Origin of the sequence: Methylobacterium sp. J-076, from assembly GCF_022829405.1 — a bacterium.
Taxonomy (GTDB): Bacteria; Pseudomonadota; Alphaproteobacteria; order Rhizobiales; family Beijerinckiaceae; genus Methylobacterium.
Genome location: NZ_JAKSXW010000033.1, coordinates 1 through 82,384, shown reverse-complemented (window position 1 = coordinate 82,384; position 82,384 = coordinate 1). Strand labels below are relative to the sequence as shown.

The following is an 82,384-nucleotide window of genomic DNA, read 5'->3' as shown; positions in this document are numbered from 1 at the left end:
GGCGGATCCCCGCCGCTCCCTTCAGGTTCTGGTGGTGTGGGCTCAGTCGTTGATGGCGGCGACGACGCCGGCGCCGACGGTGCGGCCGCCCTCGCGGATGGCGAAGCGCAGCTTCTCTTCCATCGCCACCGGCACGATCAGCACCACGTCCATCGTCACGTTGTCGCCCGGCATCACCATCTCGGTGCCCTCGGGCAGCGTGCAGATCCCGGTCACGTCCGTCGTGCGGAAGTAGAACTGCGGCCGGTAGTTCGTGAAGAACGGCGTGTGGCGACCGCCCTCCTCCTTCGTCAGGATGTACGCCTCGGCCTTGAACTTGGCGTGCGGCTTCACCGAACCCGGCTTGCACACCACCTGGCCCCGCTCCACGTCCTCGCGCTTCGTGCCGCGCAGCAGCACGCCCACGTTGTCGCCCGCCTGCCCCTGGTCCAGCAGCTTGCGGAACATCTCGACGCCGGTCACCGTCGTCTTCGTCGTCGGGCGGATGCCGACGATCTCGACCTCCTCGCCCACCTTCACGATGCCGCGCTCCACGCGACCCGTCACCACCGTGCCGCGGCCCGAGATCGAGAACACGTCCTCGATCGGCATCAGGAACGGCATGTCGATCGGACGCTCGGGCTGCGGGATGTACTCGTCCACCGACTGCATCAGCTTCAGCACCGCGTCGTGCCCGATCGCCTTGTCGCCGTTGTCCAGCGCCACCTTGGCCGAGCCCTTGGTGATCGGGATGTCGTCACCGGGGAAGTCGTACTTCGAGAGGAGCTCGCGCACCTCCATCTCCACCAGCTCCAGGAGCTCCTCGTCGTCCACGAGGTCGACCTTGTTCAGGAACACCACCAGCGCCGGCACGCCGACCTGACGGGCGAGCAGGATGTGCTCCCGGGTCTGCGGCATCGGGCCGTCGGCCGCCGACACCACCAGGATCGCGCCGTCCATCTGCGCCGCGCCCGTGATCATGTTCTTCACGTAGTCCGCGTGCCCGGGGCAATCCACGTGGGCGTAGTGACGGTTCACCGTCTCGTACTCCACGTGCGCCGTCGAGATCGTGATCCCGCGCGCCTTCTCCTCGGGGGCCTTGTCGATCTGGTCGTAGGCCGTGAACGTCGCCCCGCCCGTCTCCGCAAGGACCTTCGTGATCGCCGCCGTCAGCGACGTCTTCCCGTGGTCCACGTGACCGATCGTGCCGATGTTGCAGTGCGGCTTGTTGCGGGAGAACTTTTCCTTACCCATCAGAGCCTCCTAAATCGAAAATTCGTGTTGCGGATCGAAGGGATGCGTCAGGCGATGAGCCTTACGCGTACTTGGCGATGACCTTGTCAGCTTCGCCGCGCGGCACCTCTTCGTAGTGATCGAACTGCATCGTGAAGTTGGCGCGGCCCTGAGAGAAGGAGCGCAGCTGGTTCACGTAGCCGAACATGTTGGCCAGCGGCACCATCGCGTTGATGACGTTGGCGTTGCCCCGCATGTCCTGGCCCTGGATCTGGCCGCGGCGGGAGTTCAGGTCGCCGATGACCGAGCCGGTGTACTCCTCGGGAGACACGACCTCGACCTTCATGACCGGCTCGAGCAGCACCGAACCGCCCTTCTGGAGGGCCTCCCGGAGCGCTGCCCGCGAGGCGATCTCGAAGGCGAGCGCCGACGAGTCCACGTCGTGGTAGGCGCCGTCGACCAGCTCGACCTTGATGTCCACCACCGGGAAGCCGGCGAGGATACCGGCCGTCAGGACCGAGTTGAGACCCTTCTCGACGCCCGGGATGTACTCCTTGGGCACCGAACCGCCGACGATCTTGGATTCGAACGAGAAACCGGCGCCCGGCTCGTTCGGCTCGACCACGAACTTCACCCGGGCGAACTGACCGGTACCACCGGTCTGCTTCTTGTGGGTGTAGTCGATCTCGGTCCGGCGGGTCAGCTTCTCACGGTAGGCCACCTGCGGCTGGCCGATGTTCGCGTCCACCTTGTAGGTGCGGCGCAGGATATCGACCTTGATGTCCAGGTGGAGCTCGCCCATCCCCTTGAGGATGGTCTGGCCCGACTCCTGGTCCGTGGACACGCGGAAGGACGGGTCCTCGGCGGCGAGCTTCGAGAGCGCGATACCGAGCTTCTCCTGGTCGGCCTTGGACTTCGGCTCGACGGCGATCTCGATCACCGGCTCGGGGAATTCCATCTTCTCCAGGATGACGGCCTTCTGCGGATCGCAGAGGGTGTCGCCCGTGCGGGTGTCCTTGAGGCCTGCCAGGGCGACGATGTCGCCCGCGAAGGCTTCCTTGATGTCCTCGCGGTTGTTGGCATGCATCAGGAGCATGCGACCGACACGCTCCTTCTTGTCGCGGGTCGAGTTGATGACGTTCGCGCCGGAATCGACCTTGCCCGAGTACACGCGGCAGAACGTGATCGTGCCGACGTGCGGATCGTCCATGATCTTGAAGGCGAGCATGGAGAAGGGGTCGGAATCCGTCGGGTGACGGAACACCTCTTCCTCGGTCTTGAAGTCGATGCCCTTGATCTCGCCGCGGTCGGCGGGGGACGGCAGGAAGTCGACGACGGCGTCGAGGAGCGGCTGAACGCCCTTGTTCTTGAAGGCCGAGCCACACAGCACCGGGTGGAAGGCGCGCAGCTGCACGGCCTTGCGCACCAGCTTGCGCATCGCGTCCTCGTCCGGCTCGGTGCCGTCGAGGTAGGCGGACATGGCGTCGTCATCGAGCTCGACGCAGGCCTCGACCAGCTTCATGCGGTACTCGACCGCCTGGTCCTTGAGGTCCTCCGGGATCTCGATCTCGTCGAAGTTGGCGCCGAGCGCCTCGCCCGACCAGACGATCGCCTTCATCTTGATGAGGTCGATCACGCCCTGGAAGCTGGACTCCGCACCGATCGGCAGCTGCAGGCAGACGGGCTTGCCGGCCACGCGGTCGATGATGTCGGCGACGCACTTGAAGAAGTCGGCGCCGATCTTGTCCATCTTGTTGACGAACACGACGCGCGGGACGTCGTACTTGTCAGCCTGACGCCACACGGTCTCGGTCTGGGGCTCGACGCCCTGGTTGCCGTCGAGGACGCACACCGCGCCGTCGAGCACGCGCAGGGACCGCTCGACCTCGATGGTGAAGTCGACGTGGCCGGGCGTGTCGATGATGTTCAGGCGCTTCTCGCGCCAGAAGCACGTCGTCGCGGCGGACGTGATCGTGATGCCGCGCTCCTGCTCCTGCTCCATCCAGTCCATCGTGGCGGCGCCCTCATGGACCTCGCCGATCTTATGGGACTTTCCGGTGTAGTAGAGGATCCGCTCCGTGGTCGTGGTCTTGCCGGCATCGATGTGGGCCATGATGCCGAAGTTGCGGTAGTCCTCGATCGCGTGCGTGCGGGGCATCGGACTGCTCCAGAGAGACGGGTGGGCCGCTTACCAGCGGTAATGCGAGAAGGCGCGGTTGGCTTCCGCCATCCGGTGCGTGTCTTCCCGCTTCTTGACGGCGTTGCCGCGGTTGTTCGCGGCGTCGAGCAGCTCGGCGGAGAGACGCTCGATCATGGTGCGGTCGTTGCGCGAACGAGCCGCCTGGATCAGCCAGCGGATCGCCAGCGCCTGGCGACGCTCGGTGCGCACCTCGACGGGGACCTGGTAGGTCGCGCCGCCGACGCGGCGGGACCGGACCTCGATCATCGGGGCGACGTTGTCGAGCGCGGCGCGGAACACCTCGATCGGGTTGGCGCGGGCGCGGTTCTCAACGATGTCGAAGGCACCGTAGACGATCCGCTCGGCGGTCGACTTCTTGCCCTCGTACATGATCGAATTCATGAACTTCGTCAGCACCACGTCCCCGTACTTGGGGTCCGGGATGATCTCGCGCTTCTCTGCAGAGTGACGACGGGACATTGGCTAAACTTCCAATGAGTAGACTTTAAGCACCTGACGCAGGCCGCCTTGAGCTTTCGCCGGCGACATCCTTGTCAGGCAGTGAAAATGCGCTGCCGAACCTGCCCTTACTTCGGACGCTTGGCGCCGTACTTCGACCGGCGCTGCTTCCGGTTCTTCACGCCCTGCGTGTCGAGCACACCGCGGAGGATGTGGTAGCGCACGCCGGGAAGATCCTTCACGCGGCCGCCGCGGATCATCACCACGGAGTGCTCCTGAAGGTTGTGGCCCTCGCCGGGGATGTAACCGATGACCTCGAAGCCATTGGTCAGACGCACCTTGGCGACCTTCCGGAGGGCCGAGTTCGGCTTCTTCGGCGTCGTCGTATAGACGCGGGTGCACACGCCACGCTTCTGCGGGCAGGCATCCAGCGCCGGAACCTTGTTGCGGCTCCGCTGGATCTTCCGCGGCTGGGCGATCAGCTGATTGATCGTCGGCATCCTGTGCCCTCTTCCTCGGTCAGCTTTTGGACTGCACCGCAGTCCGCAAAACGAATATGCGCCGGAAGGGCTCGGCAGAGCCCCTCGGCGCGGTGTGGGCAGAGGATCGCGCCTCGAAAGGCGCGCTCGTACCTACGGATCTGACTTGAACGTCAGGCGATTTGAGCCTTCAGGTCGCGTCGGGTGCGGGGACGGCGGTTCGGGCGAAGCCCGCAGGCCGTCGGCTGCCGATGGCCGACCGAAGTGGGGCGCTTCTAGACGCAGCAACTTCGTAGGTCAATGCATCGCCGACGAAAATTCCTTCCCCCGGAGCCCTTAAGGAAGGGTTTGCGCCCTGGGCAGACGGGAAGCTCGTGCCGGATCGGGGCAGCCCGGCGGGGACATGCTCCACGGGCGGTTAATCCGATTGGTCGAAACCTCCGCATCGACGGGGTGGCGATTCGGCGCCCCAGCGGGGCGTTCAAGGGTTTTCTCGTATGGGTTGCGTAGCGGTCAGCAACGTCGTCCCCTTCCGCCGGGCCGCCACCCGCCCTCCCATGGGCGAGCGCGAGGCCGGCCTCCGGCGGCGCGGCGAGCAGCGGGTGCTGATGGAGACGGTCTATGCGCTGGGCACCATGGTGGTGGCTGCAGACGACCGGGAAACGAAACTCACCGCGTCGCGGCTGCAGGTCTACGGCTTCGTCATCATCGAGGAGCTGGGTGAGGACGGCCGCGGGCGGCGGCTGCGCCCCTCCGAGGCGATTCGCGGCCGGACCGACCGTCCCTGGCGCCTTTCGAAGCCGGCCCTCGCCACGGCGGTGACGATCCCGAGCCTCGACGGCTTCCTGTTCGAATCGGAGCCCTTCGGCCAGCCAGCCTGATCTACTCCCCTCCAGAGCGCCGGCGACAGGCTGGCGATCTCGTCGGCTGAGACTTTCTCGGGCGAACCTGGGCCCCGGGCGTCCTCGACGGCTGACCGTAGGGCAGCGCCCCTTACGCCCGCCCTGCGCCTCGCTCTCAAGCATGGCATCGGTGCAGGGCGGGCAATACACCCCTGCCCGACCTCTCCAATCGTCCCTCCGAGACGCGCCATCGCCGGGGATCGCCTCATGGCCTCCTGGGCGGCGTATCCGGCCGGGCCAGCGGGCGATTCCCATCCCGGCGTCGCGGCGCCAAATCGGCCGTGGGGCCACGATCGTCGGTTGCCAATACGGCCCAGGCGATGTATGGCCCCGACCTTCGCGACATTCCGGATGGGGGTTCGCCCTCATTCCAACGCGGTGACCGCGCCGGCGTCCCTGACGCCGATTGCGCGGTCGTTCACATGAGCCGGGGACCACAGATCCCCCTCAGGCGTCGTCCGCCGGGCAATACCGCCCGCGTGCGGAAACCCGCCTGAAACAAGGAGTCACGCACGTGATCCAGATGCAGACGAATCTGGACGTCGCCGACAACTCTGGTGCACGCCGTGTGATGTGCATCAAGGTTCTCGGCGGGTCGAAGCGCAAGTATGCCGGCGTCGGCGACGTGATCGTCGTGTCGGTGAAGGAGGCGATCCCGAGGGGTCGCGTGAAGAAGGGCGACGTGATGAAGGCGGTGGTCGTGCGCACCGCCAAGGACGTCAAGCGCGCCGACGGTTCGGTGATCCGCTTCGACAAGAACGCCGCCGTCCTGATCAACAATCAGAAGGAGCCGATCGGCACCCGCATCTTCGGACCGGTGCCGCGCGAGCTGCGCGCCCGCAACCACATGAAGATCATCTCGCTCGCCCCGGAGGTGCTGTGATGGCTGCCAAGATCCGCAAGGGCGACAAGGTCGTCGTGCTGACCGGCCGGGACGCTGGCCGCTCTGGCGAAGTGATCCAGGTGATGCCGAAGGAAGGCCGGGCGTTCGTGCGCGGCGTGAACCTCGTCAAGAAGCACCAGAAGCAGTCCCAGAACCAGGAAGGCGGCATCATCTCCAAGGAGGCCGCCATCCAACTCTCGAACATCGCGGTCGCCGATGCCAACGGCAAGGCGACCCGCGTGGGTTTCCGCATCCTCGAAGACGGGCGCAAGGTCCGGTTCGCCAAGAGCACGGGGGATCAGATCGATGGCTGAGGCCGACAAGAACGCGTACGTCCCCCGTCTGCGCAAGCACTACGACGAGGTGGTTCGCCAGAAGCTGATCGAAGAGTTCGGCTACAAGAACCCCATGCAGGTGCCGCAGATCGAGAAGATCGTCATCAACATGGGCGTCGGCGAGTCCACCGCGGACTCGAAGAAGGCCACCGTCGCCGCGGGCGACCTCGCCCTCATCGCCGGCCAGAAGCCGGTGATCACCCGGGCGCGCAAGGCCATCGCGACCTTCAAGGTCCGCGAAGGCATGCCGATCGGCTGCAAGGTCACCCTGCGCAAGCAGCGCATGTACGAGTTCATGGACCGCCTGATCACCATCGCGCTGCCGCGCGTGCGTGACTTCCGCGGCCTGAACCCGCGCTCGTTCGATGGGCGTGGCAACTACGCCCTGGGTCTCAAGGAGCACCTCGTGTTCCCGGAGATCTCCTACGACAAGGCGGAGCAGATGTGGGGCATGGACATCGTCGTGGCGACCTCCGCCCAGACCGATGCCGAGGCCAAGGCACTGCTCGCGGCCTTCCAATTCCCGTTCCGGCAGTGACGTTCTCGAACGTCAGACGCGGACACTGGAGATAGACGACATGTCGAAGAAAAGCTCAGTCGAGAAGAACAACCATCGCAAGGAGCTCGTGAAGCGGTTCGCCGCCAAGCGGAAGGCGCTCCTCGATATCGCCAACAACGAGTCGATCGAGATGCAGGACCGCTTCGAAGCGCGCCTGAAGCTCGCCGAACTGCCCCGCAACTCGTCGGCCACCCGCATCCGCAACCGCTGCGGCATGACCGGCCGTCCGCGGGCCTTCTACCGCAAGATGGGCATCTCGCGCGTCGCGCTGCGGGAGCTCGGCAACCGGGGGCTCATCCCCGGCCTCGTCAAGTCGAGCTGGTAAGGAGGTCCTCATGGTCAACGATCCCGTGGGTGACATGCTCACCCGTATCCGCAACGGCCAGCTGCGCCGTCGCAACGTCGTCCAGACGCCCGGCTCGAAGCTGCGCGCGAGCGTGCTCAACGTGCTGAAGCGCGAGGGCTACATCCGCGACTTCGCGGCGACCGAGCTGGGCAACGGCCGGTCGGAGTTCGCCATCGAGCTCAAGTACTACGACGGCAAGCCCGTGATCCGTGAGATCAAGCGCGTGTCGAAGCCCGGCCGCCGGGTCTACTCGTCTGTCGGCGAGCTGCCGCGCGTGGCCGACGGCCTCGGCGTCACCATCGTCTCCACCCCGCAGGGCGTCATGGCCGACCACGAGGCGCGTGAGCGCAACGTCGGCGGTGAAGTGCTCTGCACCGTGTTCTGATCGGGACGGAGGAAGACATCTCATGTCTCGCGTAGGCAAGAAGCCGGTCCCCGTTCCGGCAGGCGTCACCGCCAACGTCACGGGCCAGACCGTGACCATGAAGGGCGCGAAGGGCGAACTGAAGTTCGTCGTTCCCTCCCTCGTCAGCGTCGAAATGAAGGACGGCGCCATCGAGGTGCAGCCCATCAACCAGACCAAGCCCGCCCGGTCCCTCTGGGGAACGTCGCGCGCTCAGATCGCCAACATCGCCACCGGCGTGTCGACGGGTTTCGCCAAGAAGCTCGAGATCACCGGCGTCGGTTACCGCGCCGCGATGGCTGGCAAGGCGCTCAAGCTGTCGCTCGGCTACAGCCACGACGTCGAGTACGCCGTGCCGGAGGGCATCACCATCGCCACGCCGAAGCCGACCGAGATCACCATCACCGGCATCGACCGGCAGAAGGTGGGCCAGGTTGCGGCGGAGATTCGCGAGTATCGCGGCCCCGAGCCCTACAAGGGCAAGGGCGTCCGGTATGAGGGCGAGTTCATCTTCCGCAAGGAAGGCAAGAAGAAGTAAAGGAGGGCGAAGATGTCTCGTAAGCTCGAAGCCCTCGATCGGCGCAAGGCGCGCGTTCGCAGGGCCATCAAGGCGGCGGCCAACGGCCGTCCCCGCCTGTCGGTGTTCCGCTCGTCGAAGCAGATCTACGTGCAGGTCATCGACGACGTGAAGGGTCACACCCTCGCGTCGGCGTCCACCATCGAGAAGTCGCTCAAGGGCGACCTCAAGACCGGCGCGGACGTCGCTGCGGCGACGGCCGTCGGCAAGCTCATCGCCGAGCGCGCCAAGGCGGCCGGGGTCACCAAGGTGATCTTCGACCGGTCCGGCTACATCTACCACGGCCGCGTCAAGGCCGTGGCCGAAGCGGCCCGCGAAGGCGGCCTGGACTTCTGACGAAATCCCCCCGCGCGGCCCTCCGGGCGGCGTGGGGCTCCCTTCTTCACGGAAGAGGGGAATCGAGCGAGCGGGCCCCATGGCCTGCGCCAGTGAGATAGGTAGTGAACATGGCACGTGAACGGGAAGGCGGGGGCCGCGGCCGCCGCGATGATCGCGAGGAGCACGACAGCGAGTTCGTGGACAAGCTGGTCCACATCAACCGCGTCGCGAAGGTTGTGAAGGGTGGCCGTCGCTTCGGCTTCGCCGCCCTGGTCGTCGTCGGCGACCAGAAGGGCCGCGTCGGCTTCGGCCACGGCAAGGCCCGCGAGGTGCCTGAGGCCATCCGCAAGGCCACCGAGGCCGCCAAGCGCGGCCTGATCCGCGTGTCGCTCCGCGAGGGCCGGACCCTGCACCACGACGTCAACGGACGTCATGGCGCCGGCAAGGTGATCCTCCGCGCGGCCCCGCAGGGTACCGGCATCATCGCCGGCGGCCCGATGCGCGCCGTGTTCGAGACCCTCGGCATGCAGGACGTCGTGGCCAAGAGCCTCGGCTCGTCGAACCCCTACAACCTCGTGCGCGCCACCTTCGAGGCGCTCAAGAACGAAGACAGCCCGCGCGCCGTGGCGGCCCGCCGGGGCCTCAAGGTGTCCGCGCTGCAGTCGCGCCGCCGTGATGCCGACCCGGCTGACCAGTCCGAAGCCGCGGTCGCGTAAGGGAGGATGGCATGGCTGACAACACCAAGACCGTCCGTATCGAGCAGATCGGTTCGCCGATCCGCCGCGAAGCCAGCCAGCGCGCGACGCTGGTCGGCCTCAAGCTGAACAAGCTGCACCGCGTCTCCGAGCTTGAGGACACGCCGTCGGTGCGCGGCATGATCCGCAAGGTGCATCACCTTGTGCGCGTCCTCGAAGCCTGAGGAGGCGACCCATGAAGCTTAACCAGATCAGCGACAATCCCGGCGCCACCAAGGACCGGATGCGTGTCGGCCGGGGCATCGGCTCCGGCAAGGGCAAGACCGCCGGGCGCGGCGTGAAGGGCCAGAAGGCCCGGACCGGCGTGGCCGTGAAGGGTTTCGAGGGCGGCCAGATGCCGCTCCACCGTCGCCTGCCGAAGCGCGGCTTCAACAACATCCACGCGGCGGACCTGAACGAGGTGAACCTCGGCCGGATCCAGGCCGCCGTGGATACGGGGCAGCTCGAGGCCGGTGCGACCGTCACGGTCGAGACCCTGGTCGCCGCCGGTATCCTCGCCCGTCCCCGGGACGGTGTGAAGCTGCTCGGCGTCGGCGAGATCACCTCGAAGCTCAGCTTCGAAGTGACCCGCGCCTCCAAGTCGGCCATCGAGGCCGTCGAGAAGGCCGGCGGCTCGGTCAGCGTGGTGTTCGCCTCCGGCGTCTCGACCCGCGGCAAGGCCGGGGCCGAGGCCACCGCCTGAGGCGGACGGCGGCCGCGCGACACGTTGCGCGGCGCGTCCCCGGCCTTTAAGTCGGAGACCATCGAGCGGCGGCCCCACGCGACCTCGCGCGGGCCGCCGCTTTTTTTCGTTTCATCCGGGCATTCGCCCGGCGACACGCGTAGGACGCGACGCTATGGCCTCAGCCGCCGAGCAGCTTGCCGCCAACCTGAATTTCGGCGCGATCGCCAAGGCCGATGAGCTGAAGAAGCGCATCTGGTTCACGGTCGGCGCGCTGATCGTGTTCCGGCTCGGCACCTACGTGCCGATCCCCGGCATCGACCCGGAGCAGTTCGCCCGCAACTTCCAGCAGCAGTCCGGCGGCGTGCTCGGCCTGTTCAACATGTTCTCGGGCGGCGCCGTCGAGCGTATGGCGATCTTCGCCCTGAACATCATGCCCTACATCTCCGCCTCGATCATCGTTCAGCTCCTCACCTCGGTCATCCCGAGCCTCGAGGCGCTGAAGAAGGAGGGCGAGTCCGGCCGCAAGGTCATCAACCAGTATACCCGCTACCTCACGGTGGTGCTGGCGCTGGTGCAGTCCTGGGGCATCGCGGTTGGCCTACAGGGGTCGTCGGCGGCCATCGATCCCGGCCCGTTCTTCCTGGCCTCGACGGTCATCACCCTGACCGGCGGAACCCTGTTCCTGATGTGGCTCGGCGAGCAGATCACCTCGCGGGGCATCGGCAACGGCTCGTCCCTGATCATCTTCGCGGGCATCGTCTCGCACCTTCCGGTGACGATCATCGGCGCCCTCGAACTCGGCCGCACCGGCGCCCTCTCGCCCGTCATCATCTTCGGCGTCGCCGTGGCGGCGGTGCTCCTGATCTACTTCATCGTGTTCATGGAGCGGGCCCAGCGCCGCATCCTGATCAACTACCCGAAGCGTCAGGTCGGCAACCGCATGTACGAGGGGCAGACCTCGTTCCTGCCGCTCAAGCTCAACACCTCGGGCGTCATCCCGCCGATCTTCGCCTCCTCGCTCCTGCTCCTGCCGGCGACGGCGGCGAGCTTCTCGTCGAACAACGGCAGCGGCTGGCTCGGCGCCATCACCGCCTATCTCGGCCACGGCACCCCCCTGTTCATCGTGGCCTACGCCGCGTTGATCATCTTCTTCACGTTCTTCTACACGGCGGTGGTGTTCAATCCGCAGGAGACAGCCGACAACCTCAAGAAGCACGGCGGCTTCATCCCCGGCATCCGTCCCGGGGAGCGCACCGCGGCGTTCCTCGACAAGGTGCTGACCCGCATCACCGTGATCGGCGCCCTGTACCTCACCTTCGTCTGCCTGTGCCCGGAGATCCTGTCCTCCTACGCGTCGGCGAGCCTCGGCTTCGGCGGCACCTCGCTGCTGATCCTCGTGACCGTGACGATGGACACCGTGGCGCAGATCCACGGGCACCTGATGGCCCATCAGTACGAGGGCCTGGTGAAGAAGGCGAAGCTGCGCGGCGCGTCCCCCGGCCAGCGCCGCCGCTGAGGCGGGGGCCTCCGCCGAAGGGCGACAGAGGCGGGGAAATGCGCGATGTCCGACCAAGGCCGGGCTATCGCGCGCCGCCCGCCCCGTGAGACATAAAAAGAGGGAGCGATGCCCGGGATGGCGTCGCCGGTGCATCCGGAGCCCGGAAATTCGGGCCCAAAGAGGACAACGCCATGCGCATCATTCTGCTCGGACCGCCCGGCGCGGGAAAGGGCACGCAATCCGAGCGGATCGTTAAGCGATACGGCATCCCGCAGCTCTCGACGGGCGACATGCTCCGGGCGGCCGTCGCCGCCGGCACGCCGGTGGGGCTCCAGGCCAAGGCGGTGATGGAATCGGGCGGCCTCGTCTCGGACGAGATCGTCGTCGGGATCGTCGCCGACCGGATCGAGCAGGCGGACGCCAAGCCGGGCTTCATCCTCGATGGGTTCCCGCGCACCGTCGCCCAGGCCGAAGCCCTCGGGACGATGCTGGCCGGCAAGGGGCTCGACCTCTCCACCGTCATCGAGCTGAAGGTCGATGAGGACGCCCTGGTCGGGCGCATCGCCAAGCGTGCCGCCGACGCCGCCGCCCGGGGCGAGGCCGTACGGAAGGACGATACGCCGGAGGTGTTCAAGCAGCGCCTCGAAGCGTACCGCGCCCAGACCGCGCCGCTCTCGGCCTATTACGACAAGCTCGGCATGCTGAAGACCGTCGATGGCATGAAGCCGATCGACGTCGTGACCGGGGATCTGACGGCGATTCTCGAACCGCACCGGGAACGCGTCTCCTCCTGAGGCGTCGCCCAGGGCCTTCAAGGGGTGCCGGCCGGCAGGCGGGCGCCCTTCCTCATGTTGGACACAGCCGATGATCGCCCGTCTGAGCCTCGTCGCCGCGCTCATCCTCGTCGGCGGCGCCCTGCCCGAACCGGCGGCGGCGCAGAGCCCGGCACAGTCCTTCGTCTACCGCCAGAAGCAGGTCCGGAGCCGATGCCGGCCGCCGCTGAAGTTCGCCGCAGGGGCCTGTGTCCGCCGCTGCCCGGCGGGTTACCGCGACGACGGCGCGTATTGCCGGTACTCCAACCAACGGATGCGCTGATCCCATCAGGGCCGGGTGCGGGCCGCCTCCGCGGCGCGGCTCGGGCCGAAGAAGTTCAGGATATCCATCGGCAGGGCCCGGCGCCCGAATCGCCGGAGGGGATGGCCGTCGAGCCCCCCCGCCCGCAGCTCGATCATCGCCGTGGCGTGGTTGTAGCGAAAGGCCATCGGCGGCCCGCCGAAGGAGGCCCAGAGGACGCCGCCCGCGCCATCCCCGGCATCCTCCAGGGAGATGCTGCGGAGGTCCGCGGCGGCGAGGATGCCCCCCGCCACGGCCATGACGACGGGCACGATCTCCTCGGCATTCACCGACCCCGCGCGGATCACGCCGGCCACGAAGGTCCTGAGGCTCTCACTGGCTTCCATCGACCGCGCCACCGCTTTTCACTCCGTTGTGATTGACAGGTCGGCCGACACGGAGTAGCAGACCCCCCTTCGTCCAACCGCACGATGGTCCGAGGTGCCCTGTCCAGGGCCGCCCGCGGGCCGCGTTGTCGTTGCACGCGCGCAAGGGCCGGCCTCCACCGGACGCGCGTAACCCGAGCCCGGTTCCGCCGGGCTTCACATGGAGTGAGACTGTGGCCCGTATCGCAGGCGTCAACATCCCGACAGGCAAGCGCGTCGTCATCGCGCTGCAGTACATCCACGGCATCGGCCCCAAGAAGGCGGAGCAGATCACCGGCAAGGTGGGCATCCCCGCCGAGCGTCGCGTCAACGAACTGACCGACGCCGAGGTTCTGCAGATTCGTGAGGCGATCGACCGCGACTACATCGTGGAAGGCGACCTGCGCCGCGAAGTCTCGATGAACATCAAGCGGTTGATGGACCTCGGCTGCTACCGCGGCCTGCGTCACCGCAAGCAGCTCCCGGTCCGCGGCCAGCGGACCCACACCAACGCCCGCACCCGCAAGGGCAAGGCGAAGCCGATCGCCGGCAAGAAGAAGTAACCACCGCGGTTCGGGGGGCCGTGCATCGCACGGCCTTCCCCACCGCTGCGCCGGGTGTCCCTCATCGGATCCCAGCGGATCGCGCCGGCCCCGCCGGGCCGCGCGGCCAAGTTCCCGAAGAATCCCGAGCGCCTGGAATTACGGGCGCGCTTGAAGGAAGAGTGAGACGAGATGGCCAAGGAACCGCAACGCGTCCGCCGGCGCGAACGCAAGAACATCGTGTCGGGCGTCGCCCACGTGAACGCCTCGTTCAACAACACGATGATCACCATCACCGACGCCCAGGGCAACACGATCTCCTGGTCGTCCGCCGGCGCGATGGGCTTCAAGGGTTCGCGGAAATCGACGCCCTACGCCGCTCAGGTGGCCGCCGAGGACGCGGCCCGCAAGGCCGGCGAGCATGGCATGCGCACCCTCGAGGTCGAGGTCTCCGGCCCCGGCTCCGGCCGCGAGTCGGCCCTCCGCGCCCTGCAGGCGGCGGGCTTCACCGTCACCTCGATCCGCGATGTGACGGCGATCCCGCACAACGGCTGCCGCCCGCGCAAGCGTCGTCGCGTCTGATCGGCTGATTTTCGGCGAGTAGGGAGAAGCTTATGGCGGGTTCGAAGCCACTGCCCGGCGTGCTGCGTTGGAACCTCGGGGACCTCACGGTCACGGCGCTCAATGACGGCTGGTTCCAGGCGAGCCTCGATCTCGTCACGGGCATCGACAAGGGGGAGGCCGCGCGCTTGCAGCGGGCAGGCTTTCGCACCGAGCAGCCGAAGATCACCCTGAACGCGTTCCTCATCACCGGGCCCGGCCGCAAGCCGGTCCTGGTGGATACCGGCTACGGCGCCCTGGCGCCGGCCGAGACCCTGGGGCGCATGGGCACCGCGCTGGCGACCACCGGCGTCAAGCCGGAGGATGTGGGGACGGTGCTGCTGACGCACCTGCACCCGGACCATTGCGGCGGCCTCGCGAAGGATGGCGGCGCCGTCTACCCGAATGCCGAGGTCGTCGTGCATTCGGACGAGGCGGCCCACTGGCTCCCCGACGAGGCGCTGTCGAAGGCGCCCGACGGGGCCAAGGCGTATTTCGAGAACGCCCGGAACTCGGTGGCACCCTACGCGGGCCGGATGCGCGAGCATCGCGGCGGCGAGGTTCTCCCGGGGATCGAGGCGGTTCCCCTCCCCGGCCATACGCCGGGGCATTGCGGCTTCCGCATCGTGTCGGGATCCGAGTCGCTGCTGATCTGGACCGACGTGGTCCATCTGCCGGCGATCCAGTTCAAGAACCCGGATGCGGGGGTCGGCTTCGATGTCGATGGCGAGCAGGCTCGCCAGACCCGGAAGACGATCATGGACCAGGCGGCGTCGGAGCGCAGCTTCATCGCCGGCTGTCACCTGGAATTCCCCGCCCTCGGCTATGTGGACCGTGACGGAGCTGGCTACAGCTTCGTGCCGGCCCTCTGGGTCGGCGGCGAATAGGCTTTTTCGATTGTGAGGCAGGGCGGCGTGCCAGGGGGCGCCTCCGCCAGGCCGGAGCGTGGGTGCCGGATCATGCGGACCCGCGAGGCGTGAGAGGTAGGACCGTGGTCATTCAGAAGAATTGGCAGGAACTCATCAAGCCGAACAAGCTGCAGGTTTCGACCGGCGACGACCCCAAGCGGATCGCGACGGTGGTCGCCGAGCCGCTTGAGCGCGGCTTCGGCACCACGCTGGGCAACGCCCTGCGGCGCGTTCTCCTGTCGTCGCTCCAGGGCGCGGCCGTGACCTCGGTGCAGATCGACGGCGTTCTGCACGAGTTCTCGTCCATCCCCGGCGTGCGCGAGGACGTGACCGACATCGTCCTCAACATCAAGACGATCGCCATCCGCTCGCAGACCGATGCCCCCAAGCGCATGACCCTGCGCAAGACCGGCCCCGGCACCGTGACGGCGGGCGACATCGGCACGGTCGGTGACATCCAGATCCTGAACCCGGACCTCGTGATCTGCACGCTGGATGACGGCGCGGAGATCCGCATGGAGTTCACGGTCGCCACCGGCAAGGGCTACGTCCCGGCCGAGCGCAACCGCCCCGAGGACGCGCCGATCGGCCTGATCCCGGTGGACGCCCTGTTCTCCCCGGTGACCAAGGTGAGCTACCGCGTCGAGACCACCCGCGAGGGCCAGGATCTCGACAAGGACAAGCTGACCATGACCGTCGAGACCAACGGCGCGGTGAGCCCCGAGGATTCGCTGGCCTATGCCGCGCGCATCATCCAAGACCAGCTGCAGGTCTTCGTGAACTTCGAGGATCCGCGCAAGGAAGAGGCCGCGCCGCTCACGCCGCAGCTGCCCTTCAACCCGGCGCTGCTCAAGAAGGTGGACGAGCTGGAGCTGTCGGTCCGTTCGGCGAACTGCCTGAAGAACGACAACATCGTCTACATCGGCGATCTCATCCAGAAGTCCGAGGGCGAGATGCTGCGCACCCCGAACTTCGGCCGCAAGTCGCTCAACGAGATCAAGGAAGTGCTGGCCGGCATGGGCCTGCACCTTGGCATGGATGTCCCCGGCTGGCCGCCGGAGAACATCGAGGACCTCGCCAAGCGCTTCGAGGAGCACTACTGAGCGCCTACGGCGCTTGGTAAGCAAATAGGGAAATAGCGAATAGCGAATAGGGGTGTCGGAGAAGCGGAACGGTTGAACGCCTCAGGGCTCAGCTATTCGCTATTCGCTACTCCCTATTCGCTCTAACGAGCGGCCGACCCGTGGCACGGCGGTCGCAAAAATCAGGAGAGCCACCATGCGTCACGGTTATCGCGGTCGTCGTTTCAACCGCACCGCCGAGCATCGCCAAGCGATGTTCGCCAACATGTCCGCCGCGCTCATCAAGCACGAGCAGATCGTCACCACCCTGCCGAAGGCGAAGGACCTGCGTCCGGTCGTCGAGAAGCTGATCACGCTCGCCCGCACCGACAGCGTGCACGCCCGCCGCCTCGCGATGTCGAAGCTGCGCGACGCCGACATGGTCAAGAAGCTCTTCGCGGTCCTCGGCCCGCGCTACCAGGGTCGTCCGGGCGGCTACTGCCGCATCATGAAGGCCGGCTTCCGCCAGGGCGACAACGCCCCGATGGCGGTGATCGAGTTCGTGGATCGCGACGTCGATGCCCGCGGCAAGGATTCCGGCCCGTCGCAGGTCGCCGAAGCCGCCTGAGGCTCCGTCCGTCCATCGAAAAGGCCGTCCCGGTTCACGCCGGGGCGGCCTTTTTTCGTGCGCGGGTGGCGCCGTCGGGGCGGCGATCGAGGGACGCGCCACGCCTGGATACGGCCCGCTGCCCTGGGTCGCTTCACTGCGTTCGCGATGACGGGGTGGGGTCATCGTCAGGCTCAGGGCCCCCGCGAGCGCTCCCCTCCCCCGCAAGCGCCATCGTCTTTGCGAGCGCAGCGAAGCAATTCAGGGATGCGCCTCGGCGGAACACACGGCCCGCTGCCCTGGGTCACTTCACTGCGCTCGCGATGACGGCGGGGGCATCATGAGCCTCGAGGCCCTCCCTGGCGCTCCCCTCCCTCACACGCGCCATCGTCTTTGCGAGCGCAGCGAAGCAATCCAGGGACACGCCCCGCCCCCTTCGATCACCGTGGGTCGGCCACGGGGGGCGGTGACGCGGCGCCTCAATCGGCCATCGTCTTCTTCACGGTCTCGACCAGTTGCTTCAGGCTGAACGGCTTCGGCAGGAAGTTGAAGGCCTCGCCCTCGGGCAGGTTCTTGCGGAAGGCGTCCTCCGCGTAGCCGGAAACGAAGATCACCTTGAGGTGCGGCTGGTGCTTGCGCACCTCCCGCAGCAGCGACGGGCCGTCCATCTCCGGCATCACCACGTCGGAGACCACGAGGTCGATGGGCTGCGCGTTCTCCCGGACGATGGCCAGCGCCTCCAGGCCCGAGGCCGCCTCCAGCACCGTGTAGCCCCGGGCCGACAGGGCGCGGCTGTTCACGGCACGGACCGGGTCCTCGTCCTCCACCAGGAGGATGGTGCCCTGGCCGGTGTGGTCCGTCGCGGGGCGCCGGGGGGGCGGCGCGATGGCGGCCTGCGCCGCGGCCGGCCGGTCGCCGGCCTCGGACAGAAAGACCGGGGCCTCCACGGGCGCCACCTCCGGCAGGGGGATGTGGCGGGGGAGGTAGATCTTGAACGCCGTGCCCCGGCCGACGGTGGATTGCACGTCGATCGTCCCGCCCGACTGCTTGACGATGCCGAACACCGTCGAGAGGCCGAGGCCGGTGCCCTTGCCGATCTCCTTGGTGGTGAAGAACGGCTCGAAGATCTTCTCCATCAGCTCGGCCGGGATGCCCTGGCCGGTATCGCAGACCTCGATGAGCACGTGGTCTCCCGCCGGAGGGCCACCCCGTCCCTCGGTGGCGGCCTGGGGGCCGGGATCGACCACGTTCTCGGTGCGGATCGTCAGCTTGCCGCCCTCGGGCATGGCATCGCGGGCGTTGACCGCGAGGTTCACGATCACCTGCTCGAACTGGTTCACGTCGGCCTTCACAGGCCACAGCTCGCGGCCGTGCTTCAATTCGAGGGTGACCCGCTCGCCGAGCAGGCGCTTCAGCAGCAGCGTGAGCTCGGACAGGCTCTCGCCGACATTCATCACCTCCGGCCGCAGGGTCTGCCGCCGGGAGAACGCCAGGAGCTGGCGCACGAGGCCCGCCGCCCGGTTGGCGTTCTGCTTGATCTGCATGATGTCCTGGAAGGCCGGGTCGTTCGGCCGGTGGCTCGCCAGCAGCAGGTCGGAATAGCCGATGATCGCCTGCAGCACGTTGTTGAAGTCGTGGGCGATGCCGCCGGCCAGCTGGCCGACCGCGTTCATCTTCTGCGCCTGGGCGACCTGCTGCTCCAGCTGCCGCTGGGCGGTGGTGTCGAGGGCGTAGAGGATCACCCGCTCCGCCTCGTCGGCCTGCTCGCCCTCGGCCCCCCCGTCGGCGGGGCTGAGCCACAGCCGGGCCGAGCGTCCGCCCGGCCCCTGCAACTGCACCTCGATGGGCTCCGCCTCGGTGATGCCGCTCGCCGCCCGATTCAGGCCGGTCTCCAGCGCCGTCCGGTCGAGGACCGAGTCGGCGAGGTTCGGCTCGGCACGGGTGCCGCCTTCCCCTTCCAGCGCGGCCTCGTCGGAGGTGAGCGGCGCGGTGCCGAACAGCCGGGTGAAGGAGGCGTTGGCCCGGGCGATCCGGCCCGTCCGGTCGAGGGTCGCGATGGCGATGGGCGAGTTGTTGAGGAAGCGGGCGAGGCGCACCTCGGCGGCCCGCTGCGGCTCGTCCGCGTCGGCCCCGGCCGAGCGGTTGATGACGAAGGTGCGCGAGGCGCCGGGCTTGCCGTCCTTGCCGAAGGCGACCCGGTGGTAGAGCCGCACGGGCACCGTGTGGCCGTTGCGGCGGCGCAGGTCGAGGTCGAACCGGTCGGTGCGGACCTCCCCCGGCAGGCCGGCGGTGCGGATCAACACGTCGGCGCTGGGGGCGATCTCGGTGAGGTGCAGCCCCCCCGAGCCGACGCTGGCGAGGTCGTAACCGAGCCACGCCGCGAGGGTGGCGTTCATGTAGACGATGGTGCCCGCCGGGTTGATCGACAGGAAGCCGGCCGGGGCATGGTCGAGGTAATCGATGGCGTGCTGGAGTTCTTGGAAGACGTTCTCCTGCCGCTCCCGCTCGGCGGTGACGTCGGCCACGGTCCAGTGGGAGGCCGCCCGGCGCGGGCGCGGCAGGGGCCGCACCGAGACCCGGTACCACCCGAAATCGCGCTCGCCGGCCGCGCCCGTCACCTGCCCGAGGGGCGGCGCCATCCGCATCTCCTCGGTGTGCGGGCGCCCGTCGCGGGCGGCCTGCGAGAGGCGGTAGACCGCCTCGGACACCTCCGGCGAGCCGACGAAGATCCGCTCCACCGGGGCGAGGTTGGTGAAGCTGTCGCCCCCGGCGAGGCGCAGGTAGGAGGCGTTGGCGTAGATCAGCCGGCCGCCATCCTCCACCACCAGGGTGCCGTCCGGGGCGCCATCGACGATGCCGCGGGTGATGTCGTCCCGGGCGCTGCTGCCGGAGAGCTGGATCGCGCCGATGGCGAGGGCGAAGAGGAAGAACACGCCGGCCATGGCCAGCAGCGCCAGCAGCCACACGATCAGCGCCTGCGCCTGCTCGTTGGCCACGAAGGACAGGCCGATGGCCGCGCCGACCAGCAGGCCGGCGAGCATCAGCAGCAGGCCGACCCGGCCGGGCTGCTCCGACCGGTCGATCGAGCCGTTGACCGGCGTCGGCGCGGCCAGGAGCTCGGTCGAAAGATCCGACCTCGCCGGGTCTGCCTTGAGAATCGGGGCCGGGGATCCGGTCACGTCGGCCATCGGGGTCTTTCCAGAAACGGGTTCCGGTTTGGCCCGCGGCCAGCCCCACGGCAAGGGGCGTCTGACCTCGGACGGCACCAAGCCCGTCAAGAGCTTCGCGCAAAATGGTGGAGGAAGGGTAGCCCCGCGCTCACGCGGCGCGGCGGCGCAGGCGCATGACGAAGCCGATCACCTCGGCCACCGCCCGGTAATGCTCGGCCGGGATCTCCCGGTCGACCTCGACGGTGGCGTGGAGCGCCCGGGCCAGGGGCGGGTTCTCGACGATGGCGACGTCGTTCGCCCGGGCGACCTCGCGGATCCGCAGGGCCACCGCGTCGACGCCCTTGGCGACGCAGAGCGGCGCGACCATGCCGGGTTCGTAGCGCAGGGCGACGGCGTAGTGGGTCGGGTTGGTGACGATCACCGTGGCGCTCGGCACCGCCGCCATCATGCGCTTCTTCGAGCGGGCCATCCGCAGTTGCTTGAGCTTGCCCTTCACCTCGGGGTTGCCGTCCGACTCCTTCATCTCCTGCTTGATCTCCTCCTTCGACATGCGCAGCCGGCCGCGCCAGCGCAGGCGGGCATAGAGGTAATCGGCCCCAGCGATGACGACGTGGACCGCGAGCATCCCCGCGAGGAGCTTCAGGCTCAGGGACAGCACCGCCGACAGGCAGGCGGCGGGGTCGAGCCGGACGAACACCTCCAGCCGGTCCCGGTCCCGCCACAGGATCGCGCCGCCGACGACGCCCACGGCGATCATCTTGGCGAGCCCCTTGCCGAACTGGAACAGGGCCTCGATGCCCATCAGCCGCTTGGCGCCGGCCATGGGCGAGATGCGCTCGAACTTCGGCATCAGCGCCTCGGCGTTGAACACCGGCGGATGCTGGAGATAGCCGGCCGCGAGCCCGGCCACCGCCACGAGACCCACCGGCACCGCCACGGCCTTCAGCCACAGCAGCAGCCCGCCGCGGGCCGCCGCGGCCATGGAGCCGGGCCCGTCCGGGACCTCGTGGGCGTTGGCGAGGAAGGCGGTCAGCCCGCGCACGAGGTCGGTGGCGATGGTCGGCGCCGCCACCACCAAGGCGAGGGTGAAGGCCCCGAGGATCGCGAAGGTGTTGACCTCGATGCTCTTGGCCACGTCGCCGCGCTCGATCGCCTGATCGATCCGGCGCGGGGTCGGCTCCTCGGTCTTGTCTTCCTGCTCGGCGCCCTCGGCCATGGATTCAGGATCTCCGGCCGGCGCGCATCAGCGCCCGACGAACTCGCCGAGGTAACGGCCCATGTCGTCGATGAAGACGCCCATCATCACCCCCAGGGAGCCGGCGAGGATCAGCATCCCGATCAGCACCGAGGCGGGGACCGCCAGGAAGAACACCTGCAGTTGCGGCATCAGCCGTGACAGCACCCCGAGGCCGAGGTTGAACAGGATGCCGAAGGCGATGAACGGGCCGGAGATCTGCACGGCCAGGGTGAAGCCCCGGGCCACCGCCCTGAGGGCGAGCATCAGCGCGTCGCCGAAGCCCGGCACCCCGTCCGGCGGCAGGACCTGATAGCTCCGGGCGATCCCCTCGATGGCGAGGTGATGCAGGTCGGCGGCGAAGATCAGCGTGATGCCGAGCAGCGACAGGAAGTTGCCCACCGCCGCCTGCTGCCCGCCCTGGCTGGGATCGACGGTCATGGCGTAGGACAGGCCGAGCTGCTGCGAGATGATGAGGCCCGCCGTCTGCAGGGCGGCGAGCACCATCCGCACGGTCAGGCCGATGACGAGGCCGATGATCGTCTCGCCGAACAGGAGCCCGATCAGCCGGGGACCGGCGATCCCCTCCGTGCCGCCGAGCAGGGGCCGCGCCATCGGGTAGATCACCAGCGTCACCATCAGCGCGAAGGCGAGGCGCAGGCGGGGCGACACGGTCTGCTCGCCGACGCCGGGCATCAGCATGATCAGCGTGCCGACCCGCGCGAAGACGAGGAGGAAGGCCGAGGCGACGCCCGGCAGGAGGAGGTTCATGCGCCTCCCTATACCGCAGGCGAGCCGCCATCAGCCGCCCGCCGCGATCCGCGCGGCGATCCGGGTCATGTAGCCGGCCATGGCATCGCCGATGAACGGCAGCATCAGCAGCAGCGTCGCGAACACCGCGACGATCTTGGGCACGTAGATGAGCGTCTGCTCCTGGATCTGGGTCAGCGCCTGCACCAGCGAGACGATCAGGCCGACGAACAGGGCGACGAGCATCATCGGCCCGGCGACCTTCAGGAACACGAAGATGCCGTCGCGGGCGACGTCGAGGATGGCGAGGCCGGTCATCGTTTCGATCCAGGGAGAGACTTGCCCGCCTCGCGGGAAGGACAGGGCGCCCGTCGGGGCGTGGTGCGGGACGCTGCAGAGGTCGCCCTCGTCCCCGCGGGAGGGGTGGAGGCAACCCCGGCGGGGCGGGGCATCCGTGCGCGTGGCGCGTCCGGACCGCTCCGCGCGCAGGGACGGGAGAGATTGTCCCCCGAACCCGTCAGATCTGCATCCGCATGATCTCCTCGTAGGCAGAGATCATGCGGTCGCGGACGGCGACCATCGTCTGCAGGGCGGTCTCGCTCTCGGCGACGGCGGTGACGACATCGACCACGTTGGCCTTGCCGGAGGCGGCGGTGACCGCCTGGGTGTCGGCCCGGCGCCCGGCGTCGCCGACGGAATCGATCGCCTGCCCCAGGAGGCCGGCGAAGCCCTCGCCCGGCGACTGGGTCTGCTGGACGCGTGGGGTGGGCCGTCCGGAGGCGAGGCCCTGGACGGCGGCGTAGGCGCCCGCCGCGAAGTTGCTCGAAGCCATGGCGACGCCCCTACTTCAGGATCGCGAGGGTCTGCGCGATCATCTTGCGCGTCGTCGTCACCATGTTGAGGTTCGCCTCGTAGCTGCGCTGGGCCTCGCGCAGGTCCATGTTCTCGATGAGCGGATTCACGTTCGGCATCAGCACGTCGCCCTTGGCGTCGGCCGCGGGGTTTCCGGGATCGTGCTTGGTGCGGAACGCGGTCGAATCCCGGCGGACCCGGCCGGTCTCGACGACGTTGGCGCCGGTCTCGCGGTCGAGGTGGCTCGTGAAGCTCGGGATCTTGCGCCGGTAGGGCTCCGCCCCCCGGGAGGGCGGCGCCGAATCCGCGTTGGCGATGTTCTCGGCGATGATCCGCATCCGCCCGGACTGGGCCTTGAGACCCGAGGCCGACGCCACCAGGGACTTAGAGAATTCCATCGCCCGCCCCTTTGTCTAGGAACCGTCCAGGATATCGAGAGATCAGCTCTTGCCGATGGCGATCTTCAGGGTCGTCAGGCTGTGCTGGTAGAGCGAGGCGGCGAGCTGGTAGTCGGTCTGCACGTCGCCGGCCTTCATCATCTCGTCCTCGAGGTTCACGCCGTTCCCGCTCGGCACGACCTCGAAACTCTTCGCCCGCTTCGGGTCGGCCCCGGCCTCGGACTGGCCGATCGGGGCGAGGTGCCCCGCCGCGGTCAGGCTGAGGCTCGGGGAGGTGGCCTGGGCCGTGCCCGTGGCCCGGTCGAAGCGCAGCTCGGCGAGGTCGTGGGGCTTGAAGCCCGGCGTGTCCGCATTCGCGACGTTCTGAGCGATCACGGTCTGGCGAGCTTGATTCCACTGCATGCGGGTGCGCAGCATCGCCAGCATGGGCAGGTCGGTGATGGCCAAGGACCCCTCCGGCGACGGGACCCGGCGCGACCGGGCTCGGCAAAAACTGCCGCGTCCATGGTTAACGAGCCGTTAAAGATGCAAGACAGGCCTGTCATTCCGCCGAATGCCGCCCCGGGGGCGACGAATCCGGGACGATACATGGCCGCAGCCGCCAACGAGCTGTTAACGAAGCCTTAACTCGGCCTGCCCTCGCGCGTGATCATCGTGTTATGACGCATCGCCCGCCGCGGATCCCACCGCGGCCGGAACGTGCGAGTGCGTAACCTTGTCATGGCTACGATCAGTGTTCGGCTCTGACGGCTCCCCGATCATCCAGTATCTCGTCATCTTCGCGGTCATCTTTTCGGTGCTCGCGGCGATCGTATTCCTGGTCCGCCGCCTGACGGGGGGCGGGGGTGCGTTGCAGACGCGCGGCGCCCGCTCGCGCCAGCCCCGGCTCGGGATCGTCGATGTCTACGAGCTCGACCGGTCCCGCCAGCTGATCCTGCTGCGGCGGGACAATGTCGAGCACCTGCTGCTCGTCGGCGGGCCCAACGACGTGGTGGTCGAGCGCAACATCCAGCGCGGGCAGCGCGCCCTCGCCGAGCCGGCGCTCCGGGCCGAGCCCGCCGCCGAACCCCTCCCCGACCCCCTGGCGGAGGCCGGGCGGCTGCCCGAGCCGCCGCGGGCCATCGCCGAGCCGGCCCGCGCCATCGGCGAGACGGCGGCCCGCCGCCCCCCGGCGACGTTCGAGATGCCGGTGGTGGTGCCGTCGCCGGTGCCGGGCTCCCTGACGCCGCCGCCCGTGCGGAGGCCCCTCGACGCCGGCTTGATCGGCGGGGACGAGCCCGGCCGGGACATCCCCCTGCCGGGGCCGACGCCCTCCCCGCCGCCCACCCTGCGCGAGCCCTTCGTGCGCCCCAGGACCCTGCGCACGACGCCGCCGTCCCTGGACCGGCAACCCGAGCCCGCACGCCCGGTCGAGACGGCCAGGCCATCGGATGCGGGCCTCGTCCTGCCGCCGCTCACCCCGCCGCCGGGCGAGCCGCGCCCGGTCGATCCCTCGATCCTGTCGGACATGGCCCGGCAGCTTCAGGCCGCCATCGCCCGCCCGAGTTCCGCGGCGGCCCCGCCGCCGGCGGCGCCCTCCCCGGCCGCGGCTCCGGTCGCGCCGCCGGCCAGGAACGACGCCTTGGCCAGGAACGACGCCAAGGTCGAGGTGAAACCCGAGCCGAAGCCGGAGCCGAGGCGCGAGATCGACCCGATCGCGGCCGGCATGGCGGCCTTGGAGACGGCACCGGTCGACCCCGTGGCCGCCGCCATGGCGGCGCCGGTCCCGGCCGAGCCGAGGGACCCGGAGCCGGTCGCGCGGAGTCCCGAGCCGCCCGCACCCGCGCTGCCGCCGGCCCGCCCGGCACGGGCCCCCGAGAAGGCGCGCCCGGCCTCCCCGCGCACCGAGCCGGCCGCCCCGAAGGCGGAACCGAAATCCCCCGGCAACCCGTTCTCCGTCGAGGAGATCGAGGCGGAATTCGCCCGGCTCCTCGGCCGCCCCCTCGACAAGCGGGGGTGAGGGGTCCGCAGGGCCGCCTCGCCTGTGAGAGTCAGGCGTGGCGGCCTTGCCTTCCCCCGGGCGCTTCGCCAAGCTGAACGACCGTTCTCCTGGGGCCGCCGCGGCCCCGATTAGTCAGAGTTGTGCGATGAAGGTCATCGTCGAGCGCGCGGCCCTCCTCAGGTCGCTCGGCCACGTTCACCGCGTGGTGGAACGGCGCAACACCATCCCGATCCTGTCGAACGTGCTCCTGCGCAGCGACGGGTCGAGCCTGCAGTTGAAGGCGACCGACCTCGACATCGAGGTGACGGAGAGCATCCCGGCCGACGTGGCCGATCCCGGCGCGACCACGGTGCCCGCGCACGTCCTCTACGACATCGTCCGCAAGCTGCCCGAAGGCGCTCAGGTCTCCCTGGACACCGGCGGCGAGAGCGGGCAGATGACGATCCGCTCCGGCCGCTCCCGCTTCGCCCTGGGCGCCCTGCCGGAGGGGGACTTCCCGGACCTCGCCACCGGCGAGATGCCGCACGGCTTCGCGATCGCCGCCGCGGACCTGAAGCGGCTCATCGACAAGACGCAGTTCGCGATCTCCACCGAGGAGACGCGCTACTACCTCAACGGCATCTACCTGCACGTGCTGGAATCCGACGGCGAGCCGGTGCTGCGCGCCGTCGCCACGGACGGGCACCGCCTCGCCCGGGTCGAGATCCCCGCCCCCCCCGGCAGCACCGGGATGCCGGGGGTGATCGTGCCGCGCAAGGCGGTGGCCGAGATCCAGAAGCTCCTGGACGACGGCGGCGAGAGCGTCGGCATCGACCTGTCGCCGGCCAAGATCCGCCTGCGTTTCGCGGACGGGCTGACGCTGATCTCGAAGCTGATCGACGGCACCTTCCCCGACTATCAGCGCGTGATCCCGGCCAACAACGACAAGCGCCTCACCGTGGAGCGCGACAGCTTCGCCAAGGCGGTAGACCGGGTCTCGACCATCTCCTCGGAGCGCGGCCGGGCGGTGAAGCTGGGGCTGACGGAGGGGCGGCTCGCCCTGTCGGTCAACAACCCGGACGCCGGCAGCGCGACGGAGGAGCTCGACGTCGATTACGGCGCGGGCGCCCTCGATATCGGCTTCAACGCCCGCTACCTCCTCGACATCACGGCCCAGCTCGAGGGCGACACCGCCCTGTTCAGGCTGGCCGATCCCGGCTCCCCGACCCTGATCCAGGACCGCGAGGGCGCCTCGGCGCTCTACGTGCTGATGCCGATGCGGGTGTGATCCGCCCCGCCGCCCCGGACGGGGGCGGCGGAGGGCGTAGGGGGACTTACTCGCAGACCTCGACGCGCTTGAAGGTGAAGTTCTCGTCGTCGAGCCACACCTTGCGGCGCTCGTAATGACAGATCGGGCCGCGGCGCTCGCGGACGATCACGGTCTCGGGCTCCTCCACGAGGACGCGGCGCGGGCGGTATTCCGGCGGGGGCGGCGGGGGCGGGTTGTTGGCGCCGTTGATGAGGGCGCTGCCGACCACGCCGCCGACGACGCCAGCGGCCAAGCCGCCGATGATCGCGCCATTCTGGCCGTCACGGGCCGAGGCGGGGGCGACCGTAACCGTGAGAAGACCGGCCAGCGCGAGGGCGCCGGCCCGAAGGACGGTGAAGGGCATCTGAACGGACACGCGAGAACTCTCCTGCTCGTGTTGGGCGGATGAGAGCGCGAGAGCCTTAATTTTGTCGGAAGGCTTCACACCGCTTGCCGAGGCAGTGGGCGCACGAACACCCTCCCCGTCATCGCGAACGCAGTGAAGCGACCCAGGGACGCGGGACGCCACCGGACAGGGCACCTCCGCGAGGTGCCCCCGCGCCGGGACGGCGGCGGCGCTAAAGGAGCCCGTCGAGGGAGGACAGCACTGCGGCGGGGGCGAGGTCACCGTACTCGTCCGGCAGGCCCTTGCGGTTGATCCAGACGGCACGGAAGCCGAAGGCGGCGGCGCCGGCGATATCCCAGCGGTTCGAGGAGCAGAACACCACCTCCTCCCGCCCGACCCCCAACCGGTCGAGGGCGATGCGGTAGGCGTCGGGGTGGGTCTTGAACACCCGCGCCTCGTCCACCGAGAGCACTGCGTCGAGATGCCCCGCCAGCCCGGCCGAGGCGACGGCCCGGTCCACCATCGGCCGGTCGCCGTTGGTGAGGATCGCCGTGCGGAGCCCCCCCGTCCGGAGGGCGGCGAGGGTGCCGGGCACCTCGGGGTAGGCGTCGAGGTCGCGGTAGGCGTCGAGCAGCGGCCCGCGCAGGGTCCGGTCCACGGACGGGTGCCGGGCGAGGGCGTAGTCGAGGGCGCGCTCGGTGAGGGTCCAGAACGGCTCGTAGCGGCCCATCAGCCCGAGCACCCAGCTGTATTCGAGCTGCTTCGTGCGCCACATCTCGGAGAGGGTGGTCGCCTGGGGCCCGATGGCGTCGGCGTGGCGCTGCACGGCCGCGTTCACGTCGAACAGCGTGCCGTAGGCATCGAAGACGGCCGCGCGCATCCCCGCGAGCAGGTCAAAGTCGGACATGCGGCCCTCCCGGACGATCATCCCCCCGATCTAGGGCGGGCGGGGGCTCCGTTCACGCCCGGCGAAGACGCAGGCCGAACAGGTGCAGCAGCCCGAGGAGCAGCCCGCCATAGACCACCGCCCCCGCGATCCCGAGGAGCCCGAGCACCGCGATCTCCCGGCCATGGCCCATGGCCGGCACCAGGGCCTCGGCGAGCGGCCGCCCGGCGAGGGCGACGCCCGTGAGGGCGAGGCAGGCCAGGGCGACCCCGAGCACCGTGAGGCCGAGGGTGCGCCCCGGCGCCGTCCAGCCCCGGCGCAGGGCGAGCCCCACGAGGATGGCGAGGTTGACCCATTGGCTCACCGCCGTCGCCAGGGCGAGGCCGGTGACGCCGTAGGGCCCGGTCAGCCACAGCTTCAGCACGACGTTGACGGCGATGGCGCTGAGGGAGGCCCACAGGGGCGTCTTCGTGTCCTGGCGGGAATAGAAGCTCGCCACCGCGCTGCGCACCAGCACCACCGCGGGCAGCGCCAGCCCGTAGGCCGCGAGCACCGAGGCGGCGCGGGCGGCGTCCTCGCCGGTGAACTCGCCCCGCTGGAACAGGGCGGCCATGATCAGGCCGGGGATCGTCAGGAAGGCGACGGTGAAGGGCGCCGAGAGGGCCAGCGAGAACCCCGCCGCCCGGTTCTGCGCCCCGTGCGCCCCGGCCAGGTCGCCGGCGGCGATGCGGCGGCTCATCTCCGGCAGCAGCACCGTCCCCGCGGCGATGGCGATGACGCCGAAGGGCAGCTGGTAGAGCCGGTCGGCATAGTAGAGCGCCGAGACCGCCCCGGTCGGCAGCCAGCTGGCGATGATCGTGTCGGCGAAGGCGGCGATCTGGAACCCGGCCGAGCCGATGACGGCCGGGCCGAGCACCGCGAAGAACCGCCTGAGCGCAGGGTCGAGGCGGGGCACCGCGAGGTCGGGCATCACGCCGGCCCGGCGGCACCCGATCCAGAGCAGGCCGAACTGGAGCACGCCGGAGACCGAGACGCCCCAGGCGGCGGCGTAGGCCGCGTTCGGGAACAGGAAGCTCACCGCCAGCGCCGCCAGCATGGCGAGGTTAAGCAGCACCGGAGCCCCGGCGGCCACGGCGAAGCGGCGGTGGGCGTTGAGGATGCCCGACAGCAGCGTCACCAGGGTCATGAACAGCAGGTAGGGGAAGGTGATCCGCGTCAGCGCCACCGCCAGCTGGAACCGCTCACCCCCCTCCTCGAAGCCCGGCGCCAGGGCGTGGACCACCCAGGGCATCAACGGCAGGGCGAGGTTCAGCAGCACGAGCTGCACGATCAGCATCAGCGTGAAGACGCGGTCGGCGAAGCGCCGGGCGGCGCCGGTCGCCCCCGCCTCCTCGAGGGCGGCGTAGGAGGGCACGAAGGCGGTGTTGAACGCCCCCTCGCCGAAGATCGCGCGGAAGTGGTTCGGCAGCCGGAAGGCGACGACGAAGGCGTCGGCCAGCGGCCCCGCCCCCATGACGGCGGCCATCACCACGTCCCGGGCGAAGCCGGTGACGCGGGAGACCAGTGTCCACCCGCCGACGGAGAGGATGGAGCGGATCATGGCCGGGCGCGCCGACGCGATAGGGCGCCTCCCTCCCCCCTCTGCGGGGGAGGGTACCCTGCGCAGCAGGGTAGGAGAGGGGCGGCGCGACGGGTCCGGAAGGGGCTCGGTCCGCGACCTCTCCGGACGCGGCGCCCCCCTCTCCCGACCCCGGCTGACGCCGGGGCCACCCTCCCCCGCACAGGGGGGAGGGAGCGCGCGGGCGCCTGATCTGGTCGATGGATGAAAATGGCCGGCCCCCGCATCCGCCGGGCTCGGCCCGGCGGCGCGCATCAAGACCCGGTTTCGGGCCTCATCTCAAGGGTGCCGCGGGCGGGAAAAGCCCGCGGCCCGGCGGGGATGCCGCTTAGGCGGTCGCCTCGGCGTACATCTTCTCGACGTGCTCCCAGTTCACGAGGTTCTCGATGAACGCCTTGAGGTAGTCGGGCCGGCGGTTGCGGTAGTCGATGTAGTAGGAGTGCTCCCAGACATCGACGCCCAGGATCGGCTTGGCGCCGTGGACCAGGGTGTTCTCGCCGTTCGGGGTCTTCATGATGGCGAGCTTGCCGTCCTTCACGGCGAGCCACGCCCAGCCCGAGCCGAACTGCCCGATGCCGGCCTGGATGAAGTCGGCCTTGAACTTCTCGGCACCGCCGAGGTCCTCGTCGATCTTCTTGGCGAGCGCGCCGGGGATGGCGCCGCCGCCGTTCGGCTTCATCCACTGCCAGAAGTGGATATGGTTGTAATGCTGGCCGGCGTTGTTGAAGAGCGCCTGGTTCGTGTTGTAGGCGGCCTTCACGATCTCCTCGACGCTCTTGCCGGCGAGATCGGTACCTTCGAGCAGCTTGTTGCCCGTATCCACGTAAGCCTTGTGATGCTTGTCGTGGTGGAACTCCAGAGTCTCCTTCGACATGTACGGCCCGAGGGCGTCGTAGGCGTAAGGCAGTTCCGGCAGGGTGAAGGTCATCGCGTGTCTCCGTGCGGCCGTGGCGCGAGCGCAAGCCCCCGGCGGGGTGCTTCCGGGCTGACTTCGGGTACGTAAGTCGGCCCTGCGTCATCGGCAACGCCGGGAGGGCTGCACGAACAGGTTTTGCAAAACCTCGGCAGCGCCTTACTGTGCCGGCCGATTGTAGGGGCCCGACGGCCCGCGTCCTCGAGAGTACGATGATTCCTGCGCTGTTCGCGCTCGCCGCCGCCATGCTCATCGCCGGCGTCACCGCCGTCGTGGAGGGCTTCCCCTACGTGCGTCTCGAGAGTGGGATGGCGATGGTCTATGGGGGATCCGTCGTCGGCTCCTCCGGCATCCTCCTGTTCGGGCTGGCGGTCGTCGCCACGTGGCTCAAGCGGATCGAGACGGCCCTGCGCGACGGGCCGTTCCCGCTGGCGGATGACGGCCCCAGGGTGGCGCAGGAGGTCCGCGAACCCGGCATCGACGGGTTGAACGACGGTCCCGCCTCCTCCGGCATGGGGTCCGACCGGCCGCGAATCGAGCCGTCCCTCGTCCTGCCGCCGAGCCTCGTGCGGGAGCGCGAGGCCGCCGAGCCGGAGCTGCCGCTCCCGGGCCTGACCGCACCCGCGGCCCACCGGGCGAACGAGGCGTCCCTCGAGGCGACGCCCGATGCGGCCAAGGCCGACGCCGCAACGGCGGCCGACGACCTGTTCGTGCCCCCGCGCCCCGGGGCGGTCCAGCCCGAACCGACGCCCGGGGCGGATGCCGTCACCGGGGAGACGGCCCTTCGCTCGAGCCTCGACACGGCGCCCGAGGCGGCGGCTGCCCCCAAGTCCGAGCGGACCGTGGTCGGCCGCTACAGCTCCGGCGGCAACACCTACATGATGTTCGATGACGGGGCGATCGAGGCGGACACGCCCAACGGCCGGTTCACCTTCGCGTCCCTCGATGAGCTGAAGGCGTTCGTGGATGGCGGCGGCGAGGCCGGGACCCGCGGCGCCGCCTGACGGGGCCCGCCTCCGCGGACGCGGACCGCTCCGGCTCCCCCGGGGCTTCGGGGCGGCACGCCTTCTGCAGCGGGGAGCCGTGAGACACGGCCACGCTCCCCGCCCCGACCCACGACGGCACGGACCCGCCCCAGGCGGGGAAACCGCGCCCCCATCGAACCCGAAGCCATGATCGCCCGGCACAGTCTGATCTATGTCGGCTCGCGCGGTGTCGCGGCGGCCCTCAACATGGCCTCCGTCGCGGTCTTCACCCGGCTCGCGCCCGCGCAGGAATACGGGACCTACCTGTACCTGATGTCCTGGGCGCTCGTGCTCTACGGGGCGACGTGCCAGTGGCCGAAATTCGCGTTCTTCGCCCTCTACGAGGAAGCGCGGGCGCAGGCGCAGATCGGCACCGTGGTGCGCATCCTCGGGGGCTCGCTCCTGCTCGCCGGCCTCGCCGCGTGGCTGGCCGCCGCCCTCGGGTTGATCGCGGCGCCCGCGGCGGGGGCCATCGTCGCGCTGGCCGTGGGCTTCACCCTGTTCGAGGGATCGACCGAGGTCGCCCGCACCCGGCTCAAGGCCGGCGCGGTCGCGGCGGCGGTGCTGTGCCGGGCGGTGCTGATGCTCGCCCTCGGCAGCGCCGTGCTGCGCGCCACGGGGGATCCCCTGGATCTCGCCCTCGCCATCGCGGCCGCCAACGCGCTGGGCGCCCTGCCGACCCTCGTCACCATGGCGCCGATGCTGCGCGGGGGCGGCAGCCGGACGGAGGCGCGGCGCCTCCTCGCCTATGGCTGGCCGCTGGTCCTCTCGTTCGGCACGGCGGCGCTGGCGCAGAGCCTCGACCGGCTGATCATCGCCAAGACGGTCGGCCCGGCCGGTCTCGGCGCCTATGGGGCCATCGCCGACTTCCTGCGCCAGAGCTTCATCGTGTTCGGGGAGGCGCTCGCCCTCTCGCTCATGTCCATCGCCAAGCGCGAGGCGCGGATCGGCGGCATGGCGGCGGCCTCCGGGGTGCTGTGCGACGCCGCGCGGGCGATGACGGCCATCGCCGCCTTCGGCGCGGTGTTCTTCCTCTGCTTCGACGACCTCGTGGTCGCGATCCTGCTCGGCCCCGGATACCGGGAGGAGGCGCGCCGCCTCGCCCCGGTCCTGATCCTGGCGAGCATTCTGATGATGTTCCGCGCGTACTATTTCGGGCAGGTCATCTACTTCACCCGCACGAGCCGGCTGGAGGCGGCCGCAGCCTTCGCGACCCTCGTGACGGTGGCCGCCGTCTCGCTCCTGCTGATTCCCACGCTGGGGGCGTTCGGGGCCGCCCTCGCCTTCGCGGGGGGGCAGGCGGCGGCCTGCCTCGTCCTGATCGTCGGTGCCCGGCGCGCGGGGACGGCCATGCCCCTGCCGCTGCCCGACATGGGCGGCATCGCCGCCGCCGCCGGGGCGGTGGGCCTCGCCATCGCCGGGATCGGCCTGCTGCCGGGCGGGACGCAGCCTCCCGGTCAGGCGCTGCGGATCCTCCTCCTCGGCGCGGCCTTCCTCGCGGTGGCGTGGCGGATCGACATGCTGGGTCTGGCCGGGGCGATCCGCCGCCGGCTCACCGCGTGACGGCGCCCGCCGCCATGCCGGAGCCCAGCCCGCCGGCCCCCCAGGACGCCCCGACGACAGCGGCGCTGCCCGGCGGGCTCGTGGCGGCCCTGCGCCCCCTCGACCCGGCCGCCCCCTGGATCCCGGCCTGGAACGCCCTCGGGCGATCCGCCCACGTGGCCAACCCGTTCTACGAGGCGCCCTACGCGCTCGCCGCCCGCGGCGCCTTCGGGGCGGGGGTCCGGCTGCTCCTGATCGCCGACAGGCCCCCCGAGGAGCCGGGCGTCCGGCTGCTGGCGGCATGGCCCCACCGCCGGCTCTCGCGCCGCTGGGGCCTGCCGCTGCCGGTGCTGATGGGCTGGACCCACGGCTACAGCCCCCTCGGCATCCCCCTCCTCGACGCCGACGATCCGGCCCGCGCCCTCGCGGCCCTGCTCGCCGCGCCCGGCGCCCTCGGAGAGCCGCGCCGCCTGCTCTTCCCGAACGCGCCGGCCGACGGCCCCCTGCGCGATCTCCTCGACGGGGCGGGCATCCGGCGGGCCGCCTACTGGCCCCACGAACGGGGCCTGATGAGCCCCCCCGGCGACGAGCCGGCGACGCAGCGCGCCTATCTCGACCATCTGTCGGGCAACCGGAGGCGCAGGCTGCGCAAGGCCCGGCGGCGCCTCGACGCGGCGGGTGAGACCACCTTCGAGATGCTGGCCGATCCGTCCGCCTTCGCCGCCGCCCTGGACGGACACATCGCCCTGGAGGCCGCGAGCTGGAAGGGCCGGGCCGGCACAGCCCTGGCCCAGCGCCCGGCGGAGGCCGCCTTCCTGCGCGAGGCGGTCGCCGGCCTCTCGGCCGAGGGCCGGGTGCGGATCGCCCGGCTGCGGCAAGGCGAGCGGCTCCTCGCCTCCATGATCCTGCCGGTCGCGGGCCGCGACGCCTTCGTCCTGAAGATCGCCCACGACGAGACCGACTCCGCCGCGGCGACGGGTGTGCAACTGGTCCACGGGCTGACGGAGGCCGTCCTCGCGGGTGAGGAGATCGCGCGGATCGATTCCTGCGCGCCCCCCGGCTTCGGACTCGCCACGCTGTTCTGGACGGAGCGGCGACCGATCGCCCACCTCCTCGTGGAGGCCGGGGACGATCCGCTCTTCGCCATCGCCCAGGGGCTGGAGCGCGCCCGGGAGGGGGTCGCGCGAGTGCGGGTCGCCCTCCGCGGGCGGCTCGGCCGGAGGCGCGCCGAGGGGTGATCGACCCCAACGGGCCGGAGGCGTCAGTCCCCCTCCTCGAACCGGGTGCGGTGGAACACCTCCCGACCCGCGCCGTCGATCACCCGCACCGCCTGGGCGGGCTCGGACCGGCGCTGGGGCACCCGGGCGCGGGCGAAGAGGCGCAGGGCGCGTTCCTGCGCGCCTTCCAGCGTGCCGGCCCGCATCGAGATGCGGGTCACGACCTCCTCGCCATCGGGGCCGATGACTTCGATATGGAAAGTCTCGCGCAACCGGGGAAACCTGTTCTATGTGAGTGCGCAACCGGAGGCGCGGGGCGCCTGATCCGGTCCGCTTCGCCGCAATAGGGGAGACGCGTGGATCCACTCAAGGCCGCCGCCGCCACCCTGTTCTGCGTCGCACTGTTCTGGCTGGTCCTGCGCCTGACGCAGCGGCTGATGGCGATGGCCATCGCCGCCGGCCACGCCGAGGAGCAGCGCCGCGCCGAGGCGGAGGCCCTCGCCGAGCCGGCCGATCAGGCCGCGGGCGCGGTGCCGTAGGCCTCGGCCATCCGCGCGATGGCCGCGAGCTTGGCGTGGAACGCCGACCAGTCGTCCCCCCCGGCGATGGGCGCCCACAGCGCCTCCACCTCATCGATCAGCATCGTGCAGGGCTCGCCCGCGAAATACGGGTGATCGAGGCGTGCGTCGGCCGCGGGGGCGATCCCCTCCAGGGCGGCGCGGACGGGGGCGAAGGCCGCCGTCTCGTAATGCGCGGCGCCGGGGCCGGCCGCCGCGCGCCCGGCGCTGGCGAGACCGCCGCGCCAGTCGAAGAAGAACCGCTCGAACGGCGCGCGGCTCTCGGAGAGGAAGCGCCAGACCGCCGAGACCAGACGGTCGGTCTCCGGCTGCGGGGCCGGGGCGAGGCCGAGCCGGGCGAACAGGGCCCCGGCGAAACCGTCCTGCAGGGCGGGGCCGAACCCGCCGAGGGCCGCCTCCAGCCGCTCCTTCGGGGCCAGGGTCAGCAGGCAGTCGGCCAGCCGGCACAGGTTCCAGAACAGCGCCTCGGGCTGGCGGCCGAAGCTGTAGAGGCCGGACTGGTCGAAATAGGCGGCCGTGAAGTCCGGGTCGTAGGCCGGCAGGAAGCGCCAGGGCCCGTAATCGAAGCTCTCCCCCGTCACGTTGATGTTGTCGGTGTTGAGCACCCCGTGGACGAAGCCCGCCGCCGCCCATTGCGCGCCCATCCGGGCGACGCGGGCGGTCACCTCTTCCAGGAACGCGAAGGCGCGATCCTCCACCGCGTCGCGCCACAGCTCCGGCATGTGGGTGGTGATCGTGTGGTCGAGGAGCTTCGCGATGTTGTCGGGTTGCTCCAGGGCCAGGAAGCGCTGGAACGTGCCGATCCGGATATGGCCGTGCGACAGGCGCACCAGCACGGAGGAGCGCGTCGGCGAAGGCTCGTCGCCGCGGATCAGGTCCTCGCCGGTCTCGATCAGGCTGAAGGATTTGGAGGTGCAGACGCCGAGGGCTTCGAGCATCGAGGTGGCGAGCACCTCGCGCACCCCGCCCTTCAGGGTCAGCCGGCCATCGCCGGTGCGGGACCACGGGGTGGTGCCGCTGCCCTTGGTGCCGAAATCGAGGAGCCGCCCGTCCCGGAGGTCGTGGAGCTGCGCGAACAGGAAGCCGCGCCCGTCGCCGAGTTCGGGGTTGTACGAGCGGAACTGGTGGCCGTGGTAGCGCAGGGCGAGCGGCGCCTCGAAGCTGCCCGGCAGGGGCTCGAACCGGCCGAAATGGGCGATCCACTCCTCGTCCGACAGGCCGCCGAGGCCGACGCGCTCCGCCCAAACCTGATCGCGGTGGCGCAGGATGGTCGTCGGGAACCGGGCCGGGGCGACGATGTCGAAGAAGTCCGGGCCGAGTTCGGCATGGCGCCGGGACGGGCGGGGCGTGTGCGGATCTGCCAAGGCTGCTCTCGGAATCGTTCCGGGGGGTGAAGGCCGGTTCGCCTACGGGGTCAAGCGCGCTCGCCGCGATCCGTTGCGTCCCCGGCCTGCCGGAGGGCTTCGCCGAGGATCATGGCCGCCGCCACGGCGACGTTCAGGGAGCGCATCCCGGCGCGCATCGGCACGAGCACCCGGGCATCGGCGGCGGCGTGGACCGCCTCCGGCACGCCGGCCGATTCCCGGCCGACCATCACGCAGTCGCCGGGCCGGAAGGCGAATTCCGTGTAGGGGATGGCCCCCGCCGTGGTCGCGAGCACGAGGCGGCCGCCCGCCTCGCCCCGCCACGCCTCGAAGGCGGCGAAGGAGCGGTGGCGGGTGATCGCGACGTGGTCGAGATAGTCGAGGCCCGCGCGGCGCAGGTGCCGATCCGACACGTCGAACCCCGCCGGCTCGACGATCTCCACCGGCAGGCCGAGGCAGGCGGCCATGCGCATCATCGTCCCGGCATTCTGCGGGATGTCGGGCTGGTAGAGGACGAGGCGGGGCATGGGCGTGTCGGACTCCGGCCCGGCCTATCGCCGCTCAGCCGGCAAAGCGCAACGTTTTCAACGCCCGGGGTGGAACTCTGCATGCCCGCCCCGCCTTGAGCGGGCGTCGCAGCCGCCGCGGCTGCCACGACCGGAAGGCTCCCGCCCCATGCGCATCCCGTTCCCGACCGCCACCCTGGCGGCGGCCCTCGTCACCGCCGCCCTGGCCTCCGCCCAGGCCCAGACCTCCGACACGCCGGCCGGCAGCAACGCCGCGGGCACGCCCGCCCCCGCCGCGACGGCCCACGTCGACGCCAGCGGCCCCGTGGCGGCCAAGCCCGCGACCCTGTCCGACGACCTGCGGCCGAAATTCGTCGCCCAGGCCCCGCAGGACATGGTGTCGAGCAAGCTCGTCGGCCTCAGCGTCACCAACGGCGCGAACGAGACGATCGGCCAGATCGCCGACCTCGTCCTCGACGAGAAGCAGCAGGTGAAGGCGTGGGTCGTCGGCGTCGGCGGCTTCCTCGGGATCGGCGCGAAGAACGTCGCCATCGACCCGTCGGCGCTCAAGGTGTCGCGGGGCGACAACGACAGCCTGAAGGCGACGATCGACACCACGAAGGATCAGCTCCGGGCCGCGCCGGAATACATCTACCTCGGCAAGGAGAAGCCGAAGGACGCGCAGCCGACCACCCCCGCCCGGCAGCCCTGAGCCGAGGGGGACTCCCCCCTTCCCTCCCCCTCGTCCCGGGGTCCCCGCCGCGGCGGATGAGGAGCCCGGGGCGGGAGCGGGCGGCCCGCCCCGGGCCGCCCGACGGCCGGCGGCGACGTGCGGGCTTGCCGGCCGGGCGCGTTCCGTGCTCTCCCCCGGCCAATCCGTGCCGGGGTCCCTCACGACATGCGCCGCGCCCTCCTCCCCATCCTCGCCTTCTGCGTCGGGCTGCTCGGCATCACCGCGGCAGCCTTCATCATGCTGAAGCCGGAAAGCGCCCCCATCGGCACGCCGGCCGTGGGCGGCCCGTTCACCCTGGTGAATCAGGACGGGCGGACGGTGACCGAGAAGGACTTCAAGGGCGCCACGCACCTCGTCTTCTTCGGCTTCACCCACTGCCCGGATGTCTGCCCGACGACGCTCCAGCAGATCTCCGACGTGCTCGCCGCCCTCGGGCCGAAGGGGCAGGCCATGAAGGTCGCCTTCGTCACCGTCGATCCGGAGCGCGACGACCCGGCGAGCCTGAAGACCTACCTGTCGAGCTTCGATCCGCGCATCACCGGGCTGACGGGCACCCCCGAGCAGATCGCCGCCACGGAGAAGGCCTTCCGCGCCTATGCCCGCAAGGTCCCGGACAAGAACGGCGACTACGTGATGGAGCACACGGCGCTGGTCTACGTCATGGACGCGCAGAACCGGTTCCTCGGGGCCCTCGACCTGTCGCGCCCGCCGGAGCAGACCGCGGCGGAGCTGGCGAAGAAGATCTGAGGACGGCCCGCCCCGCAGTCACCTTCGCCGCCCGCGCGGGCTCAGAGCGTCATCCCGGCATGGAACCGGTCGGGTGAGAGCGGCAGCAGGAACTGCACGCCGAATCCGCCCTCGAAGATGCGCACGAGGCGGCCCGGGGTGCTGCCCACCGTGACGATGCTGCCCATCGGCGGCGTGGCGGCGCAGGTCATGGCCGCCCCCGAGAGGGAGATGTCGATGAGGCGCGCGGCGACCTCCCGGCCGTTCTCCAGCTTGAGGATGGTGCCGGGCTTGTCCGGCACCACGCGCTCGTGGCTTCGGCCCTCGGGCAGGCCCAGGATCTCGCGGTTGGCGAGCCACGTGAGCTGGGAGGCGAGCTTGTCCCGCTTGCGCGGGGTCGCCGCGAGGCGCACCGCGAAACCGCCGGAGGTGTGGCGGGCCACCACCCCCTCGATCCGCCCGATGAATTCGAGATAGAGCACGACGCGTTCGCCGAGCTCGCCCATGACGGCGCAGGTCAGCCGGACGCCGCCGGGCGACATGTCCACGGTCTGGCAGGGATATTCCCGGCGGTCGGCGAGCATGTAGCGCCCGAGGACGGCCACGCGCACGCGCTGGTGCCGGCGCCGGTCGGACGCTTCGCCCGCCACGGGGCGCGGCTCGCCCGCCAGGGGGCGCGGCTTGAAAATCTGGTGTGGGCCGGCATCCACCGCAAACATGCCTGCATCAGTCGCCGAATAGAGATCACTTCCGGCAATGTAGACGATGATCGGTTACGGAAAGCCTTCGATACGGCGTTGCATGTCGACTGCTTGACGATATTCAGACCGGACCGTCAGGCCCGGCCGCCGGGATGGACCAGCAGGTGGCCGCGGCGGATCGGGGCGTCCGGCAGCAGGGGGCGCCGCATCCCCTCCCCGGCCCCGGCGGCGGGCGGACGGGCGTTCCGGGGGCGCGGCGCGAGGATGCGCAGGGAGGTCGTCTCCGCCCGCACCACCGGCTTGAGGCCGAGCCAGGCCGGCGCGCCGGTGAAGCTCAGGGCCCCGAGGGCGCGGACATGGGGGCGGCCCCGGTGCCGGAGGGGGAGCAGCAGCAGTTCGAGGTCCACCCCCTCCTCGGCACGGTTCACCCCGCGCAGCCCGGCCACGACGCCGAGCGTGTCGAGGGCGACGGTCTCGGCGAGGCGCCACGCGTCGCAGGCCCGGTCGCCCCACAGGGCATCGAAGGACTGGCCGCGCAGCTCCCGGCCGTAGAGGGCGCAGACCCGCGTCCCCGCGAGGCGGATGACGGCCGAGCGCGCCGGCACGTCGAGTTCGAGGATCAGGCTGTCCGCCAGGAGGTGGCGGATCTCCCCAGGCTCGATCTCGGCCCGCTCGGGTGCGGCGCGGTCGCCCCTGAGTTTTTCCCAGTAAGCGTGAAGCAGATGGCTCGTGGGATGCTTCATGTCTGTCCCGGATCGGTACAAATGTGCCTTGCCGATGCCCGTTCCGAGACGTTGGGAAGACGTCTCGGACCGCGCGTCGTGCGGTTACCGGCCCATTCCGCAATCCCTATGCCCTCGGTCGGGCCGATGCATCCGACGAGTTGAGCTTTGGTTAAGGTTGACCGCCACTGAAGCTTGTGTACGGCCGCACAACACAACTCCGCGAAGGGGTTGCGCCCGCCGGCCCGGCCGCGATCGCCATGCGGGGTTGTCCGGCCGGCCCCTATGACAACATGTGGAAGAATGGACGCTTCACCCCACTTCCCGCGCCAAAGCCGCGCCCCGGTCTTCAACATGCCGGGAATCGTCACCGCCTCCATCGCAGTGATTCTCGCGATCCAGGCGATTCGCGAGTACCTGCTCCCGGATGCCCGGGACATCGAGGTGGTGCTGGGCCTCGCCCTGGTGCCGGCCCGGTGGACCGTGTGGTTCGATCCGGCGCAGGCCGGGGCGGTGATCCAGGCCGCCGGGGCGGGCGACCCGGAGAACGGCGCCCTGCGCGAGGCCTTCGCCCGCTACGTCACCGGCCAGCAGAGCCTGGAGCCCTGGACGCTGGCGACCTACGCGCTGCTGCACGGGTCGTGGATGCACGTGATCTTCAACAGCGTGTGGCTCGCCGCCTTCGGCACGCCGGTCGCCCGGCGTTGCGGGGCATGGCGCTACGGCGTCATCGCCCTCACCGGTGTCGTCGCCGGGGGGCTGCTCCACATCGTCATCGATCCCTTGAGCGCCACGCCCCTGGTCGGCGCCTCGGCGGGGATCTCGGCGCTGATGGCCGCGGCGGCGCGGTTCGTGTTCCAGCCGCCGGTCTCCGCCTATGGCGGCCCGTCCTGGCAGGTGCCGCCGCACCGCCCGGCCGAGACGATCCCCGAGCTGCTGCGCAACCGGACGGCGGTGGCGTTCCTGGCGATCTGGCTCGTCACCAACCTGCTGTTCGGCCTCGTCAGCCTGCCGCTGGGCGCCGAGAGCGCGGGCATCGCCTGGGACGCGCATCTGGGCGGCTTCGTCGTCGGCTTCCTGCTGTTCCCCCTGTTCGACCGGAGGAGCCCCGCCGTGCACTGACGGCGGCGGCCTTGCCAGCGGGCGGGAACGGCCACACACTCGCCGCAATCGACGGAGCCGGGGACCAACCCGGCCCGGATCGGTGAAGCCCGCTTGCAGGGAGGAATTGATGACCGTCGCGCGGATCCTGGCAGACAAGGGAACGGCCGTGGCCACCGTGAGCCCGGACAAGACTCTCGGGGACGTCATTCACAGCTTGGCGGAGAAGCGGATCGGCGCCCTCGTGGTGGCCCATGCCGACGGCACGGTGGCCGGCATCGTGTCCGAGCGGGACATCATGCGCGCCCTGGCCCGGCTCGGGGCCTCAGCCCTCGATGCCCCGGTGGGCGACCACATGACGGCCCACGTGACGACCTGCAACCGCTCGGCGACGACCGAGGACGTGATGGAGCTGATGACCAACGGCCGCTTCCGCCACATCCCGGTCTGCGAGGGCGGACGCCTCGTCGGCATCGTCTCCATCGGCGACGTGGTGGCGCGCCGCATCGCCACCGTCGAGGCCGAGCACCAGGCCCTGCGCGAGTACATCACCACCGCCTGAGCAGCGCCGCCCTCACCCCCGCGCGGGGTCGAGGGTGACATGCCACAGGTCGGTGTCGGCGGCGTCCTTCAGGGTCACGGTCATCTGCTCCGTGCGCCCGTCCACCGCGACGTGGCCGAAGAACTGCAGGCCCGCCGCCGGGGAGACGTTCACCTGCCCCGCCGGCGGCGCCTTCACGTAGCGCAGCTGCGGGCCGAAGGTGTTGTCGAGGGCGTTCGGCCCGAAGGTGCCCGCATGGAGCGGGCCCGAGACGAACTCCCAGAACGGCTCGAAATCCTGGAACTGCGCCTTGTTCGGGTCGTAGTAATGGGCCGCCGTGTAGTGGACGTCCGCCGTCAGCCACACGGTGTTGCGCACCCCCGCCGCCTTGATGAAGCGCAGAAGGTCGGCGACCTCCAATTCGCGGCCGAGGGCCGGGCCGTCGCCCTGGGCCACGGCCTCGGAGCCGAAGTTGCGGTCGGTGTCGTAGACGACGACGAGGCCGAGCGGCATGTCGGCGGCGATCACCTTCCACGTCGCCCGCGACGAGACCAGTTCCCGCTTCAGCCACGCGAGCTGCTGGGGGCCGAGGAAGTAGGAATCCGGCCCGTACTCCGTCTGGCGGTTTTCGCCGTTGGCGCCGCGATAGCTGCGCATGTCGAGCATGAACACGTCGACCAGCGGCCCGTAGGAGATCTTGCGGTAGACGCGCCCCGGCTCCGCCGGATCGAAGCGCATCGGCATGTATTCGTGAAAGGCCCGGGCCGCGCGGACCTGCAGCGCCAGGACGTTCGGGTCGGCGTATTTCTTCCGCAGGTGCTCGGCGCGGGTCGTGGGCTCGCCGGGCCACCAGTTGTTGGTGACTTCGTGGTCGTCCCATTGCGCCAGCATCGGAACCTGCGCGTTCAGCGCAAGCAGGTTTCTGTCGAGCAGGTTGTATTTGTAGCGACCCCGGAACTCGGCGAGGGATTCGGCCGGCTTCGAGACCTCCTCGGTCACGCGGTTCCGCCACAGGGTGCCGTCGGGCAGCTTCACCTCGGCCTGGATCGGCCCGTCGGCGTAGATCGTGTCGCCGGAATGGAGGAAGAAGTCCGGCCGGTTCCTGGCGATGGCCGAATAGATCGTCATGCCGCCACGGGATTCGTCGATCCCCCAGCCCTGGCCCGCCGTGTCCCCCGACCAGCAGAACGACACCGAGCGCCGGTCGGCCGGTGCCGTGCGGAAGCGGCCGACCTGTCCCGGACTGCGGATCGTCGGGGCGGCGAGGTCTTGGAGGCTGACCCGATAGAAGATGTCCTGGCCGGCGGGCAGGCCTTCGAGGGCGACCTTCACCGTCCCGTCCGTCTCGGGCAGGGCGTCGGCGAAGACGCCGCCCCGGACCTGCGCGAAGCTCTCGGTGGTCGACCACTCGATCATCGCCCGGCAGGGCCGGTCGGCCCGCGCCCAGACCATCGCCGTATCGCTGCCGACATCGCCGGATTGCAGCCCGTGCGAGAGGGCGGGCCGGTCGGCGGCGCGGCTGAGGTAGGGCCTGCCCAGCCCGAGGCTCGCGCCGACGAGGCCGGAGGCCCCCGTGAGGACGAAACGGCGACGGTCCAGGGCCATGGGCTCTTCCTCGTGGTGAAGAGCGCCCTATGGCAAGTCCGCGCGACAGCGTCGTGACGCGCCTATCCGATGGTGTTCGTCACAGCCACTTCTTCCAGCGGAAGAAGGCGTAGGGCAGCACGGCCGCCACCACCATCATCACCACCGCCATCGGATAGCCGAAGGACCAGTCGAGCTCCGGGATGGTCTTGAAGTTCATGCCGTAGATCGACGCGATGAGCGTCGGCGGCATGAACACCACGGCCATCACCGAGAACAATTTGATGATGTTGTTCTGCTCCAGGTTGACGAGGCCGAGGGTCGCGTCGAGCAGGAACTGGATCTTGGTCGAAAGGAAGGTGGCGTGCTCCTCCAGGGACTGGAGGTCGCGCAGGGTCGAGCGCACGTCCTCGCGCAGGTCGCGGGGGGCCTTGTTGGTCCGGTAGGTCGCCGAGAGCGAGAGCAGGATGCGCTCCATGGAGACGAGGCTCTCGCGCTGCTTGGAGATCAGGTCCCCATGCCGGCCGAGCGCCCGCAGGGTGTCCTGAAGGGCGGTGTTGCGGGCGCTCGGATCGTCCTGCACCTCGAAGATCGAGCCGGACAGGCGGTCGATCCGCTCGCCCTGGAGCTGGAGCACGTCCGCCGCCCGGTCGATCACCGCCTCGATCAGGCCGGCGAGGATCGCATCCCCCGAGGCGACCACCGCGTGGCTATGACCGCTCGTCGCCCGGCCCGCCCGCTGGGCGAACATCCGGAACGCCTGGGGCTCCTCGTGGCGGACGGTGATGAGGCGGTTGCCCCGCAGGATGAACGTGATGCCGGCGAGCCCCGGCTCCTCCGCCTCGCTGACCTTCGACAGGACCCGGCCGGTCATGTAGCGGGCGCCGTCCTCGACGTAGAGGAGTTCGGAGGGCTCGATGTCCTTCATCTCCTCGCGGGTCGGCACCTCGATCCCCGCGAATTCCTCGACCTTCAGCTCCTCCTCCCGGGTCGGCCGGATGAGGTCGAGCCAGAGGGTGTCGTCGGGGATCACGTCCTGCAGTTGGACGGCCCGGCGTTCGAGAAGGTGCTGCCCCGCCTCCGTGACGGGCTGATGGATGAAGATCACGCGGGAATCTCTTCAGGGGTGCGGCGGCATCGGTCGGCCCCGCATCCCGCAGGCGGGCGGGCGGTGCAAGGGGCCGGGGGGATGTGGCGCCGTTTCTTGAAGGTTCCGTGACAACGCTTCCGTGATCGCCGCGCCCGCCCCCGCCGGCGCGGTGAAGAGATCGGGGCAGGTTCGGGGGCCGACGGCGTGCCGCCGCCCCGGACCGCCTCACGCCGTCCGCGGGGACGGGGCGGGGATCAGTTGCAGCCGTCGCAGATGCTGTCCTCGATCCGGTTCGTGACGGCCCGCTCCTTCTGGCGCTCCTGCGGCGGGGCGACCTCGCCGGGGCCGAGGGACGTGCCCGGCGGCTTCGTGACGCCCAGGGTGTTGGTGTAGGGCGCCGTGATGGTCGAGCCGGGGCCGCCGCCGGTCCCGGTCTCGTAGGGCGCCACGCGGCCCTGCGCGAGGGCCGGGGCGGGCAGGATGAGCGTACCGATCAGCAGGAAAAGGGTGTTGCGCGCCATCGTCGTATCTCCGTTGCCGGCAGAACGTGCGATGCCCGGCGGAGTTGCGTGCCCTCAGCGCCGGGCCTTCTCCCGCCGGAACACGCCGACCATCTCGATATGGCCGGCATGGCGGAACTGATCGACCGGCGTGACCCGCTCCAGCCTGTAGCCGCCCGCCACCAGGGTGGCGGCGTCCCGGCCGAACGTGCCGGCGTCGCAGGAGATGCCGACGACGAGGGGCACCTTGGAGGCGGCGAGGTGCTTCGCCTGCGCCTCGGCCCCGGCCCGGGGGGGATCGAACACCACCGCGTCGTAGGTGTTCAGCTCGATGGGCAGGAGGGGGCGGCGGAACAGGTCGCGCCGCTCCATCGTGATCTGCCGGAGGCCGCTCGCCACCCGTGCCGACCTGTCGAGCCCGGCCAGGGCCGACGCCTCGCTCTCGACGGCGTGGACCGTCGCCTTCCGGGCCGCGGCCAGCGCCAGGGGGCCGCAGCCGGAGAACAGGTCGGCCACCCGCCGGGCCCGCGGCCCGAGGGCCTCGACGACGAGGCCGGTGAGGATCGCTTGGCCCGAGGCCGTCGCCTGGAGGAACCCGCCGGGCGCGGGGTAGAGACGCCCGCCCTCCGCCGCGACGCTGACCGGCTCGGCCTCCATCACCCGCTCCCCATGCAGCGACAGCCGCGCGAGGCCGAGTTCCCCCGCGACGCGGACCAGGGCGGCGAGGGGGCCGGGCGCCACCGGCCCGTGGCCGCGCAGGTCGACGTCGAGCCCCTGGTCGGTCTCGGTCACGGCCACGTCGAGGGGCTTGCGGCCGCCGCCGATGGGGACGGACAGGGCGCGGGCGACATCCGGAGCCCGGTGGAGGGCGGGCACGGTGATCGGGCAGAGGTCGAGGTTCACGAGGGCGTGGCTGCGGGCGGCCATCAGCCCGGCCTCGGTGCGGCCCTCGACGAGGCGGACATGCAGGGTGATCCGCCGCCGCCCCACCCCGTGGGCATCGACCGCCGGCTCCGGCGCGACGGCCACCCCCGCCTGGGCGAGACCGTTGGCGACGATGCCCCGCTTCCAGGCGAGCTCGGCCTCCCGGGCGAGGTGCTGGGTGCGGCAGCCGCCGCAGCGCATGAAGTAGGGGCAGAACGGCTCCACCCGCTCCGGCGCGGGCTGCGCGATGGCCAGGAGCTCGGCGCGCTGGCCCTCCCGGCGGATCTCCGCGCGCTCCCCCGGCAGGGTGTAGGGCACGGGCGTCCCGTCCGCGGCGATGCCGTCGCCGCGGGCGCCCAGGCGCAGAATCTCGACGGTCTCGGTCACGGCAGCATCGCCCCAATCAGGAATTCGGTATTGCCGTCCCCGCCCTCGACGGGGGACGGAACGAGCCCGAGGATCGTCGCCCCGCGCTCCTCCAGGAGAGCCCTCACCGCCGCGCAGACCTCCGCGTGGACCTGCCCGTCGCGGACGATCCCGCCCCGGCCGACCCGCTCCCGGCCGGCTTCGAATTGCGGCTTGATCAGCGCCACGAGGACGGCGCCGGGAGCGAGCAGAGGCGGCAGCGCCGGCAGGACGAGGCGGAGGGAGATGAAGCTCACGTCCACGCTCGCGAGCTGCGGTAGCGGATCGAGGCTGCCAGGGGCGAGGCTGCGGATGTCGATGCCCTCGCGGCTCGTCACCCGCGGGTCCCCCCGCAGGCGCGGATGGAGCTGGTCGCGCCCGACATCGACCGCGTGGACATGGGCCGCGCCGCGGGTGAGCAGGACGTCGGTGAAGCCCCCCGTGGAGGCGCCGACATCGAGGCAGCGCAGGCCTTCCGGGTCGATCCCGAAGGAATCGAGGGCGGCGGAGAGTTTCAGGCCGCCGCGGGAGGCGAAGGGATGCTCCGGCCGCGCCTCGACCGCGGCACCGGGGGGGATTGTCTCGGACGCGCGGCTCAGGGGCCGCCCGTCCACCCGGACGAGCCCGGCCCGGATGGCCGCCTGCGCCCGGGCCCGGCTCTCGAAATGGCCGTGCTCCACCAGGAACAGGTCGGCCCTCTGGCGCTCGCGGCTCATCGCTCTCCGGTTCCGCGGCGGCGGATTCCATCCAAACCCTGTCGGCGCCGCCTAAGACCCCTACCTAACCGCGACCAGGGAAGAGGGCTATTGCATGACACGCACGCTGACGCTGCTCGCGCTGCTGGGAAGTCTCACCGCAGGGGGGGCCCTCGCACAGGAGCCCGCCAAGGACGCGGCCAAACCCGCCACGCCCGAAACCTTCGAGAGCCCGGTCAAGAACGCCAAGGGCGACACGATCGGCACGCTGTCGATCCGCGACGGGGCGAACACCCTGGTGATGCGCGTGACCGTCCAGCCCGGCGGCCTGCCCCCCGGCTGGCACGGGATCCACTTCCACGCGGTCGGCGATTGCTCCGACCCGAAGTTCATGAACTCCAAGGCCCATGTGAACCACGACCAGAGCAAGCACGGCCTGCTCAACCCGGACGGGCCCGACGAGGGCGATCTGCCGAACATCTTCGCCAACAAGGACGGTTCGGTGAATGCCGAAGTCTCCTCCGAGACGGCGCTCACCGGCGAGGGCGGCCTGAAGGACGGCGACGGCTCGGCCCTGATCATCCACGCCAACGAGGACGATCACACCACCCAGCCGATCGGCGGGGCGGGCGACCGCATCGCCTGCGGCGTGATCAAGTAGGGATCGGGCGCGGGCGGCCCTCGTCGTCGATGGCGACGAAGGTGAAGATCGCCCGCGTCACCCGCTCGCGGTTCTGGGTGCGGAAGCGCCGCGCCCAGGCCTCGACCTCGATCTTCATCGAGGTGCGGCCGACATGCGAGACCCGCGTGTAGACGCAGAGCACGTCGCCCACCGAGACGGGGCGCAGGAAGGTCATGCCGTCGAGGGCCACGGTGACGACCCGGCCGCGCGCCCGCTCCACCCCGGCGATCCCGCCCGCTTGGTCCATCTGCGACAGCACCCAGCCGCCGAAGATGTCGCCGTTGGCGTTGGTGTCGGCGGGCATGGCGATGGTGCGGACCGTCAGATCGCCCTGGGGCGCCTCCTCCGGCTCCGCGGGCGCCGCAGCGCCCTGTTCCGCGATGCTCGAAACCTGCATGACCATCCCCCTGGCCGCCCTCAGGGAAACACCCCGGCGAGCGTGAGTCCCGCCGCAGCGAACACGAACACGGCGCACAGGATGCAGTCGAGCGGGATCGATTGCCAGAGGTCGCGCGTCGTCCGCGCCTGCGCCGCGCGCTCGGCGATATCGTTCATGGCGATGGTTCCGCGTTTCCTCGCGGTCGGCAGGATCTGTCGCCCACCGTACCGGGCCGGCATCATAGCGCAGGATGCCCGGGGACGCACGGGTGGCACGGAGCGATGGCGTGACGATGTCAGGCGGGTCGCGCCCGGTCGTCCCGCACGGGCCGGCGCGCGTCCGCACCCCGTCGCGCCGCCGGAGGGGTCCGCGGGCGGCGGGGGAAAACGGGGGACGCTGGACGGAGGAAGCTCAGGCGATCTGCGCCGTCATGTCGACGGTCTTCGCCTCGGCGCTCTGGCGCACGAGGCCGATGCCGTGCTCGCAATCCTCCCGGCGGACATAGCCCTCTCCGGATTCGGCGACGATCTCGCCGTTGCGGGCACGCAGGCGCCAGCGCCATTGGCCGCCGGCATCCCGGTAGAGTTCGAAGCGCATCGTCATCTCCCGTGAGACGACCGCGACGGGAATCCCCCGCGGCCGGATCATCTCAAGATAAGAACGAAGCCGCCCGCCGGAAGACGGCGGGCGTCACCGGTTACGAGCGCGGGGCGCGGTCGAGCCAGCCGATGCTGCGCCCGTCGTTGCTGCCGCGGCCGGCGGCCTCGCCCTGGCGGGGACGGTTGTCCCGGCCGGAGCGCGGCTGCTGCGGGCGCGCCGTGCGATCACCGCGGGCGTCGCGGCCCGGCTGCCCGGCATTGGCACCCTGGGCCGGGCGCGGCGCCTGACCCTGGCCGGCGCCGGTGCCACGACCGCCCTCGGGACGGCCCTGCTGGGGGCGGCCCGGCTGCTGCGGGCGACCCTGCTGGGGACGACCCTGGCCGGGACGGCCTCGCCCTTCCTGGGGACGGCCGCCGCGGGGCTGCTGCTGCTGGCGCGGGGGGCGACGGGCCTCCTCGCGGGCGATCTCGGCCGCGGCCTCACCGGACGGGGCCACGAAGCCCTCGGGGAAGCCGACCACCGGCACCTTCTGGCGGGTCAGCCGCTCGATGTCGCGGAGGTAGGCGCGCTCCTCGTCGTTGCAGAACGAGATGGCGAGCCCGGTCGCCCCGGCCCGGGCCGTGCGGCCGATCCGGTGGACGTAGCTCTCCGGCACGTTCGGCAGGTCGAAATTCACCACGTGGCTGACGCCATCGACGTCGATGCCGCGGGCGGCGATGTCGGTGGCGACCAGCACCCGACACTCGCCGTCGCGGAAGGCCTGGAGGGCCCGCTCGCGCTGCGGCTGGCTCTTGTTGCCGTGGATGGCGGCGCCCGCGATGCCGGCCTTGTCGAGGCCACGCACCACCCGGTCGGCGCCGTGCTTGGTGCGGGTGAAGACCAGCACCCGGTCGATGGCCGGATCACGCAGGATGTGGGCGAGGAGGGCCTGCTTCGCGCCGGTATGGGCGAACATCACCTGCTGCTCCACGCGCTCGGCCGTGGTGGCCACGGGCGTCACCGCCACCTGCACCGGATCGTTCAGGTACTGGGCGGCGAGGCCGGCGATGTTCTTCGGCATGGTGGCCGAGAAGAACAGGCTCTGGCGCTTCGCGGGCAGCATCCGCACGATGCGCTTCAGGGCATGGATGAAGCCGAGGTCGAGCATCTGGTCGGCCTCGTCGAGGACGAGGATCTCGACCCCTTCGAGGGTCAGGGAGCGGCGGTCGACGAGGTCGATGAGCCGGCCCGGCGTGGCGACGAGGATGTCGACGCCCGGCGCCAGCGCCCGCTCCTGGCGGCCGATGGTGACGCCGCCGAACACCACGGTGTTCGTGTAGCGCAGGTGCTTGCCGTACTCGGAGAACGAATCGGCGATCTGGTTGGCGAGCTCCCGGGTCGGGGAGAGCACGAGGACGCGGCAGCCGCGGCGGGGCGGGCGGCGATCCTCGAGGCTGAGGCGATGGAGGATCGGGAGGGCGAAGGCGGCCGTCTTGCCGGTGCCGGTCTGGGCGATGCCGCAGAGGTCACGGCCTTCCATGGCGGGGCGGATCGCCTGCGCCTGGATCGGCGTCGGCGTGGAGTAGCCGGCCTCCTCGAGCGCCCGAAGCACGGGCGTGGCGAGGCCGAAATCGATGAATTGGGTCAAAGGGGTATCCGTCGCAGCAGGACCAGCCGCACCGCGCGAAACGCGGCGGTGCCGTAAAGGCGGTCCATCCAGTGGGGAAAGCCCGCGTGATGGGGCCGTCCGGGTGCATCACGTTATGAAGAGGGGGGCCGGACCGCGGCGCTTGAGCCCGTCCGTCACGCAGCCCCCTCAGGCGGTCCGTCGATGCGGCCGCTGACGCTGCGGTCCCCATATGCTGCGCTGCGGCGGGGATGTCAATGGCGCCGGGCGATTCCCGGCTCCTTCGCGGGGGACGAAGCCGGGACGCAGGGCGTTCGCCCCGTTCTCCTCGTCCATGCCGACGTGGTGGCCCGCCTCACGCCAGCGGGTTGAGGCTCGCGTTCCGCACCGGCAGCGGCGCGCGCATGGTGAGCGAGAAGCCGTCCGGCGCATAATCGGTCGTCACCTCGGCCTGCACCTGGGTGATGAGCACCCGGTGCAGCAGCCGCGAACCGAAGCCCTGGCGGCGGGGCGGCTGGACGCGCGGGCCGCCGGTCTCCCGCCACGTGAGGCGCAGGGTGCCGGCCGGGCCCCCCGGCTCCAGATCCCAGGCGACGGTGACGCGCCCGACGCGGTTGGAGAGCGCGCCGTACTTGGCGGCGTTGGTGGTGAGTTCGTGGATCGCCATGCCCACCGGCACGGCGATGTCGGAGGGCAGGTCGATGGCCGGGCCGTCGAGGACGATCCTGCCGTCCTCGCCCCCCGCCTCGGCCACCTCGGCATAGGGGCGCAACTCGTTGACGAGGAGGCCGGTGAGGGAGGCGGTCTGCCACGTCGCCTCGGTGAGCACCGAATGGGTGTGGGCCAGCGATTTGATGCGGCCGACGAAGGCCTCGTAGAAGCTGTCGATGTCCGTGGCGGTGCGGGCCGTGGAGCCGACGATGGCCTGCACGGTGGCCAGGGTGTTCTTCACCCGGTGGTGCAACTCGCGGATCAGCAGGGTCTGCCGCTCCTCGGCCAGCCGCCGGTCGGTGACGTCGGCAACCACGCCGATCAAGCGACGGGGCAGGCGATCGGGGGCGTCGCGCTCGAACCGGCCCGCCATGTCGATGGTCCGCCACGCCCCGTCCGACTTGCGGCGGATGCGGCCGCTGATGTGCAGGTCCCGGTCCTCGCGCAGCGCGGCGGAGATCGCCTTGCGCACGGCGGCCCGGTCGTCCGGATGGAGGATGCCGCTCAGGAACTCGGTCTTGCCGATGGTGCCGTCCTCGGGGGCGTGCCCGAAGATCTCGAACATCCGGTCGTTCTCCCACACGGCGTGGTCATCGAGCATGTGCCACTCGAAGATGCCGAGCTTGGCCACCGCCGTGGCGGCGCGCAGGCGGTGGTCGTGGGCCTGCAACTCGCTGCGCGTCTCGATCCGCGTGGTGATGTCCTGCACCACGCCGACCATGCCGACGAAGTGGCCCGCCTCGTCCGTCAGGGCCTGCCCCGAGACCTGCACGACGATGCCCCGCCCCTCGATGGCGAGGTTTGTCTCGAACCGGCAGGGCTCCTGGTTCTCCACCGCCTCCGCCACCAGGCGCGAGACCCGCTGGGGTTCGGTGAGCAACGGCCGCAGCACGCTCCAGGTCACCGAGCGGCCCGGCGGCTGGCCGAGGATGCGCGCGGCGCGATGGGAGAGGGTGATGACGCCGCGCGCCCGGTCCCAGCGCCATTCGCCGAGGCCGGCGGCGGCCATGGCGTCACGGTTCGCGTCGGAATGGGCGGCCTCGTCGGCGTCCACCGCTTCCACGACGAGGGTCTCGCCGGAGCGCCTCACCCGGACGTCGATCTCCACCCCGTCCGCCCGGCGCCAGACGCGGATACCGGAATGCAGGGCGGCGGCGTCCCCGGCGAGGTCCGCCACGGGCGCCCCGTCGAGGCTGCCGGGGGGCCGGCCCAGGAGGGCGTGCAGGGCCGGGTTGGCGACGCACACGGTGTCGCCATCCCCCGACAGGAGGGCAAGCCCCACGAGGGCACCGTCGAACGCGGTGCGCCGGGCGTGGCCCGTGATGGGATCGTGCTCTGCCCTTCCGGTCACGCCAGGAGCCCTCGGACGCGCGGCTCGGCTGGACCGACAGTCCTGGGCCGTCTCAATATCCAGCTATGCCGCGCCCTCAGGATGGGGCTCAAGCGTGGCGGCGGCAAGGCTGACCGTGCCGTGGATCAAAGTTGTCAGCGGGGAATTCGGGAAAATTCCAAGTAAGTGGGGCGCCGTCCAGTCAGGAGAGCTTTCGCCTCGTAGCGGGTTCCGGGCCAGCCGGGGAACGGCTGGAGCCAGTCGCGCGAGGTGGCCGCCTCCCAGCGCAGATCGGGGCAGCGGGCGACCCGCGCCAGGGTCCAGCCGGCGTAATCGTCGATGTCGCTGGCGAAGCGGAACACGCCGCCATCCTTCAGGAGGCGGGCGATCTGGGCGAGGGATTCGTCGGAGACGAAGCGCCGCTTGCGCTGCCGCCGCTTCGGCCAGGGATCGGGATAGAGCAGGCTGACCTGCCCGAGGCAGGCATCCGGCAGGCGGGCGAGAAGCGGCGCCACGTCGCCGTCGCGGACGCGGACGTTGCGCAGGCCCCGCGCCTCGATATCGGCGAGGAGCTTCACCACGCCATTCACGAAGGCCTCGGCGCCGATGAAGCCGATTCGTGGGTGAGCGGCTGCGCGGGCGGCGAGATGCTCGCCGCCGCCGAAGCCGATCTCGAGCCAGATCTCCTCCGGCGGGGCATCCATCTGCCCGAACAGGGTCAGGGGATCGATCCGGCCGCCCCCCGGCGGCAGGTCGATCCTCAGGGCCGGCAGCAGGGTTTCGAGGCGGATCTCCTGCGCGTCCCGCAGGCGCTTGCCCTTGCGACGGCCGAAGAAGGCGCGTTCCTCCTCCAAGCCGTCATCGTGTTCACCCTCCAGCGCGGGAGGGACCTCCGCCCCCCCGGTCATGGCGGGGTCAGGCGAGGGTCGAACGGAGCTTGTCGGCGAGGTCGGTGCGCTCCCAGGAGAAGCCGCCATCCGCCTCGGGCGCCCGCCCGAAATGCCCGTAGGCGGCGGTCCGCGCGTAGATCGGCTTGTTGAGGCCGAGGGCGGTGCGGATGCCGCGGGGCGAGAGGTCGATGGCATCCATCAGGACGCCTTCGAGCTTGGCCTCGTCCACCTTCCCCGTGCCGTGCAGATCGACGTAGATCGACAGGGGCTTGGAGACGCCGATGGCGTAGGAGAGCTGGATCGTCGCCCGCGAGGCGAGGCCGGCGGCCACGACGTTCTTGGCGAGGTAGCGGGCCGCGTAGGCGGCGGAACGGTCCACCTTCGTCGGATCCTTGCCCGAGAAGGCGCCGCCGCCGTGGGGCGCCGCGCCGCCATAGGTGTCCACGATGATCTTGCGGCCGGTGAGCCCGCAATCGCCGTCCGGGCCGCCGATGACGAACTTGCCCGTGGGGTTCACGTGCCAGACGGTGCCTTCGTTGATCCAGCCCGCCGGCAGCGCCTTGCGGATGTAGGGCTCCACGATGGCGCGCACCTCGGCCGAATCGAGCGCCTCGTCGAGGTGCTGCGTCGAGAGGACGATCTGCGTGACCTCGACCGGACGGCCGTTGTCGTAGCGCACCGTCACCTGGCTCTTGGCGTCCGGGCCGAGCTTGGCCGCGTCGCCGTCCTTGCCCTTGCGGGCATCGGCGAGGTCCTTGAGGATCTTGTGAGCATAGAAGAGCGGCGCGGGCATCAGCTCCGGGGTCTCGTCGGAGGCGTAGCCGAACATGATGCCCTGGTCGCCGGCACCCTCGTCCTTGTTCCCGGCGGCGTCCACGCCCTGGGCGATGTCGGCGGACTGGGCGTGCAGGTAGATCTGCACCTCGTTGTTCTTCCAGTGGAAGCCGTCCTGCTCGTAGCCGATGTCCTTCACGGCCGCGCGGGTCAGCTCCTCCAGGTCCTTGAAGGTGACGGAGTCGGGGCCGCGGACCTCACCGGCGATGACGACGCGGTTCGTGGTCGTCAGTGTCTCGACGCCGAGCCGCGCCTCCGGCATCGCCGCGATGTAGGCGTCCACCACGGTGTCGGAGATGCGGTCGCTGACCTTGTCGGGGTGCCCTTCGGACACCGATTCGCTGGTGAAAAGGTAGTTTGAACGCGCCATCGGTGGTCTCGTCGCCTTCCGGTCGCGGGCGTCCGGCCCTTGCCGTTCCGCACCCCATGAAGCCGGGCTTTTCCCACCCGCCTGTCGGAGGGTCAAGCCGATGCGCCGAATCCGTTCGTTATAAAGGACGACACGGGCAGGCGGCGCGCCGGATCAGCCGCGCAGGCGGCGCTCCAGGATGTGGACGGCGGCGGCGATGTCGCGGCGCGTCTCGTCGGTGAAGGTCTCGTTGATGTGCCGGCCCACGAGTTCCGCCAGGCCCGTCAGGCCACCCTCGGCGAAGGGGGTCTGCGCCTCCTCGGCGAAACCGTCCTGGCCGCCCTCCTCGCCCTGGGGCATCCCCCGGAAGAAGTATTCCATCGGGACGCCGATCATGCGGGAGAAGATGTCGAGATGGACCGCGCTGATGCGGTTGGTCCCCTTCTCATATTTCTGAAGCTGCGCCGCAGACATGCCGAAGCTCTGCGCGACCCTGCGCTGGGTCAGGGACGCCTTCCGCCGTTGCTCGGCGATGCGCTGACCGATGTAGACGTCACGCTGGTCTGTCTTCTGGCCTGCCATTGATAAACTCTCAGACCTCCCGACTGCTTGCAGGACCGCACTACGATGCGTGCGTCCCCACAAGCTTAGCCTCGGGCTGACAATTTGTCACGGCACCGGAAGAACCATCCGGTGGGCCGGCTCCCCCTCGAGCCCGCGGGGGGCGGCGATCCTCCGGATGCGCCCCCCGCCTCCTCTCAGGCGACGGCGGCGAAATGCTCCACGGCGGGCCGCCCGACCCGGGCCGGGGCGGTGTTCACTTCCTCCAGCGGCAGGACCGGCGGCGACACCCAGCGCCCCGCATCGATGGCCTCGATCCGGGAGTCGATCTCCTTCATCACGTAACGGGAGAACGGATAGACGTGGAGGTAGATCACGATGTTGGTCACCACCGCCTCCAGGGCGGCCGGGTTGCGCCGGGCGGTCTCGAAGAAGGCGCCCCAGGCGTGCTTGGCCAGCTCCGGCCGCTTCACGCTCACCCGCCACATGATGCGCGTCAGGGACACAAGATCCTTGGCCACCGCGCCCCAGCGGATGTTCTGCGCGGCGAAGCTCGGGCGGTCGAGGCGCCGGCCCAGCTCCCGCACGCGGTCGAAGAACGACTTCGGGTCGTAGATCTCCTCCAGCACGCCCCGGTAATCCATCAGCACGTCCCGCTGCGGGCGCAGGGTCACGAAGTTGAGCCCCTGCGTGCACTGATCGCCCTGGTCGGAGGTGGTGACGGCGTAATCGACGTAGAGCCGCCCCTCCTTGCGGAGCCGGCGCGACAGCTGCGTGTTCGGAAGCGCGAACAGCAGCCCCACCATGGCGATCGGGATTCCCGTATCGCTGATGCAGGTCGTCATCGCCTTGGTGATGCTGTCCTTCTCGCTGTCGAAGCCGACGATGAAGCCCGCCGTGACGAACATGCCCGCGGCGTAGAGCTTGTGCACGCTGTCGGCGATCGAGCGCTTGGTGTTCTGCTTCTTCTGCGTCTGGATCAGCGTCGCCTCGTCGGGCGTCTCGATCCCGGTGAACAGGGCGAAGAAGTTCGCCCGCCGCATCAGGTCGAGGAGCTCGTCATCGTCGGCGAGGTTCAGGGACGCCTCGGTGGAGAACTTGAACGGGTAGCCGTGCTCCTCCTGCCAGACGATCAGGTGGGGCAGGAACAGCTTGATCGCCTTCTTGTTGCCGATCAGGTTGTCATCGACGAAATCGACATGCCCCCGGTAGCCGAGGGAGAACAGCCGCTCCAGCTCCGCCAGCATCTGCGGCGTGGTCTTGGTCCGCGGGGCGCGGCCGTAGAGTTCGATGATGTCGCAGAACTCGCAGGTGAACGGGCAACCGCGGGAGAACTGGACGCCGATGTAGAGGTACTGGCTGAAGGTCAGCAGGTCGAAGCGGGGGATCGGGCTCGCGGTGACGTCCGCCTTGAACTTCGCGGCGGTGAACCGCCCCGTGCGCTCGCCCCGCTCCCAGGCGGCGACGAATTCCGGCAGGATGCCCTCGGCCTCGCCCGCGACGATGAAATCGGCCCGGTCGTAGACCTCCGGCGTCGAGGTCGGGGCCGGGCCGCCGACGCAGACGGGGGTGCCGATGGTGCGGCACCGCTCGATGATCTCCAGGCAATCCGGCTCCTGGGGCAGCATGCCCCCGGTCATCACGAGGTCGGCCCCGCGGATCGCCTCGTCGGTGAGCGGCTCGCAGTTGCTGTTGACGAGGCCGATCTGCCACGCCGCGGGCAGCATGGCGGCCAGGGTGATGAGGCCGAGCGGCGGCGCGGCCGCCTTGGCGCCCTGGATCTCCATCGCCTCTTTGAAGTTCCACATCGAGTTTTCGTAAAACTTCGGGAACACGAGCAGCACCCGCGGAGCCGTGTTCGCGTCCGACATGGGGGTCATCTGTTCCTCGCTGCTCGGGACATGGGGAGTTTCCCGCCGGACACTAGGCCGCCCCCGACCGGTGACGACATGCGTTGGAAATGAGGCCGTTTTGCGCGGGCGCCGTCATTCCCCGACGCGGAGGCGCTCGGGCCTCGTCCCATCCGCATCGGTGAATCCATAGCGCCGGGCGAGGTCGCCGGCATGCAGCACTTGGCCGGCGTAGGCGCCGACATGGGGGTCGGCGGCCAGCGCCGCGAGGGCGCGCCCGGCGTAGAGCGGCGTCTCGCTGCCGGGCCCGTCGCGCCCGATCTCCCGGGCCCGCTCGGTGGCCACCGACCCGGGCGAGAGGCCGAGCGCCGTCACGCCGCAGGGGCCGAGCTCCTGCGCGAACGCGAAGGCGAGGCGGTTCTCCGCCGCCTTGGCGCAATCGTAGAACACGTCGCCGAGATAGGACTCCTCCGTCCCGAACGAGACCAGGGCGAGGAGCCCCGACCGGGCGGCGACCATGGCCGGCGCCACCGCGCGGGCGAGGATCAGGGCGGGCACCGGCCCCGCCTGCATGAGGGCGAGGTAGGGCTCGGCCGAGCGGCGCCAGAACGGCGTGCCCCAGGCGGTGCCGTCGGCGTAGCGCTCCCCGTCGAACCCCTCGTTGCCGCCCCAGACGGCGCAGGCGGCCACGTCGATCCGGCCGAACCGGCGCAGCACCCAGTGGACCATCTCGTCCGTGGCCCGCTCGGAGCGGTGGTCGCACAGGTAATGGTGCCCCCTGCCCCCGGCGAGGTCGATCATCCGGGCGGTGTCCTCCACCGCCTCGGCGCGCATCTCCGTGCGTGGCCCGGTCTCGCTCGACCGGGCCGTGACGATCACCGTGGCACCGCATTCCCCCAGCGCCTGCGCGAGCCCCCGCCCGACGCCCCGCGACGCCCCGGCCACGAGGCAGATCCTGTGCGAAAGGTCGGGCGCGGCCACGGATCAGGCCGGACGCGGGCGCGACAGGAAGGCGTTGAGCCGCTCCTGCGACTCGGGTGATCGCAGCTGCGCGTCGAAGGCCTCCGCCTCGGCGTCCAGGGCCGCCTCGACCCGCTCCCGGTCCCCACGGATCAGCCTCCGCGAGGCGGCGAGCGCCCCCTGCGGCAGGGCCGCGAGGCGGGCGGCCTGCGACAGGGCATGCTCCAGCAGCATGTCGGCGGGAATCACCGCGTTGACGAGGCCGAGGGCGTGCGCCCCGTCCGCATCCAGGATCTCCGACAGGAGGAGCAGCTCCGTGGCCTTCAGCCGCCCGACGCGGAGCGGCAGCAGATAGCTCGACGCCGCCTCGGGCACGAGGCCGAGTTCCACGAAGGGCATGCGCAGCCGGGCCGACGGGCTGGCGTAGACGAGGTCGCAGTGGAGGGTCAGGGTCGCGCCGATGCCGACCGCGATCCCCTCCACCGCCGCGACCATCGGCGTCTCCGTGCGGGCGAGCTGCCGGATGAAGCGCAGGGCCGGGGTGTCGCTGAAGCCGCGTCCGGGCTGGGCGAGGAAGTCCGACAGGTCGTTCCCGGCGCTGAACATGCCGGGTTGCCCGGCAAAGACCACCGCCCGGATGGCGCCCGAGGCATCGGCCTGTTCCAGGGCGACGCGCAGGGCGTCGTACATCGCGCCGGTCAGGGCGTTCTTCTTCTGCGGCCTCGCGATGGTGAGGAGGCGGACGCCGTTCCCGCCGTCGGACACCGTGATGTGGTCGGTCATGTCGCGTGTCCTCAGACGGCGAGCGCCAGGGCGGCGTCCTCGGTGAAGGCCGCGCCGCCGCGCACCGTGTCCTCCAGGCCGCCGGCCGCCGTCAGCAGGTTCTCGGCGTAGAAGCGGGCCAGCGCGATGCGGGCGGCATGGGCCGGGTCGGTCTCGCCCGCCTTGCGCGCCGCCGCCGCCGCGAGGGCGGCACGGGCATGGCAGGCGCCGCCGAGCACGAGCCCGAACAGCCGCAGGTACGGCGCGGCCCCGGCGAGCGCCGCCTCCGGCCGGTTCGAGGACAGGGCCGCGAGCTGATGGCTGGTCGCCCGGTCGAGGGATTCGATGCCCCCGCGCAGGCGGGCCGCCATGTGGCCGAAGGCGGGCTCGGGATTCTTCAGCAGGCCCTCGGCGGCCCGGCGCATCCAGGCGATCTGCGCCCGCACCGTCGCGCCGCCGTTCGACGGGAGCTTGCGGGCGGTAAGGTCGATGGCCTGGATGCCGTTGGTGCCCTCGTAGATGCCGAGGATGCGCGCGTCGCGCATGAGCTGCGCCGCGCCGGTCTCCTCCACGAAGCCCATGCCGCCGTGGACCTGCACCCCGAGCGAGGTCACCTCGTTGGCGAGGTCGGTGGAGAACGCCTTCGCCACGGGGGTGAGGAGCGAGGCCCGGTCATGGGCCGCCCGCCCCTCCGGCCCATGGGCGGCGTCCAGGGCGGCGGCGGTGAGGTAGCAGATGCTCCGCGCCGCCACCGTATACGCCTTCATCGTCAGGAGCATGCGCTGGACGTCGGGATGGGCGAGGATCGGGCTCGTGGCCTCGGCGGAGCCGATGGCCTTCCCCTGGCGCCGCTCGGCCGCGTAGGCCAACGCCTTCTGCGTCGCCGCCTCCGCCACGCCGACGCCCTGCACGCCGACGCCGAGCCTTGCCGCGTTCATCATCGTGAACATGCAGGCCAGCCCCTTGTTCTCCTGGCCGATCAGCCAGCCGGTGGCCCCGCCCCGGTCGCCGAAGGCCATGGAGCAGGTGGGCGAGGCGTTGATGCCGAGCTTGTGCTCGATGCCCGAGCAGCGCAGGTCGTTCGCCGTCCCGTCCGGCAGGATCTTGGGGACGAGGAACAGGGAGATGCCGCGGGTGCCGGCCGGCGCGTCCCTGAGCCGGGCGAGGACGAGGTGGACGATGTTCTCCGCCAGGTCGTGCTCGCCGTAGGTGATGTAGATCTTGGACCCGGTGATCCTGTAGCGGCCGTCGCCGACCGGCTCGGCGCGGGTGCGGAGCAGGGCGAGGTCCGAGCCCGCCTGCGGCTCGGTGAGGTTCATCGTCGCCGGCCACTCGCCCGTGATCAGCTTTTCCAGGTAGCGCGCCTTCAGGTCCTCCGCGCCGTGGGCGGAGAGCGCCTCGATCCCGCCCTGGGTCAGGAGCGGGCACAGGCCGAAGGCGAGGTTCGCCCCGTTCCACATCTCGGTGCAGGCCGCCTCGATCGCCTTGGGCAGGCCCTGGCCGCCATGGTCGGGGTCGGCCGAGAGGCCGTTCCAGCCGCCCTGGGTGAAGGTGGCGTAGGCGTCGCGCCAGCCCGGCGGCGTGGTCACGCGGCCGTCCGCGAAGGGCGTCCCGTGCCGGTCGCCCACCCGGTTCAGGGGGGCCAGGACGTCGGCGGCGATGCGCCCGGCCTCGGTGAGGATCGCCTGCGCGTCCTCGGGGTCGATCCCCTCCAGCCCCGCGACGTGGCGCAGGGTGAACAGCATCTCGGCGACGGGGGCGCGGTAGCTCATCTCATGTCCTCCCGGCTTGGCCGCAGGTTTGACCCCGCCCCGCCGCGGGCGCTACGGCGGTCGGCATCATCAACCCTGCGTGGCGGCACGAGGCCGCCGGAGATGGCATCCCGCATGCGTGACCCCGGGTCAACGGTCCTGGCCGGAACCCGACTGCTGGCGCCCGACGCCGCCGGCCTGTCCGAGGCGGCGGCGCTCCTGCGCGAGGGGCGGCTCGTGGCCTTCCCCACGGAGACGGTCTACGGCCTCGGCGGCGACGCCACCGACCCCGCCGCGGTGGCCGCGATCTATGCGGCCAAGGCGCGCCCGAGCTTCAACCCGCTCATCGCCCACGTCCACGATGGCGATGCCGCACGGGAGCAGGGCGCGTTCGGCGAGGAGGCGGCGCGCCTCGCGGACGCCTTCTGGCCCGGCCCCCTCACCCTCGTCGTGCCGGCCACCGCCCGGACGCGGGTCTGCGACCTCGCCCGCGCCGGCCTGCCGAGCGTCGCCCTGCGGGTGCCCGACAGCGCGCCCACCCGCGCCCTGCTCGCCGCCTTCGGCCGCCCCCTCGCCGGCCCCTCGGCCAACCGGTCCGGCCGGGTGAGCCCGACCCGGGCGGCGCACGTGCTGGAGGATCTCGGCGGGCGCATCGCCGCGGTGCTCGACGGGGGCGACACGCGCATCGGCCTCGAATCGACCGTCGTCGCCTGCCTCGGCGGAAAGGCGCGGCTGTTGCGGCCGGGGGGCGTCACCCGCGCCCGTCTCAGCGCCATCCTCGGCTACGACCCCGCCGGGCCGGAGGCGGGCGCGGCCGAGGCCCCCGTGGGCCCTGGGCTACTGGCGTCGCACTACGCCCCGAATGCCCGCGTGCGCCTCGACGCCACCCGCGTCGAGGACGGCGAGGCGCTGCTGTTGTTCGGCTCCTACCTGCCGGAGAATCACGGGCAGGCCCGCGCCCGCCTGAACCTCAGCGCCTCCGGCGACCCCGCCGAGGCGGCGGCCCGCCTGTTCGGGGCCCTGCGCGAGTTGGATGCGTCGGGCGCCCCGACCATCGCCGTCGTCCCCATCCCCCCGGACGGGCTCGGCGAGGCGATCCGCGACCGCCTCGGCCGTGCGGCGGCCCCCCGCTGATTTTTTCTCGGGGGCCGTGGAACCACCGGGCACCGCCTCCGTTCTCACTGTCAGGAAGGCCACTCAGCCCCCATACGGCCTTCAACCTTTTCAGGCTCGGAGCAATCCGAGCCTTTTTTCTTGTCCGCATGGCTGGCGCGAGACGCCGCCCGACGGCGCGCATCGGTTCCATCGCTCCCGCTCGCAAAGACGGCGCGGCCTGCGATCATCCCTCCCCGTCATCGCGAGCGCAGCGACGCGACCCAGGGTAGCGGGACGCCTCCGAACGCGGCGCAGCCCTGGATTGCTTCGCTCCGCTCGCAAAGACGGCGCGGCCTGCGATCCCCCTCCCCGTCATCGCGAGTGCAGCGACGCGACCCAGGGCAGCGGGACGCCTCCGAATGCGGCGCAGCCCTGGATTGCTTCGCTCCGCTCGCAAAGACGGCGCGGCCTGCGATCCCCCTCCCCGTCATCGCGAGCGCAGCGACGCCACTCAAGGTTGCGGGACGCCTCCGAACGCGGCGCAGCCCTGGATTGCTTCGCTCCGCTCGCAAAGACGGCGCGGCCTGCGATCCCCCTCCCCATCATCGCGAGCGCAGCGACGCGACTCAGGGCAGCGGGACGCCTCCGAACGCGGCGCAGCCCTGGATTGCTTCGCTCCGCTCGCAAAGACGGCGCGGCCTGCGATTCCCCTTCCCCGTCATCGCGAGCCCAGCGACGCGACCCAGGGCAGCGCGGCGCGTCCCGATGGGTCGCCTCGCTGCCCGTCCGATGGCGGCGTGGGGTGTGTGGTCTAGGCGAGCTTGGCCGCGATGCCGGCGACGTGCCGGCCCTGGAAGCGGGCGCCCTCGAGTTCGATGGGGCTCGGCTGGCGCGAACCATCGCCATCGGCCAGCGTGCTGGCGCCGTAGGGCGTGCCGCCCTTCACCTGCTCAAGCCCGGCCTGACCCTGGAACGAGTAGGGCAGGCCCACCACCACCATCCCGAGGTGGAACAGCACCGTGTGGAAGCTCGTCAGGGTCGTTTCCTGCCCGGCATGTTGCGAGGCGGTCGAGGTGAACACCGAACCGACCTTGCCCACGAAGGCCCCCTTCAGCCACAGGCCGCCGGTCTGGTCGATGAACTGCTTCATCTGCGAGGCCATGTTGCCGTAGCGGGTGGGCGTGCCGAAGATGATCGCGTCGTAGTCGGGCAGCTCGGCCACCGTGGCGATGGGCGCCTGCTGGTCCAGCTTGAAATGGCCCTGCCGGGCGACCTCCTCGGGCACCAACTCCGGCACGCGCTTCACCACGACCTCGGCCCCGGTCTCGCGGGCGCCCTCGGCGACGGCATAGGCCATCGTCTCCACGTGGCCGTAGGTCGAGTAATAGAGTACCAGGATCTTTGCCATTGCGGGATCTCCTCTGCGGCGTGCGCCCGAAAGGACGCCCGGCCGCTCAATCGCCCGTCAGGACGGGCGAGGGAAGCCCAAGCCGCGCAGGAGAGCCATGGCGGCCCGGGCCGTCAGGCCTTGATCTCGGCGATCTCGATCTCGTGGCCGTTCACCTCGGCGACGTCACCGACGCCCTTGCCGGTGATGGCGCGGGCCAGGGGGGCCACATAGGAGATCGACCCCTTGTGCGGGTCGGCCTCGTCCTCACCGACGATGCGGAAAGTCTGACGCGTTTCCTTGCCGGCCTCGTCCTCGCGGACCACCGTGACCGTGGCGCCGAAATGCACCGTCTCACCGCCCATGGGCTCCACGAGCTGCGCGGTGTTCTTGCGCGAGGCCCAATAGCGGAGGTCCCGCCCGATCCGCGAATCCTCGGCCTTGTCGGCCGGATCCAGGGAGGCGACCTCCTTTTCGAGCCGGGCGACCTCGGCCTCGATCTGGGCGAGGCCCTCGGGCGTGACGAAGTTGGCGTGGGGCGAGATCGGCCTGTCGGGCAGATTCTCGAACGCTTCCCCGCCCTCGGGCTCTTTGACGAATGCGACACTCATGACACGAACAACACGCCGGGGCGGGCAACGGTTGCGCCCGGCGCGATGACGCTCAACCGACCGTGACCACCGTCCGCCCCCGGACATGGCCGGCGAGGATGTCCTCGCCCAGGGTGCCGACCTCCTCCAGGCCGACCGTGCGGGTCATCGCCGCGAGCTTGCCGAGGTCGAGCTCGCGGGCGATCCGCGCCCAGGCCTCCCGGCGCTTCTTCTGCGGCGTCGTCACGCTGTTGATGCCGAGCAGGGATACCCCGCGCAGGATGAACGGGGCGACCGAGGTCGGCAGGTCCATGCCCTGGGCGAGGCCGCAGGCCGCCACCGCCCCGTCGGACTTGGTCATCGCCAGCACGTTGGCGAGCGTCGTGGACCCCACGGCGTCGATCGCCGCGGCCCAGCGCTCCTTGCCCAGGGGCCGGCCCGGCTTGTCCAGTTCGGCCCGGTCCAGGATCTCGGCCGCGCCGAGGCCCTTCAGGTAGTCGCCCTCCCCCGCCCGGCCGGTGGAGGCGATGACGTGCCAGCCCGCCCGCGCCAGGAGCGCCACCGCCACCGAGCCGACGCCGCCCGAGGCACCCGTCACCAGGGCCGGGCCGTCGGAGGGCGTCATCCCATGCGCGTCCAGGGCCATCAGGGAGAGCATCGCCGTATAGCCGGCGGTGCCCACCGCCATCGCCTGTTCCGGGGACAGCCCGGCCGGGAGCGGCACCAGCCAGTCTCCCTTCACCCGGGCCTTCTGCGCATAGGCGCCGAGATGCGTCTCGCCGACGCCCCAGCCCGTGAGGACCACGGCGTCGCCCGCTCTGTACTCGGAATGACCGGACGACTCGACGGTGCCGGCGAAGTCGATGCCGGGGATCATCGGGAAGCGGCGCACCACCGGCGAGCGACCCGTGAGGGCGAGACCGTCTTTGTAGTTGAGGGTCGAATGGGTGACGCGGACGGTGACGTCGCCGTCCATCAGGTCGGCGTCATCGAAGTCGCGGAAGGAAAGGCTCTGCCCGGACTCGGTCTTCTCGACCACCCACGCCTTGAACGCGCCCATCGCCTCGCTCCTCCGCTCTTTCAGCGGGAGGTACGCCGCGCGGCCCGGGAATCAAGGCGGGCCCGGATCCCCGATCCGGGCCCGCCTCCGGGGCTCGACGCTCAGTAGCCGTCGTAGATGCTGCCGCGGGAGAAGCCGAGGCCCACGCCGACATCCGCCGAGCTGGCCCCGGTGATGCCGAGGGCATCCGGAAGGGAGCCGACCCGCGGGGCGCCGTATCCGCCATATCCCCCGAAGCCGCCGCCCACCGGCACCCAGCCCGCCTGGGCCGGGGCCACCAGCACCCGCCGGCTGACCGTGGCGTATTCCGGCGGGTAGGTCTCGGGCACCGTCTCGGCGGGACGCACCAGCACCGTGCGGCGGCGGAGGGCGAAGCGCGGCGGCGTGGCGACCCAGCAGCCGATCAGCTCGCCGCCGGGGCCGCGGCTCGTCTGCCAAAAGCGACCGCCGGGGGAGACCATCACCTGCTCCTCGACGGTGTCGTAGACCGGCGGGACCGTGCGGTAGACGGTGCGCGGAGGCCGGACCAGCACGTTCTGCTGCACTGTGTCGAAGACCGGCGGCGTCGTGGCGTAGCGATAGCAACCCCCGCCATAGCAGCCGCCGGCCATGGCGGGCCCGGCGAGGAGCGTGCCGCCCATGGCGGCGGCGAACATGAACATCTTGGTGACCGGCGCGGCCATCGTTGCAAACCTCGACCCGTGAGAGACACTGGGCGCGACCATCGCCGCGCCCTCCTCACGCTGAGAAAGCAGTATCCCGAGCCATCCAGCAACCAGTATTGAATATCAAGGTAAAATTAAGCTCCATATCTAGCGCCGGTCCGGCGTAAACCGCATCCGTTAACCTTCGCCGAGGTCTTCCGGGAACCATGGGAGCTTGGGAAAGTCTGCTCCCACCCGCCCCGGTGGGACGGCGCACCAATCCCAGCGCACGGGCCCGCCGGGTCGAACGCCGCCTCACGCCGGCAGCGCTTGCCCGTTCAACAGGGCGGCGTAGAAGGCGTTGACGTTCATCACGTAGTTCGGATCGCCCAGCCCATTGGTGATGGTGTTGGCATTGCCCGACTTGAGATCGACGGCGTCGTCTCCGGAGTTGTAGGCGCGCAAGGCGAGGTCCTTGCTGCCGAATTTCTGCTCGAGGTCATGCATCAGGAAGCCGGCGGCCTCGATATTCGTCTCGGGATCGCTGAGGGAGCGTCCGCGCAGCTCCGGATGGATCTCCTGCAGGCCGGCGAAGGTCCCCGGGTTGACCTGCATCAGCCCCGTATCCGTCATGCCATTGCCGCCGTTGGTCGACGTCGCCCCGATATCGCCCCGGGACTCGGCCCAACACTGGGCCTTCAGCAGGGTGATGTCCGCCCCGCTCCGCCGGGCGGCCTCCGCGAAAAGCGGGTCGAGCCGGCGCAGGGCGTCCGGCTCCGCGCTCAATTGGACATCGTTGCCGCCGGCCGGGACGGAAACGGCTGTGGGGGTTGTGGCAAGCTCTCGCTCGGCAGAGCCTCCGGTGGCCGAACCGGCGGCCGCGCCCTGAACCGCGGCGTCCTGTGCCGCGGCACCCCGGTCAGCCGAAGCCGACGGCGTCACGGAATGCTGACCTTGGCCGCTGTCGGCGCCCATTTGATTGACGATCGCCTGCAGCCACTGCTCAAGCTGGCTCTTGTATTCGTCAGTCGCTCCGGACGCGTGCCCCAGCGTGTCGATCTGTTGCCGATAAGCGGAAACTACATCGCTCGATACACCAACGGAATTCGACATCGTTCCATCCGATTCGGCGAGAATGACTCGACGAATACGGCGTAGCGAGCCGAGCTATAGCGGTCAAGAACACGCGCATGACGGCGCCACCGGCCGTCCGCCGGGCCGGCATGCGCCGTTGGCGGCGGGATCCGCCCGGGCCTCCGCGGCTCAGGTCTGGCCCGGCTTGAGACCGTAGAAGATGTGCCGGCCGATCACGTCGAGCTTGCGCATCCGGCGGGACCAGCCCGGGCGCACATAGTCGGCGTGGTAGTGGGTCGCTCCGCCGACCTCGGCGACATAGGTCCGCCCCTCGAGGACGGAGCGGGCGACGCGGGTGGCGTTCGACCATGCGGAGGCATCGGAGATCCGCAAGGAGCGCCCCTCGCAGGCGAAGGAGAACTGGCACCCCATGTACCGGTGGCGGTTCTGGTAGACGACACCGCAGATGCTCTGCGGATAGAGCCCGCTCTTCACCCGGTTCAGCACCACCTGGGCGACCGCCGCCTGCCCGGTCTCGGACTCGCTGCGGGCCTCGAAATAGACCGCCTCGGACAGGCAGCGCTGCTCCTTGTCCACGGCCTCGGGGTCGATGAGATCGGCGTAGCGGCTGCGGGCCTCGCCCGCGGGGGCGGGCTCGGCGTCCAGGCCGTTGCGCAGGGGATAGTCCGGCATCACGAGGTTCGCCGCCGTGATCTCCACGGGGATCGCGTCGGCCGGCGCCGGGGTCGTGGAGGACAGGGCGACCGCCTTCGGCACCGCCGGGGTCGAGCCGTCGAGGCGCGGCCCGTCCTCGTCGCCGGTCAGGTCGGCGCTGCCCTCGCCCGTCGAGGCGGCGCTGCCCGCCCCGGTCGTCAGGCCGAGGTCGGGGACGGGGGTGAAGGCGGCGGCCGGCTCGGCCTCTGCGTCCCACACGGCGGAGCCCGCCGTCATCATGCCGCTGACACCCCCGGTCACGTCGCCGAACAGCATCGCCATGCCGGATTCGCGGGTGAAGGCCACGGGCTCCGGCCGCATCGGATCCTCGCCGATCCGCCGCATGGCGGCGCCGATCAGCGCGGTGCCGGAGGGCATGGCCGGAACGGCGTGCCGGATGTCGGCGGCGCCGAGCACGCCGGAGCCGACCGTGCTCTCCGTGCCCGCGCTCGCGGTGAAGGAGACCAGAAGCCCGAGCCCGGCCATCCACGGCGTGAACACCGCCGACAGCCAGCGCAGCTTCGTTTCCCGTTGCACTCGTCTCGTCGCCACGCTCGCCGACCCGTTCCGATGTGCCAGATCCGCCACGCGGCCCGCCGATGACGGCGGCCGGTGGCCCTGGACAAATTTATCGGGCAGGTTGGTTGACCGGTGGTTAACGGGCGGACGACCGGGGGGAACACCCGGGCTCGGGAGGGCGTGACGACCGCGCGGAGGTCCAAACGAAAAAGGGGCGGCCCTTCGGCCGCCCCCTCTCCTGTCTCAGATATGCCGGAGGATCACTCGGCGGCGGGGGGAAGCCCCTCCATCGGGTCGATGCCGCTCTCGGTCTGGCGCTGCTGCAGGATCATCGTGTCGCGGCGGCGGGCCACCGAGCGGATGTCGGCGACGAGCGAACCGGTGCCGGCCGGGATGAGCGAGCCGACGATCACGTTCTCCTTCAGCCCGTCCAGGGTATCCACCTTGCCGTTGACCGCGGCTTCGGTGAGCACCCGGGTGGTCTCCTGGAACGAGGCCGCCGAGATGAACGACTTCGTCTGGAGCGACGCCTTGGTGATGCCGAGGAGCACCGGGACGCCCTGGATCGGCTTCTTGCCCTCGCCGAGGAGCTTCTCGTTCATCTCCGCGAGTTCCGTCCGGTCGATCTGGTCGCCCGACAGGATGTCCGAATCGCCGCCATCGGTCACTTCGACCTTCTGCAGCATCTGCCGGACGATCACCTCGATGTGCTTGTCGTTGATCGACACGCCCTGCAGCCGGTAGACCTCCTGGATCTCGTTGACGAGGTAGGCGGCGAGCTCCTCCACGCCCTTGATCGCCAGGATGTCGTGCGGCGCCGGGTTGCCGTCGACGATGTAGTCGCCGAGCTCGACCACGTCCCCGTCCTGCAGGTGGATGTGCTTGCCCTTGGGGATCAGGTACTCGACCGCCTCGGACCCGTCGTGCGGCGTCAGCGTCAGCCGGCGCTTGTTCTTGTAGTCGCGGCCGAAGGCGATGGTGCCCGACTTCTCGGCGATGATCGCCGCGTCCTTCGGGCGCCGGGCCTCGAACAGCTCCGCCACCCGCGGCAGACCGCCGGTGATGTCGCGGGTCTTGGCCGAGTCGGTGGAGACGCGGGCGAGGATGTCGCCGGCCCGCACCTTGGCACCCGGATCGAAGCCGATGATGGCATCGACCGGCAGGGCGTAGCGGGCATCCGAGCCGCGCGGCAGCTTCAGGGCCTTCCCGTCCTTGTCGACCACCACCATCGAGGGCTTCAGGTCGGAGGTCCGGGCCGAACCGCGCCAGTCCACCACGACGCGCTTGGCAATGCCCGTCGACTCGTCGGTCGTCTCGGTCATCGACTGGCCGTCGTAGAGGTCCTCGTAGGCCACGATGCCGTCGACCTCGGTGAGGATCGGACGGGTATAGGGGTCCCACTCGGCGATGCGCTGGCCGCGCTTGATCTTGTCGCCCTCATCGACCCGGAGCTTGGCGCCGTATTGCAGGCGGTGGACCGCCCGCTCGACCCCGTCCGACCCGACGATGACCACCGCCACGTTCCGGCCGGTGGCGATCAGGTCGCCATCGGTGTTCTTGGCGATCGCGCGGTTGCGGATCTTGATCGTGCCCTCGAAGCTCGACTCGACGAAGGACGAGTCGGCGATCTGGGCCGCACCGCCGATGTGGAAGGTGCGCATGGTGAGCTGGGTCCCCGGCTCGCCGATCGACTGCGCCGCGATGACGCCGACGGCCTCGCCCATGTTGACGGGCGTGCCGCGGGCGAGGTCGCGCCCGTAGCAGGTGGCGCAGACGCCGCTCCGGGTGGCGCAGACCAGCACGGAGCGGATCTTCACCTCCTGGATGCCGGCGGCGTTGATCGCCGGCAGGTGCCGCTCCTCGATGGTCTCGCCGGTCTTGACGATCACCGTGCCGTCCTGGGCGACCAGATCCTCCGCCGTGGCCCGGCCGAGGATGCGGGTGGCCAGCGTCGCCACCACCTGGCCGGCATCGACGATGGCGCGCATCTTGATGCCGTTGGTGGTGCCGCAATCCACTTCGCGGATCACCGCGTCCTGGGCCACGTCCACGAGGCGGCGGGTCAGGTAGCCGGAGTTGGCGGTCTTCAGGGCGGTGTCGGCGAGGCCCTTGCGGGCGCCGTGCGTGGAGTTGAAGTACTCCAGCACGTCCAGGCCTTCCTTGAAGTTCGAGATGATCGGCGTCTCGATGATCTCGCCCGAGGGCTTGGCCATGAGGCCGCGCATGGCCGCGAGCTGCTTCATCTGCGCGGGCGACCCACGGGCGCCCGAGTGGCTCATCATGTAGATCGAGTTGACCTGCTTGTCGGCGCCGTTCTCGTCCTTCTGCACGGACGAGATCCGGCCCATCATCTCCTGGGCCAGCTTGTCCGAGCACTTCGCCCAGGCATCCACGACCTTGTTGTACTTCTCACCCTGGGTGATCAGGCCGTCGTTGTACTGCTGCTCGTAATCCTTCACGAGCGTGCGGGTGCCCTCGACGATCTCCCACTTGTTCTCCGGCACGACCATGTCGTCCTTGCCGAAGGAGATGCCCGCCTTGAAGGCGTGGTTGAAGCCGAGGCCCATGATCCGGTCACAGAAGATCACCGACTCCTTCTGACCGCAGTGGCGGTAGACGGTGTCGATCATCGCCGAGATCTCCTTCTTGGTCATCAGCTTGTTGACGACGTCGAAGGGCACCTTCCGGTGCTTGGGCAGGGCGCCCGAGAGGATCACGCGGCCGGGGGTGGTCTCGTAGGTCTTGGTCAGGGATTCCCCGTCCGGGCCGATGCCCGTCCAGCGCCACTTGATCTTCGAGTGCAGCTTCACGGCGCCGGCGGCCAGGGCGTGCTCCAGCTCGCCGATGTTGCCGTAGACACCCTGCATCGGGTTCAGCTTGTTGGTGCCGTCGAAGGCGCCGGGCAGACCCTCGCCGACGATCGACAGGTAGTAGAGGCCGAGCACGATGTCCTGCGAGGGCACGATGATCGGCTGGCCGTTGGCCGGGTGCAGGATGTTGTTGGTCGACATCATCAGCACGCGCGCTTCCAGCTGCGCTTCGAGCGACAGCGGGACGTGCACGGCCATCTGGTCGCCGTCGAAGTCGGCGTTGAACGCGGCGCAGACCAGCGGGTGCAGCTGGATCGCCTTGCCCTCGATCAGCTTCGGCTCGAACGCCTGGATGCCGAGGCGGTGGAGCGTCGGCGCGCGGTTCAGCATCACCGGGTGTTCGCGGATCACCTCATCGAGGATGTCCCACACCTCCGGCTTCTCTTTCTCCACCAGCTTCTTGGCCTGCTTGACGGTGGCCGAGAAACCCTTGGCGTCGAGGCGCGCGTAGATGAACGGCTTGAACAGCTCCAGCGCCATCTTCTTCGGCAGGCCGCACTGGTGCAGCTTCAGCTCCGGACCCACCACGATGACCGAGCGGCCGGAGTAGTCCACGCGCTTGCCGAGGAGGTTCTGGCGGAACCGGCCCTGCTTGCCCTTCAGCATGTCGGCGAGCGACTTCAGCGGGCGCTTGTTGGCGCCGGTGATGACGCGGCCGCGGCGGCCGTTGTCGAACAGGGCATCGACCGCCTCCTGCAGCATCCGCTTCTCGTTGCGGATGATGATGTCGGGCGCGCGCAGCTCGATCAGCCGCTTCAGGCGGTTGTTGCGGTTGATGACGCGGCGGTACAGGTCGTTCAGATCGGACGTGGCGAAGCGGCCGCCATCCAGCGGCACCAGCGGGCGCAGGTCCGGCGGGATGACGGGGATGACCGTCAGGATCATCCACTCCGGCTTGTTGCCGGACATCTGGAACGCCTCGATGATCTTGAGGCGCTTCAGCAGCTTCTTCGGCTTCAGCTCGGAGGTGGTGACCGCTATCTCCTCGCGGAGGTCGTTGGCGATTCTGTCGAGGTCGAGTTCCTGGAGGATCCGGCGGATCGCCTCGGCGCCGATCATGGCGGTGAAGCTGTCCTCGCCGTACTCCTCCTGGGCGCGCAGGTACTCCTCCTCCGACAGGAGCTGACGCTCCTTCAGGGGGGTGAGGCCCGGCTCGATGACGCAGTAGGACTCGAAGTAGAGGATCCGCTCCAGGTCCTTGAGGGCCATGTCGAGCAGGAGGCCGATGCGCGAGGGCAGCGACTTCAGGAACCAGATATGGGCGACCGGGGCGGCCAGCTCGATATGGCCCATGCGGTCGCGCCGGACACGCGCCAGAGTCACCTCGACGCCGCACTTCTCACAGATGACGCCCTTGTACTTCATCCGCTTGTACTTGCCGCACAAGCACTCGTAGTCCTTAATCGGCCCGAAGATCCGCGCGCAGAACAGGCCGTCGCGCTCGGGCTTGAAGGTCCGGTAGTTGATCGTCTCGGGCTTCTTGATCTCACCGTAGGACCAGGAGAGAATCTTCTCCGGGGACGAGATCGAGATCTTGATCTGGTCGAAGCTGACCGGCTGCGGCTGCTGGTTGAATAGGTTCATGACCTCTTGGTTCATGATCCGCTCCTTGGCTCGACGCCGTTGGCCCCGGGCCGGGCCGCCGCGTCTCAGAAAAAGGTCCGGCGCCGAGCCCTTCCGGACTCAGCTGGCCGCAATCGCGTCGGAGGCTCCTCCCCTCCCCGCTCGACCCTGGCGGCGCGGACGCCGCCAGGGGAGGTGGTTTCGCCGTCTACTCGGCCGCGTCGGCGGGCGGCTCGAGCTCGTCGTTCGCCGCCTTCTTCGAGGAGGTGAGCTCGACGTTGAGGCCGAGCGAGCGCATCTCCTTGACGAGCACGTTGAACGACTCGGGGATGCCCGCCTCGAACGTGTCGTCGCCGCGCACGATGGCCTCGTAGACCTTGGTGCGGCCGGCCACGTCGTCCGACTTGACGGTGAGCATCTCCTGCAGGGTGTAGGCCGCGCCGTAGGCCTCCAGCGCCCAGACCTCCATCTCGCCGAAGCGCTGACCGCCGAACTGAGCCTTACCGCCCAGCGGCTGCTGGGTGACGAGGGAGTACGGGCCGATCGACCGGGCGTGGATCTTGTCGTCCACGAGGTGGTGCAGCTTCAGCATGTAGATGTAGCCCATCGTGACCTTGCGGTCGAAGGGCTCGCCGGTCCGCCCGTCGTAGAGCGTCGACTGCGCCGAGCGGTCCAGCCCGGCCATCTCCAGCATCTGCTCGATGTCGGCCTCCTTGGCACCGTTGAACACCGGGGTGGCCATCGGCACACCGCGGCGGACGTTGTTGCCGGCCTCCACCAGATCCTCGTCCGACAACCCCTCCAGCTCGGAGGGGGAGTAGATGGACTCCATCTCCGCCCGGAGCGGCGTGATGTCCTGGTTCTTCAGATAGGCATCGACCGCCTTCGCGACCTTGCGACCGAGTCCCGCAGCCGCCCAACCGAGGTGCGTCTCCAGGATCTGCCCGACGTTCATGCGCGAGGGCACGCCCAGCGGGTTGAGCACGATGTCGGCATGCGTCCCGTCCTCCAGGAACGGCATGTCCTCGATCGGCACGATCCGCGACACGACACCCTTGTTGCCGTGACGGCCAGCCATCTTGTCGCCCGGCTGGATCTTGCGCTTCACCGCCACGAAGACCTTGACCATCTTCATGACGCCGGGGGGCAGCTCGTCGCCGCGCTGCAGCTTCTCGACCTTGTCGAGGAAGCGCTGCTCCAGGCGCTTCTTCGACTCGTCGTACTGCTTCTGCATCGCCTCCATCTCGGTCATGAGACGGTCTTCGACGACGGCGAACTGCCACCACTGCGAGCGGGGGTAGTCGTTGATCAGCTCACGGGTGAGCGTCGTGTCCTTCTTGAAGCCCTTGGGCCCGGCCACCGGCGCCTGACCGATCAGCACGTCCGCGAGGCGGGCGTAGGTGTTCCGGTCGAGGATCGCCTGCTCGTCGTCACGGTCCTTGGCGAGCCGCTCGATCTCCTCGCGCTCGATCGCCTGGGCGCGCTCGTCCTTGTCGACGCCATGCCGGTTGAAGACGCGCACTTCCACGATCGTGCCCGTGACGCCCGGGGGGACGCGGAGCGACGTGTCGCGGACGTCGGAGGCCTTCTCGCCGAAGATGGCGCGGAGGAGCTTCTCCTCCGGCGTCATCGGGCTCTCGCCCTTCGGCGTGATCTTGCCGACGAGGATGTCGCCCGCGTGGACCTCGGCGCCGATGTAGACGATGCCGGCCTCATCGAGGTTCTTGAGCGCCTCTTCCGAGACGTTCGGGATGTCGCGGGTGATTTCCTCCGGCCCGAGCTTGGTGTCGCGGGCCATCACCTCGAACTCCTCGATGTGGATCGAGGTGAACACGTCATCCTTCACGATCCGCTCGGAGAGCAGGATCGAGTCCTCGAAGTTGTAGCCGTTCCACGGCATGAACGCGACGAGCACGTTCCGGCCGAGCGCCAGCTCACCGAACTCGGTCGAGGGACCGTCGGCGATGATCTCGCCCTTCCGCACCGGCTCGCCCACGCGCACCAGCGGCTTCTGCGTGATGCAGGTCGACTGGTTGGAGCGCTGGAACTTCTGCAGGCGGTAGATGTCGACGCCCGGCTTGTTGGCGTCGGCCTCCTCGGTGGCCCGGATGACGATACGGGTGGCGTCCACCTGATCGACGATGCCGGAGCGCCGCGCCGCGATGGCCGCGCCGGAATCCCGGGCGACGACCGCTTCCATGCCGGTGCCCACGAACGGGGCGTCGGCACGGACCAGCGGCACCGCCTGGCGCTGCATGTTCGAGCCCATGAGGGCGCGGTTGGCGTCGTCGTTCTCGAGGAACGGGATGAGCGCCGCGGCGACCGACACGAGCTGCTTCGGCGACACGTCCATCAGGTCGACCCGCTCGGGGCCGACGACGATCACCTCGCCCGCCCGGCGGCAGACCACGAGGTCTTCCGTGAGCTTGCGGGCCTCGTCCATCTGAGCGTTGGCCTGGGCGACGTAGTATTTCGCCTCCTCCATCGCCGAGAGGTAGGCGACCTCATCCGTCACCACGCCGTCGCGCACGCGGCGGAAGGGGGTCTCGATGAAGCCGTACTTGTTCACGCGGGCGAAGGTCGCCAGCGAGTTGATCAGGCCGATGTTCGGGCCTTCCGGCGTCTCGATCGGGCAGATGCGGCCGTAATGGGTCGGGTGCACGTCGCGCACCTCGAAGCCGGCGCGCTCGCGGGTCAGGCCGCCCGGGCCGAGGGCCGACAGGCGGCGCTTGTGCGTCACCTCGGAGAGCGGGTTGGTCTGGTCCATGAACTGCGAGAGCTGCGACGAGCCGAAGAACTCGCGCACCGCCGCCGCGGCGGGCTTCGCGTTGATCAGGTCCTGCGGCATCACCGTGTCGATATCGACCTGGCTCATGCGCTCGCGGATGGCGCGCTCCATGCGGAGCAGGCCCAGACGGTACTGGTTCTCCATGAGCTCGCCCACCGAGCGCACCCGGCGGTTGCCGAGGTGGTCGATGTCGTCGATCTCGCCCTTGCCGTCGCGCAGCTCCACCAGCGCCTTCACCACGGCCAGCATGTCCTCCTTGCGGAGGGTGCGCACCGTGTCGGCGGCGTCGAGGTCGAGGCGCATGTTCATCTTCACGCGGCCGACCGCCGAGAGGTCGTAGCGCTCGGAATCGAAGAACAGCGAGTGGAACATCGCCTCGGCGGTGTCGAGCGTCGGCGGCTCGCCCGGCCGCATCACCCGGTAGATGTCGAACAGCGCGCCCTCGCGGGCCGAGTTCTTGTCCACCGCCAGGGTGTTTCGGATGTACGGGCCGATGTTGACGTGGTCGATGTCGAGCACCGGCAGCTCGGTGATCCCCACGTCGTCCAGGGACTTGAGCAGCTTCTCGGTGATCTCCTCACCGGCCTCGGCCCAGATCTCGCCCGTCTTCATGTTGACGAGGTCTTCGGCGATGTACTGGCTGACGAGATCCTCGTCGGTCGCCTTGAGGAACTTGACGCCCTTGTCGGTGATCTGGCGGGCGTTGCGGGCGTTGAGCTTCTTGCCCGCGTCCAGCACGACCTCGCCGGACTCGGCGTCGATCAGGTCGGTGGTGGCCTTCATGCCCTTCATGCGCTCGGCATCGAACGGCACGCGCCAGTCGGCGCCGTCGCGGTCGTAGGCCACGCGGTTGTAGAAGGTCGAGAGGATCTCTTCCCCGTCGAGGCCCAGGGCATAGAGCAGCGACGTCACCGGCAGCTTGCGCTTCCGGTCGATGCGGACGTGCACGATGTCCTTGGCGTCGAACTCCACGTCGAGCCACGAGCCGCGGTACGGGATGATGCGCGCCGCGAACAGGAGCTTGCCCGAGGAGTGGGTCTTGCCCTTGTCGTGGTCGAAGAACACGCCCGGCGACCGGTGCATCTGCGAGACGATGACGCGCTCGGTGCCGTTGACGATGAAGGTGCCGTTCTCCGTCATCAGGGGCATGTCGCCCATGTAGACGTCCTGCTCCTTGATGTCCTTGACCGACTTCGCCTGGGTGTCCGGATCGACATCGAACACGATGAGGCGGAGCGTCACCTTCAGCGGCGCCGCGAAGGTGATGCCGCGCTGGCGGCACTCGTCCACGTCGTACTTCGGCGGCTCGAACGTGTAGCGGACGAACTCGAGCAGGGCCGTCGCGGCGAAGTCCGAAATCGGGAAGACCGACTTGAACACGCTCTGGAGGCCCTCTTCGGCGCGGCCGCCCTCCGGCTCATCGACCATGAGGAACTGGTCGTAGGATGCCTTCTGAACCTCGATGAGGTTCGGCATCTGGGCCACTTCCTTGATCTTGCCGAAGAACTTCCGAATGCGCTTGCGACCGACCGGCGTGTTGGCCATGTGACCTCGCTCCATTCCGCGTGCCCGTTGCCCGGGGAAGCGCAAGGCTCCCGCACCGTAGCCGTGACGCGCGCCCCGCCGGACCGCGCCACCCGTCCTGAATTCCGCCGGGCCCGTTCCAGGGCCTACCAGTCGCCCGAAGCGACCTTAGCCCGCGGGTGCGAACACCCGCGGGCTCCGGTCCCGGTCAGCCCTGTGCGGACCGCCGGGGATGGATGGGCCGCTGCCGGCCCACCGCCGTCTTACTTGAGCTCGACCTTGGCGCCAGCCTTCTCGAGCTGGGCCTTGAGCTTGGCGGCGTCGTCCTTGGACACGCCTTCCTTGACCGGCTTCGGGGCACCCTCGACCAGGTCCTTGGCTTCCTTGAGGCCGAGGCCGGTGATCGCGCGGACCTCCTTGATGACCTCGATCTTCTTGTCGCCGGCGCCGGCCAGGATGACCGTGAACTCGGTCTGCTCCTCGACGGCGGCGGCGGCGCCACCGGCGGCCGGGCCGGCGGCCACGGCCACGGCAGCGGCGGCCGAAACGCCCCACTTCTCTTCGAGCATCTTGGCAAGCTCAGCGGCCTCGAGCACGGTCAGCGAGGAGAGGTCGTCGACGATCTTGGCGAGATCAGCCATGTTCGTTTCCTTTCAGGATATCGGTTCGAACGAGTTGGATTTGAAGGGGCCTCAGGCGGCCTCGTCCTTCTTGGCATAGGCCCCGAACACGCGGGCGAGCTTGGCAGCCGGCGCCGTGCTGAGCTGAGCGATCTTGGTCGCGGGAGCCTGGATGAGGCCCACGAGCTTGGCGCGCAGTTCGTCGAGGGACGGAAGGGCGGCGAGCGCCTTCACGCCATCGGGGTTCAGGGTGGTCGTTCCCATCGCTCCGCCAAGGATCACGAGCTTGTCGTTGGTCTTGGAGAAGTCGACCGCGACCTTGGCGGCGGCGACCGGATCGCCCGAATAGGCGAGCAGGGTCGGGCCCTTCAGGAGCGGCTTGATGGAGGCGACGTCAGTGCCTTCCAGAGCGATGCCGGCGAGGCTGTTCTTGGCGACCTTCACGGTGGCGCCGGCCTGCTTCATCTGCGAACGCAGCTTCTGCATGTCGGCGACCGTGAGGCCCTTGTAGTGGGCCACGACGACGACGGCGCTCTGATTGAACACGCCGTTGAGCGTCGAGACGAGATCAGCCTTTGCTGTCCTGTCCACTGGGCTCTCTCCGGTTGGCGGAACCGGGAATCGGCTCCGCCGGTTGCACTTGCCGTCCGGACACGCTCGGCCTCGCGAAAGACCGGGAACGTCCGAACGACGCTTCGCGGCCCTGTCCCCGACGGTCCCCTTCCGGAGCCCTGCGGGTGAGTTGGTTCAAACCGATTGCCCGCCTTGGCCGAAGCCCTGGCGCGGCTGTCGTAAAACGTCGGTCATCCCCGTCTGTGCAGGCTGGGCGGATTAAGCCGGAGAACCGGCGCCTGCAGTCTCGGACAGGACATAGCCGGACTGGGTTCCGCCAGGCTCATCGCCCCTTGGATCCCGCCGGCCAGTGACGTCCGGTTGCCCGGACGACATTTCAAACGGAAACCGGCCGATCGGCCGTATCCCTTCAAGATGTGAATAGCGTGAGGCGCGGCTTATAGATCCTAGCAAGCCGCCTGCCAAGGGCCACAGCGCGACTTTTCCGCCGCAGGCAAGGAGCAACCGCGCGAACGGCTGGCACGCGCTCAGGCCGTCACTCGCCTCCCCAGGCCCGGGGACAAGCCAGCGGGAGCGGCTTTGCTTTTTCCCGCGAAGGGGATATCTTCCTTGGCGAGGGCCCGCGGGGCGCAACCCGCGAGCCCTCTTATCAGACGATCCGGGCTAGATCATCAGTGCGAGATGGATGGCGAACCGCCACCCATCTCGCGTTTTCGCGACGGTGAACGTCACCATCAGCGGAAACCCGATCAAATCCCTCACCCCCTCCGACATGCCTGCTCTCAGGCGGCGGCCGGCTAGCTCCGCCACAGGCCCCGTTGCCCCGGAGCCGTCGCATCGGAAGATGATCGTCTGACCGGTCAAGCTTAGGACCGGAGTCTCACATTGTCACGCCAGTCGCGATGCTGGCGGAGCGCTTTTCCGCAGGAAGGCGCAGCTCTCGTAGTGGCAGAGACTTATCCACACGACTTGTGAATGACTTTGCGAGAGCAAACGCAACCGCCGGTCGCAATCCCCACGAGAGCCGCCGCCGCCATTGCGAACGCGGCGAGGCAATCCGGGCAGGCGGAACGCCGGTCGATGTGGCGCTTCCCCGGATCGCTTCGCTGCGCCCGCGATGACGGCGTGGGTGAAGGTCCTGCAGGGGGATGATTTCGGTCCTTCCCCGAATCCTTCCGCAACAGCTGGCTCGAACGAGGACGGCCTAGGCCGCCTCGCGCTCGGGCACGAATCGGCGGCGGGCGTTCTCCCACCAGCTCCGCTCCTGCGCTTCCTGCGCCTCGGCGGCCTTGGCCGCGTAGAACGAGGCGTTGTGCTCGCCGCGCAGGGCCTCGCGGGTGAAGCGGATGAGGTGGTGGGCGACGAAGCCCATGTTGAACACCGCCTCGATCTGCCCCCGGCGCAGGGCGTAGCCCGCCGCCCGCCAGAACGGGCCGCGATAGTCGGAGAACAGCCCGACCCGGGTGATGATGTTGAAGCCGAGGATCAGCCCCCGGCGCAGGTTGGTGAAGGTGAGCTTGCCGGCCGTGGGCGTCTTGATCCGGTGGGGGTAGGTCGTCTCGCACTGGTGCTTAAAGCGTTCGAACAGGTTCTCGGGCCCGTAGGCGTGGGCGATCGCCCGGCGCCAGCTCGCCACCACCGAATCGTGCGGGCGCTTGAACAGGACGTTCGATTCGAGGGCGGCGTCGTGGATCAGCCGATTCTCCTTCTCCAGCCGGTCCCACAGGGGCGTCTTCGGCAGGGCCTGGAGCAGGTTGATGGTCAGCACCGGGATGGCCGACTTGTCGATGAAGTCGATCAGGTTCTGCTCGGACTTGTCCGAATCCGTGTCGAGGCCGAGGATGATGCCCGACGTCACCTCGAGCCCGTAGGAGTTCAGGATCGAGATCGCCTCGTACATCGGCACGGCGGCGTTGTGGGTCTTGTCGATACCCTTCAAGGCATCGGCCTCCGGCGTCTCGATGCCGACGAAGACGGTCATGAAGTTGGCCTGCCGCATCAGCTCGAGGATCTCGGGCTGCTTGGCCATGTTGAGGGTCGCCTCGCAGGCGAACTGGAGCGGGTAGTTGTTCCGCTTCTGCCACTCCACCAGCACCGGCAGCATCTCGCGCGTCGCCTTGCGGTTGCCGATGAAGTTGTCGTCCACGAAATAGACCACCGCCGGGTGGCCCGGCTGGCTGACGATGGCGTCGAGCTCGCCGCAGAGCTGCTCCGGGGTCTTGAGGCGCGGCTGGCGCCCGTAGAGCTGCGGGATGTCGCAGAACTCGCAGCGGTAGGGGCAGCCGGACGAGAACTGAAGCGAGCCGATCAGGTAGCGCTTCAGCGGCACGGCCTCGTAGGCCGGAGTCGGGAAGTCGGCCAGGGCGAGGCGGTCGCCGGTCTCGTAGGTCTCCTGCGCCGCCGGGCGGGTGAGGTCGGCGTCGAGGCGGGTGATCAGCCGGTCGGTGGCGTCGCCGATCTCGCCCACATGCAGGCAATCGAAATCGGGGTACTTCTCCGGCGCACCGGACACCGAGGGGCCACCGAGCACGGCGAGCTTGCCCGCCGCGTGGGCGCGGGCGCAGATGTCGTGGATCTGGCCTTCCTGGATGTGCATCCCGGACACGAAGACCGCGTCCGCCCAGGCGAATTCGGCGGGCGTGGCGCGCTTGATGTTCTCATCGATGAAGCGGCACTCCCAGGTCTCGGGCATGTAGGCCGCGATGACGAGGAGCCCCTGGGGCGGCATGAACGCCTTCACCCCGCCCATCAATGGATAGGCGTGGGAGAACGTGCCGAAGGACGGCGTGTAGGCGGGGAAGACGCAGAGGATGCGTCGACGGGTGGTGACGGAGACGGTGCTGCGCATGAGGGCTTATCTAGCACAGCTCCGCGCGAGGGCGCCCCCCTCCGCAATCAACAATGGTGCGATTGCGAACACGGCGCATCGCCCGCCAAACGCAAGACGCCCGGCCGTTTCCGGCCGGGCGCTTCGCTAGGTCGCAGGACCGTCGCGGTAGATCAGGCGGTCAGGACCGTGTTCGGCTCGACCTTGACGCCCGGGCCCATCGTCGAGGTGACGGCGATGCGCTGGACGTAGGTGCCCTTGGCACCCGCGGGCTTCGCCTTGGCGACCGCGTCGGCGAAGGCCTTGATGTTCTCGACGAGCTTGTCGGCATCGAACGAGACCTTGCCGACGCCGGCATGGACGATGCCGGCCTTCTCGACGCGGAACTCCACCGAGCCGCCCTTGGCGCCGGCGACGGCGCCCTTCACGTCCATGGTGACGGTGCCGACCTTCGGGTTCGGCATCAGGCCGCGCGGGCCCAGCACCTTACCGAGACGGCCGACGAGCGGCATCATGTCCGGGGTGGCGATGCAACGATCGAAGTCGATCTTGCCGCCCTGGACGATCTCCAGGAGATCCTCGGCGCCGACGATGTCGGCCCCGGCCGCCCGGGCGTCATCCGCCTTGGCGCCGCGGGCGAAGACCGCCACGCGGACCGTCCGGCCGGAGCCGTTCGGCAGGTTGCAGACGCCGCGGACCATCTGGTCGGCGTGGCGCGGATCGACGCCGAGGTTCATGGAGACCTCGACGGTCTCGTCGAACTTCGCGGTCGCCCGCTCCTTCACGAGCGCGATCGCGTCGGCGATCGAGTAGAGCTTGGTCGGCTCCAGGCCCTCGCGGGCGGCGCGGATGCGCTTTCCTTCGCGTGCCATGTGTCCCTCCTCAGGCCGTGATTTCGAGGCCCATGGCCCGGGCGGAACCCCGGATCATGGCGACCGCTGCATCGACGGAGTCGCAGTTGAGGTCGGGCATCTTCTTCTCGGCGATCTCGCGAAGCTGCGCCTCGGTGATCTTGCCGACGGTCGGGCCCTTGCCCGGAGTCTTGGAGCCGGAGGCCGGCTTCTTGCCGATCTTCAGGCCCACCGCCTTCTTCAGGAAGAAGGTGACCGGGGGCTGCTTCATCTCGAAGGTGAAGGAGCGGTCCTGATACGCGGTGATGATCACCGGGATCGGGGTGCCCTTCTCCATCTGCGCGGTCTTCGCGTTGAAGGCCTTGCAGAATTCCATGATGTTGAGGCCGCGCTGACCGAGCGCGGGGCCGATCGGCGGCGACGGGTTGGCGGCGCCGGCCGGAACCTGAAGCTTCACGTAACCCGTGATCTTCTTCGCCATAGGGACTGCTCCCAATGTTCATCCGCCCCCACGCTGCCGAGGCGCGGCGGGTCGGACGGTTGCAGGTCGCGGTGCGATCCGAAGCTCCCGGAGGCGAGGCCGGGCGGATCTCCCGCGGGGGGTTGGGCGAATAGGGAGTAGCGAATAGCGAATAGGGCGGTCGTGCCTGCCACGCGGGTCGCCGCCATGCGCGGCACCCACTATTCGCTATTCGCTACTCCCTATCCGCTTCCTACACTCAGGCCTTCTCGACCTGGGCGTATTCCAGTTCCACCGGCGTGGCGCGGCCGAAGATCGACACGGCCACCTTCAGGCGGGAACGGGCATCGTCGATTTCCTCGACGGTGCCGTTGAAGCTCGCGAACGGGCCGTCCGCCACGCGGACGATCTCGCCGATCTCGAAGGAGATCGAGGGCTTGGGCCGGTCGACACCCTCGGCGACCTGGCCCTTGATGCGCTCGGCCTCGGCATCGGGGATCGGCACCGGCTTCGACTTGTCGGCGCCGAGGAAGCCCGTGACCTTCGGCGTGTTCTTGATGAGGTGGTAGACCTCGTCCGTCAGGTCGCACTTCACCAGCACGTAGCCCGGGAAGAACTTGCGCTCGGCATCGACCTTACGGCCGCGGCGAACCTCGACGACCTTCTCGGTCGGCACCATCACCTCGTCGAACAGGTCGGTCAGGCCGCGCTGAGCGGCCTGGTCCTTGATGGACTGGGCGACCTTGTTCTCGAAATTCGAATAGGCGTGGACGATGTACCAGCGCTTGGACACGGCTTTCGCTCAACTCCGATGAAGTCCGGGGCGTAATGCCCCTCAGAGCCCGAGGATCAGGCCGACGATGTAGCGCATGGCCTGATCGACCACGGTGAAGAACAGGCTGGTCACGACCACCATGATGAACACCATCACGGTGGTGATGGTCGTCTCCTTGCGGGACGGCCACGTGACCTTGCGACCCTCGTCGCGCACCTGGGACAGAAACTCGCCGGGGCCGACGCGCTTCTGAGGCACCTTGGCCGGCGGAGCCTGACGGGCCGGCGGCGCGACATCGCGGCTGCGGTTCGTACCGCGGGCGAGGTCCACCTTCTTCGTCGCTTCGTTCGATGCCATGGCGCCAGATTCGTTGACGGATACGTGCCTTTCGGCCGCGTTCGGAAACGCGAACGCCCGGCGCCGAGGGCCTTTCGAGCCCGCACCGACGGTCGTTTCAGATCTCGGATCGAAGCCGCTCTAGCGCAAGTCGTGGGACTTGTCGACCGCGGAGCAGCAGGCGGGCCGGACTGGCAGGAGTGGAGGGACTCGAACCCGCAACCTCCGGTTTTGGAGACCGGCGCTCTGACCAGTTGAGCTACACTCCTGTGTGCGCCGCTCGCGCGGCACGTCCGCTCCATGCCGCAACCGCATCGCGGATGCAAGGGGCTCCGGGCGACATCGGCGCAGCCGGAAAAGGAAAAGGCCGGCGCGAGCCGGCCTTGTCCGAAGTCGAGGGCGTTCGGCCCGTCCCGAACCCGATTCGGGGGCACCGCGTCGGCGGTGTCCGAGGAGGTGGGGCGTCCCAGCGAGGCGACAGCGCATCCCGGCGGGGCCACCCCCACACTGCATCGGGTCGTCCCGGCCCTGGACGAGGCCGGAGGGTGGGAGCGGCGGATCCCCGCCGCTCCCTTCAGGTTCTGGTGGTGTGGGCTCAGTCGTTGATGGCGGCGACGACGCCGGCGCCGACGGTGCGGCCGCCCTCGCGGATGGCGAAGCGCAGCTTCTCTTCCATCGCCACCGGCACGATCAG

Annotated in this window: 84 protein-coding genes, 1 tRNA gene and 1 pseudogene; 31 read left to right on the top strand and 55 right to left on the bottom strand. The window is 70.0% G+C overall.

Translation table 11 applies throughout. From position 1 onward, the window contains the following. Window positions 1–42: 42 nt before the first annotated feature. The 4 genes from tuf to rpsL form a co-directional block, all read right to left on the bottom strand. Window positions 43–1,233, bottom strand: a complete 1,191-nt coding sequence (gene tuf / locus MKK53_RS02330; protein ID WP_243926499.1) for an elongation factor Tu — start codon at window positions 1,231–1,233, stop codon at window positions 43–45. Window positions 1,234–1,294: 61 nt separating this feature from the next. Further along, window positions 1,295–3,370, bottom strand: a complete 2,076-nt coding sequence (gene fusA / locus MKK53_RS02325; RefSeq protein ID WP_243926497.1) for an elongation factor G — start codon at window positions 3,368–3,370, stop codon at window positions 1,295–1,297. A 30-nt stretch (window positions 3,371–3,400) separates the two neighbouring features. Further along, window positions 3,401–3,871, bottom strand: coding sequence for a 30S ribosomal protein S7 (gene rpsG / locus MKK53_RS02320; protein WP_007557567.1), 471 nt, complete (start codon window positions 3,869–3,871; stop codon window positions 3,401–3,403). A gap of 107 nt (window positions 3,872–3,978) precedes the next feature. After that, window positions 3,979–4,350 carry a 30S ribosomal protein S12 gene (gene rpsL / locus MKK53_RS02315; RefSeq protein WP_007557568.1) on the bottom strand — a complete coding sequence of 124 codons (372 nt, stop codon included), beginning with the start codon at window positions 4,348–4,350 and terminating at the stop codon, window positions 3,979–3,981. A 476-nt stretch (window positions 4,351–4,826) separates the two neighbouring features. Here rpsL and MKK53_RS02310 point away from each other — a divergent pair, with 476 nt between their 5' ends. The 14 genes from MKK53_RS02310 (at window position 4,827) to MKK53_RS02245 (ending at window position 12,664) form a co-directional block, all read left to right on the top strand. Next, window positions 4,827–5,210 carry a hypothetical protein gene (locus MKK53_RS02310; RefSeq protein WP_243926495.1) on the top strand — a complete coding sequence of 128 codons (384 nt, stop codon included), beginning with the start codon at window positions 4,827–4,829 and terminating at the stop codon, window positions 5,208–5,210. Between the two features lie 535 nt (window positions 5,211–5,745). After that, the gene (gene rplN / locus MKK53_RS02305) at window positions 5,746–6,114 is read left to right on the top strand and encodes a 50S ribosomal protein L14 (RefSeq protein ID WP_010686182.1); all 369 of its coding nucleotides are present in this window, start codon (window positions 5,746–5,748) and stop codon (window positions 6,112–6,114) included. Further along, the gene (gene rplX / locus MKK53_RS02300; RefSeq protein ID WP_243926493.1) at window positions 6,114–6,428 is read left to right on the top strand and encodes a 50S ribosomal protein L24; all 315 of its coding nucleotides are present in this window, start codon (window positions 6,114–6,116) and stop codon (window positions 6,426–6,428) included. The genes rplN and rplX overlap by 1 nt, the downstream gene beginning before the upstream one ends. Beyond that, window positions 6,421–6,987: a 50S ribosomal protein L5 gene (gene rplE / locus MKK53_RS02295; protein WP_243926491.1), complete on the top strand. Its 567-nt coding sequence runs from the start codon at window positions 6,421–6,423 to the stop codon at window positions 6,985–6,987. Before rplX ends, rplE begins: the two co-directional genes overlap by 8 nt. 40 nt (window positions 6,988–7,027) lie before the next feature. Next, a complete protein-coding gene (gene rpsN / locus MKK53_RS02290; protein ID WP_243926489.1) occupies window positions 7,028–7,333 on the top strand; it encodes a 30S ribosomal protein S14 in 306 nt (101 codons plus the stop codon). A gap of 10 nt (window positions 7,334–7,343) precedes the next feature. Then, a complete protein-coding gene (rpsH, locus tag MKK53_RS02285) occupies window positions 7,344–7,739 on the top strand; it encodes a 30S ribosomal protein S8 (protein ID WP_243926487.1) in 396 nt (131 codons plus the stop codon). Between the two features lie 22 nt (window positions 7,740–7,761). After that, complete coding sequence (gene rplF, locus MKK53_RS02280; RefSeq protein WP_243926485.1) at window positions 7,762–8,295, top strand: 50S ribosomal protein L6; 534 nt, start codon at window positions 7,762–7,764, stop codon at window positions 8,293–8,295. A gap of 12 nt (window positions 8,296–8,307) precedes the next feature. Continuing rightward, window positions 8,308–8,670 (top strand): 50S ribosomal protein L18, encoded by a 363-nt coding sequence (gene rplR, locus MKK53_RS02275; RefSeq protein WP_243926483.1) that lies wholly within the window; start codon window positions 8,308–8,310, stop codon window positions 8,668–8,670. A 110-nt stretch (window positions 8,671–8,780) separates the two neighbouring features. Continuing rightward, on the top strand, window positions 8,781–9,368 hold the full coding sequence (gene rpsE / locus MKK53_RS02270; protein ID WP_243926481.1) for a 30S ribosomal protein S5: 588 nt from the start codon (window positions 8,781–8,783) through the stop codon (window positions 9,366–9,368). 11 nt (window positions 9,369–9,379) lie between these two features. Further along, on the top strand, window positions 9,380–9,571 hold the full coding sequence (gene rpmD / locus MKK53_RS02265) for a 50S ribosomal protein L30 (protein ID WP_243926479.1): 192 nt from the start codon (window positions 9,380–9,382) through the stop codon (window positions 9,569–9,571). 11 nt (window positions 9,572–9,582) lie between these two features. After that, window positions 9,583–10,089: a 50S ribosomal protein L15 gene (rplO, locus tag MKK53_RS02260; RefSeq protein ID WP_243926477.1), complete on the top strand. Its 507-nt coding sequence runs from the start codon at window positions 9,583–9,585 to the stop codon at window positions 10,087–10,089. A 154-nt stretch (window positions 10,090–10,243) separates the two neighbouring features. Next, complete coding sequence (gene secY, locus MKK53_RS02255; RefSeq protein WP_243926475.1) at window positions 10,244–11,587, top strand: preprotein translocase subunit SecY; 1,344 nt, start codon at window positions 10,244–10,246, stop codon at window positions 11,585–11,587. Between the two features lie 173 nt (window positions 11,588–11,760). After that, window positions 11,761–12,363: an adenylate kinase gene (locus MKK53_RS02250; protein WP_243926473.1), complete on the top strand. Its 603-nt coding sequence runs from the start codon at window positions 11,761–11,763 to the stop codon at window positions 12,361–12,363. 70 nt (window positions 12,364–12,433) lie between these two features. After that, on the top strand, window positions 12,434–12,664 hold the full coding sequence (locus MKK53_RS02245; RefSeq protein WP_243926471.1) for a hypothetical protein: 231 nt from the start codon (window positions 12,434–12,436) through the stop codon (window positions 12,662–12,664). 5 nt (window positions 12,665–12,669) lie between these two features. On the opposite strand, the gene MKK53_RS02240 is transcribed toward MKK53_RS02245, so the two are convergent. Further along, the gene (locus MKK53_RS02240) at window positions 12,670–13,029 is read right to left on the bottom strand and encodes a hypothetical protein (RefSeq protein ID WP_243926469.1); all 360 of its coding nucleotides are present in this window, start codon (window positions 13,027–13,029) and stop codon (window positions 12,670–12,672) included. 212 nt (window positions 13,030–13,241) lie between these two features. On the opposite strand from MKK53_RS02240, the gene rpsM reads away from it, so the two are divergent. The 5 genes from rpsM (at window position 13,242) to rplQ (ending at window position 16,786) form a co-directional block, all read left to right on the top strand. Beyond that, entirely contained in the window at window positions 13,242–13,610 is a 369-nt protein-coding gene (rpsM, locus tag MKK53_RS02235) for a 30S ribosomal protein S13 (RefSeq protein WP_243926467.1), read from the top strand. Window positions 13,611–13,781: 171 nt separating this feature from the next. Further along, entirely contained in the window at window positions 13,782–14,171 is a 390-nt protein-coding gene (rpsK, locus tag MKK53_RS02230; RefSeq protein WP_243926465.1) for a 30S ribosomal protein S11, read from the top strand. 32 nt (window positions 14,172–14,203) lie between these two features. Continuing rightward, window positions 14,204–15,076, top strand: a complete 873-nt coding sequence (locus MKK53_RS02225; RefSeq protein ID WP_243926463.1) for an MBL fold metallo-hydrolase — start codon at window positions 14,204–14,206, stop codon at window positions 15,074–15,076. Window positions 15,077–15,165: 89 nt separating this feature from the next. Further along, window positions 15,166–16,200, top strand: a complete 1,035-nt coding sequence (locus tag MKK53_RS02220) for a DNA-directed RNA polymerase subunit alpha (protein WP_243926461.1) — start codon at window positions 15,166–15,168, stop codon at window positions 16,198–16,200. 175 nt (window positions 16,201–16,375) lie between these two features. Next, on the top strand, window positions 16,376–16,786 hold the full coding sequence (rplQ, locus tag MKK53_RS02215) for a 50S ribosomal protein L17 (RefSeq protein WP_243926459.1): 411 nt from the start codon (window positions 16,376–16,378) through the stop codon (window positions 16,784–16,786). Window positions 16,787–17,244: 458 nt separating this feature from the next. On the opposite strand, the gene cckA is transcribed toward rplQ, so the two are convergent. The 7 genes from cckA to flgB all read right to left on the bottom strand — a co-directional run bounded on the left by cckA (window position 17,245) and on the right by flgB (window position 23,616). Beyond that, window positions 17,245–19,953 carry a cell cycle histidine kinase CckA gene (gene cckA / locus MKK53_RS02210; RefSeq protein ID WP_409564257.1) on the bottom strand — a complete coding sequence of 903 codons (2,709 nt, stop codon included), beginning with the start codon at window positions 19,951–19,953 and terminating at the stop codon, window positions 17,245–17,247. A gap of 130 nt (window positions 19,954–20,083) precedes the next feature. Further along, window positions 20,084–21,151, bottom strand: a complete 1,068-nt coding sequence (gene flhB, locus MKK53_RS02205) for a flagellar biosynthesis protein FlhB (protein WP_243926457.1) — start codon at window positions 21,149–21,151, stop codon at window positions 20,084–20,086. Window positions 21,152–21,178: 27 nt separating this feature from the next. After that, entirely contained in the window at window positions 21,179–21,940 is a 762-nt protein-coding gene (fliR, locus tag MKK53_RS02200; RefSeq protein ID WP_243926455.1) for a flagellar biosynthetic protein FliR, read from the bottom strand. A 30-nt stretch (window positions 21,941–21,970) separates the two neighbouring features. Beyond that, window positions 21,971–22,237 (bottom strand): flagellar biosynthesis protein FliQ, encoded by a 267-nt coding sequence (fliQ, locus tag MKK53_RS02195; RefSeq protein WP_243926453.1) that lies wholly within the window; start codon window positions 22,235–22,237, stop codon window positions 21,971–21,973. Between the two features lie 199 nt (window positions 22,238–22,436). Continuing rightward, a complete protein-coding gene (fliE, locus tag MKK53_RS02190) occupies window positions 22,437–22,751 on the bottom strand; it encodes a flagellar hook-basal body complex protein FliE (protein ID WP_243926451.1) in 315 nt (104 codons plus the stop codon). 10 nt (window positions 22,752–22,761) lie between these two features. Further along, complete coding sequence (flgC, locus tag MKK53_RS02185) at window positions 22,762–23,169, bottom strand: flagellar basal body rod protein FlgC (protein ID WP_243926450.1); 408 nt, start codon at window positions 23,167–23,169, stop codon at window positions 22,762–22,764. Between the two features lie 42 nt (window positions 23,170–23,211). After that, complete coding sequence (flgB, locus tag MKK53_RS02180) at window positions 23,212–23,616, bottom strand: flagellar basal body rod protein FlgB (protein ID WP_243926448.1); 405 nt, start codon at window positions 23,614–23,616, stop codon at window positions 23,212–23,214. 286 nt (window positions 23,617–23,902) lie between these two features. On the opposite strand from flgB, the gene MKK53_RS02175 reads away from it, so the two are divergent. Together MKK53_RS02175 and dnaN are read left to right on the top strand one after the other, a co-directional pair. Beyond that, on the top strand, window positions 23,903–25,168 hold the full coding sequence (locus MKK53_RS02175) for a flagellar biosynthetic protein FliO (protein ID WP_243926446.1): 1,266 nt from the start codon (window positions 23,903–23,905) through the stop codon (window positions 25,166–25,168). A 127-nt stretch (window positions 25,169–25,295) separates the two neighbouring features. Further along, a complete protein-coding gene (gene dnaN / locus MKK53_RS02170) occupies window positions 25,296–26,417 on the top strand; it encodes a DNA polymerase III subunit beta (RefSeq protein ID WP_243926444.1) in 1,122 nt (373 codons plus the stop codon). Window positions 26,418–26,463: 46 nt separating this feature from the next. Here the strand turns inward: dnaN and MKK53_RS02165 are convergent, their stop codons facing one another. The 4 genes from MKK53_RS02165 to MKK53_RS02150 form a co-directional block, all read right to left on the bottom strand. Then, entirely contained in the window at window positions 26,464–26,802 is a 339-nt protein-coding gene (locus MKK53_RS02165) for a hypothetical protein (protein ID WP_243926509.1), read from the bottom strand. A gap of 214 nt (window positions 26,803–27,016) precedes the next feature. Next, window positions 27,017–27,691 carry a haloacid dehalogenase type II gene (locus tag MKK53_RS02160; protein WP_243926442.1) on the bottom strand — a complete coding sequence of 225 codons (675 nt, stop codon included), beginning with the start codon at window positions 27,689–27,691 and terminating at the stop codon, window positions 27,017–27,019. Between the two features lie 52 nt (window positions 27,692–27,743). Then, the gene (gene murJ / locus MKK53_RS02155) at window positions 27,744–29,270 is read right to left on the bottom strand and encodes a murein biosynthesis integral membrane protein MurJ (protein WP_243926440.1); all 1,527 of its coding nucleotides are present in this window, start codon (window positions 29,268–29,270) and stop codon (window positions 27,744–27,746) included. Between the two features lie 346 nt (window positions 29,271–29,616). Further along, window positions 29,617–30,216, bottom strand: coding sequence for a superoxide dismutase (locus MKK53_RS02150; RefSeq protein WP_243926438.1), 600 nt, complete (start codon window positions 30,214–30,216; stop codon window positions 29,617–29,619). A 197-nt stretch (window positions 30,217–30,413) separates the two neighbouring features. On the opposite strand from MKK53_RS02150, the gene MKK53_RS02145 reads away from it, so the two are divergent. The 3 genes from MKK53_RS02145 to MKK53_RS02135 all read left to right on the top strand — a co-directional run bounded on the left by MKK53_RS02145 (window position 30,414) and on the right by MKK53_RS02135 (window position 34,006). Further along, entirely contained in the window at window positions 30,414–31,205 is a 792-nt protein-coding gene (locus tag MKK53_RS02145) for a hypothetical protein (protein ID WP_243926436.1), read from the top strand. A 168-nt stretch (window positions 31,206–31,373) separates the two neighbouring features. Beyond that, window positions 31,374–32,789, top strand: coding sequence for a lipopolysaccharide biosynthesis protein (locus MKK53_RS02140; RefSeq protein ID WP_243926434.1), 1,416 nt, complete (start codon window positions 31,374–31,376; stop codon window positions 32,787–32,789). 14 nt (window positions 32,790–32,803) lie between these two features. Further along, window positions 32,804–34,006 carry a GNAT family N-acetyltransferase gene (locus tag MKK53_RS02135; protein WP_243926432.1) on the top strand — a complete coding sequence of 401 codons (1,203 nt, stop codon included), beginning with the start codon at window positions 32,804–32,806 and terminating at the stop codon, window positions 34,004–34,006. Window positions 34,007–34,029: 23 nt separating this feature from the next. On the opposite strand, the gene MKK53_RS02130 is transcribed toward MKK53_RS02135, so the two are convergent. Continuing rightward, window positions 34,030–34,257 carry a hypothetical protein gene (locus MKK53_RS02130; RefSeq protein ID WP_243926430.1) on the bottom strand — a complete coding sequence of 76 codons (228 nt, stop codon included), beginning with the start codon at window positions 34,255–34,257 and terminating at the stop codon, window positions 34,030–34,032. Window positions 34,258–34,341: 84 nt separating this feature from the next. On the opposite strand from MKK53_RS02130, the gene MKK53_RS02125 reads away from it, so the two are divergent. Beyond that, a complete protein-coding gene (locus MKK53_RS02125) occupies window positions 34,342–34,524 on the top strand; it encodes a hypothetical protein (protein WP_243926428.1) in 183 nt (60 codons plus the stop codon). On the opposite strand, the gene MKK53_RS02120 is transcribed toward MKK53_RS02125, so the two are convergent. Both MKK53_RS02120 and MKK53_RS02115 read right to left on the bottom strand, forming a co-directional pair. Next, entirely contained in the window at window positions 34,500–35,927 is a 1,428-nt protein-coding gene (locus MKK53_RS02120) for a protein adenylyltransferase SelO (protein WP_243926425.1), read from the bottom strand. The two genes, MKK53_RS02125 and MKK53_RS02120, sit on opposite strands and share 25 nt — an antisense overlap. A 50-nt stretch (window positions 35,928–35,977) precedes the next feature. After that, window positions 35,978–36,454 (bottom strand): tRNA (cytidine(34)-2'-O)-methyltransferase, encoded by a 477-nt coding sequence (locus MKK53_RS02115; protein ID WP_243926423.1) that lies wholly within the window; start codon window positions 36,452–36,454, stop codon window positions 35,978–35,980. Window positions 36,455–36,602: 148 nt separating this feature from the next. On the opposite strand from MKK53_RS02115, the gene MKK53_RS02110 reads away from it, so the two are divergent. After that, window positions 36,603–37,145: a PRC-barrel domain-containing protein gene (locus MKK53_RS02110; RefSeq protein WP_243926422.1), complete on the top strand. Its 543-nt coding sequence runs from the start codon at window positions 36,603–36,605 to the stop codon at window positions 37,143–37,145. 186 nt (window positions 37,146–37,331) lie between these two features. Beyond that, a complete protein-coding gene (locus tag MKK53_RS02105; RefSeq protein WP_243926420.1) occupies window positions 37,332–37,913 on the top strand; it encodes an SCO family protein in 582 nt (193 codons plus the stop codon). 41 nt (window positions 37,914–37,954) lie between these two features. Here the strand turns inward: MKK53_RS02105 and MKK53_RS02100 are convergent, their stop codons facing one another. Further along, complete coding sequence (locus tag MKK53_RS02100) at window positions 37,955–38,611, bottom strand: PilZ domain-containing protein (protein ID WP_409564256.1); 657 nt, start codon at window positions 38,609–38,611, stop codon at window positions 37,955–37,957. 116 nt (window positions 38,612–38,727) lie between these two features. Next, on the bottom strand, window positions 38,728–39,336 hold the full coding sequence (locus tag MKK53_RS02095; protein ID WP_243926416.1) for a PAS domain-containing protein: 609 nt from the start codon (window positions 39,334–39,336) through the stop codon (window positions 38,728–38,730). Between the two features lie 282 nt (window positions 39,337–39,618). Here MKK53_RS02095 and MKK53_RS02090 point away from each other — a divergent pair, with 282 nt between their 5' ends. Together MKK53_RS02090 and MKK53_RS02085 are read left to right on the top strand one after the other, a co-directional pair. Continuing rightward, on the top strand, window positions 39,619–40,437 hold the full coding sequence (locus MKK53_RS02090) for a rhomboid family intramembrane serine protease (RefSeq protein ID WP_243926414.1): 819 nt from the start codon (window positions 39,619–39,621) through the stop codon (window positions 40,435–40,437). Between the two features lie 109 nt (window positions 40,438–40,546). Further along, window positions 40,547–40,978, top strand: a complete 432-nt coding sequence (locus MKK53_RS02085) for a CBS domain-containing protein (protein WP_243926412.1) — start codon at window positions 40,547–40,549, stop codon at window positions 40,976–40,978. 12 nt (window positions 40,979–40,990) lie between these two features. Here the strand turns inward: MKK53_RS02085 and MKK53_RS02080 are convergent, their stop codons facing one another. The 5 genes from MKK53_RS02080 to MKK53_RS02060 form a co-directional block, all read right to left on the bottom strand. Continuing rightward, window positions 40,991–42,562, bottom strand: coding sequence for an alkaline phosphatase D family protein (locus tag MKK53_RS02080; RefSeq protein WP_243926410.1), 1,572 nt, complete (start codon window positions 42,560–42,562; stop codon window positions 40,991–40,993). Window positions 42,563–42,641: 79 nt separating this feature from the next. After that, the gene (locus MKK53_RS02075) at window positions 42,642–43,649 is read right to left on the bottom strand and encodes a magnesium transporter CorA family protein (protein WP_243926408.1); all 1,008 of its coding nucleotides are present in this window, start codon (window positions 43,647–43,649) and stop codon (window positions 42,642–42,644) included. Window positions 43,650–43,885: 236 nt separating this feature from the next. Then, on the bottom strand, window positions 43,886–44,152 hold the full coding sequence (locus MKK53_RS02070; protein ID WP_243926406.1) for a hypothetical protein: 267 nt from the start codon (window positions 44,150–44,152) through the stop codon (window positions 43,886–43,888). 54 nt (window positions 44,153–44,206) lie between these two features. Beyond that, window positions 44,207–45,442, bottom strand: coding sequence for a class I SAM-dependent RNA methyltransferase (locus MKK53_RS02065; RefSeq protein WP_243926404.1), 1,236 nt, complete (start codon window positions 45,440–45,442; stop codon window positions 44,207–44,209). Beyond that, the gene (locus MKK53_RS02060; protein WP_243926401.1) at window positions 45,439–46,176 is read right to left on the bottom strand and encodes a TlyA family RNA methyltransferase; all 738 of its coding nucleotides are present in this window, start codon (window positions 46,174–46,176) and stop codon (window positions 45,439–45,441) included. The genes MKK53_RS02065 and MKK53_RS02060 overlap by 4 nt, the downstream gene beginning before the upstream one ends. A gap of 94 nt (window positions 46,177–46,270) precedes the next feature. Between MKK53_RS02060 and MKK53_RS02055 the strand changes: the two genes are divergently transcribed. Further along, a complete protein-coding gene (locus tag MKK53_RS02055) occupies window positions 46,271–46,816 on the top strand; it encodes a superoxide dismutase family protein (protein WP_243926399.1) in 546 nt (181 codons plus the stop codon). On the opposite strand, the gene yciA is transcribed toward MKK53_RS02055, so the two are convergent. From yciA to MKK53_RS01995, 12 genes are all read right to left on the bottom strand, one after another. Continuing rightward, window positions 46,809–47,234, bottom strand: coding sequence for an acyl-CoA thioester hydrolase YciA (gene yciA, locus MKK53_RS02050; protein ID WP_409564255.1), 426 nt, complete (start codon window positions 47,232–47,234; stop codon window positions 46,809–46,811). The genes MKK53_RS02055 and yciA overlap by 8 nt on opposite strands. Window positions 47,235–47,254: 20 nt before the next feature. After that, entirely contained in the window at window positions 47,255–47,392 is a 138-nt protein-coding gene (locus MKK53_RS02045) for a hypothetical protein (RefSeq protein ID WP_243926397.1), read from the bottom strand. A 235-nt stretch (window positions 47,393–47,627) separates the two neighbouring features. Further along, window positions 47,628–47,813, bottom strand: a complete 186-nt coding sequence (locus MKK53_RS02040; protein WP_243926395.1) for a YegP family protein — start codon at window positions 47,811–47,813, stop codon at window positions 47,628–47,630. Window positions 47,814–47,913: 100 nt separating this feature from the next. Next, window positions 47,914–49,443 (bottom strand): DEAD/DEAH box helicase, encoded by a 1,530-nt coding sequence (locus tag MKK53_RS02035; RefSeq protein ID WP_243926393.1) that lies wholly within the window; start codon window positions 49,441–49,443, stop codon window positions 47,914–47,916. A 334-nt stretch (window positions 49,444–49,777) separates the two neighbouring features. Beyond that, entirely contained in the window at window positions 49,778–51,484 is a 1,707-nt protein-coding gene (locus tag MKK53_RS02030) for a sensor histidine kinase (protein ID WP_243926391.1), read from the bottom strand. 134 nt (window positions 51,485–51,618) lie between these two features. Beyond that, complete coding sequence (locus MKK53_RS02025; protein WP_243926389.1) at window positions 51,619–52,371, bottom strand: tRNA (guanine(46)-N(7))-methyltransferase TrmB; 753 nt, start codon at window positions 52,369–52,371, stop codon at window positions 51,619–51,621. Between the two features lie 7 nt (window positions 52,372–52,378). Next, a complete protein-coding gene (gene metK / locus MKK53_RS02020) occupies window positions 52,379–53,557 on the bottom strand; it encodes a methionine adenosyltransferase (protein ID WP_243926387.1) in 1,179 nt (392 codons plus the stop codon). Between the two features lie 153 nt (window positions 53,558–53,710). After that, window positions 53,711–54,118 carry a helix-turn-helix domain-containing protein gene (locus MKK53_RS02015; RefSeq protein WP_243926385.1) on the bottom strand — a complete coding sequence of 136 codons (408 nt, stop codon included), beginning with the start codon at window positions 54,116–54,118 and terminating at the stop codon, window positions 53,711–53,713. Window positions 54,119–54,294: 176 nt separating this feature from the next. Beyond that, window positions 54,295–55,968: a B12-binding domain-containing radical SAM protein gene (locus MKK53_RS02010; RefSeq protein WP_243926505.1), complete on the bottom strand. Its 1,674-nt coding sequence runs from the start codon at window positions 55,966–55,968 to the stop codon at window positions 54,295–54,297. A 114-nt stretch (window positions 55,969–56,082) separates the two neighbouring features. Continuing rightward, complete coding sequence (locus MKK53_RS02005) at window positions 56,083–56,892, bottom strand: SDR family NAD(P)-dependent oxidoreductase (RefSeq protein ID WP_243926503.1); 810 nt, start codon at window positions 56,890–56,892, stop codon at window positions 56,083–56,085. A 39-nt stretch (window positions 56,893–56,931) separates the two neighbouring features. Then, entirely contained in the window at window positions 56,932–57,690 is a 759-nt protein-coding gene (locus MKK53_RS02000; RefSeq protein ID WP_243926383.1) for an enoyl-CoA hydratase-related protein, read from the bottom strand. 11 nt (window positions 57,691–57,701) lie between these two features. Further along, the gene (locus MKK53_RS01995; RefSeq protein WP_243926381.1) at window positions 57,702–59,441 is read right to left on the bottom strand and encodes an acyl-CoA dehydrogenase; all 1,740 of its coding nucleotides are present in this window, start codon (window positions 59,439–59,441) and stop codon (window positions 57,702–57,704) included. 114 nt (window positions 59,442–59,555) lie between these two features. Between MKK53_RS01995 and MKK53_RS01990 the strand changes: the two genes are divergently transcribed. Further along, window positions 59,556–60,554, top strand: a complete 999-nt coding sequence (locus tag MKK53_RS01990) for an L-threonylcarbamoyladenylate synthase (protein WP_243926379.1) — start codon at window positions 59,556–59,558, stop codon at window positions 60,552–60,554. A 772-nt stretch (window positions 60,555–61,326) separates the two neighbouring features. On the opposite strand, the gene wrbA is transcribed toward MKK53_RS01990, so the two are convergent. The 17 genes and pseudogenes from wrbA to MKK53_RS01905 form a co-directional block, all read right to left on the bottom strand. Further along, window positions 61,327–61,923, bottom strand: a complete 597-nt coding sequence (wrbA, locus tag MKK53_RS01985; RefSeq protein ID WP_243926377.1) for an NAD(P)H:quinone oxidoreductase — start codon at window positions 61,921–61,923, stop codon at window positions 61,327–61,329. Window positions 61,924–62,036: 113 nt separating this feature from the next. Further along, entirely contained in the window at window positions 62,037–62,513 is a 477-nt protein-coding gene (gene greA / locus MKK53_RS01980) for a transcription elongation factor GreA (protein ID WP_243926375.1), read from the bottom strand. Between the two features lie 52 nt (window positions 62,514–62,565). Continuing rightward, complete coding sequence (locus MKK53_RS01975; RefSeq protein WP_243926373.1) at window positions 62,566–63,552, bottom strand: MDR family oxidoreductase; 987 nt, start codon at window positions 63,550–63,552, stop codon at window positions 62,566–62,568. A 101-nt stretch (window positions 63,553–63,653) separates the two neighbouring features. Further along, window positions 63,654–64,235: a hypothetical protein gene (locus MKK53_RS01970; RefSeq protein ID WP_243926371.1), complete on the bottom strand. Its 582-nt coding sequence runs from the start codon at window positions 64,233–64,235 to the stop codon at window positions 63,654–63,656. Window positions 64,236–64,511: 276 nt separating this feature from the next. Next, a complete protein-coding gene (locus MKK53_RS01965) occupies window positions 64,512–65,309 on the bottom strand; it encodes a lytic transglycosylase domain-containing protein (protein ID WP_243926369.1) in 798 nt (265 codons plus the stop codon). A gap of 150 nt (window positions 65,310–65,459) precedes the next feature. Next, on the bottom strand, window positions 65,460–66,470 hold the full coding sequence (locus tag MKK53_RS01960) for a cell wall hydrolase (protein WP_243926501.1): 1,011 nt from the start codon (window positions 66,468–66,470) through the stop codon (window positions 65,460–65,462). Between the two features lie 293 nt (window positions 66,471–66,763). Continuing rightward, on the bottom strand, window positions 66,764–70,972 hold the full coding sequence (gene rpoC, locus MKK53_RS01955) for a DNA-directed RNA polymerase subunit beta' (protein ID WP_243926367.1): 4,209 nt from the start codon (window positions 70,970–70,972) through the stop codon (window positions 66,764–66,766). Between the two features lie 172 nt (window positions 70,973–71,144). Further along, on the bottom strand, window positions 71,145–75,269 hold the full coding sequence (gene rpoB, locus MKK53_RS01950; protein WP_243926365.1) for a DNA-directed RNA polymerase subunit beta: 4,125 nt from the start codon (window positions 75,267–75,269) through the stop codon (window positions 71,145–71,147). Window positions 75,270–75,511: 242 nt separating this feature from the next. Next, window positions 75,512–75,889, bottom strand: a complete 378-nt coding sequence (rplL, locus tag MKK53_RS01945) for a 50S ribosomal protein L7/L12 (RefSeq protein WP_243926363.1) — start codon at window positions 75,887–75,889, stop codon at window positions 75,512–75,514. A 51-nt stretch (window positions 75,890–75,940) separates the two neighbouring features. Next, entirely contained in the window at window positions 75,941–76,459 is a 519-nt protein-coding gene (gene rplJ / locus MKK53_RS01940; RefSeq protein WP_243926361.1) for a 50S ribosomal protein L10, read from the bottom strand. A 1,186-nt stretch (window positions 76,460–77,645) separates the two neighbouring features. Next, window positions 77,646–79,289, bottom strand: coding sequence for a B12-binding domain-containing radical SAM protein (locus MKK53_RS01935; protein WP_243926359.1), 1,644 nt, complete (start codon window positions 79,287–79,289; stop codon window positions 77,646–77,648). A 152-nt stretch (window positions 79,290–79,441) separates the two neighbouring features. Then, window positions 79,442–80,140, bottom strand: coding sequence for a 50S ribosomal protein L1 (gene rplA / locus MKK53_RS01930; protein WP_243926355.1), 699 nt, complete (start codon window positions 80,138–80,140; stop codon window positions 79,442–79,444). A gap of 10 nt (window positions 80,141–80,150) precedes the next feature. Then, window positions 80,151–80,600 carry a 50S ribosomal protein L11 gene (gene rplK, locus MKK53_RS01925; protein WP_243926353.1) on the bottom strand — a complete coding sequence of 150 codons (450 nt, stop codon included), beginning with the start codon at window positions 80,598–80,600 and terminating at the stop codon, window positions 80,151–80,153. 238 nt (window positions 80,601–80,838) lie between these two features. Continuing rightward, on the bottom strand, window positions 80,839–81,372 hold the full coding sequence (gene nusG, locus MKK53_RS01920; RefSeq protein ID WP_243926351.1) for a transcription termination/antitermination protein NusG: 534 nt from the start codon (window positions 81,370–81,372) through the stop codon (window positions 80,839–80,841). 42 nt (window positions 81,373–81,414) lie between these two features. Beyond that, window positions 81,415–81,711, bottom strand: coding sequence for a preprotein translocase subunit SecE (secE, locus tag MKK53_RS01915; protein WP_243926350.1), 297 nt, complete (start codon window positions 81,709–81,711; stop codon window positions 81,415–81,417). A gap of 171 nt (window positions 81,712–81,882) precedes the next feature. Continuing rightward, window positions 81,883–81,959, bottom strand: a tRNA-Trp gene (locus tag MKK53_RS01910). Between the two features lie 326 nt (window positions 81,960–82,285). Next, window positions 82,286–82,384: pseudogene (locus MKK53_RS01905) on the bottom strand (elongation factor Tu); the annotation flags it as partial.

Coding starts and splice junctions, on each gene's coding strand:
- tuf (WP_243926499.1), bottom strand. CDS start 1,233: ATGGGTAAGGAAAAGTTCTCCCGCAACAAGCCGCACTGCAACATCGGC.
- fusA (WP_243926497.1), bottom strand. CDS start 3,370: ATGCCCCGCACGCACGCGATCGAGGACTACCGCAACTTCGGCATCATG.
- rpsG (WP_007557567.1), bottom strand. CDS start 3,871: ATGTCCCGTCGTCACTCTGCAGAGAAGCGCGAGATCATCCCGGACCCC.
- rpsL (WP_007557568.1), bottom strand. CDS start 4,350: ATGCCGACGATCAATCAGCTGATCGCCCAGCCGCGGAAGATCCAGCGG.
- MKK53_RS02310 (WP_243926495.1), top strand. CDS start 4,827: ATGGGTTGCGTAGCGGTCAGCAACGTCGTCCCCTTCCGCCGGGCCGCC.
- rplX (WP_243926493.1), top strand. CDS start 6,114: ATGGCTGCCAAGATCCGCAAGGGCGACAAGGTCGTCGTGCTGACCGGC.
- rplE (WP_243926491.1), top strand. CDS start 6,421: ATGGCTGAGGCCGACAAGAACGCGTACGTCCCCCGTCTGCGCAAGCAC.
- rpsN (WP_243926489.1), top strand. CDS start 7,028: ATGTCGAAGAAAAGCTCAGTCGAGAAGAACAACCATCGCAAGGAGCTC.
- rpsH (WP_243926487.1), top strand. CDS start 7,344: ATGGTCAACGATCCCGTGGGTGACATGCTCACCCGTATCCGCAACGGC.
- rplF (WP_243926485.1), top strand. CDS start 7,762: ATGTCTCGCGTAGGCAAGAAGCCGGTCCCCGTTCCGGCAGGCGTCACC.
- rplR (WP_243926483.1), top strand. CDS start 8,308: ATGTCTCGTAAGCTCGAAGCCCTCGATCGGCGCAAGGCGCGCGTTCGC.
- rpsE (WP_243926481.1), top strand. CDS start 8,781: ATGGCACGTGAACGGGAAGGCGGGGGCCGCGGCCGCCGCGATGATCGC.
- rpmD (WP_243926479.1), top strand. CDS start 9,380: ATGGCTGACAACACCAAGACCGTCCGTATCGAGCAGATCGGTTCGCCG.
- rplO (WP_243926477.1), top strand. CDS start 9,583: ATGAAGCTTAACCAGATCAGCGACAATCCCGGCGCCACCAAGGACCGG.
- secY (WP_243926475.1), top strand. CDS start 10,244: ATGGCCTCAGCCGCCGAGCAGCTTGCCGCCAACCTGAATTTCGGCGCG.
- MKK53_RS02250 (WP_243926473.1), top strand. CDS start 11,761: ATGCGCATCATTCTGCTCGGACCGCCCGGCGCGGGAAAGGGCACGCAA.
- MKK53_RS02245 (WP_243926471.1), top strand. CDS start 12,434: ATGATCGCCCGTCTGAGCCTCGTCGCCGCGCTCATCCTCGTCGGCGGC.
- MKK53_RS02240 (WP_243926469.1), bottom strand. CDS start 13,029: ATGGAAGCCAGTGAGAGCCTCAGGACCTTCGTGGCCGGCGTGATCCGC.
- rpsK (WP_243926465.1), top strand. CDS start 13,782: ATGGCCAAGGAACCGCAACGCGTCCGCCGGCGCGAACGCAAGAACATC.
- MKK53_RS02225 (WP_243926463.1), top strand. CDS start 14,204: ATGGCGGGTTCGAAGCCACTGCCCGGCGTGCTGCGTTGGAACCTCGGG.
- rplQ (WP_243926459.1), top strand. CDS start 16,376: ATGCGTCACGGTTATCGCGGTCGTCGTTTCAACCGCACCGCCGAGCAT.
- cckA (WP_409564257.1), bottom strand. CDS start 19,953: ATGGCCGACGTGACCGGATCCCCGGCCCCGATTCTCAAGGCAGACCCG.
- flhB (WP_243926457.1), bottom strand. CDS start 21,151: ATGGCCGAGGGCGCCGAGCAGGAAGACAAGACCGAGGAGCCGACCCCG.
- fliR (WP_243926455.1), bottom strand. CDS start 21,940: ATGAACCTCCTCCTGCCGGGCGTCGCCTCGGCCTTCCTCCTCGTCTTC.
- fliQ (WP_243926453.1), bottom strand. CDS start 22,237: ATGACCGGCCTCGCCATCCTCGACGTCGCCCGCGACGGCATCTTCGTG.
- fliE (WP_243926451.1), bottom strand. CDS start 22,751: ATGGCTTCGAGCAACTTCGCGGCGGGCGCCTACGCCGCCGTCCAGGGC.
- flgC (WP_243926450.1), bottom strand. CDS start 23,169: ATGGAATTCTCTAAGTCCCTGGTGGCGTCGGCCTCGGGTCTCAAGGCC.
- dnaN (WP_243926444.1), top strand. CDS start 25,296: ATGAAGGTCATCGTCGAGCGCGCGGCCCTCCTCAGGTCGCTCGGCCAC.
- MKK53_RS02165 (WP_243926509.1), bottom strand. CDS start 26,802: ATGCCCTTCACCGTCCTTCGGGCCGGCGCCCTCGCGCTGGCCGGTCTT.
- MKK53_RS02160 (WP_243926442.1), bottom strand. CDS start 27,691: ATGTCCGACTTTGACCTGCTCGCGGGGATGCGCGCGGCCGTCTTCGAT.
- murJ (WP_243926440.1), bottom strand. CDS start 29,270: ATGATCCGCTCCATCCTCTCCGTCGGCGGGTGGACACTGGTCTCCCGC.
- MKK53_RS02150 (WP_243926438.1), bottom strand. CDS start 30,216: ATGACCTTCACCCTGCCGGAACTGCCTTACGCCTACGACGCCCTCGGG.
- MKK53_RS02145 (WP_243926436.1), top strand. CDS start 30,414: ATGATTCCTGCGCTGTTCGCGCTCGCCGCCGCCATGCTCATCGCCGGC.
- MKK53_RS02140 (WP_243926434.1), top strand. CDS start 31,374: ATGATCGCCCGGCACAGTCTGATCTATGTCGGCTCGCGCGGTGTCGCG.
- MKK53_RS02135 (WP_243926432.1), top strand. CDS start 32,804: ATGCCGGAGCCCAGCCCGCCGGCCCCCCAGGACGCCCCGACGACAGCG.
- MKK53_RS02115 (WP_243926423.1), bottom strand. CDS start 36,454: ATGCCCCGCCTCGTCCTCTACCAGCCCGACATCCCGCAGAATGCCGGG.
- MKK53_RS02110 (WP_243926422.1), top strand. CDS start 36,603: ATGCGCATCCCGTTCCCGACCGCCACCCTGGCGGCGGCCCTCGTCACC.
- MKK53_RS02105 (WP_243926420.1), top strand. CDS start 37,332: ATGCGCCGCGCCCTCCTCCCCATCCTCGCCTTCTGCGTCGGGCTGCTC.
- MKK53_RS02100 (WP_409564256.1), bottom strand. CDS start 38,611: ATGTTTGCGGTGGATGCCGGCCCACACCAGATTTTCAAGCCGCGCCCC.
- MKK53_RS02095 (WP_243926416.1), bottom strand. CDS start 39,336: ATGAAGCATCCCACGAGCCATCTGCTTCACGCTTACTGGGAAAAACTC.
- MKK53_RS02090 (WP_243926414.1), top strand. CDS start 39,619: ATGGACGCTTCACCCCACTTCCCGCGCCAAAGCCGCGCCCCGGTCTTC.
- MKK53_RS02085 (WP_243926412.1), top strand. CDS start 40,547: ATGACCGTCGCGCGGATCCTGGCAGACAAGGGAACGGCCGTGGCCACC.
- MKK53_RS02080 (WP_243926410.1), bottom strand. CDS start 42,562: ATGGCCCTGGACCGTCGCCGTTTCGTCCTCACGGGGGCCTCCGGCCTC.
- MKK53_RS02070 (WP_243926406.1), bottom strand. CDS start 44,152: ATGGCGCGCAACACCCTTTTCCTGCTGATCGGTACGCTCATCCTGCCC.
- MKK53_RS02060 (WP_243926401.1), bottom strand. CDS start 46,176: ATGAGCCGCGAGCGCCAGAGGGCCGACCTGTTCCTGGTGGAGCACGGC.
- MKK53_RS02055 (WP_243926399.1), top strand. CDS start 46,271: ATGACACGCACGCTGACGCTGCTCGCGCTGCTGGGAAGTCTCACCGCA.
- yciA (WP_409564255.1), bottom strand. CDS start 47,234: ATGCAGGTTTCGAGCATCGCGGAACAGGGCGCTGCGGCGCCCGCGGAG.
- MKK53_RS02045 (WP_243926397.1), bottom strand. CDS start 47,392: ATGAACGATATCGCCGAGCGCGCGGCGCAGGCGCGGACGACGCGCGAC.
- MKK53_RS02040 (WP_243926395.1), bottom strand. CDS start 47,813: ATGCGCTTCGAACTCTACCGGGATGCCGGCGGCCAATGGCGCTGGCGC.
- MKK53_RS02025 (WP_243926389.1), bottom strand. CDS start 52,371: ATGACCGGGGGGGCGGAGGTCCCTCCCGCGCTGGAGGGTGAACACGAT.
- metK (WP_243926387.1), bottom strand. CDS start 53,557: ATGGCGCGTTCAAACTACCTTTTCACCAGCGAATCGGTGTCCGAAGGG.
- MKK53_RS02015 (WP_243926385.1), bottom strand. CDS start 54,118: ATGGCAGGCCAGAAGACAGACCAGCGTGACGTCTACATCGGTCAGCGC.
- MKK53_RS02010 (WP_243926505.1), bottom strand. CDS start 55,968: ATGTCGGACGCGAACACGGCTCCGCGGGTGCTGCTCGTGTTCCCGAAG.
- MKK53_RS02000 (WP_243926383.1), bottom strand. CDS start 57,690: ATGACCGACCACATCACGGTGTCCGACGGCGGGAACGGCGTCCGCCTC.
- MKK53_RS01995 (WP_243926381.1), bottom strand. CDS start 59,441: ATGAGCTACCGCGCCCCCGTCGCCGAGATGCTGTTCACCCTGCGCCAC.
- MKK53_RS01990 (WP_243926379.1), top strand. CDS start 59,556: ATGCGTGACCCCGGGTCAACGGTCCTGGCCGGAACCCGACTGCTGGCG.
- wrbA (WP_243926377.1), bottom strand. CDS start 61,923: ATGGCAAAGATCCTGGTACTCTATTACTCGACCTACGGCCACGTGGAG.
- greA (WP_243926375.1), bottom strand. CDS start 62,513: ATGAGTGTCGCATTCGTCAAAGAGCCCGAGGGCGGGGAAGCGTTCGAG.
- MKK53_RS01975 (WP_243926373.1), bottom strand. CDS start 63,552: ATGGGCGCGTTCAAGGCGTGGGTGGTCGAGAAGACCGAGTCCGGGCAG.
- MKK53_RS01970 (WP_243926371.1), bottom strand. CDS start 64,235: ATGGCCGCGCCGGTCACCAAGATGTTCATGTTCGCCGCCGCCATGGGC.
- MKK53_RS01965 (WP_243926369.1), bottom strand. CDS start 65,309: ATGTCGAATTCCGTTGGTGTATCGAGCGATGTAGTTTCCGCTTATCGG.
- MKK53_RS01960 (WP_243926501.1), bottom strand. CDS start 66,470: ATGGCCGGGCTCGGGCTTCTGGTCTCCTTCACCGCGAGCGCGGGCACG.
- rpoC (WP_243926367.1), bottom strand. CDS start 70,972: ATGAACCAAGAGGTCATGAACCTATTCAACCAGCAGCCGCAGCCGGTC.
- rpoB (WP_243926365.1), bottom strand. CDS start 75,269: ATGGCCAACACGCCGGTCGGTCGCAAGCGCATTCGGAAGTTCTTCGGC.
- rplL (WP_243926363.1), bottom strand. CDS start 75,889: ATGGCTGATCTCGCCAAGATCGTCGACGACCTCTCCTCGCTGACCGTG.
- MKK53_RS01935 (WP_243926359.1), bottom strand. CDS start 79,289: ATGCGCAGCACCGTCTCCGTCACCACCCGTCGACGCATCCTCTGCGTC.
- rplA (WP_243926355.1), bottom strand. CDS start 80,140: ATGGCACGCGAAGGAAAGCGCATCCGCGCCGCCCGCGAGGGCCTGGAG.
- rplK (WP_243926353.1), bottom strand. CDS start 80,600: ATGGCGAAGAAGATCACGGGTTACGTGAAGCTTCAGGTTCCGGCCGGC.
- secE (WP_243926350.1), bottom strand. CDS start 81,711: ATGGCATCGAACGAAGCGACGAAGAAGGTGGACCTCGCCCGCGGTACG.